The 83108-nt window shown below is 51.1% G+C and carries 71 protein-coding genes, 3 pseudogenes and 1 riboswitch; of the genes and pseudogenes, 35 read left to right on the top strand and 39 right to left on the bottom strand.

Annotation, left to right across the window (positions count from 1 at the left end):
• Nucleotides 1-199: 199 nt before the first annotated feature.
• A complete protein-coding gene (locus ATB02_RS18750; protein ID WP_105272066.1) occupies nucleotides 200-1255 on the top strand; it encodes a YiiG family protein in 1056 nt (351 codons plus the stop codon).
• A gap of 101 nt (nucleotides 1256-1356) precedes the next feature.
• On the opposite strand, the pseudogene ATB02_RS26955 reads toward ATB02_RS18750, so the two are convergent.
• From ATB02_RS26955 to rhaB, 6 genes and pseudogenes are all read right to left on the bottom strand, one after another.
• A pseudogene (locus tag ATB02_RS26955) lies at nucleotides 1357-1644 on the bottom strand (putative frv operon regulatory protein); the annotation flags it as partial.
• Nucleotides 1620-1901, bottom strand: a pseudogene (locus tag ATB02_RS26950) (PTS sugar transporter subunit IIA); the annotation flags it as partial. The pseudogenes ATB02_RS26950 and ATB02_RS26955, both read right to left, overlap by 25 nt.
• Before the next feature lie 313 nt (nucleotides 1902-2214).
• Complete coding sequence (gene rhaM, locus ATB02_RS18735; RefSeq protein ID WP_000619503.1) at nucleotides 2215-2529, bottom strand: L-rhamnose mutarotase; 315 nt, start codon at nucleotides 2527-2529, stop codon at nucleotides 2215-2217.
• Nucleotides 2530-2538: 9 nt separating this feature from the next.
• Nucleotides 2539-3363 (bottom strand): rhamnulose-1-phosphate aldolase, encoded by an 825-nt coding sequence (gene rhaD / locus ATB02_RS18730; protein ID WP_032304219.1) that lies wholly within the window; start codon nucleotides 3361-3363, stop codon nucleotides 2539-2541.
• A gap of 82 nt (nucleotides 3364-3445) precedes the next feature.
• Nucleotides 3446-4705: an L-rhamnose isomerase gene (gene rhaA, locus ATB02_RS18725; protein ID WP_105272064.1), complete on the bottom strand. Its 1260-nt coding sequence runs from the start codon at nucleotides 4703-4705 to the stop codon at nucleotides 3446-3448.
• Nucleotides 4702-6171, bottom strand: coding sequence for a rhamnulokinase (gene rhaB / locus ATB02_RS18720; RefSeq protein ID WP_105272063.1), 1470 nt, complete (start codon nucleotides 6169-6171; stop codon nucleotides 4702-4704). The genes rhaA and rhaB overlap by 4 nt, the downstream gene beginning before the upstream one ends.
• A 287-nt stretch (nucleotides 6172-6458) precedes the next feature.
• Between rhaB and rhaS the strand changes: the two genes are divergently transcribed.
• Together rhaS and rhaR are read left to right on the top strand one after the other, a co-directional pair.
• The gene (rhaS, locus tag ATB02_RS18715; protein WP_105272062.1) at nucleotides 6459-7295 is read left to right on the top strand and encodes an HTH-type transcriptional activator RhaS; all 837 of its coding nucleotides are present in this window, start codon (nucleotides 6459-6461) and stop codon (nucleotides 7293-7295) included.
• Between the two features lie 73 nt (nucleotides 7296-7368).
• Nucleotides 7369-8217 carry an HTH-type transcriptional activator RhaR gene (rhaR, locus tag ATB02_RS18710; RefSeq protein WP_206748427.1) on the top strand — a complete coding sequence of 283 codons (849 nt, stop codon included), beginning with the start codon at nucleotides 7369-7371 and terminating at the stop codon, nucleotides 8215-8217.
• Here rhaR and rhaT read toward each other — a convergent pair.
• On the bottom strand, nucleotides 8214-9248 hold the full coding sequence (gene rhaT, locus ATB02_RS18705; RefSeq protein ID WP_105272060.1) for an L-rhamnose/proton symporter RhaT: 1035 nt from the start codon (nucleotides 9246-9248) through the stop codon (nucleotides 8214-8216). The two genes, rhaR and rhaT, sit on opposite strands and share 4 nt — an antisense overlap.
• Before the next feature lie 284 nt (nucleotides 9249-9532).
• Between rhaT and sodA the strand changes: the two genes are divergently transcribed.
• From sodA to yiiM, 3 genes are all read left to right on the top strand, one after another.
• Nucleotides 9533-10153 carry a superoxide dismutase [Mn] gene (gene sodA / locus ATB02_RS18700; protein WP_001297064.1) on the top strand — a complete coding sequence of 207 codons (621 nt, stop codon included), beginning with the start codon at nucleotides 9533-9535 and terminating at the stop codon, nucleotides 10151-10153.
• A 259-nt stretch (nucleotides 10154-10412) separates the two neighbouring features.
• On the top strand, nucleotides 10413-11396 hold the full coding sequence (gene kdgT / locus ATB02_RS18690) for a 2-keto-3-deoxygluconate transporter (RefSeq protein ID WP_001166064.1): 984 nt from the start codon (nucleotides 10413-10415) through the stop codon (nucleotides 11394-11396).
• 148 nt (nucleotides 11397-11544) lie between these two features.
• Entirely contained in the window at nucleotides 11545-12219 is a 675-nt protein-coding gene (gene yiiM / locus ATB02_RS18685) for a 6-hydroxyaminopurine reductase (protein WP_105272059.1), read from the top strand.
• 105 nt (nucleotides 12220-12324) lie between these two features.
• Here yiiM and cpxA read toward each other — a convergent pair whose 3' ends face one another.
• Both cpxA and cpxR read right to left on the bottom strand, forming a co-directional pair.
• On the bottom strand, nucleotides 12325-13698 hold the full coding sequence (cpxA, locus tag ATB02_RS18680; protein WP_000580416.1) for an envelope stress sensor histidine kinase CpxA: 1374 nt from the start codon (nucleotides 13696-13698) through the stop codon (nucleotides 12325-12327).
• Nucleotides 13695-14393 (bottom strand): envelope stress response regulator transcription factor CpxR, encoded by a 699-nt coding sequence (cpxR, locus tag ATB02_RS18675; protein WP_001033722.1) that lies wholly within the window; start codon nucleotides 14391-14393, stop codon nucleotides 13695-13697. Before cpxR ends, cpxA begins: the two co-directional genes overlap by 4 nt.
• A gap of 149 nt (nucleotides 14394-14542) precedes the next feature.
• On the opposite strand from cpxR, the gene cpxP reads away from it, so the two are divergent.
• From cpxP to cdh, 5 genes are all read left to right on the top strand, one after another.
• Complete coding sequence (gene cpxP / locus ATB02_RS18670; protein WP_001223800.1) at nucleotides 14543-15043, top strand: cell-envelope stress modulator CpxP; 501 nt, start codon at nucleotides 14543-14545, stop codon at nucleotides 15041-15043.
• A gap of 148 nt (nucleotides 15044-15191) precedes the next feature.
• Nucleotides 15192-16094, top strand: a complete 903-nt coding sequence (gene fieF / locus ATB02_RS18665; RefSeq protein ID WP_105272058.1) for a CDF family cation-efflux transporter FieF — start codon at nucleotides 15192-15194, stop codon at nucleotides 16092-16094.
• Between the two features lie 180 nt (nucleotides 16095-16274).
• A complete protein-coding gene (gene pfkA, locus ATB02_RS18660; protein ID WP_032185626.1) occupies nucleotides 16275-17237 on the top strand; it encodes a 6-phosphofructokinase in 963 nt (320 codons plus the stop codon).
• 319 nt (nucleotides 17238-17556) lie between these two features.
• Nucleotides 17557-18546 (top strand): sulfate/thiosulfate ABC transporter substrate-binding protein Sbp, encoded by a 990-nt coding sequence (sbp, locus tag ATB02_RS18655; RefSeq protein WP_001045689.1) that lies wholly within the window; start codon nucleotides 17557-17559, stop codon nucleotides 18544-18546.
• Between the two features lie 106 nt (nucleotides 18547-18652).
• Complete coding sequence (gene cdh, locus ATB02_RS18650) at nucleotides 18653-19408, top strand: CDP-diacylglycerol diphosphatase (protein ID WP_001355351.1); 756 nt, start codon at nucleotides 18653-18655, stop codon at nucleotides 19406-19408.
• A 42-nt stretch (nucleotides 19409-19450) separates the two neighbouring features.
• On the opposite strand, the gene tpiA is transcribed toward cdh, so the two are convergent.
• Both tpiA and ATB02_RS18640 read right to left on the bottom strand, forming a co-directional pair.
• Nucleotides 19451-20218, bottom strand: a complete 768-nt coding sequence (gene tpiA / locus ATB02_RS18645; protein ID WP_001216325.1) for a triose-phosphate isomerase — start codon at nucleotides 20216-20218, stop codon at nucleotides 19451-19453.
• 107 nt (nucleotides 20219-20325) lie between these two features.
• Complete coding sequence (locus tag ATB02_RS18640; RefSeq protein WP_000802214.1) at nucleotides 20326-20925, bottom strand: YiiQ family protein; 600 nt, start codon at nucleotides 20923-20925, stop codon at nucleotides 20326-20328.
• 100 nt (nucleotides 20926-21025) lie between these two features.
• Here ATB02_RS18640 and ATB02_RS18635 point away from each other — a divergent pair, with 100 nt between their 5' ends.
• From ATB02_RS18635 to uspD, 3 genes are all read left to right on the top strand, one after another.
• A complete protein-coding gene (locus ATB02_RS18635) occupies nucleotides 21026-21466 on the top strand; it encodes a DUF805 domain-containing protein (protein WP_000155257.1) in 441 nt (146 codons plus the stop codon).
• Nucleotides 21467-21677: 211 nt separating this feature from the next.
• The gene (locus ATB02_RS18630) at nucleotides 21678-21977 is read left to right on the top strand and encodes a DUF406 domain-containing protein (RefSeq protein ID WP_000655986.1); all 300 of its coding nucleotides are present in this window, start codon (nucleotides 21678-21680) and stop codon (nucleotides 21975-21977) included.
• A 26-nt stretch (nucleotides 21978-22003) separates the two neighbouring features.
• Complete coding sequence (gene uspD, locus ATB02_RS18625; protein WP_000323553.1) at nucleotides 22004-22432, top strand: universal stress protein UspD; 429 nt, start codon at nucleotides 22004-22006, stop codon at nucleotides 22430-22432.
• 4 nt (nucleotides 22433-22436) lie between these two features.
• Here the strand turns inward: uspD and fpr are convergent, their stop codons facing one another.
• The 4 genes from fpr to glpF all read right to left on the bottom strand — a co-directional run bounded on the left by fpr (nucleotide 22437) and on the right by glpF (nucleotide 26897).
• Nucleotides 22437-23183 carry a ferredoxin--NADP(+) reductase gene (fpr, locus tag ATB02_RS18620; RefSeq protein ID WP_000796321.1) on the bottom strand — a complete coding sequence of 249 codons (747 nt, stop codon included), beginning with the start codon at nucleotides 23181-23183 and terminating at the stop codon, nucleotides 22437-22439.
• Between the two features lie 96 nt (nucleotides 23184-23279).
• Complete coding sequence (glpX, locus tag ATB02_RS18615; RefSeq protein WP_001250644.1) at nucleotides 23280-24290, bottom strand: class II fructose-bisphosphatase; 1011 nt, start codon at nucleotides 24288-24290, stop codon at nucleotides 23280-23282.
• 230 nt (nucleotides 24291-24520) lie between these two features.
• Nucleotides 24521-26029 (bottom strand): glycerol kinase GlpK, encoded by a 1509-nt coding sequence (glpK, locus tag ATB02_RS18610; RefSeq protein ID WP_000136788.1) that lies wholly within the window; start codon nucleotides 26027-26029, stop codon nucleotides 24521-24523.
• A gap of 22 nt (nucleotides 26030-26051) precedes the next feature.
• Entirely contained in the window at nucleotides 26052-26897 is an 846-nt protein-coding gene (gene glpF / locus ATB02_RS18605) for a glycerol uptake facilitator protein GlpF (protein ID WP_000084267.1), read from the bottom strand.
• 425 nt (nucleotides 26898-27322) lie between these two features.
• Between glpF and zapB the strand changes: the two genes are divergently transcribed.
• Nucleotides 27323-27568 carry a septal ring assembly protein ZapB gene (gene zapB, locus ATB02_RS18600; RefSeq protein ID WP_001296623.1) on the top strand — a complete coding sequence of 82 codons (246 nt, stop codon included), beginning with the start codon at nucleotides 27323-27325 and terminating at the stop codon, nucleotides 27566-27568.
• 38 nt (nucleotides 27569-27606) lie between these two features.
• Here the strand turns inward: zapB and ATB02_RS18595 are convergent, their stop codons facing one another.
• From ATB02_RS18595 to priA, 8 genes are all read right to left on the bottom strand, one after another.
• Nucleotides 27607-28233: a hypothetical protein gene (locus ATB02_RS18595; RefSeq protein ID WP_123059852.1), complete on the bottom strand. Its 627-nt coding sequence runs from the start codon at nucleotides 28231-28233 to the stop codon at nucleotides 27607-27609.
• 348 nt (nucleotides 28234-28581) lie between these two features.
• Nucleotides 28582-29067: a ribonuclease E activity regulator RraA gene (rraA, locus tag ATB02_RS18590; protein WP_000872908.1), complete on the bottom strand. Its 486-nt coding sequence runs from the start codon at nucleotides 29065-29067 to the stop codon at nucleotides 28582-28584.
• Between the two features lie 92 nt (nucleotides 29068-29159).
• On the bottom strand, nucleotides 29160-30086 hold the full coding sequence (gene menA / locus ATB02_RS18585; protein ID WP_001353716.1) for a 1,4-dihydroxy-2-naphthoate polyprenyltransferase: 927 nt from the start codon (nucleotides 30084-30086) through the stop codon (nucleotides 29160-29162).
• Nucleotides 30087-30152: 66 nt separating this feature from the next.
• The gene (hslU, locus tag ATB02_RS18580) at nucleotides 30153-31484 is read right to left on the bottom strand and encodes an HslU--HslV peptidase ATPase subunit (protein WP_001293344.1); all 1332 of its coding nucleotides are present in this window, start codon (nucleotides 31482-31484) and stop codon (nucleotides 30153-30155) included.
• Nucleotides 31485-31493: 9 nt separating this feature from the next.
• Complete coding sequence (gene hslV, locus ATB02_RS18575) at nucleotides 31494-32024, bottom strand: ATP-dependent protease subunit HslV (RefSeq protein WP_000208242.1); 531 nt, start codon at nucleotides 32022-32024, stop codon at nucleotides 31494-31496.
• A gap of 92 nt (nucleotides 32025-32116) precedes the next feature.
• A complete protein-coding gene (gene ftsN / locus ATB02_RS18570; protein WP_001353717.1) occupies nucleotides 32117-33064 on the bottom strand; it encodes a cell division protein FtsN in 948 nt (315 codons plus the stop codon).
• A 91-nt stretch (nucleotides 33065-33155) separates the two neighbouring features.
• Nucleotides 33156-34181 carry a DNA-binding transcriptional regulator CytR gene (gene cytR / locus ATB02_RS18565; protein ID WP_000644900.1) on the bottom strand — a complete coding sequence of 342 codons (1026 nt, stop codon included), beginning with the start codon at nucleotides 34179-34181 and terminating at the stop codon, nucleotides 33156-33158.
• Nucleotides 34182-34336: 155 nt separating this feature from the next.
• Nucleotides 34337-36535, bottom strand: coding sequence for a primosomal protein N' (gene priA, locus ATB02_RS18560; RefSeq protein ID WP_105272056.1), 2199 nt, complete (start codon nucleotides 36533-36535; stop codon nucleotides 34337-34339).
• Nucleotides 36536-36737: 202 nt separating this feature from the next.
• On the opposite strand from priA, the gene rpmE reads away from it, so the two are divergent.
• Nucleotides 36738-36950, top strand: coding sequence for a 50S ribosomal protein L31 (gene rpmE / locus ATB02_RS18555; RefSeq protein ID WP_000710769.1), 213 nt, complete (start codon nucleotides 36738-36740; stop codon nucleotides 36948-36950).
• A gap of 60 nt (nucleotides 36951-37010) precedes the next feature.
• Here rpmE and ATB02_RS18550 read toward each other — a convergent pair whose 3' ends face one another.
• Nucleotides 37011-37619 carry a YiiX family permuted papain-like enzyme gene (locus ATB02_RS18550; RefSeq protein WP_105272055.1) on the bottom strand — a complete coding sequence of 203 codons (609 nt, stop codon included), beginning with the start codon at nucleotides 37617-37619 and terminating at the stop codon, nucleotides 37011-37013.
• A gap of 59 nt (nucleotides 37620-37678) precedes the next feature.
• Nucleotides 37679-37996, bottom strand: coding sequence for a met regulon transcriptional regulator MetJ (gene metJ / locus ATB02_RS18545; RefSeq protein ID WP_000852812.1), 318 nt, complete (start codon nucleotides 37994-37996; stop codon nucleotides 37679-37681).
• A 276-nt stretch (nucleotides 37997-38272) separates the two neighbouring features.
• Between metJ and metB the strand changes: the two genes are divergently transcribed.
• Nucleotides 38273-39433, top strand: a complete 1161-nt coding sequence (metB, locus tag ATB02_RS18540) for a cystathionine gamma-synthase (protein WP_105272054.1) — start codon at nucleotides 38273-38275, stop codon at nucleotides 39431-39433.
• Between the two features lie 2 nt (nucleotides 39434-39435).
• Nucleotides 39436-41868: a bifunctional aspartate kinase/homoserine dehydrogenase II gene (gene metL / locus ATB02_RS18535; protein ID WP_000110774.1), complete on the top strand. Its 2433-nt coding sequence runs from the start codon at nucleotides 39436-39438 to the stop codon at nucleotides 41866-41868.
• 231 nt (nucleotides 41869-42099) lie between these two features.
• Here metL and ATB02_RS18530 read toward each other — a convergent pair.
• From ATB02_RS18530 to ATB02_RS18515, 4 genes and pseudogenes are all read right to left on the bottom strand, one after another.
• Nucleotides 42100-42945 (bottom strand): annotated as a pseudogene (locus tag ATB02_RS18530) (nucleoside-specific channel-forming protein Tsx); the annotation flags it as partial.
• 77 nt (nucleotides 42946-43022) lie between these two features.
• Nucleotides 43023-44642 carry a bifunctional metallophosphatase/5'-nucleotidase gene (locus ATB02_RS18525; protein ID WP_105272052.1) on the bottom strand — a complete coding sequence of 540 codons (1620 nt, stop codon included), beginning with the start codon at nucleotides 44640-44642 and terminating at the stop codon, nucleotides 43023-43025.
• A 40-nt stretch (nucleotides 44643-44682) separates the two neighbouring features.
• Nucleotides 44683-46233 carry a bifunctional metallophosphatase/5'-nucleotidase gene (locus tag ATB02_RS18520; RefSeq protein WP_105272051.1) on the bottom strand — a complete coding sequence of 517 codons (1551 nt, stop codon included), beginning with the start codon at nucleotides 46231-46233 and terminating at the stop codon, nucleotides 44683-44685.
• Between the two features lie 232 nt (nucleotides 46234-46465).
• Complete coding sequence (locus ATB02_RS18515) at nucleotides 46466-47593, bottom strand: hypothetical protein (protein ID WP_000067197.1); 1128 nt, start codon at nucleotides 47591-47593, stop codon at nucleotides 46466-46468.
• 132 nt (nucleotides 47594-47725) lie between these two features.
• Between ATB02_RS18515 and ATB02_RS18510 the strand changes: the two genes are divergently transcribed.
• The 4 genes from ATB02_RS18510 (at nucleotide 47726) to yijE (ending at nucleotide 54060) form a co-directional block, all read left to right on the top strand.
• Nucleotides 47726-49279 carry a bifunctional metallophosphatase/5'-nucleotidase gene (locus ATB02_RS18510; protein ID WP_105272050.1) on the top strand — a complete coding sequence of 518 codons (1554 nt, stop codon included), beginning with the start codon at nucleotides 47726-47728 and terminating at the stop codon, nucleotides 49277-49279.
• A gap of 382 nt (nucleotides 49280-49661) precedes the next feature.
• The gene (metF, locus tag ATB02_RS18505; protein WP_000007523.1) at nucleotides 49662-50552 is read left to right on the top strand and encodes a methylenetetrahydrofolate reductase; all 891 of its coding nucleotides are present in this window, start codon (nucleotides 49662-49664) and stop codon (nucleotides 50550-50552) included.
• A gap of 328 nt (nucleotides 50553-50880) precedes the next feature.
• The gene (katG, locus tag ATB02_RS18500; protein ID WP_105272049.1) at nucleotides 50881-53061 is read left to right on the top strand and encodes a catalase/peroxidase HPI; all 2181 of its coding nucleotides are present in this window, start codon (nucleotides 50881-50883) and stop codon (nucleotides 53059-53061) included.
• A gap of 93 nt (nucleotides 53062-53154) precedes the next feature.
• Complete coding sequence (gene yijE, locus ATB02_RS18495) at nucleotides 53155-54060, top strand: cystine transporter YijE (protein WP_001271249.1); 906 nt, start codon at nucleotides 53155-53157, stop codon at nucleotides 54058-54060.
• A 24-nt stretch (nucleotides 54061-54084) separates the two neighbouring features.
• On the opposite strand, the gene ATB02_RS18490 is transcribed toward yijE, so the two are convergent.
• From ATB02_RS18490 to ptsP, 4 genes are all read right to left on the bottom strand, one after another.
• A complete protein-coding gene (locus tag ATB02_RS18490; RefSeq protein WP_000647850.1) occupies nucleotides 54085-54702 on the bottom strand; it encodes a DUF1287 domain-containing protein in 618 nt (205 codons plus the stop codon).
• A gap of 272 nt (nucleotides 54703-54974) precedes the next feature.
• Nucleotides 54975-56078, bottom strand: coding sequence for a bifunctional L-1,2-propanediol dehydrogenase/glycerol dehydrogenase (gene gldA / locus ATB02_RS18485; RefSeq protein ID WP_000373989.1), 1104 nt, complete (start codon nucleotides 56076-56078; stop codon nucleotides 54975-54977).
• 10 nt (nucleotides 56079-56088) lie between these two features.
• Nucleotides 56089-56751 carry a fructose-6-phosphate aldolase gene (fsa, locus tag ATB02_RS18480; RefSeq protein WP_000424845.1) on the bottom strand — a complete coding sequence of 221 codons (663 nt, stop codon included), beginning with the start codon at nucleotides 56749-56751 and terminating at the stop codon, nucleotides 56089-56091.
• Between the two features lie 11 nt (nucleotides 56752-56762).
• Nucleotides 56763-59264, bottom strand: coding sequence for a phosphoenolpyruvate--protein phosphotransferase (ptsP, locus tag ATB02_RS18475; protein ID WP_105272048.1), 2502 nt, complete (start codon nucleotides 59262-59264; stop codon nucleotides 56763-56765).
• Between the two features lie 308 nt (nucleotides 59265-59572).
• Here ptsP and ATB02_RS18470 point away from each other — a divergent pair, with 308 nt between their 5' ends.
• The 5 genes from ATB02_RS18470 to ATB02_RS18450 are packed head-to-tail and all read left to right on the top strand — an operon-like array spanning nucleotide 59573 to nucleotide 64518.
• Nucleotides 59573-60652 carry a PTS fructose transporter subunit EIIC gene (locus ATB02_RS18470; RefSeq protein ID WP_001004472.1) on the top strand — a complete coding sequence of 360 codons (1080 nt, stop codon included), beginning with the start codon at nucleotides 59573-59575 and terminating at the stop codon, nucleotides 60650-60652.
• A gap of 10 nt (nucleotides 60653-60662) precedes the next feature.
• Nucleotides 60663-60983 (top strand): PTS fructose-like transporter subunit IIB, encoded by a 321-nt coding sequence (locus ATB02_RS18465; protein WP_000161265.1) that lies wholly within the window; start codon nucleotides 60663-60665, stop codon nucleotides 60981-60983.
• Between the two features lie 50 nt (nucleotides 60984-61033).
• On the top strand, nucleotides 61034-63331 hold the full coding sequence (locus ATB02_RS18460) for a formate C-acetyltransferase (protein ID WP_105272047.1): 2298 nt from the start codon (nucleotides 61034-61036) through the stop codon (nucleotides 63329-63331).
• Nucleotides 63297-64175, top strand: coding sequence for a [formate-C-acetyltransferase]-activating enzyme (locus ATB02_RS18455; protein ID WP_105272046.1), 879 nt, complete (start codon nucleotides 63297-63299; stop codon nucleotides 64173-64175). Before ATB02_RS18460 ends, ATB02_RS18455 begins: the two co-directional genes overlap by 35 nt.
• Before the next feature lies 1 nt (nucleotide 64176).
• On the top strand, nucleotides 64177-64518 hold the full coding sequence (locus ATB02_RS18450) for a PTS fructose-like transporter subunit IIB (protein WP_000323849.1): 342 nt from the start codon (nucleotides 64177-64179) through the stop codon (nucleotides 64516-64518).
• Here the strand turns inward: ATB02_RS18450 and ATB02_RS18445 are convergent.
• The 4 genes from ATB02_RS18445 to argE form a co-directional block, all read right to left on the bottom strand.
• The gene (locus tag ATB02_RS18445) at nucleotides 64505-65356 is read right to left on the bottom strand and encodes an AraC family transcriptional regulator (protein WP_105272045.1); all 852 of its coding nucleotides are present in this window, start codon (nucleotides 65354-65356) and stop codon (nucleotides 64505-64507) included. The genes ATB02_RS18450 and ATB02_RS18445 overlap by 14 nt on opposite strands.
• A gap of 201 nt (nucleotides 65357-65557) precedes the next feature.
• Nucleotides 65558-67291 (bottom strand): phosphoethanolamine transferase CptA, encoded by a 1734-nt coding sequence (locus tag ATB02_RS18440; protein ID WP_000556307.1) that lies wholly within the window; start codon nucleotides 67289-67291, stop codon nucleotides 65558-65560.
• Between the two features lie 183 nt (nucleotides 67292-67474).
• Nucleotides 67475-70126, bottom strand: a complete 2652-nt coding sequence (gene ppc, locus ATB02_RS18435) for a phosphoenolpyruvate carboxylase (RefSeq protein WP_001005598.1) — start codon at nucleotides 70124-70126, stop codon at nucleotides 67475-67477.
• A 301-nt stretch (nucleotides 70127-70427) separates the two neighbouring features.
• Nucleotides 70428-71579: an acetylornithine deacetylase gene (gene argE / locus ATB02_RS18430; RefSeq protein WP_001355357.1), complete on the bottom strand. Its 1152-nt coding sequence runs from the start codon at nucleotides 71577-71579 to the stop codon at nucleotides 70428-70430.
• Nucleotides 71580-71732: 153 nt separating this feature from the next.
• Between argE and argC the strand changes: the two genes are divergently transcribed.
• The 4 genes from argC to oxyR all read left to right on the top strand — a co-directional run bounded on the left by argC (nucleotide 71733) and on the right by oxyR (nucleotide 76139).
• Nucleotides 71733-72737, top strand: coding sequence for an N-acetyl-gamma-glutamyl-phosphate reductase (gene argC, locus ATB02_RS18425; RefSeq protein WP_032185651.1), 1005 nt, complete (start codon nucleotides 71733-71735; stop codon nucleotides 72735-72737).
• A 7-nt stretch (nucleotides 72738-72744) separates the two neighbouring features.
• Nucleotides 72745-73521: an acetylglutamate kinase gene (argB, locus tag ATB02_RS18420; RefSeq protein WP_001362445.1), complete on the top strand. Its 777-nt coding sequence runs from the start codon at nucleotides 72745-72747 to the stop codon at nucleotides 73519-73521.
• A 60-nt stretch (nucleotides 73522-73581) separates the two neighbouring features.
• On the top strand, nucleotides 73582-74955 hold the full coding sequence (argH, locus tag ATB02_RS18415) for an argininosuccinate lyase (protein WP_105272044.1): 1374 nt from the start codon (nucleotides 73582-73584) through the stop codon (nucleotides 74953-74955).
• A 266-nt stretch (nucleotides 74956-75221) separates the two neighbouring features.
• On the top strand, nucleotides 75222-76139 hold the full coding sequence (gene oxyR, locus ATB02_RS18410) for a DNA-binding transcriptional regulator OxyR (protein WP_001025939.1): 918 nt from the start codon (nucleotides 75222-75224) through the stop codon (nucleotides 76137-76139).
• On the opposite strand, the gene sthA is transcribed toward oxyR, so the two are convergent.
• A complete protein-coding gene (sthA, locus tag ATB02_RS18405; protein ID WP_001120810.1) occupies nucleotides 76122-77522 on the bottom strand; it encodes a Si-specific NAD(P)(+) transhydrogenase in 1401 nt (466 codons plus the stop codon). The two genes, oxyR and sthA, sit on opposite strands and share 18 nt — an antisense overlap.
• Nucleotides 77523-77853: 331 nt before the next feature.
• On the opposite strand from sthA, the gene fabR reads away from it, so the two are divergent.
• Nucleotides 77854-78504, top strand: coding sequence for an HTH-type transcriptional repressor FabR (gene fabR / locus ATB02_RS18395; protein ID WP_001309117.1), 651 nt, complete (start codon nucleotides 77854-77856; stop codon nucleotides 78502-78504).
• Nucleotides 78504-78863 (top strand): YijD family membrane protein, encoded by a 360-nt coding sequence (locus ATB02_RS18390; RefSeq protein ID WP_000806411.1) that lies wholly within the window; start codon nucleotides 78504-78506, stop codon nucleotides 78861-78863. The genes fabR and ATB02_RS18390 overlap by 1 nt, the downstream gene beginning before the upstream one ends.
• 39 nt (nucleotides 78864-78902) lie before the next feature.
• Here ATB02_RS18390 and trmA read toward each other — a convergent pair whose 3' ends face one another.
• Complete coding sequence (gene trmA / locus ATB02_RS18385; protein ID WP_105272043.1) at nucleotides 78903-80003, bottom strand: tRNA (uridine(54)-C5)-methyltransferase TrmA; 1101 nt, start codon at nucleotides 80001-80003, stop codon at nucleotides 78903-78905.
• A gap of 113 nt (nucleotides 80004-80116) precedes the next feature.
• A riboswitch (cobalamin riboswitch) is annotated at nucleotides 80117-80306 on the top strand.
• 65 nt (nucleotides 80307-80371) lie between these two features.
• Here trmA and btuB point away from each other — a divergent pair.
• Nucleotides 80372-82216 carry a TonB-dependent vitamin B12 receptor BtuB gene (gene btuB / locus ATB02_RS18380; protein WP_105272042.1) on the top strand — a complete coding sequence of 615 codons (1845 nt, stop codon included), beginning with the start codon at nucleotides 80372-80374 and terminating at the stop codon, nucleotides 82214-82216.
• On the top strand, nucleotides 82161-83018 hold the full coding sequence (gene murI, locus ATB02_RS18375) for a glutamate racemase (RefSeq protein ID WP_104918046.1): 858 nt from the start codon (nucleotides 82161-82163) through the stop codon (nucleotides 83016-83018). Before btuB ends, murI begins: the two co-directional genes overlap by 56 nt.
• The last annotated feature ends 90 nt before the right edge of the window (nucleotides 83019-83108 follow it).

Raw genomic sequence — 83108 nt, 5'->3', positions numbered from 1 at the left:
CGGGTCGGGCAACGGTTTATACCCATCCGCAGCGTTTGAGTAATTAATTAAAATAAGTCCTGCGATATATATTAAATTGCAGGATTTATTCATTTCGTGAATTTTATCGTTTTATTTATAAACAAAACGCGTGTAGTGACATTTTCTTTTTTCATTTATTATATTCACTCTCTTATTTATCTATTTATAAGGCAATTAAATGAAAAGGAATTTATTATCTTCCGCTATTATAGTCGCCATAATGGCCCTCGGTCTCACGGGTTGTGACGATAAAAAATCCGAAACAGAAACGCCCCCGCCTGCCAATAGTCAACCTGCCGCACCAGCTCCTGAAGCGAAACCTGCTGAAGCTCCCGTTACAAAAGCAGAAGTTAAACCTGAAACGCCTGCTCAACCGGTGGTCGATGAACAAGCGGTTTTCGACGAAAAAATGGATGTCTATATCAAGTGCTACAACAAGTTACAGATCCCTGTACAGAGCAGTCTGGCGCGTTATGCTGACTGGCTGAAAGATTTTAAACAGGGCCCTACCGGTGAAGAGCGTACTGTTTATGGTATCTACGGTATTAGTGAATCCAACCTCGCTGAGTGTGAAAAAGGCGTAAAAAGTGCTGTGGCGTTAACGCCTGCGCTGCAACCTATTGATGGCGTGGCGGTGAGTTATATTGATGCTGCCGTGGCGTTGGGTAATACCATTAACGAAATGGATAAATATTACACCCAGGAAAATTATAAAGACGATGCGTTTGCGAAAGGGAAAACGCTGCACCAGACATTCTTAAAAAATCTTGAAGCCTTTGAACCTGTAGCAGAATCTTATCATGCGGCGATTCAGGAAATTAACGATAAGCGTCAGCTTGCGGAACTGAAAAATATTGAAGAAACAGAAGGAAAAACATTCCACTACTACTCCCTGGCAGTCATGATTTCAGCGAAACAAATTAATAACCTGATTTCGCAAGAGAAGTTTGATGTTGATGCGGCAATGAAGAAAGTCTCTGAACTGGAAACGCTGGTGGCGCAGGCCAAAGAAGCGGATAAAGGCGGTATGAATTTCTCGTTCATTAATTCGGCAGACCAGTATCAACTCGAGGCTAAAAAATATGTTCGCCGCGTCAGAGATAAAGTTCCGTATTCTGACTGGGATAAAGAGCAACTTCAGGATGCAAACACAAGCTGGATGGTCGACGACTCATTTCCGCGAGCGTTACGCGAGTACAACGAAATGGTCGATGATTATAATCGCCTGCGTTAAACGTTTTTATTTTTGCTGAGAAATACAAGGTCGGATGCGGCGTAAACGCTTTATCCGACCTACACGTCGTTAAGCCGTGTCAAACGTGGATCCGACATCATTCACTCCTGACGAAGTAACGCTATACACCCTTCATATCCCGTTAGCCCGGCAATAGTCTCCGCCGGATACGTACATAGTACGCTTGCCAGAGAGCTGAATATTTTCAACTCGTGGCGCGCATCAGCGGCGGCACAGGCGATCAACACATGGTTAATGACTTCGTTATTCACCTCGAGCGGTTGGGCGAGGGTAATAAAAAATCCACGAAAACGGCGTTCCTGTTCGCTCCAGCCATGTGGGATGGCGAGACGATTAACAATCAGGTTTTCGCCTTCGCCGTCGCTGGCTTTCCAGTTAATGGCCTGTGCTTTGCGGGCGAATAACACGAAGGGTAGTTTAACGCAGGCGCTTTTTGTGGTACGGCAATGCCAGAACCAAATCCCGTGGAGTGCATTTTTTCGCGTCGCAGTAGGATCTGCAGAAACGTATGAGAATCGGTAATGAAACCATTTTGACATGCTATTGTAGCCAGCTGTCTCAGAATGGAATAATCGCTATTGCCCTGAATATTCAAGGGAATACAGCTTGCAGTAAGAGCAGCCATTAATCGAACTCCATAAAATATATTTTAACCCATTGTAATGGTGGAGCGACTAAGTGATGAGAGTCGATATGTCGGCAAACGATGACAATTCGAGATAGAGGGAAAGGTCAGGTTTGCGGAGTAATGCAAATAATGGTTATTTAAATAAACGACATGAATCATTAATGAGTTATTCATTATTTTTGTGATTTGCTCATAATGTATCGGGGAAATATAACTTGCCTGGATATACTCATTGAAGGTGCAATATGTTTATTTTTTTAAGTAGAAATTAAAAGTATTGTGCCGGAGGCGTCTCCGGCACATTGGGCAATTACGGCAGGTAAAACACTTCTTGCAGCTCGCTACTGACTGGGCTGTTATCCGGGTTAGCGGGCATAACGTCGGTCATATACTTCCACCAACGTTGGCAAACATCAGTACTGGCTACCGCATTCCACCGTTCTTCAGATTCAATCTCTACCGTGGCAAACAGCAGATTACGCGCTTTGTCGAGGTAAATGGCGTAGTTATGCGCACCGTGAGATTTCAACACTGCTTCCAGTTCCGGCCAGATTGGATTATGCCGACGCTGATACTCTTCGTGGGCGTCGGGGTTAACCTGCATGACAAAGGCTTTGCGGATCATATTTGCTCCTTACAGCGCCAGCGCACTGGCAAGTGGTGTAACGCCGAAACGCTGGCCGAGTGCTATCAGCTCTTCACGACTGATGGTCTGTTTCATGCCGCCCATCGAATAAACCTTCACTAATACTTGTGCTGATTTTTCTGCGGTGTCGATTAAACCGAATGTTTCATCCAGTGTCGGACCGCTGCCGAAGACGCCGTGGAAGGGCCACAACACCAGCGAATGTTTTTGCATTTCCTGTGCGGTCGCCTGGCCGATTTCGTCCGTGCCGGGCACCATCCACGGCAAAATGCCGACGCCATCCGGGAACACTACCAGACACTCGGTGCTGCCTTCCCAAAGCTGGCGAGTGAAGAGCGCGGTGTCGTTTTCCAGTACGTAGGTAAGGGCGATCAGGTTGGTGGCGTGGCAGTGCATGATCACCCGATCTTTACCGTTGGTGGCTTTAATGCGCTCGCAGTGGGAAAGGAAGTGAGCCGGAAGTTCAGAGGTTGGAACGGCTTCGTGAGTTAGCCCCCAGAGAATGTGGTAGCCCGCGCCGTCGCTGTCGACTTTTACGACGCCTAAGTTAGCCGCAGGATCAAGCTGGACGTTACGAAAGAATTTGCCGGAGCCGGTGACAATAAACGGTGTATTTGCCAGTAAAGGCATGGGCTGGCTGAGCGGGATATAGCGCGGTTGTGCATGAAAGTTGTCGTGATACGGTGCGATATCGGCGTCATCCAGGCGCAGCGTCAGGTTACCACCATTGCGCTCGTCCCAGCCTTTCAGCCAGGCGTCGGTGGTGGCTTTGATCATTCCCTGGACAAACCAGGACTGGGTAATGTTTTGCATGTTCTGTGTTCCTGTAAATTTGGTGTTGTCGGATGCACGACCCGTAGGCCGGATAAGGCGCTCGCGCCGCATCCGGCAGTGTTTACCCACGCTGGCTCAAAATTTCTTTTTCATAAGCCCGCACGCTCTCCAGCCATTCGCTACCCACTGGGGTATCGTGACGTTGGCAATACATTTCCCAGACTGCCTGCCATGGCAATGATTTTTGTTCTTCCAGTAGCGCCAGACGCGCAGTGTAATCACCCGCTGCTTCCAGCTTGCGCAGTTCAGTGGTAGGTTCCAGCAACGCACGTAGCAGGGCTTTTTTCATATTGCGTGTACCAATGACCCACGCGGCAATGCGGTTGATAGAGGCATCAAAGAAATCCAGGCCGATATGTACCCGGTCGAACAGATCGTGACGAACAATCTCACTGGCAATCGCCTGAGTTTCATCATCCAGTAGCACTACGTGATCGCTGTCCCAGCGAACCGGACGGCTGACGTGCAGCAGCAACTGCGGCACATACAGCATGGCGGCGGAAATCTTGTCGGAAATCACTTCAGTTGGGTGGAAATGTCCGGCGTCCAGGCATAGCGCCGTCTGGCGGCTGGTGGCATACCCCATGTAAAACTCATTGGAGCCAACCGTGTAGCTCTCCGCGCCAATACCAAACAATTTGCTCTCAACGGCGTCGATATGGTGCGCAGGATCCAGCTTCTCGCTGATCACTTCATCCAGTGCTGCCAGTAAACGCTGGCGCGGGGCGAGACGGTCAACGGTGATATCTTTCATGCCATCCGGGATCCAGATGTTCATCACCGACGGTGTGCCGAGTTGCTCGCCAAAATAGGCTGAAACACGGCGGCTGGCCTTGCAGTGATCAATCCAGAACTGGCGAATGCTGTCGTCGGCATGGGAAAGCGTAAAGCCATCGGCGCTTAGCGGATGCGAAAAACAGGAGGGGTTAAAATCCAGACCGAGCTGATTGGCTTTCGCCCATGCAACCCAGTTTTTGAAGTGCTCTGGTTTGATTTGGTCGCGCGCGACTGGCGTATCTGATTCCAGATAGATGGCATGTAAATTCAGCCGTTTCGGACCCGGAATCAGCCGCATAGCTTGTTCCAGATCGGCACGTAGCTCGCTGGCATTACGCGCTTTGCCCGGATAATTGCCAGTAGCCTGAATCCCACCGGTCAGCGAACCTTCCGGGTTTTCAAAACCGGAAACATCATCGCCCTGCCAGCAGTGCATTGAAACGGGTAAACGATCAAGTTGGCGCAGCGCCTCCTCGACATCAATCCCTACTGCCGCGAAACGCTGTTTCGCCAGCTCCCAGGCCTGTTCTAGTTGAGTGGTCATGCGCAAAGCTCCTTTGTCTGTCGTGTAGAGTGAATCCGCGCCACATAGTGGGCAATTTCACTGTCAGGATTAGGGGTAAAGGTGGTCAGATTCGCGGTGGTGCTGACGACCTGACGGAAATCATCCACATTGTTGAGTTCATCCAGCGTCATTAACTGGATGCCGATATTGCCGAGCGTCGAGGCTTCAACAGGCCCGGCGATCACCCGAATACCGCAGGCATCGGCACATAGCTGATTGAGTAGCGTGTTCTGGCAGCCGCCGCCGACAATATGCAGTTGCGAGAAATCTTCACCGCGCAGTTGCGCCAGCTCATGCAACACATCGGCATACAGCAGCGCCAGACTGTCGAAAATACAGCGCGCCAGTTCAGCATCACTTTCCGGGATTGGTTGCGCCGTTTCCCGACACGCAGCCTGAATTTCGCTGCACATCTCGTCAGGATTAATAAAGCGATCGTCATTGGGATTGATGGTGAAGCGGCAAGCCGGCAGTGCCTGTGTCGCGGCGATAAGCGCCGGAAGATCGTTGATTTGCCGCTCCTGAAGCACCCGCTGAAGCAGCCATAAGCCCATAATATTTTTCAGCACCCGATAGCGACCTTCCGCCCCGCCTTCATTGGTGATGTTGGCTGCCAGCGCCGTGTCATTGGTAAATGGTGTCTGGCTTTCGAAGCCCATCAATGACCAGGTGCCAGAAGAGAGATAAGCGGCGCGTGAACCGTTTAACGGCGAGGCGATAACCGCGCTGGCGGTATCATGGCTGGCAACGGCGACCACCGGAATCTCATTACCCTGCGGGCAAATCCAGTGCCCAATGACATTACCCGGATGCGTCGGGCGACCAAACCAGGCTTTGTTGGCACCGCTCCACGCCAGTAGCGACTCGTCCCAGTCGTCGCTATTGATATTGACCAGTTGCGTGGTGGTGGCGTTGGTATATTCCCAGTTCATCTTGCCGGTCAGGCGATAACTGAAGTAATCCGGCATCAGCAGAGCGTGAGCAATGTGTGGAATAAGCTCAGGTTGTTGCTCCGTCAGCGCACGCAACTGATAAAGCGTATTGAAGGGCAGAAACTGGATGCCGCTACGCTGATAAATATCGCGTTTGCCGAGTTGCTGTTGTGCCTGCGTCATCAGGCCATTGGTGCGGCTATCGCGATAAGCAACGGGCAGACCCACACGCTTACCCTGTAGGTCGAGCAGCACAAAGTCCACGCCCCAGGTATCAATCCCAATGCTATCGATACGAATCCCTTGCTCGCACACCTTGTTTAATCCAAGGCGAATGGCACTTTCCAGGCTATCCACATCCCAGGTGACATAACCGTTCTGGCTATGCAGGCCATTGTTAAAACGATGGATTTCGCGCAGCGTCAGGCTGCGGCATTCACGCTCGTAACGCGCCAGCATCACGCGCCCACTGGATGCGCCGAGATCGACGGCGACACAATTGCGAAAGGTCATAATGTGATCCTGCTGAATTTCATTACGACCAGTCTAAAAAGCGCCTGAATTCGCGACCTTCTCGTTACTGACAGGAAAATGGGCCATTGGCAACCAGGGAAAGATGAACGTGATGATGTTCACAATTTGCTGAATTGTGGTGATGTGATGCTTACCGCATTTCCTGAAAATTCACGCTGTATCTTGAAAAATCGACGTTTTTTACGTGGTTTTCCGTCGAAAATTTAAGGTAAGAACCTGACCTCGTGATTACTATTTCGCCGTGTTGACGACATCAGGAGGCCAGTATGACCGTATTACATAGTGTGGATTTTTTTCCGTCTGGTAACGCGTCCGTGGCGATAGAACCCCGGCTCCCGCAGGCGGATTTTCCTGAACATCATCATGATTTTCATGAAATTGTGATTGTCGAACATGGCACGGGTATTCATGTGTTTAATGGGCAGCCCTATACCATCACCGGTGGGACGGTCTGTTTCGTACGCGATCATGATCGGCATCTGTATGAACATACCAATAATCTGTGTCTGACCAATGTGCTGTATCGCTCGCCGGATCGATTTCAGTTTCTCGCCGGGCTGAATCAGTTGCTGCCACAAGAGCTGGATGGGCAGTATCCGTCTCACTGGCGCGTTAACCACAGCGTGTTGCAGCAGGTGCGACAGCTGGTTGCACAGATGGAACAGCAGGAAGGGGAAAATGATTTACCCTCGACCGCCAGTCGCGAGATCTTGTTTATGCAATTACTGCTCTTGCTGCGTAAAAGCAGTTTGCAGGAGAACCTGGAAAACAGCGCATCACGTCTCAACTTGCTGCTGGCCTGGCTGGAGGACCATTTTGCCGATGAGGTGAATTGGGATGCCGTGGCGGATCAATTTTCTCTTTCGCTGCGTACGCTACATCGGCAGCTTAAGCAGCAAACGGGACTGACGCCTCAGCGTTACCTGAACCGCCTGCGACTGATGAAAGCCCGACATCTGCTACGCCACAGCGAGGCCAGCGTTACTGACATCGCCTATCGCTGCGGATTTAGCGACAGTAACCACTTTTCGACGCTTTTTCGCCGAGAGTTTAACTGGTCACCGCGTGATATTCGCCAGGGACGGGATGGCTTTCTGCAATAACGCGAATCTTCTCAACGTATTTGTACGCCATATTGCGAATAATCAACTTCGTTCTCTGGCCGAGGTAGCCACGGTGGCGCATCAGTTAAAACTTCTCAAAGATGATTTTTTTGCCAGCGACCAGCAGGCAGTCGCTGTGGCTGACCGTTATCCGCAAGATGTCTTTGCCGAACATACACATGATTTTTGTGAGCTGGTAATTGTCTGGCGCGGTAATGGTCTGCATGTACTCAACGATCGCCCTTATCGCATTACCCGTGGCGATCTCTTTTACATTCATGCTGACGATAAACACTCCTACGCTTCCGTTAACGATCTGGTTTTGCAGAATGTTATTTATTGCCCGGAGCGGCTGAAGCTGAATCTTGACTGGCAGGGGGCGATTCCGGGATTTAGCGCCAGCGCAGGGCAACCACACTGGCGCTTAGGTAGCGTGGGGATGGCGCAGGCACGGCAGGTTATCGGTCAACTTGAGCATGAAAGTAGTCAGCATGTGCCGTTTGCTAACGAAATGGCAGAGTTGCTGTTCGGGCAGTTGGTGATGTTGCTGAATCGCCATCGTTACACCAGCGATTCGTTGCCGCCAACATCCAGCGAAACATTGCTGGATAAGCTGATTACCCGGCTGGCGGCCAGCCTGAAAAGTCCCTTTGCGCTGGATAAATTTTGTGATGAGGCATCGTGCAGTGAGCGCGTTTTGCGTCAGCAATTTCGCCAGCAGACTGGAATGACCATCAATCAATATCTGCGGCAGGTCAGAGTGTGTCATGCGCAATATCTTCTCCAGCATAGCCGCCTGTTAATCAGTGATATTTCAACCGAATGTGGCTTTGAAGATAGTAACTATTTTTCGGTGGTGTTTACCCGGGAAACCGGGATGACGCCCAGCCAGTGGCGTCATCTCAATTCGCAGAAAGATTAATTCGCCATGCCCATGCCGACGATGTTGGCGGCGACAATAATCACCACACAACCGAGGCTCAACACCGTTACCGGACGGCGACCTGCATTGTTCCACTCTTTCAGCACCAGCCCGACGATACCGCCGCACAATACATAGAAGCTCATATGCAGCATCCAGCTGATGTAGTCATACTGCGCCGGAATGCGGGCGTGGCCCCAGGCATAGAAAAAGAATTGCAGATACCACATCAACCCGCCCAGTGCTGAGAGTAACACATTGTGAATGATCAGCGGTTTTGCCAGCGAGAAGTCGGCTTTTAGCGACAAATCCTTCACTTTTGCCAGACGAATGAAGCAGAAACTGAGGTTGATGATCGCGCCGCCTCCCATGATGACAACATAGCTTGGCAGAGCGACATACAGTGGATCGACGCCCAGTGCGGCAGCGGCTTCATGCATCGGTTTTGCGGCGTTCATCGCAAAGGACATCCCGGCAGAGAAAATGCCGCACATCACCGCCAGCACCAGCCCTTTTTTCAGGTTGAACTCTTCGGCTTTAATGCCCATCTTGCGCTCTTTCAACTGCCCGGCGCGAGTTACAATCCCTACGCCAATCAGCGCCACCAGAACGCCGAGCAACGTCATGCGTCCGCCTTCGGTATTAATCAGAACGTCGAAATTGCCGTTGATAATTGGCGTCATCAGCGTACCGACAATCAACGTAATGCCAATGGCGATGCCAATTCCCATCGACATGCCGAGATAACGCATGGTCAGGCCGTAGTTGATATTACCGATCCCCCACATAGCGCCGAACAGAAAAACAGGCAGCAGCGTAGAGAGACTAAACGAGCTGTAATACGCCCAGAAATTCGGTAGTAACAGGGCGCTGATGGCCCACGGCAGAATAATCCACGAAACAATCCCACCGACTGACCACATGGTTTCCCATGACCATTTCTTTACTTTTTTGAACGGCGCGTAAAAACAGGCTGCACTGGCCGCGCCGATCAAATGCCAAAATATCCCCATCGTAATCGCGTTACTCATCTTCTTATCCTCATCATTTTTCGTCGCGTCACATCTCCGACGAGATGAGTGTAAAAATCGTGCTGTCGATTAACCTTTCGCCTGTTGCCGCCGTTGTCGATTTACTGGCAATCACGGCATTAAGTGGGTGATTTGCTTCACATCTCGGGCATTTTCCTGCAAAACCATACCCTTACGAAAAGTACGGCATTGATAATCATTTTCAACATCATTTAATTAACTATAATGAACCAACTGCTTACGCGGCATTAACAATCGGCCGCCCGACAATACTGGAGATGAATATGAGCTATACCCTGCCATCCCTGCCGTATGCTTACGATGCCCTGGAACCGCACTTCGATAAGCAGACCATGGAAATCCACCACACCAAACACCATCAGACCTACGTCAACAACGCCAACGCGGCGCTGGAAAGCCTGCCAGAATTTGCCAACCTGCCGGTTGAAGAGCTGATCACCAAACTGGACCAGCTGCCAGCAGACAAGAAAACCGTACTGCGCAACAACGCTGGCGGTCACGCTAACCACAGCCTGTTCTGGAAAGGTCTGAAAAAAGGCACCACCTTACAGGGTGACCTGAAAGCGGCTATCGAACGTGACTTCGGCTCCGTTGATAACTTCAAAGCAGAATTTGAGAAAGCGGCAGCTTCCCGCTTTGGCTCCGGCTGGGCATGGCTGGTACTGAAAGGCGATAAACTGGCGGTGGTTTCTACTGCTAACCAGGACTCCCCGCTGATGGGTGAAGCCATTTCTGGCGCTTCCGGCTTCCCGATTCTGGGCCTAGATGTGTGGGAACACGCTTACTACCTGAAATTCCAGAACCGCCGCCCGGACTACATCAAAGAGTTCTGGAACGTGGTGAACTGGGACGAAGCAGCGGCACGTTTCGCGGCGAAAAAATAATCATTTGCCGCCTGCTGCAATGAGGCGTTTACGCCGCATATCAGCTTAAAAAATGAACCATCGCCAACGGCGGTGGTTTTTTTGTGATCAATTTCAAAATAAAAACAATGATCCGATAAAAATAAAACAGTGTTTCAATTGATGTGGTTTTGATCACTTTTATTGATTAAATGAATGTCTATCTTCGTTTTCATCAACACTGATGCTCCATTGAGGAATTACGCATCAGCCCTTAAAAATATGCCGACAGGTGATGGAAATGCAGATAAAACGCTCGATTGAGAAAATCCCGGGGGGGATGATGCTTGTCCCGCTATTCCTTGGCGCACTGTGCCACACCTTCTCGCCGGGGGCGGGGAAATATTTTGGATCATTCACCAACGGGATGATTACCGGTACGGTGCCCATTCTGGCGGTGTGGTTTTTTTGCATGGGGGCGTCAATAAAATTAAGCGCGACGGGAACGGTATTGCGTAAATCCGGTACGCTGGTGGTAACAAAAATTGCCGTCGCGTGGGTGGTTGCGGCAATTGCCTCGCGCATTATTCCGGAACATGGTGTTGAAGTTGGATTCTTTGCCGGACTTTCAACGCTGGCGCTGGTGGCGGCGATGGATATGACCAACGGCGGGCTTTACGCTTCCATCATGCAGCAGTACGGTACGAAAGAAGAAGCTGGGGCATTTGTGTTGATGTCATTGGAGTCCGGGCCGCTCATGACGATGATTATTCTGGGCACTGCCGGGATTGCCTCGTTTGAACCGCATGTTTTCGTCGGCGCAGTATTACCGTTCCTGGTGGGCTTTGCCCTTGGGAACCTTGACCCTGAATTACGAGAATTTTTCAGCAAAGCGGTGCAGACGCTGATTCCATTCTTTGCCTTCGCGCTGGGCAATACCATTGATTTGACTGTAATTGCCCAGACAGGTTTGCTGGGGATCCTGTTGGGTGTGGCAGTAATTATCGTGACCGGTATTCCGTTGATTATCGCCGATAAATTGATTGGCGGTGGCGATGGCACTGCCGGAATTGCCGCTTCCAGTTCCGCAGGGGCCGCGGTAGCGACACCTGTGCTGATTGCAGAAATGGTGCCTGCGTTTAAACCGATGGCTCCGGCAGCAACTTCGCTGGTCGCGACGGCGGTCATTGTGACTTCGATTCTGGTGCCAATTCTTACCTCTATCTGGTCACGTAAAGTCAAAGCCAGAGTGGCGAAAATCGAAATTTTAGGCACGGTAAAATAAACCTGCCTCCTTAATCCCCACAGCCGGATGAACTAACGTTCGTCCGGTTTGCTATTGAGCTCCTGCCTGGATACATACCGCGAAAACAGCACGCCTGACATAAAATAAATATGGTCTAATGGGGAAATTTCTCGTGGAGAGGGAACAGATGCGATATCCGGTTGATGTATACACGGGCAAGATTCAGGCTTATCCCGAAGGCAAACCCAGCGCAATTGCCAAAATCCAGGTTGATGGCGAATTGATGCTTACAGAGCTGGGGCTGGAAGGTGACGAGCAGGCAGAGAAAGTCGTTCACGGTGGGCCAGACAGAGCGCTGTGTCATTATCCTCGTGAGCATTATCTCTACTGGGCGCGGGAATTTCCGGAACAGGCGGAGCTGTTTGTTGCGCCTGCGTTTGGCGAAAATCTCTCAACCGACGGTCTGACGGAAAGTAATGTTTATATTGGCGATATTTTCCGCTGGGGAGAGGCATTAATTCAGGTCAGCCAGCCACGCTCCCCTTGCTATAAACTCAATTACCATTTTGATATCAGCGATATAGCGCAGTTGATGCAAAACACGGGTAAAGTGGGGTGGTTGTATAGCGTGATTGCGCCAGGGTTGGTATCTGCTGATGCGCCGCTGGAGTTGGTTTCCCGTGTCAGTGATGTGACCGTGCAGGAGGCTGCCGCCATCGCATGGCATATGCCGTTTGATGATGAGCAGTATCACCGTTTGCTTTCCGCAGCCGGACTATCGAAAAGCTGGACGCGAACGATGCAGAAGCGCCGACTTAGCGGCAAGATTGAAGATTTTTCCCGCCGGTTGTGGGGAAAATAACCCCCGGAGAGTAGGCCTGATAAGACGCGTCCAGCGTCGCATCAGGCATTCTGCTCAAACGCCGGATGCGGCGTAAACGCCTTATCCGGCCTACAAATGCGGAGTTTAACTCCGCTTATACAGCGGCAGCCAAATCACCAGCCGTAAACCGCCCAGCGGGCTGTCTTCTGCCTTCACCCAACCACGGTGCTGCTGGATAGCTGTTTCGACAATCGCCAGCCCTAAGCCCGTACCGCCAGATTCACGATCGCGCGCTTCATCGGTGCGATAGAACGGACGGAAAATCTGCTCGCGATCTTCCGGGCTAACGCCAGGACCATCATCATCCACCGTAATGGTGATACCGTCTTTGTCTACCGCGAAGCCTACTTCGATCTTCGTATGGGAATAACGCAGAGCATTACGAACAATGTTTTCCAGCGCGCTTTCCAGGGCGTTTGGGTTGCCGTACAGCGGCCACGGCCCCGGCGGGAAGTTAACTGTAAACGACTTGCCCATCTGTTCCGCTTCGAACGCCGCGTTATCCAGCACTTCACTCCACAACTGGTTGGCTTTGATGGTCTCACTCACCAGCGCGTTTTTCTGCTGATTACGTGACATCACCAACAGATCGTTGATCATGCTGTCCAGACGTTGCGCTTCGGTTTCAATACGCTCCAGTTCCTTGCTTTCACCACTACGACGGCGCAATAACGCCGTACCCAGTTGCAGACGCGTCAGCGGGGTGCGCAGCTCGTGAGAGATATCAGAAAGCAGACGCTGCTGAGAGGTCATCATGCGCTCCAGCGCGGTCACCATCTGGTTAAAACTGGCACCAGCGGCAAGGAATTCCTGTGGCCCCGCTTCAAGTTCCGGGTGCTGGCGTAAGTTTCCCTGGGCAACTTCATCGGCCGCGTTTTTCAGCTTACGCGCCGGTTTTGCCAGACTCCAGGCCAACCACAACAGCAACGGTGTACTGACCAACATAGTCACAATCAGCAGTAATAGCGGGCGGTCAAACAGTAAGTTAATGAAATCGGATTGAGAACTGCTGGCCGGACGAATCAGATACAGTTGGTAATTATCTTCGCCATCACGCACGGAGAACGGACCGACCAGTTCCACGCGGCCATACTTTTTCTTCTGCGGATGATCGGCGTTATCGGCCTGACCAATAAAGTTACGAATGATCTGCATTTCGCTGCGTTCAGCGCCGATCACGCGGCCCTCGGTGGTCACCAATAACAAACGCTGTCCTGGCGGTGCCCACTTATCAATCGCCCGGAACAGACGCCGCCACCACATTAAATCGTTGGGCGGATCGTTCGCCAGTTCCGCTTCGACATGCTGCTCAATCATCAGCCCCTGACGCTGTTCGCTATCCAGAAGCTCGGTCATCTGGCGTGAATCGAGCTTGGGTAACATCAAAACCAACATCAACACCAGCGCCAGCGTCAGCCAGAAGATGGCGAAGATGCGCGCGGTTAAGCTGCCTATCATGAAGCAGAAACCATCAGATAGCCGCGACCACGCAAGGTTTTAAACCACGGGTGACCATCTTTACGATCCGGTAGTTTACGACGCAGGTTGGAAATGTGCATATCGATAGCGCGGTCGAAAGGCGTCAGGCGTTTGCCCAGCACTTCCTGGCTTAAATGCTCACGGGAAACCACCTGACCCAGATGCTGTGCCAGCAAATAGAGCAGGGTAAACTCAGTGCCGGTTAACTCCAGCGTTTGCCCGTCGAAGCTGGCTTCCTGACGGCCTGGATTCAGCACTAAGGCATCAACTTCCAGTGTCGGTGAACCGTTGTCGTTGTTTTGCTGTTGCTCGCTCCAGTGCGAACGGCGCAGGATCGCGCGAATACGTGCCACCAGCTCACGATCATTAAACGGTTTCGGGAGATAGTCATCTGCGCCCAGCTCAAGGCCGAGAACGCGATCAAGTTCACTGCCACGCGCCGTCAACATAATGACAGGCGTCTGGTGTGTCTGGCGAAGTGCTTTTAATGTGTCGATACCATTTTTCTTCGGCATCATGACATCAAGCAAAAGTAAATCAATGCTGTCGTCCAGAAGATCAAGCGCCTGCTCCCCATCGTGGGCAACAATCACGTTGAAGCCTTCCATCTCGAGCAGCTCCTTTAACAGGGAAGTCAGCTCTCGGTCATCATCAACTAACAGGATTTTATTCATTGTTTAAATACCTCCGAGGCAGAAATTACGTCATCAGACGTCGCTAATCCATGACTTTACGTTGTTTTACACCCCCTGACGCATGTTTGCAGCCTGAATCGTAAACTCTCTATCGTTGAATCGCGACAGAAAGATTTTGGGAGCAAATGATGCGCATAGTTACCGCTGCCGTCATGGCCTCAACGCTGGCAGTCAGTTCATTAAGCCACGCTGCTGAAGTCGGTTCAGGCGATAACTGGCATCCGGGTGAAGAACTTACGCAGCGCAGTACGCAGAGCCATATGTTCGACGGCATAAGTTTAACCGAACATCAGCGTCAGCAGATGCGAGATCTTATGCAACAGGCCCGGCACGAACAGCCTCCTGTTAATGTTAGCGAACTGGAGACAATGCATCGCCTTGTCACCGCAGAAAATTTTGATGAAAACGCTGTGCGCGCACAGGCAGAAAAAATGGCGAATGAGCAAATTGCTCGTCAGGTTGAGATGGCAAAAGTCCGCAACCAAATGTATCGCCTGTTAACGCCGGAGCAGCAAGCGGTTTTAAACGAGAAACATCAACAACGAATGGAGCAGTTGCGCGACGTGACGCAATGGCAAAAAAGTTCATCGTTGAAGCTATTGAGTAGTAGCAACTCACGTTCCCAGTAGTAAACCCTGTTTTCCTTGCCATAGACACCATCCCTGTCTTCCCCCACATGATGTGGGGGTTTTTTTTATCCTCAATTTGCCTACTGCTTAATGCATTGCAGATGATTTGCTTCCGTTATACTACCGTCAGTTGATAGCGGGAGTATTTATGAATCAATCTTATGGACGGCTGGTCAGTCGGGCGGCGATTGCTGCAACGGCGATGGCTTCGCTGCTATTGCTGATTAAAATTTTTGCATGGTGGTATACCGGGTCGGTGAGTATTCTCGCCGCGCTGGTGGATTCGCTGGTGGATATCGGCGCGTCGTTGACGAATTTACTGGTGGTGCGATATTCCCTGCAACCTGCCGACGATAATCACTCGTTTGGTCACGGTAAAGCTGAGTCCCTCGCGGCGCTGGCGCAAAGTATGTTTATCTCCGGTTCGGCACTATTCCTGTTTTTGACGGGTATTCAACATCTGGTATCTCCAACACCGATGACAGATCCAGGCGTCGGGGTTATCGTGACAATTGTGGCGCTAATTTGTACGATTATCCTTGTCTCGTTTCAGCGGTGGGTGGTGCGCCGGACGCAAAGCCAGGCGGTGCGGGCAGATATGCTACATTACCAGTCTGATGTTATGATGAACGGCGCAATTCTGCTGGCGCTGGGGTTGTCCTGGTACGGCTGGCATCGCGCCGATGCTTTGTTTGCATTGGGAATCGGCATCTATATTTTATATAGCGCGTTACGCATGGGATATGAGGCGGTACAGTCATTACTGGATCGCGCTTTGCCCGATGACGAACGACAAGAAATTATTGATATCGTGACTTCCTGGCCGGGTGTTAGCGGCGCTCACGATCTTCGCACGCGGCAGTCAGGGCCGACCCGCTTTATTCAGATTCATTTGGAAATGGAAGACTCTCTGCCTTTGGTTCAGGCACATATGGTGGCGGATCAGGTAGAGCAGGCTATTTTACGGCGTTTTCCGGGATCGGATGTGATTATCCATCAGGATCCCTGTTCCGTCGTACCCAGGGAGGGTAAACGGTCTATGCTTTCATAATCAGTATAAAAGAGAGCCAGACCCGCATTTTGTGTATAAAATACCGCCATTTGGCCTGACCTGAATCAATTCAGCAGGAAGTGATTGTTATACTATTTGCACATTCGTTGGATCACTTCGATGTGCAAGAAGACTTCCGGCAACAGATTTCATTTTGCATTCCAAAGTTCAGAGGTAGTCATGATTAAGAAAATCGGTGTGTTGACAAGCGGCGGTGATGCGCCAGGCATGAACGCCGCAATTCGCGGGGTTGTTCGTTCTGCGCTGACAGAAGGTCTGGAAGTAATGGGTATTTATGACGGCTATCTGGGTCTGTATGAAGACCGTATGGTACAGCTAGACCGTTACAGCGTGTCTGACATGATCAACCGTGGCGGTACGTTCCTCGGTTCTGCGCGTTTCCCGGAATTCCGCGACGAGAACATCCGCGCCGTGGCTATCGAAAACCTGAAAAAACGTGGTATCGACGCGCTGGTGGTTATCGGCGGTGACGGTTCCTACATGGGTGCAATGCGTCTGACCGAAATGGGTTTCCCGTGCATCGGCCTGCCGGGTACCATCGACAACGACATCAAAGGCACTGACTACACTATCGGTTTCTTCACTGCGCTGAGCACCGTTGTAGAAGCGATCGACCGTCTGCGTGACACCTCTTCTTCTCACCAGCGTATTTCCGTGGTGGAAGTGATGGGTCGTTATTGTGGCGATCTGACCCTGGCTGCGGCCATTGCCGGTGGCTGTGAATTCGTTGTAGTTCCGGAAGTTGAATTCAGCCGTGATGACCTGGTAAATGAAATCAAAGCGGGTATCGCGAAAGGTAAGAAACACGCCATTGTGGCGATTACCGAACACATGTGTGATGTTGACGAACTGGCGCATTTCATCGAGAAAGAAACTGGTCGTGAAACCCGTGCAACTGTGCTGGGCCACATCCAGCGCGGTGGTTCTCCGGTGCCTTACGACCGTATTCTGGCTTCCCGTATGGGCGCTTACGCTATCGATCTGCTGCTGGCAGGTTACGGCGGTCGTTGTGTAGGTATCCAGAACGAACAGCTGGTTCACCACGACATCATCGACGCTATCGAAAACATGAAGCGTCCGTTCAAAGGCGACTGGCTGGACTGCGCGAAAAAACTGTATTAATGATTTCGGAAAAAGGCAGATTCCTTTAGCCTGAAACCGATGACAGAAGCAAAAATGCCTGATGCGCTTCGCTTATCAGGCCTACATGAATTCTGCAATTTATTGAATTTGCAAACTTTTGTAGGCCGTATAAGGCGTTCGCGCCGCATATGGCATGGACAAAGCGCACTTTTTCAGCAATATGAGGCGGATTTCTTCCGCCTTTTTAATCCCCCAACATATACCCGCAAGTTATAGCCAATCTTTTTTTATTCTTTAATGTTTGGTTAACCTTCTGGCACGCTTTGCTCATCACAACACAACATAAGAGAGTCGGGCGATGAACAAGTGGGGCGTAGGGTTAACATTTTTGCTGGCGGCAACCAGCGTTATGGCAAAGGATATTCAGCTTCTTAACGTTTCATATGATCCAACGCGCGAATTGTACGAACAGTACAACAAGGCATTCAGCGCCCACTGGAAACAGCAAACTGGCGATAACGTGGTGATTCGTCAGTCACACGGTGGTTCAGGCAAACAAGCGACGTCGGTAATCAATGGTATTGAAGCTGATGTTGTCACTCTGGCTCTGGCCTATGACGTGGACGCAATTGCGGAACGCGGGCGGATTGATAAAGAGTGGATCAAACGTCTGCCGGATAACTCCGCACCGTACACTTCCACCATTGTTTTCCTGGTACGTAAGGGCAATCCGAAGCAGATCCATGACTGGAACGATCTGATTAAACCGGGTGTTTCGGTGATCACGCCTAATCCGAAAAGCTCTGGTGGCGCGCGCTGGAACTACCTGGCTGCCTGGGGCTACGCGCTGCACCACAACAACAACGATCAGGCAAAAGCGCAGGATTTTGTTCGGGCACTGTATAAAAACGTCGAAGTTCTGGATTCTGGCGCGCGCGGCTCCACTAACACTTTTGTCGAGCGCGGAATTGGCGATGTACTGATTGCCTGGGAAAACGAAGCTCTGCTGGCAGCGAATGAACTGGGGAAAGATAAATTCGAAATCGTCACGCCGAGTGAGTCTATCCTCGCAGAGCCAACCGTGTCGGTGGTCGATAAAGTGGTTGAGAAAAAAGGTACTAAAGAGGTGGCGGAAGCCTACCTGAAATATCTCTACTCGCCAGAAGGTCAGGAAATTGCCGCGAAAAACTACTACCGTCCGCGCGACGCTGAGGTAGCGAAAAAGTACGAAAATGCGTTTCCAAAATTGAAGTTATTCACCATTGATGAAGAGTTCGGCGGCTGGACGAAAGCGCAAAAAGAGCATTTTGCTAACGGCGGTACGTTCGATCAGATCAGCAAACGCTGATTTCCCCAGGATAATTATCAACCCCGGTGGTTTCTCGCGACCGGGTTTTTTATTTGTCACGATTTTGCGTTACCCTTGCATCTCTTTGAGGTACAGGGAAAAAAAGATGAAAAAAGCGGGTCTTCTTTTTTTGGTGATGATAGTTATCGCCGTTGTGGCTGCCGGTATTGGTTACTGGAAATTAACCGGTGAAGAGTCGGATACATTACGTAAGATTGTCCTTGAGGAATGTTTGCCCAATCAGCAGCAAAATCAAAATCCTTCGCCATGTGCGGAAGTCAAACCTAATGCCGGATACGTGGTTTTAAAAGATCTTAATGGCCCACTGCAATATCTGTTGATGCCAACGTATCGTATTAACGGTACTGAAAGTCCTTTGTTGACCGATCCTTCAACGCCGAACTTCTTTTGGTTGGCCTGGCAGGCGCGTGATTTTATGAGCAAAAAATACGGCCAGCCGGTTCCCGATCGCGCAGTTTCTTTGGCGATCAACTCTCGCACCGGGCGTACGCAAAACCATTTTCATATTCATATCTCTTGTATTCGTCCTGATGTGCGCGAACAGCTGGATAACAATCTGGCGAACATCAGCAGCCGCTGGTTGCCACTGCCAGGTGGTTTGCACGGGCATGAATACCTGGCGCGTCGGGTAACGGAAAGCGAACTGGTACAACGCAGTCCATTTATGATGCTGGCGGAAGAAGTACCAGAGGCGCGGGAACATATGGGAAGCTATGGACTGGCAATGGTACGGCAGAGTGATAACTCATTTGTATTGCTGGCGACACAACGAAATCTACTGACACTGAATCGTGCTTCAGCCGAGGAGATTCAGGATCATCAATGTGAGATTTTGCGTTGAGGCGAGTTAAGTGCCGGATGTGAAATCCGGCACCTGTCAGACTTAAGCCTGTTTAGCCGCTTCTGCAGCTTTAACGATCACTGCGAAAGCGTCAGCTTTCAGAGAAGCACCGCCAACCAGCGCGCCGTCGATGTCTGGCTGAGCAAACAGTTCTGCAGCGTTAGACGCGTTTACAGAGCCGCCGTACTGGATGATCACTTGTTCAGCGATGTTAGCGTCAACTTTAGCGATGTGGTCACGGATGAATTTGTGAACAGCCTGTGCCTGCGCCGGAGTTGCCGATTTGCCAGTACCGATTGCCCATACTGGTTCGTAAGCGATTACCGCACCTTCGAATGCTGCAGCACCCTGAGTTTTCAGTACCGCGTCGATCTGACGTGCACAAACTTCTTCAGTTTTGCCCGCTTCGTTTTCAGCTTCGGTTTCACCGATGCACAGAACCGGAGTCAGACCCTGCTCTTTCAGCACCGCGAATTTTTTCGCGATCAGTTCGTCAGACTCTTTGTGGTAAGTACGACGTTCAGAGTGACCGATGATGATGTACTGTGCGCCGATGTCTTTCAGCATAGCAGCAGAGGTTTCACCGGTGAATGCGCCGGACAGGTTCAGGTCCACGTTTTGCGCACCCAGCATGATGTGGCTGCCTTCAGCTTCGCGCTTCGCCATATCGATGTACATTTCCGGTGGTGCGATTGCAACCGCACAGCCAGCAACACCTGCCAGCTCTTTACGCAGGTTAGAAACCAGCTCGTGAACCATGTGGCGGCTGCCGTTCAGTTTCCAGTTACCCATCACTAAAGGATGTCGCATTTTAATTCTCCACGCTTATAAGCGAATAAAGGAAGATGGCCGCCCCGCAGGGCAGCAGGTCTGTGAAACAGTATAGAGATTCATCGGCACAAAGGCTTTGCTTTTTGTCATTTATTCAAACCTTCAAGCGATTCAGATAGCGCCAGCTTAATCGGTTCAACAGCGAAGGTCAGCCCCTTTTCGCCGTTATCCGCGACAACATAGCGTAGTGCACCTTCAGTCTCGGTGTAATAACGTTTGTTTTTCCCCGCCGTTAGCAGTGACTGCAACTTTTTCTGGCTTTGTGTTTTAGTCATTAATGGGGTGAGTGTGCGGATCACCGCCGCCATGTATTCCTGTGCTTTCGCTTTCGCGGCTTTTTGCTCTGGCCCCTGGATGGGTAGCCAGGTCATTTGAATGCTTTTGATTTTTAAGGTACCGCGCTCCAGCGCTGTAGAAGCATACAAGTTCTCATTAATTTTACTGGCAGCACGAGTGAGATTGGCTTTGTCGGGACTGCTGTCGATGGCACGAAATTCGTTCAGTGGCAGGCTGGGATTCTGGCTGTTAAAGTCTTCTCGAAACTGGCTGATGGAGAGATCGAAAGTAGGGGCTCCAGCCAGCAGATAAGGCGCGGTCGTTGCCGTATCTGGTGTTTGTGCATGCGCCGCTGTTGTAACGGTTAATGCAGAACATAAGAGAAAAAACAGCGTACACCCTGGCTTCATTGACAGTACCTTTTGTTATGACTGGCTCCGATTAAAACGATATCTGTCGCCCTTGTCAAAAGGGTAGAATCCTGGAAAAGACAACCATCAAGGAACTTACATGACCATACAGCAATGGTTATTTTCATTTAAAGGGCGTATTGGACGCCGTGATTTCTGGATTTGGATAGGCCTGTGGTTCGCAGGCATGCTGGTGCTTTTCTCACTGGCGGGTAAAAATTTACTCGATATTCAGACCGCGGCGTTTTGCCTTGTGTGCTTGCTTTGGCCAACAGCGGCAGTAACCGTTAAGCGCTTGCATGATCGCGGGCGTTCCGGCGCATGGGCATTTCTGATGATTGTGGCGTGGATGCTGCTGGCGGGTAACTGGGCGATTTTACCTGGTGTCTGGCAATGGGCGGTGGGGCGTTTTGTCCCGACGTTGATTCTGGTGATGATGCTTATCGATCTTGGTGCGTTTGTTGGCACACAAGGCGAAAATAAATATGGTAAAGATACTCAGGATGTGAAGTATAAAGCCGACAATAAATCAAGTAATTAACCTTTATTATATCTCTTACTGCTATTTTTTTCCGGGTTTGTTATTTCCACGTTGAAAATGACAATGCCCGGAAAATCCTTCTGATCTCTTCACCTTAAGCAATATCAAAAAAAATGGTAATCCATAAGATCATTACTTGTTTGTTCTTCCCTTAACGGCGCATTATTCTTAAGTCGTAATCGACAGAGAGGCGAATATACAGAGGTGCCCTATGAAAGATGTCGTAGATAAATGCAGTACTAAAGGATGTGCGATTGATATCGGTACGGTGATTGATAACGACAACTGTACCAGTAAGTTTTCGCGCTTTTTTGCCACCCGCGAAGAAGCAGAGTCCTTTATGACTAAACTGAAAGAGCTTGCCGCCGCTGCATCCTCTGCGGATGAAGGGGCCAGCGTGGCCTATAAGATTAAGGATCTGGAGGGGCAAGTTGAGCTTGATGCGGCCTTCACCTTCTCATGCCAGGCCGAGATGATTATTTTTGAGTTATCACTGCGTTCGTTAGCTTGATGGAGTTGCTTTAGAAGGAGTTAAACATGGCTTATAAACACATTGGCGTGGCAATTTCCGGGAATGAAGAAGATGCCTTACTGGTGAATAAAGCCCTGGAGCTCGCCAGACATAATGACGCTCACCTGACGTTAATTCATATTGATGATGGCTTAAGCGAGTTGTATCCGGGTATCTACTTCCCTGCAACAGAGGATATTCTTCAATTGTTGAAGAATAAGTCGGATAACAAGCTGTATAAACTGACGAAAAATATTCAATGGCCGAAGACAAAACTGCGTATTGAACGTGGGGAAATGCCGGAAACACTGCTGGATATTATGCAACAAGAGCAGTGCGACCTCCTTGTCTGTGGTCATCACCACTCATTTATCAACCGTTTGATGCCGGCATACCGCGGGATGATCAATAAGTTGAAAGCGGATCTGCTCATCGTGCCGTTTATCGATAAGTAACCGCTTACCAGTAATGCTCCGCTGTCATATGGCCCGGTCGACGACGTAAATGTTTCGTCATCTGCCGGGTTTCTTTTAGCAACTGTTGCGTATCGCGAACCATCTGTGGATTGCCGCACAGCATCACATGGCTGGTTTCTTTATCCATCGGCAAGCCCACCGCACTTTCCAGTTCACCACTTTCAATTAACGCCGGTATTCGCCCGGTGAGCGAACCCGCCGCCGTTTCCCGACTGACCACCGTCTGAATGCGCAGTTTCCCTTCGTAGCGTTTTTCCAGTTCTTGCATCAGTGGCAGATAACTTAAGTCGGCGGCATAACGTGCGGCGTGAACCAGAACCAGATTTTTGAAGCGATCTAAATCTTTGCCCAGTTGCAGAATTGATAAATAAGGGCCAATCGCTGTACCGGTTGCCAGCATCCATAGCGTTTCGCAATCTGGTACTTCATCCAGCACAAAGAAGCCAGCTGCTTCGCTAACCACCTGTACTTCATCGCCCGGTTTCAGTGCCGCTAATCGTGGGCTTAATTTTCCATCGGGGACGGTCACCAGGTAAAACTCCAGATCGGGATTATCAGGAGAGTTAACGTAGGAATAGGCACGCTGGACGCGTTCGCCGTCAATTTCAAGGCCTAGTTTGGTGAATTGCCCGGCAGTAAATGGAAGCACGGGAGCGTGAACGGTGAGACTAAACAGGGCGTCGGTCCAGTTCTGCACTTTAGTGACTTTGCCTGTTACCCAATCAGCCATGTTTTTCTCCTGTTTTGATTGACTTGCCTTATCTTCGTTCTCCGAACAAAAAAATTCCAGTCCCGAAGGACTGGAAGGCTCAATCGATCAAATCAATCAGAGGATGTGCACCTGCATTTCTGGGTCTTTGCGATCCAGATAGTGGATAGACTGAATGCGGCGAATGGTGCGTGACTTGCCGCGGATCAGCAGCGTTTCGGTAGTCGCGATATTGCCTTTGCGGCTAATACCTTCCAGCAGATCGCCTTTGGTAATACCGGTGGCAGAGAAGATAACGTTATCGCTGCGTGCCATATCGCCCAGACGCAATACTTTACCGGCTTCGATGCCCATCGCTTTGCAGCGTGCCAGCTCCTGCTCGCCAATGCGACGATTCTCTTCGTTGTCGCCTTTGACGTCATGACGCGCCAGCAGACGACCGTTCATGTCACCATCTAATGCGCGGATCACCGCTGCAGAAACCACGCCTTCCGGCGCGCCACCAATACCGTACAGCACGTCAACTTCGCTGTCTGGCATACAGGTGAGAATTGAGGCCGCAACGTCGCCGTCTGGAATAGCAAATACGCGTACGCCGAGTTGCTGCATTTCTGCGATAACAGCATCGTGGCGTGGTTTCGCCAGAATCGTTACCGTCAGTTCGCTCAACGGTTTGCCGAGCGCCGCCGCAACATTGCGCAGGTTATCTGCCAGTGGCAGATTCAGGTCAATGGTGCCTTTGGCTCCCGGTCCGACGATCAGCTTCTCCATATACATATCCGGCGCGTTGAGGAAGCAGCCTTTATCGCCTACTGCCAGCACCGCCAGCGCGTTAGCCTGGCCCATCGCCGTCATGCGCGTGCCTTCAATCGGATCAACAGCAATATCTACCGCATCACCGCGACCGGTACCGACTTTTTCACCAATGTAGAGCATCGGTGCTTCGTCGATTTCACCTTCACCAATGACGATGGTGCCGTCAATGTTGACCTGGTTGAGCATAATACGCATGGCGTTAACCGCCGCGCCGTCCGCGGTGTTTTTATCGCCGCGTCCTAACCATTTGTAGCCAGCCAGCGCCGCAGATTCGGTGACGCGGGAAAATTCGATGGCAAGTTCTCGTCTCATAGCAAACTCTAAGCAGTAAGGAATGGCGCGAAGTGTAGCACAGGGGAAGGGCAGGATTATTGATGTGTGCGGGGGTTGCCCCCGCACGATTTCAGAGTCTACGACATGCCGGATGCGGCGTGAACGCCTTATCCGGCCTACACAAAATGGCATCGGCTCGTAGGCCTGATAAGACGCGTAAGCGTCGCATCAGGCGATCAGTATCAGGCAATTGGTTCAGATGCCTGATACTACTCGTCGTGTTCTTCCCACGCCATCGCGCGTTTAACCGCTTTTTTCCAGCCAGCGTAACGGTAATTACGCTCGGTGGTTTCGATGCCAGGACGGAACTCGCGCTCAATCACCGCTTTCTCTTGCAGCTCGTCGAGGTTCTGCCAGAAGCCTACCGCCAGACCAGCAAGATAGGCCGCACCCAATGCGGTGACTTCGCGAACTTCCGGGCGTTCAACGCGCGTGCCGAGAATATCGGATTGGAACTGCATCAGGAAATTGTTTGCCACTGCGCCGCCGTCCACGCGCAGGGCGTGCAGACGAATACCAGAATCGGCCTGCATAGCTTCCAGCACGTCACGCGTCTGATAAGCAATAGACTCCAGCGTCGCGCGTATAATGTGGTTAGCGTTCACTCCACGAGTCAGACCGAAAATCGCCCCGCGCGCATACGGATCCCAGTATGGCGCACCCAGCCCGGTAAAGGCCGGAACCACATACACACCGTTGGTGTTTTGCACTTTGGTGGCGAAATATTCGGAATCGTAGGCGTCATTAATCAGCTTCATCTCATCGCGCAGCCACTGAATGGATGCGCCTGCCATAAACACCGCACCTTCCAGCGCATAGTTTACTTCGCCAGTTGGGCCACAGGCGATGGTGGTCAGCAGACCGTTTTCTGATTTCACCGCTTTCTCGCCGGTGTTCATCAGCATAAAGCAGCCAGTGCCATAGGTATTCTTCGCCATCCCTTCTTTCACGCACAACTGACCAAACAGCGCCGCCTGCTGGTCACCGGCGATCCCGGAGATTGGAATACGCGTGCCGCCTTTGCCGCCAATGTTAGTCTGACCGTACACTTCGGAAGAACGACGCACTTCTGGCAGCATCTCGCGCGGAATATCCAGCACTTCCAGCATTTTGTCGTCCCAGTCCAGGGTATGGATGTTGAACAACATGGTACGAGAGGCGTTGGTGTAATCGGTCACATGGACACGGCCCTGAGTCATTTTCCAGATAAGCCACGTATCAACCGTACCAAACAGCAATTCACCACGACGTGCACGCTCGCGAGAGCCTTCCACATGGTCGAGGATCCACTTCACTTTGGTGCCAGAGAAGTACGGGTCAATCACCAGACCGGTATTGCTGCGGATATAATCTTCTAAACCGTCACGTTTTAAATGCTCGCAGATTTCTGCGGTACGACGGCACTGCCAGACAATGGCGTTATAGATAGGCTTGCCGGTTTCTTTTTCCCAGACAATAGTGGTTTCACGCTGATTCGTAATACCGATAGCTGCAATTTGATCGGAACTGATATCGGCTTTCGCCAGCACTTCTACCAGCGTGGAGCTTTGGGTGGCCCAGATTTCCATTGGGTCGTGTTCTACCCAGCCTGGTTTTGGGTAGATTTGCTCAAATTCGCGCTGTGACACGCTAATGATATTGGCATCGTGATCCATTACGACCGCGCGGGAGCTGGTGGTGCCCTGGTCGAGCGCAACGATATATTTTTTTTCAGTCATGTTTAATTGTCCCGTAGTCATATTACAGCGAAGCTTTTTGTTCTGGAGGAGTTGTGGTCTCCTTTTCTTCCACAACACAGATATCGCAAGGCAAATGGCGACCAATCAGTTTGCGATAGGCAAATGCACCTACAATCGCGCCAACGATAGGGCCAAAAAGCGGCACCAGGAAGTAAGGAATGTCTCTGCCGCCGGTAAAGGCGACATTGCCCCAGCCCGCCAGCCAGGCAAAGACTTTCGGACCGAAGTCACGCGCTGGGTTCATGGCAAAGCCCGTCAATGGGCCCATAGATGCGCCAATGACCGCAATCAGTAGACCAATCAGCAAGGGAGCCAAAGGGCCGCGTGGTACACCGTTGCCATCGTCCGTTAACGCCAGGATCAGCCCCATCAGAATAGCGGTAATCACCATCTCAACTGCGAAAGCCTGCACAAAATTGATATGAGGATTCGGGTAAGTAGAGAAAGTGCCAGCCAGATCAACACTTTCAACGCTGCCGCGAACAATGTGATGAGTCTGTTCGAAGTCGAAAAATAAATTGTAGTAAAGCCCGTAAACTAAAGCCGCAGCGCAGAAAGCGCCGGCAACTTGTGAAACGATAAAAGGAATAACTTTGCGCTTGTCGAAACAGGCAAACAGCCACAATGCAATGGTAACAGCGGGGTTAAGATGCGCGCCGGAAACCCCTGCGGTCAGGTAGATGGCCATTGCCACCCCCAGTCCCCAAATGACACTGATTTCCCACTGACCAAAAGACGCACCAGCGACTTTTAGTGCTGCAACGCAACCCACACCGAAAAAAATCAACAACCCGGTACCGAGGAATTCAGCAATGCACTGGCCTTTCAAGGTTGATGTTTGACTCATAATCGGATCCTGAAGAGTTAATGTTTGTTGTATGCGTGAAAGTCACGGACCTCCACGATGCTTGTAGGCATGCTGTAAACTTATCGTTAACGAGCAAAAACGAGAAATATCGAACTTAAAATGTGTGTGCTTCGTCATAAAATGAGCGTTATCGCGCCATTTATTCCATCTGATTGTACATGATGCATGTTTGTTAGATCATTCGCGCAACAAATTTATTAACATTTTCGATTTGCGTGGATTATGTCTCCAGGAGAAGGATGAAAAGTGTGGCAAACCGTAATCTGCAAGGCGTGCCGCTGGACAGCGATGGCGCGGCTTCATACAATCGGAGCTAACTAAAGTGCGCTCGTATTTATTAAGGCGTCACCGGTAATCGGGACGAGGATTTTTTATCCATCAACGCCTTGCAATTCAGGAGAGGTATGACAATGTCATTAGAAGTGTTTGAGAAACTGGAAGCAAAAGTACAGCAGGCGATTGATACCATCACTCTGTTGCAGATGGAAATCGAAGAGCTGAAAGAAAAAAACAACTCACTGTCGCAGGAAGTTCAAAATGCCCAGCATCAGCGCGAAGAGCTGGAGCGTGAGAACAACCATCTGAAAGAACAGCAGAACGGCTGGCAGGAACGTCTGCAGGCCCTGCTGGGTCGCATGGAAGAGGTTTAATCTCTTCCACGCAGAGGCGCCGCAAGGCGCCTTATTTTTTACTTCACTGCATTTTTAGCGGAAAGCATAATCTCCATCGCCTGTTGGCGATATTTATCTGTCGTATCTGGCGCCATTAATGCAATGATCCCCACAGCCCTGGGGGTGTCTTCAAGATAAACACTGATGGTTCTTTTCTGCTGACCATCAAAATTTATCAACACATCCTGATACTTACAGGTGAAATGTTTGGCATTACAATCATGAAACTGGAAGGCTTCCTCATTGTATTGATCCTTGAGATTGTCTCGCTGCTTCTTCTTTAACGCTTCCAGCGGGTCATCGGCGCTACGTCCTGCGGGCAGGCGGAAAGCAGAAATGAAGACGCTATTATCCTCACTTCTTATATCAATGGTTTTATTAGTACTAATGGAAACCGTATTCCAGTGTCGGTTCGGGATAGTCACGGTTATCGCAGCATTCTCAAAGGTATATTGCCACGGGGTAAACATACGAAACGTATTGCCGACTTTGGATAAAAGCAGGATTCCCAATACCCAACAGCACCCGCGAGTAAAACTGGCGAAGTTACGTTTTTTTTTAATAAATGCGCACAGAATACCTGACACAAGCACGGGAAGTAACAACGGCCCCAGAAATACTGAACCGATATACTCACCAACCATGCCAGGATCTCCAGACAGTAGGTTGCTGTGCTGAAGATGACTAAGAAAAGTAGTTATTATCCATAGTATTAATAAGATAACGTATCTCATATCAATCCCTTATTATATAATACGTTCGCTACTAACGATGATTCATATCCCTATTCCCAGAATAGTTAATTTACCATATAGCATTAATTTTTAATGCTGCATATTTTTATGAAATGATTTATCGATAATTAATTTATATTGTCAGATGTGAACTATTGATATTTAAAATGAATTAAATAAAAACAAACGATAGTCTTTATGAATATTTTGCATATAAAAAAGGGGAATTTAATTCCCCTTTTAACGCATGGCAGGTACTTATTCAATATCCAGCGGATCTTCTGAAAGAATAATTCCGGTATTGTCGGCATAAAGATGGTCACCGGAGAAGAAGGTGACGCCGCCAAAATTAACGCGGACATCGCTTTCGCCAATGCCTTCGCCAGCGGCACCGACTGGAATTGCTGCCATCGCCTGGATGCCGATATCCAGCTCTTCCAGGTCATCTACCTGACGCACCGCGCCGTAAATGACCAGGCCTTCCCATTCATTTTGTACTGCCAGACGCGCCAGCTCAGCATCGACCAGTGCGCGACGAACAGAACCACCGCCATCAACGACGAGAACACGACCACGGCCATTCTGTTCGAGCAGATCGTACAGCAACCCGTTGTCCTCGAAACATTTTACCGTGATTATTTGTCCGCCAAACGACGCCCGTCCGCCAAAGTTGGAGAACAGCGGTTCCACGACGTTAACATCTTCTTGATAGATGTCACAAAGCTCGGAAGTATCGTATTTCATAGGCTTAACATTCAGTTGCTGCGAGAATTTTCAGTATATCGCGCTATGTGGGCTGTTGGCAAAATCATCAATTGTTAATTGATATTTGTCAGTTATGCTGCCCACTGGCTTAGGAATATCCCTAAAACAAACAGCACGTTAGTCAGTAACGCTCCCTTGACAGTGCGTTCCAGCATCGGTCGCATCGCCACCGGGTCCATTTCCCGCATCACATAACGGGCTTGCTTCACCAGTAATGGTGCCGCCAGCAGGAACAGCCAGCCCCACAGGCTATGCAGTGAAAAGAGATTAAACAGCGCCAGACACACCAGAGAGCCCATCAGCAGGCAGGCATGATAACGACGCGCGTTCACTTCACCTAAGCGCACTACCAGCGTGTTTTTGCCATTTTCGCGGTCGCTATTGATATCACGCAGGTTATTAATGTTCAGTACTGCCGTTGCCAGCAGGCCGCATGCGGTCGCCGGAAGGATCAGTGCCGGAATCAATGTATGAGCCTGTAAATACCAGCTGCCCATGACGCTTAACCAGCCAAAGAAAACCAGTACGGAAATATCACCCAAACCGATATAACCATAAGGACGATTGCCCACGGTGTAGGTGATAGCGGCAATGATCGACAACCCGCCAAGAATCAGGAAACCGACAAAATCGGCCAGCGTATGGCACGCCACTGCAACCAGTGCCAGCCCGGAGAGACAGATGAGCACGACGGTAATAATGAGCGCCCGTTTCATCTCTTGCTGGGTAATGACCCCTTTTTGCATGCCACGTAGCGGGCCAATGCGGTCAGGTTTATCGCTGCCTTTTACTGCATCGCCGTAATCATTAGCGAGGTTAGAGAGAATTTGAAGCAGTCCGGCGGTAATCAGTGCCAGCAGGGCGACCAGCGGATCGAAGTGACCTTGCCACCATGCCAGCGCCGTCCCGACGATAATTGCAGCAAAGGCGAGGGGGAGGGTTTTAGGTCGTAAACTTTCCAGCCACGCCTGAGTTCGGCTAATTTGTTGTTCAGTCATAATACGCGCCAATAAAAATGGGGCCTTTCAGCCCCATCAAACAATGATGAAAATGATTGAACGCGATTATAGGATAAAACGGCTCAGATCTTCATCTGCCACCAACGCATCCAGATGTTTGCTCACATAATCTGCGTCAATAGTGATGGTTTGACCGCTTAAATCGCTGGCGTCGTAGGAAATCTCTTCCATTAAACGCTCCAGAACAGTATGTAAACGACGAGCACCGATGTTTTCGGTAGATTCGTTCACCTGCCATGCTGCTTCCGCGATCCGCTTAATACCGGAGTCGGTGAACTCGATATTTACGCCTTCAGTCGCCATCAGTGCTTTGTACTGCACGGTGATAGAGGCATTCGGCTCGGTCAGAATACGCTCGAAGTCGCTGGTGGTCAGTGCCTGCAGTTCAACGCGGATTGGCAGACGACCTTGCAGTTCCGGGATCAGGTCAGACGGTTTCGCAATCTGGAACGCGCCAGAAGCGATAAACAGAATGTGGTCAGTTTTGACCATCCCGTGTTTGGTGGAAACGGTGCAACCTTCTACCAGCGGCAGCAGGTCACGCTGAACACCTTCACGAGAAACATCCGGACCGGAAGACTCGCCGCGCTTACAGATTTTGTCGATTTCGTCAATAAACACGATCCCGTGCTGTTCAACGGCGTCGATAGCGTCTTGCTTCAGCTCTTCCGGATTCACCAGTTTCGCCGCTTCTTCTTCAATCAGCAGCTTCATGGCGTCTTTGATTTTCAGCTTACGCGCTTTTTGTTTCTGACCACCCAGGTTCTGGAACATGGACTGCAGCTGGCTGGTCATCTCTTCCATTCCCGGAGGCGCCATAATTTCAACGCCCATCGGTGCTGCGGCAAGATCGATCTCGATTTCTTTGTCATCGAGCTGGCCTTCACGCAGTTTTTTGCGGAATGCCTGACGAGCAGCGGACGGTTCCTGCTGTTGTTCGGTCTGTCCCCAGTTGTTTTTAGCCGGTGGGATCAGCACGTCGAGAATACGTTCTTCTGCCAGTTCTTCAGCGCGATAACGGTTTTTCTCAATAGCCTGGACGCGTACCATTTTCACGGCGGCATCGGTCAGATCGCGGATAATAGAATCCACTTCCTTACCTACATAGCCCACTTCGGTGAATTTGGTCGCTTCAACTTTAATGAACGGCGCATTCGCCAGCTTAGCCAGACGACGAGCGATTTCAGTTTTACCGACACCGGTCGGGCCGATCATCAGGATATTTTTCGGGGTCACTTCATGGCGCAGCTCTTCGTTAAGCTGCATGCGACGCCAGCGGTTACGCAGTGCAATCGCCACGGAACGCTTGGCGTTGTCCTGGCCGATGATGTGCTTATCCAGTTCGCTGACGATTTCGCGTGGGGTCATTTCAGACATGGGAGATCCTTACGCTTTGTAGCTTAATTCTTCGATGGTGTGGAAATGGTTGGTATAGATGCAAATGTCGCCTGCAATATCCAACGCCTTTTCAGCAATTTCACGGGCGCTTAGTTCAGTGTTTTCTAACAGCGCGCGCGCCGCAGCCTGGGCGTAAGGGCCGCCGGAGCCGATAGCAATAAGATCGTTTTCTGGCTGCACCACGTCACCGTTACCGGTGATGATCAGTGAAGCGGTTTCATCCGCGACTGCCAGCAGTGCTTCAAGTTTGCGTAACATGCGATCGGTACGCCAGTCTTTTGCCAGCTCAACGGCGGCTTTGACCAGATGGCCCTGATGCATTTCCAGTTTACGTTCAAACAGTTCGAACAGCGTAAAAGCATCCGCAGTACCGCCCGCAAAGCCCGCGATGACTTTGTCGTTGTACAGACGGCGGACCTTTTTCACGTTACCTTTCATTACGGTATTGCCCAACGTGGCCTGACCATCACCAGCGATGACCACATGGCCGTTACGGCGTACGCTTACTATAGTTGTCACGAGCTGACCCCTTGGTTACGAATACAGAGTACAAACCCCGTACAAAAGTACGGGGCATAATGCAATTATAGATGGGGGGGATTTTGAGGGTTTCAACCCCCGGTAGCGAGTCGAATACAGTTTGTATGACCCGCCATCTTCAGGCGATTCAGGGTGCCGTCGGCATTTTCTTTCCCTTTAATCGGGCCAATCACCACACGATTCCAGCCATTGTTGGTGGTAATTTTCGAGTCAAAGCCTTCGAACGCCAGCTGAGCACGTACCGTCTCTGCCTGTTCCGCGCCTCGGAACGAACCGCACTGTACCATCCAGCGCCGCTCGTCTTTTTTCTCCGCCGTCTGTTTTGGCGCGTCAGCGGCCCGGCTAACAGGCGCGACTTGCTGTGACTTCGGCTGCGCCGCGGCAGTGTGTGCTGGCGTTTGCAGGAGATCCTGGTACGGCTGCTGAGCCGCCTGGCGAGTCTGCTGCGTCTGGCGCGGTGGTTGCTGCGCTTGCGCGGTACGCGGTTGTTGATATGCCTGCTCAGCCTGACGCTGCTGCTGTTGAGCCGCCTGAATCTGACGCTGTTGTGCCTGACGTTGAAGCGTTTGCTGACGCTGTTCCGGCGTCTGTTCATTCCATGGGACTTCAACCAGTTGCGTTGGTTGCTGGCGCATATCAGCCTGCATTTGTTCAAGAAGCTGACGTTGTTCTGGTGTCAGTTGCTCCGGCGTTTTCACTTCACCACCGGCAGAAGGTTCTGTTGGTGCACGCACACCCGGCTGGCGACTTTCCAGCTCTTTAATGTAGCGCCAGCGTTCTTCTGGTTTCGGTGGTAATCCGTTTCCGGTCACTTTCTGGCTTTGCAGTGTCTCGGACTCTTCTTTCTTGTGATGCGTAATGAAGTACAGACCACCGATAAAGGTCACAAGAACGGCGGCAGCAATAGCGACCATTGCGGGAGAAACCGCAGGCAGATTTCGTTGCTTTTTCCGTGAGGTGCTTTTTTTTCGCCGCGAAGGTGCCGGTTGGCTGCGGCGTACATAATCTCGTTGTGCCACTATCGTTTCGCTGTATTTATTCGTTCGTCAGCCCGCCATGTTACTTAAGCGGCGGGCCTTTGACCAGTCACGGCAGTCTTAAAGGTTTACTTTAAGGTAACGCGCGCGTTGATCCCCGGATGATAAGTTCGCAGTCCATTAAACGAGAGCCACTGCCAACGTGTTGCCCCTGCATTTGATCAAGCAATAACAGCATAGCTTCCCGACCGATTTCGTAACGCGGCTGCGCGATGGTTGTCAGCGGCGGATCACAAAATTGCGTCAGGTCGATGTTATCAAAACCGATTATGGAAAGGTCTTCCGGGACTTTCAGCCCCTGGCGTTTTGCCTGAGAAAGTGCGCCGAGCGCCATTACATCGCTATGGCAGAAGACAGCAGTAGGCGGTTGCGGAAGAGCAAGCAGCTGTTGCATCGCTTTGCTTCCGGCTTCAAAGGAGAAGTCGCCCCGGGCGATGTATTGCGGATCAACCATAATGCCGCAGCGACGCAGCGCCTGAACGTAGCCTTGCAGGCGGTAGTGACACAGCGGCATCTCTTCGGGACCGGCTATACAGCCAATCCGTTTATGACCTTGCTCATATAAATAATTTACTGCATCAAATGCGGCGGTCAGATTGTCGATATGAACTGTAGGCAGCTCCAGTTCCGGCGCAAATTCGTTCGCCATCACCATCGGCGGCAGATTACGCTGTTCCTCAATGCTGGCATCAAACGGCAGCCTTGAACCCAGCAGCAACATGCCATCAATTTGCTTGGTGATAATCAAATCGATAAAGGTTTTTTCCTGCTGATTTTGATGCGCACAGTCGCCAATCAGCACCAGATATCCGTGATTTGCCGCCGTAACTTCGATACCGCGAATAATTTCGCTAAAGAAGGGATCGCAGATATCCGGGACAATCACCAGAATGGTGCGGGATTCATTACGTTTGACGTTGCGCCCCATAGGCTGCGGCAAATAACCTACTTCCCGGGCCGCTTTTTCAACCCGATTACGGGTGGCCTGGGAGACTTTATCGGGATTCATTAATGCTCGGGAGACGGTCGCTGTAGAGACTTTTGCCTTCAGGGCAACGTCTTTCATGGTCGCGGCAGTTTCCTGCTTCTTCGCTTTCACACTCACTCCTCGCCCGGCACGGCAGGCGTACTACTTCCATGTTTACTTCACATCGGCAACATTTTTAGCAGATAGCGCGTGAAAACGGTTACAGAATTTTCATGAAAAGTGTGATGAATATTGAATTTTTCGATCCGCCTCGCATCGTTTGCGCATTAGCCCTCGATGGGATCGACATCCAGCACCCATTTCACCTTACGGGAATCCGGTATTGTATTGATGAGCGCCAGCGTACCACTAATGATGTGTTGCAAGCGCACGCGGGAAGGGTGCTGCAACAATATCTGCCAGCGCCAGCGGCCACCACGTTTAGGGGCCAGCGCCGGAACCGGACCGAGAACCCACAGTTTCTCGTCTGCCAGTGGGCTGGCGAGAATGAGATTACGCAGTTGTTGCAGGAACAATGGCGCGTGCTGATTGTTATGATCTTCCGCACGCACAATCACATGGCTGGTCCACGGCGGCAGTTGCATCATTCGCCGCTCAGCCAGCGCCTGTTCGGCAAAGGCGTCGTAGCCTTTATAGAGCAATGTTTGCAACAGAGGATGTTCCGGATGGTGCGTTTGCAGCACCACTTCACCCTGTTTACCCGCACGCCCGGCACGACCGGCGACCTGGGTGTAAAGCTGGGCGAAACGCTCTGCCGAGCGAAAATCCGCAGAAAACAGCGCGCCGTCCACATCCAGTAACGCCACCAGCGTCACATCCGGAAAGTGGTGACCTTTCGCCAGCATTTGCGTGCCGATCAAAATCCTCGCACCGCCGCGATGTACTTCCGCCAGTTGTTGTTCAAGCGCCCCTTTGCGGCTGGTGGTATCGCGGTCGATACGAGAAATGGGCACACCAGGGAACATTGGCGCGAGCGTCTGTTCAAGCTGTTCGGTGCCCAGCCCCACGGGTACCAGGTGCGTGGAGCCGCAGGAAGGGCACTGGCGCGGCACCGGGCGTTGGCTGTCACAGTGGTGACAGCGCAAATGCTGTTGCGCCTGATGCAGCGTGTAGTAGTGATCGCAACGTGGGCATTCGGCAATCCAGCCGCAGTCGTGGCACAGCAAGGCAGGCGCAAAGCCACGGCGGTTAAGAAAGAGGATAACCTGGTTGTCGGCCTGTAAATGCTGGCGCATACGGGTGATTAACGCCGGAGCCAGACCAGCCTGCACCTTCTGACCTTTTAAATCCAGCACGTGTTGAATTGCCGGACGCGCATTCCCTGCCCGACGGGTCAGGCGTAGCAGGCGGTATTTTTTCTGCTGGACGTTGCATAACGTTTCCAGCGCGGGCGTTGCGGAGCCAAGAATAATCGGGATTTGCTCGCTGTGCGCACGATACACCGCCAGGTCGCGGGCATGATAGCGCCAGCCTTCCTGCTGCTTGTAGGAACTGTCGTGCTCTTCATCAATGACAATCACACCGAGATTTTTAAACGGCGTAAACAGCGCGGAGCGGGTGCCGATCACAATCGCCGCCTCACCATTTTTCGCTTTCAACCACGCCGAAAGACGCTCGCTGTCGTTCAGGCCGGAATGCAGAACTTCCACTGGCGCATTAAACCGCTCACGAAAACGGGCAATAGTTTGCGGTGTCAGGCCGATTTCCGGCACCATCACCAGCGCCTGTTTGCCCTGAGCGAGCACGTTTTCCAGCACGCTTAAATAGACTTCCGTTTTACCGGAACCGGTAACACCCGCCAGCAGCCAGGCAGAAAAAGTATCTGCCGCGCTATGAATTGCGCCAACGGCGGTGGCCTGTTCGGTATTCAATCGCAACCGTTCACCAGAAACGGCATAGTTCGTGCGCCAGTCGCTAAACTCTGGTGTTTCACTTGCTAAATCACACAGACCTTTTTTGCGCAGCGCCTGCAACGCGGCATCATTAAATTCGAGCGTGGCAACCTGATCACGCCAGATTTTGCCTTGCCGTAACGCTGCCAGCGCCTGTTGTTGCTTGGGTGAGCGTTTCAGGCTGTTCAGATCCACCGCCTGACCTTGTTCAGTGGCAAACCAGTACCACATCGGCGCGTTCGCCGCAGGCCGCCCCTGGCGTAGTAAAATCGGCAAGGCATGAAACAGCACATCGCCAATCGGATGATGATAGTAATCTGCCGCCCAGAGCAGTAATCGCCAGACGGAGTGAGTAAATACCGGCTCAACGTCCAGCACTTCTACTACCGCTTTCAGCTCGTTAAGCGGCAGCTCGCTGACGTCGCTAACTGACACCACAACCCCGATACGCTCCTGCTGTTTGCCAAACGGCACGCGCACGCGACACCCGGCTTTAACCGTCATGCCTTCTGGCAGCAGATAGTCAAAGGTACGAGGTAGCGGAACGGGCAAGGCAACGTGGGCAACGGGCATAGCATCATCCTGACTTGAAATTCGGTGGGTTAGTATACACATTGCCGTAGAAGAGTGCGGATCAGTTTGCATACGCTGGTTAATTTCTGTATGATTTCGCGCCTTCGTACGAAATGATCGTATTGAAGCTATACTTTTAACATCGCGTGGTGTCTGGCGTTAGGGCTGGAAGAGCGACGCGGCCTTAAACCGAGGTTTTCCCATGAAAAAAGATATTCACCCGAAATACGAAGAAATTACTGCTAGCTGCTCTTGCGGTAACGTAATGAAAATCCGCTCCACCGTTGGTCATGATCTGAACCTCGACGTGTGCAGCAAGTGCCACCCGTTCTTCACTGGCAAACAGCGTGATGTTGCTACCGGTGGCCGTGTTGACCGCTTCAACAAGCGTTTCAACATCCCGGGCAGCAAATAAGACCGGATTTCCGAAAAAAGCGCCGCACGGCGCTTTTTTTGTGCCTGAATTTTGGTCGTATTACCACGAAAACAGCGGCCATTCTTTGGCGACTGTGGTGAGTTGTGGCGCATCGAAAACGGCTTGTGGCGAGACCACCGTTTCCTCAAGCGGAATATTTTTCCCGTAACGTTCTTTGAGCTTCGCCTGAACCAGCGGGTTGCTGAGATCGAACTCTTTCAGTTTTTGCTGTTCACCCACGTGCATTCCCAGTGCGTTCTGGTAAACCTTCCACACTACTTCCGAACAGTACTGGCGATCATCACTCCACGAGAAGCTGAAATCGTACGGTTTGCCGAGATAACGTTTTGCCGTTTGCGCCAGTTTTTGCTGTTGTTCGGTATTCAGTCCGCCTTCAACGCGGCGAACAACGTATTTGCCCTTTTCACCATGGGCGATCCACTGCTTGAGCGGGGTGTATTTCACCGGGCCGACCGCTTCAAAAACGTAGGGCTTTTTGTTACGCATCACCAGCATACCGGTGTGGCTGTAATCGGAATGGGTCGCCAGTTGGATCGCTTTACTTTGCGATGAGCGAGAGATTTGAAAGATGATGTCGCCAGTTTGCGGCTGCCAGGCAAAGGCAGGCACAGAAACCAGCATGCTGAGGATCAGTAGCCTGTATTTCATAGTTAAACGTCCTTGTATGAAAAAAGCGGCTGGTTAACTCCGCGCCGCTCTTTTCCGCTTTAGTATTCCCACGTTTCCGGGTTAATCCCCATCTCACGCATGATCTCTTTTGCCGCTTCCGGGATTTCGTCGCTGCGCTCTTTACGCAGGTCGGCATCATCCGGCAGAGGTTGCCCGGTAAAGGCATGCAGAAACGCTTCGCACAGCAGCTCGCTGTTGGTAGCGTGACGCAGGTTGTTCACCTGACGACGCGTGCGTTCATCGGTGAGGATTTTTAACACCTTAAGAGGAATGGAAACCGTAATCTTTTTGACTTGTTCACTCTTCTTGCCGTGCTCAGCGTATGGGCTGATATATTCGCCGCTCCATTCAGCCATGAGATACTTAATCCTCTTCGTCAATAAATTGAGACCAGACCACACAATTTATGTGGGTACTGACCGTAAACCCGCATAGTTTACCGTACAGGCGTTACCGTGACATCGTGTAATGCACCTGTCGGCGTGATAATGCATATAATTTTAACGGCTATTTGGGATTTGCTCAATCTATACGCAAAGAAGTTTAGATGTCCAGATGTATTGACGTCCATTAACACAATGTTTACTCTGGTGCCTGACATTTCACCGACCAAGCCCAGGGAACTTCATCACATGACGCGTAAACAGGCCACCATTGCAGTGCGTAGCGGGTTAAATGACGACGAACAGTATGGTTGCGTTATCCCTCCCATCCATCTTTCCAGCACCTATAACTTTACCGGATTTAATGAACCGCGCGCGCATGATTACTCGCGTCGCGGCAACCCAACGCGCGATGTGGTTCAGCGTGCGCTGGCTGAACTGGAAGGCGGTGCTGGTGCAGTGCTGACTAATACCGGCATGTCTGCCATCCACCTGGTAACGACCGTCTTTTTGAAACCTGGCGATTTGCTGGTTGCGCCGCACGACTGCTACGGCGGCAGCTATCGCCTGTTCGACAGCCTGGCGAAACGCGGCTGTTATCGCGTGCTGTTTGTTGATCAAGGCGATGAACAAGCATTACGGGCAGCGCTGGCAGAAAAACCCAAACTGGTACTGGTAGAAAGCCCAAGTAATCCATTGTTACGCGTCGTGGATATTGCGAAAATCTGCCATCTGGCAAGGGAAGTCGGGGCGGTGAGCGTGGTGGATAACACCTTCTTAAGCCCGGCATTACAAAATCCGCTGGCATTAGGTGCCGATCTGGTGTTGCATTCATGCACGAAATATCTGAACGGTCACTCAGACGTGGTGGCCGGCGTGGTGATTGCTAAAGATCCGGACGTTGTCACCGAACTGGCCTGGTGGGCAAACAATATTGGCGTGACGGGCGGCGCGTTTGACAGCTATCTGCTGCTACGCGGTTTGCGAACTCTGGTGCCGCGTATGGAGCTGGCCCAGCGCAACGCGCAGGCGATTGTGAAATATCTGCAAACCCAGCCGTTGGTGAAAAAACTGTATCACCCGTCGCTGCCGGAAAATCAAGGGCATGAAATTGCTGCGCGCCAGCAAAAAGGCTTTGGCGCAATGTTGAGTTTTGAACTGGATGGCGATGAGCAGACGCTGCGTCGTTTCCTGGGTGGGCTGTCGTTGTTTACGCTGGCGGAATCATTAGGGGGAGTGGAAAGTTTAATCTCTCACGCCGCAACCATGACACATGCAGGCATGGCACCAGAAGCGCGTGCTGCCGCCGGGATCTCCGAGACGCTGCTGCGTATCTCCACCGGTATTGAAGATGGCGAAGATTTAATTGCCGACCTGGAAAATGGCTTCCGGGCTGCAAACAAGGGGTAAAAATGAGTGTGATTGCGCAGGCAGGGGCGAAAGGTCGTCAACTGCATAAATTTGGTGGCAGTAGTCTGGCTGATGTGAAGTGTTATTTGCGTGTCGCGGGCATTATGGCGGAGTACTCTCAGCCCGACGATATGATGGTGGTTTCCGCCGCCGGTAGCACCACTAACCAGTTGATTAACTGGTTGAAACTAAGCCAGACCGATCGTCTCTCTGCGCATCAGGTTCAACAAACGCTACGTCGCTATCAGTGCGATCTGATTAGCGGCCTGCTACCCGCTGAAGAAGCCGATAGCCTCATTAGCGCTTTTGTCAGCGATCTGGAACGCCTGGCGGCGCTGCTCGACAGCGGTATTAACGATGCGGTGTATGCGGAAGTGGTGGGCCACGGTGAAGTGTGGTCGGCGCGCCTGATGTCTGCGGTACTTAATCAACAAGGGCTGCCAGCGGCCTGGCTTGATGCCCGCGAGTTTTTACGCGCTGAACGCGCCGCGCAGCCGCAGGTTGATGAAGGGCTTTCTTACCCGTTGCTGCAACAGCTACTGGTACAACATCCGGGCAAACGTCTGGTGGTGACCGGGTTTATCAGCCGTAACAACGCCGGTGAAACGGTGCTGCTGGGGCGTAACGGTTCCGACTATTCCGCGACACAAATCGGTGCGCTGGCGGGGGTTTCCCGCGTAACCATCTGGAGCGATGTCGCCGGGGTATATAGTGCCGACCCGCGTAAAGTGAAAGATGCCTGTCTGCTGCCATTGCTGCGTCTTGATGAAGCCAGTGAACTGGCGCGTCTTGCCGCGCCAGTGTTGCACGCGCGTACTTTACAGCCAGTTTCTGGCAGCGAAATCGACCTGCAGCTGCGCTGTAGCTATACACCGGATCAAGGATCTACGCGTATTGAACGCGTGCTGGCTTCCGGTACGGGCGCGCGTATTGTCACCAGCCACGATGATGTCTGTTTGATTGAGTTTCAGGTGCCCGCCAGTCAGGATTTCAAACTGGCGCATAAAGAGATCGACCAAATCCTGAAACGTGCTCAGGTGCGCCCACTGGCGGTTGGCGTGCATAACGATCGCCAGTTGCTGCAATTTTGCTACACCTCGGAAGTGGCCGATAGTGCGCTGAAAATCCTCGACGAAGCAGGATTACCTGGCGAACTGCGCCTGCGTCAGGGGCTGGCGCTGGTGGCGATGGTTGGGGCGGGCGTCACCCGTAACCCGCTGCATTGCCACCGCTTCTGGCAGCAACTGAAAGGCCAGCCGGTCGAGTTTACCTGGCAGTCCGATGACGGCATCAGCCTGGTGGCAGTACTGCGCACCGGGCCGACCGAAAGCCTGATTCAGGGGCTGCATCAGTCCGTCTTCCGCGCAGAAAAACGCATCGGCCTTGTATTGTTCGGTAAGGGCAATATCGGTTCCCGCTGGCTGGAACTGTTCGCCCGTGAGCAGAGCACGCTCTCGGCGCGCACCGGCTTTGAATTTGTGCTGGCAGGCGTGGTGGACAGCCGTCGTAGCCTGTTGAGCTATGACGGGCTGGACGCCAGCCGTGCGCTAGCCTTCTTTAATGATGAAGCCGTCGAGCAGGATGAAGAGTCGCTGTTCCTGTGGATGCGTGCCCATCCGTATGATGATTTAGTGGTGCTGGACGTTACCGCCAGTCAGCAACTGGCCGATCAATACCTCGATTTCGCCAGCCACGGTTTTCACGTCATCAGTGCCAACAAACTGGCGGGAGCGAGCGACAGCAATAAATATCGCCAGATCCACGACGCGTTCGAAAAAACCGGGCGTCACTGGCTATACAACGCCACCGTCGGCGCAGGTTTGCCGATCAACCATACCGTGCGCGATCTGATCGACAGCGGCGACACTATTTTGTCGATCAGCGGGATCTTCTCCGGCACGCTCTCCTGGCTGTTCCTGCAATTCGACGGTAGCGTGCCGTTTACTGAGCTGGTGGATCAGGCGTGGCAGCAGGGCTTAACTGAACCTGACCCGCGTGATGACCTCTCCGGCAAAGATGTGATGCGCAAGCTGGTGATTCTGGCGCGTGAAGCGGGTTACAACATTGAACCGGACCAGGTGCGTGTTGAATCACTGGTGCCAACCCATTGCGAAGGTGGAAGCATCGACCATTTCTTTGAAAATGGCGATGAACTTAATGAGCAGATGGTACAACGGTTGGAAGCGGCCCGTGAAATGGGGCTGGTGTTGCGCTACGTGGCGCGTTTCGATGCCAACGGCAAAGCGCGAGTAGGCGTGGAAGCGGTGCGAGAAGACCATCCGCTGGCATCACTACTACCGTGCGATAACGTCTTTGCCATCGAAAGCCGCTGGTATCGCGATAATCCGTTGGTGATCCGTGGGCCAGGCGCGGGACGCGACGTCACCGCCGGGGCAATTCAGTCGGATATTAACCGTCTGGCGCAGTTGTTGTAGTGATTATTGAACAAAAGCTGGCAGTTGCCAGCTTTTGTTGTCACCTCTAAACCACCTCCTGCGGAGGTGGTGATTGATTGTCATTTTGCCTTTGGTCAGTGCCCCGGTAATAAGGGGGCTTTTGTGTTGAGCGATGAATTCACAGTGTGAATGGTGAAGTTATTTATGACAATTACAAAATGGCATTAAGTAAAAATATCTAAAACATCACCTGATTTAAAATTGATAACCAATAGTAGTATAGGTTCCCCATCCTGTGTTTTTTAATTCAAATGGACCATCTCCGAAGTTAACTTTCTCCCCAGCATTCCATTGTCCACCGTTGTGAAAATAACGTAGTGTAAATGCAAATTTCCAGTGTTCATATAGCAGGGAAAGGATATGGCTTGAAGCAATAGCATTACTGGTTCGTTTATTATTGTGTGATTTGTCCGCAAGATCGGAGCCAAAATCAAAGTTAGTAAAACTATTGTATACCAATCGCCCTCCGAATAAATGGGTAAGAGGAATGCTATATTTTATTTTGAATCGATATCCGTCCCATTCATTTTCATTAGCGGCACCATAGTTTTGCCACTGATACTTGGCGTATATATTGGCAGAAAGCTTAATTGGTAGACCCGTGTCGATATCTGTACCAAGCCCCATATACCATGTACTTTGCCGGGATAACTGGTTGTCACCCATATCATAGACATAGTTGTTTGCAATGAACCATTCTTTAAAAGGGCCGAACGCAAGATTTAATCCGGTGAATTTGTCAATGGAAAACCGAGGTTCTATTTCCGTAAATAGTGGTGAGCCCTCATCCCAGATCCCAACATCATAGTGACTGCCGACGCCAAAGAATTTTGGTAGATCAACATAACCATAAAAATCAAACCAGTCTTTTCTTCCTGCTACAGTATATTCAGGGTAGAGGTCGTTAGTCAGCCTTGGGCCAAAGCGAGAGTCTGTGCGACCAATGACATTCAAGCTTTGATGTAACCAGCCTTCCTCACTTTTAATTTCCTGAGCGTTTCCAATGCAAGGTATTAATAGAATCGATAAAGCTATCCCGTGCTTTTTTATACACATAAATATATCTCATTATCTATTGTTGATTTAGAGAAAATAATGCCATTCAGTGAATGAATGGCATTATAATTTTTTTATTATTTGCTAACGTCCACCCGCATTTCATTTACCTGTGCAGGCGTAATCTTGTGGCCTTTCTTCAAATAATCGATCACGACATCGGACATGTTATTTCCGGCGCGGACCTGAACATTTTTCCCTTCTTTGAATGCCAGAAAACCATCGCCCCCCAGTGCAAGGAAAGTCGTTGTTGCAACATGGTAAATATTCGTATCAACGATCTCTTCACCATTAATTTTAAAAGATACTATGCGCTGACCTACTGGTTTCTGCGGGGTATAGCGCATTTCTGCGCCTTTTGACATTTGCAGGATGCCATTGGTAAGCGATGCCCCGTGTTCCAGTAGGTTACGCAGATCCTTACCGCTGAGATCCATTTCAGTAAGTTCATTCTTGAAGGGGAATGTACTGGTAATGTCGCCAAAGGTAATCGTGCCTGCATTTATATCCGCACGTAAGCTGCCGGAGTTTATCAATGCAATCTGTGCAGTCGGAGCAGCGACAAGCATTGCATCGGTAAACAGGTTGCCTAGTTGCGATGACTCACCATAGGCGCGAGTTAATGCAATCGATGATTCACCCACTGGTTGGCGTACAATATCCGCCAGTTTTTTATTCCAGCCATTGATAACTTTTTGTGTCGTTGGATCGGGTATCCATTCATCGGCATAAACTGTTTTCAGCTCAAAGCTCTTCATTTTATGGGTACGAGCTGTAGGGTTGACATCAAGGACTAATTTACCAATATCGATACCGCCACTATCAGTTGAAAGGATTAAGGTGTTGCCGACTTTGATTGGTTCTGGCGTTCCGACGTGGGCATGCCCGGTAATCAGAATATCCAATCCTTTCACCTTGCTAGCGGTTTGAATATCTTTATCAAGAGCGCGTCTAACATCTGTATTGCCAATGCTGGACTGACGCGCCGGAACGCCTTCATGAACCAGCGCCACAGTGAGGTCAACCTTATCACGTAACTCGTCGATATAATGCTGCAAATACTTCACTTCATCACGTGCTTCAATCCCCTGATTCTTAAGGGTCTCGGAAGATTTATCAAAGCGGTTATTATTGTCATTATCGAGTCCCTGGAGAGAGAGCTCCGAGACCGTATCATTAAATGCAAATACGCCGTGTAGCCCAATAATACCAATCTTGATGCCATCTTTTTCCAGGATGGTGTAGGGCTTGTTCCAGAAGGGTTTCTCACTCTCTTTATGATAAACATTGCCCAATAAAACAGGAAAATTCGCTTTGCTTAATTGTCGCAGGGCATTATCCCAGCCATGGTCAAACTCATGATTGCCGATTGATACTGCGTCAAAAGGCATGGTATTCATAATGTCAATTATTGCTTCGCCCTTTGTCAGACTGCTGATATAAGGGCCGGTGAAATAGTCTCCAGCATCAAAATAAAAGGTGGCTTTATTTTTTGCTTTCTCTTGTTTTACTAAAGTAGATATATTGGCAAAGCCGCCAATGTCGCGTTTTCCGTCTGCGATATACGGCACTTTATAAGAATCCACATGAGCGTGAAGATCATTTGTATAAATAATCGTGACATCCTGCGCCATGACTGAGACCGAAAAAATAGTCAGCAATGTTGCGGCAAGTAAAGTACGCTGCACTGTTTTCATTCGCATTCCTTGTTAAATAAATAGACTGATAAATGATATTTTATTTGGCGACGTCCATGACTCGTTTAGTTAAGTCTGGGGTGACAGGTTTATGATTTTTGAAATAATCGATGATAGATTCCGCCGAGGTTGTTCCCGGTATCGTCTTCACATTTTTTCCATTTAAAAATGCTTCAAAACCGTCACCACCACTGGCACAAAAGGAGTGCGTGGCAATACGATATGTTTGATTATCTTCCACGGGTTTGCCGTTAATGGTGAAAGAGATTAACCGCTGGTTGAGTGGTTTTTTGCTGTCATAGACAACCGCAACGCTTTTTGAAACCTGTAACACACCGTTAGTTAGATTGGTTGCATGCGTCATCAATGATTTGAGATCGCGGCCCGTCAAATCCATCTCGATGAGGTCATTATTAAAGGGGAATGTGCTAATAACATCTCCCAGTGTGATATCACCTTTAGGAAAATCAGCTCGCATCCCACCGCTATTTTGAAATCCGGCAATGGCATCAGGTGCTTTTTCCATCATTGCATCCAGAATAAGGTTACCGGTAGAAGAAGAACTGCCATACTCACGTGTTAAAACTACGGGAGAATGGCCGACAACTTCCTGTGTGATTTTGTTAAGCTTTACGCTCCATTTATCGATAGTATTTTGAACGATGGTGTCAGGTTTAAATTGATCTGCAAAGATGGTGATTAACTCACCATTATAACTATCAATTTTCTTTGTTTTCGGATTGTAATCAAGCACAAGTTTTCCGATGTCGGTGCCGTATGCATCGGTAGATACAATTAATGTGTTATTAACTTTTATTGGTTGCGGTGTTCCGACATGTGCGTGACCGGTAATTAAGACATCAACACCATTCACTTTTTTAGCTGTCTCAATATCTGCCTGTAGTAGCCGCTCCACATCTTTACTACCAAAGCTTGATTGACGCGCCGGAACACCTTCGTGAATTAGCAAAACGGTAATGTCGACTTTACCTTTTAATTCTGCAAGTGCTTTATTTAAATATTTAATTTCGTCTCTGGCTTCTACGCCTTCACGTGCTTTTGCCGCGACTGTATCATAGAAAGCGAATGCACCATGCAATCCAATCACACCAATCTTTAAACCATCTTTTTCGATAATGGTCCACGGATGATCCCAAACTGGTCTATTTGTATCGGTGTAGTAAATATTTCCCAGCAGAATGGGGAATTTTGCTTTTGATAACTGAGATACCATATTGGGCACGCCGTGATCGAACTCGTGATTACCAACGGACACCGCATCAAAGGGCATGGTGTTCATGATATCAATAATAGCTTCACCTTTGGTCAGGGTACTGATATACGGACCGGTAAAATAGTCGCCTGCATCAAAGAAAAAGACATCTTTGTTTTTTTTCTTCGCTTCATTAACGATGCCTGCAATATTAGCCATACCACCTACAAGTCTGTTCTTATCAACAGCGGGAATTTTTGCCGGATTGACATGTGCGTGAATATCATTCGTATAATAAATAGTAACGTCCTGAGCTAGTATACTGTGAGAAAACATCACGCTGAATATGACTGATAAAGTCGTAAATACAGTTCTCATCATCCCTCCTTGATAGGGGTTGTTACATTGGTTGAATTATTTAAATAAAAGGAACACCGTGTCTTATTTTTATAAGAGCATAGGTCAGGAAAGTATTATGTGATCTTAGTAACAAATAATGTTATTAATTAAACATTGACTGTGATTATATTTTTCAGTCATACATTCATATATTTAATTAAATGAGAAATAGTGATCCCATTAATTTATGGTCGTTTGTCGAGTGTATTGACTAACAAGATGGAGTGAGCGATTCATTGTATTTTAACGCCAGTGAGGTCAGCATTTTCGTTACGCGACCTGCGGATAATAACGCGCTTTGGGTAAAGTCGTGTTGGTCTGTCAGCCATGTGATAAAGCAACGACTGGTTGCCAGAGAAACATTTGCGCCCCTTTCTAAAGAGACTCCTGTGAGCAGGCAGACCATCTTGCTGTTATTCCCCTGCCCCCAGCGTTGCCACTGATTTTGCCACCACCCATGGTATGTCGTTCCCTGAAAATGCCAGGGAATATCAGCGTTACGGTCGCTGATTTCTTCTTCTACGAACCAAAGTTCGCCTTGTTGTTGGCGGAACTGATCTGCCCAGGCTGTAATAATTGCGCCTCTCAGAAAACATTCGTGTGAAATGATATGCGTTTTGACATGTGGAAAGCGGATTTTCAGTATTCTGAAATGCCCGTGTGCCGTGATAACCGGGCGTAGTATGGCTCCCTTGCCATTGCGCTTGAGCACAGCACTGCCATACTGAATTTCATCGAACTGGCTCCGGCGCAAGAATTGCGCTTCACGCATATCTACCCTCTGCACAATATCGCTATGGTGCTCAGTTGGTTCTGTATTGCCTCTGTAACTGTACCGCAGACTGTCTCCTGTCTGATGTTGCGTATAATTCGTGGAGAGATGAAGGATGTTGCCACGAGTGGCGTCAAGACTGACTAAAACATAGAGCTTTTGTACTGCGCTGGCTCCTTGAAAGGGCATGAACAGTTGAACGGTTTCAATGGACTGGGGATACGTAATTTCTCTTGCTGGCTGCTGTTTCGGAGTCCAGACTTTTTTGCATGAACGGCATTGAACGCGTTGTGTTCCCTGCGGGTTGTGGCCATAAAAAATCTTTTCTTTACAATAGCATGATGGACAAAAATGCCCTGTTTCTATGGCACACGCAGTCATGTGAACTGACAACCAGTCACGAAATTGTTGTTCATCAAACAAAGGGGGGTAACTTCCGCATGCCTGGCAGTGCAGTGCCGGAAAACCCAGTTTATAGTCTGGCCAACTGTAATCTTCCGATGAGGCCAATCCCAAATTTCGACAACCGAACGTTTTACAGACATTAATCGCAAACAGATTTGACATATATCACCAACGATTTCATAAGGTCGTTGATTTTGTCCTACAGTTATCGCCTCTGGATGTGAGTATTCTCACATAAAAAAGCCTTTCAGAACGTAATGTAGCAATCCTTTATCTCACTGGAAGGGATTGTTTATGAAAATTAAAATGCTTGCTGCGGGTATCGCATTAACACTGCCGTTTTGGGCCTGCGCCAAAGATGTCACCATTATTTATACCAACGACCTCCATGCACATGTAGAGCCTTATAAAGTGCCGTGGATTGCTGACGGTAAACGAGATATTGGCGGCTGGGCAAATATCACTACGCTTGTTAAACAAGAAAAAGCTAAAAACAAAGCGACCTGGTTTTTTGATGCGGGTGACTATTTTACCGGGCCGTATATCAGCAGCCTGACTAAAGGCAAGGCGATTATCGATATTATGAATACCATGCCGTTCGATGCGGTCACTATAGGTAATCATGAATTTGATCACGGCTGGGACAATACGTTATTACAGTTGAGTCAGGCAAAATTCGCGATTGTGCAGGGTAATGTTTTTTATCAGAACAGCAGTAAATCATTCTGGGATAAGCCCTATACCATCATTGAAAAAGACGGCGTGAAAATTGGCGTGATTGGTTTGCACGGTGTATTTGCCTTTAATGATACGGTATCTGCGGCAACGCGAGTGGGTATTGAGGCGCGTGATGAAATTAAATGGCTACAACGTTATATCGATGAACTCAAAGGCAAGGTTGATTTGACCGTTGCCCTGATCCACGAAGGTGTTCCGGCCCGCCAGTCCAGTATGGGAGGCACAGATGTGCGTCGCGCACTGGATAAAGATATTCAGACGGCAAGTCAGGTGAAAGGGCTGGATATTTTGATCACCGGACATGCACATGTGGGTACGCCGGAACCGATTAAAGTCGGCAATACGCTCATCCTTTCCACTGACAGCGGAGGGATTGATGTGGGTAAACTGGTTCTCGACTACAAAGAGAAACCGCACACTTTTACGGTGAAAAACTTCGAGCTTAAAACCCTTTACGCCGACGAGTGGAAGCCCGATGCGCAAACAAAACAGGTGATTGATAGTTGGAATAAAAAGCTGGATGAAGTCGTGCAGCAAACGGTGGCGCAATCGCCAGTTGAATTAAAACGTGCCTATGGTGAATCGGCATCCCTGGGGAACCTGGCGGCAGACGCTTTACTGGTAGCGGCGGGTAAAAATACCCAGTTGGCGTTAACCAACTCTGGTGGGATTCGCAATGAGATCCCGGCGGGTGCAATTACGATGGGTGGCGTCATCAGTACCTTCCCGTTCCCCAACGAACTGGTGACGATGGAACTCACGGGTAAACAATTACGCGGTTTGATGGAACACGGCGCAAGTTTAAGTAATGGCGTTTTACAGGTATCGAAAGGCCTGGAAATGAAGTACGACAGCAGCAAGCCGGTTGGTCAGCGGGTTATCTCGCTGACGCTGAATGGCAAACCGATTGAAGATGCGACGGTTTACCACATTGCTACTCAGAGTTTCCTTGCTGATGGTGGAGATGGTTTTACCGCGTTTACCGAGGGTAAAGCGCGCAATACGACGGGCGGTTATTACGTTTATCACGCGGTGGTTGATTACTTTAAAGCGGGTAACACCATCACGGATGAACAGATCAACGGTATGCGCGTGAAAGATATTAAATAAAAGTACGCACTGAGTTGACTCTACTGTTTGTTACCAGTTGATTTCGCAGATTCTGTATTCGGCCTACACGAGAGCGCAGGCCGAATCAGATGCTTTAGCATCACCATCTGGTGGCAGGGCGTTGTTTTTCGAATGAGAACAGGTGCCGTTGTGTTGCCTGTATATCAGTCAAAACGAGTGAGGTTGATTGCGCTATAAAGAAATCTCTTTATTACCTCTAATTAAGATGAGTTTTTTTCATCTTCCCTGATTTTTCCTCACCATCATTGGTCATTTTTCGGTTGACGCCCTTCAGCTTTTCCTTCATCTTTACATCTGGACGTCTAAACGGATAGATGTGCACAACACAACATATAACTACAAGCGATTGATGAGGTAAGGTATGAGCTTTTTTCACGCCAGCCAGCGGGATGCCCTGAATCAGAGTCTGGCAGAAGTCCAGGGGCAGATTAACGTTTCGTTCGAGTTTTTCCCGCCGCGTACCAGTGAAATGGAGCAGACCCTGTGGAACTCCATCGATCGCCTTAGCAGTCTGAAACCGAAGTTTGTATCGGTGACCTATGGCGCGAACTCCGGCGAGCGCGACCGTACGCACAGCATTATTAAAGGCATTAAAGATCGCACTGGTCTGGAAGCAGCACCACATCTGACCTGTATTGATGCGACGCCCGACGAGCTGCGCACCATTGCACGCGACTACTGGAACAACGGTATTCGCCATATCGTGGCGCTGCGTGGCGACCTGCCGCCGGGAAGTGGTAAGCCAGAAATGTATGCTTCTGACCTGGTGACGTTGTTAAAAGAGGTCGCGGATTTCGATATCTCCGTGGCGGCGTATCCGGAAGTGCATCCGGAAGCGAAAAGCGCCCAGGCAGATTTGCTTAATCTGAAACGAAAAGTGGATGCCGGAGCCAACCGCGCCATTACTCAGTTCTTCTTCGATGTTGAAAGCTACCTGCGTTTTCGCGATCGCTGCGTCTCGGCAGGCATTGATGTGGAAATTATTCCGGGCATTTTGCCGGTTTCGAACTTTAAACAGGCGAAGAAATTTGCCGACATGACTAACGTGCGTATTCCGGCGTGGATGGCACAAATGTTCGACGGCCTGGATGACGATGCTGAAACCCGCAAGCTGGTGGGCGCAAATATCGCGATGGATATGGTGAAGATTTTAAGCCGTGAAGGAGTGAAAGATTTCCACTTCTATACGCTTAACCGCGCTGAAATGAGTTACGCGATTTGCCATACGCTGGGTGTTCGACCTGGTTTATAAATAGTGTGACTTTTGTGAAAATCACACTGTGATCACAAATTTTAAACAGAGCACAAAATGCTGCCTCGAAATGAGGGCGGAAAAATAAGGTAGTCAGCCTCGTTTTCTCCCTCATTTCTTGAAGGATACGAAGCTAAAACCCTTTTTTATAAAGTATTTGTCCGAAATCGGACATAATCAAAAAAGCTTAATTACGATCAATTTGATCTACATCTCTTTAACCAACAATATGTAAGATCTCAACTATCGCATCCGTGGATTAATTCAATTATAACTTCTCTCTAACGCTGTGTATCGTAACGGTAACACTGTAGAGGGGAGCACATTGATGAGCACGTCAGACGATATCCATAACACGACAGCCACTGGCAAATGCCCGTTCCATCAGGGCGGTCACGACCAGAGCGCGGGTGGGGGCACAACCACGCGCGACTGGTGGCCAAATCAACTCCGTGTTGACCTGTTAAACCAACATTCTAATCGTTCTAACCCGCTGGGTGAGGACTTTGACTACCGCAAAGAATTCAGCAAATTAGATTACTACGGCCTGAAAAAAGATCTGAAAGCCCTGCTGACAGAATCTCAACCGTGGTGGCCCGCCGACTGGGGCAGCTACGCCGGTCTGTTTATTCGTATGGCCTGGCACGGCGCGGGTACTTACCGTTCAATCGACGGTCGCGGCGGCGCGGGTCGTGGTCAGCAACGTTTTGCACCGCTGAACTCCTGGCCGGATAACGTCAGCCTCGATAAAGCGCGTCGCCTGTTGTGGCCAATCAAACAGAAATATGGTCAGAAAATCTCCTGGGCAGACCTGTTTATCCTCGCGGGTAACGTGGCGCTGGAAAACTCCGGCTTCCGTACCTTCGGTTTTGGTGCCGGTCGTGAAGACGTCTGGGAACCGGATCTGGACGTTAACTGGGGTGATGAAAAAGCCTGGCTGACTCACCGTCATCCGGAAGCACTGGCGAAAGCACCGCTGGGCGCAACCGAGATGGGCCTGATTTACGTTAACCCGGAAGGCCCGGATCACAGCGGCGAACCGCTCTCTGCGGCAGCAGCTATCCGCGCGACCTTCGGCAACATGGGTATGAACGACGAAGAAACCGTGGCGCTGATTGCGGGTGGTCATACGCTGGGTAAAACCCACGGTGCCGGTCCGACTTCTAACGTAGGTCCTGATCCAGAAGCTGCACCGATTGAAGAACAAGGTTTAGGCTGGGCGAGCACTTACGGCAGCGGCGTTGGCGCAGATGCCATCACCTCTGGTCTGGAAGTGGTCTGGACCCAGACACCGACCCAGTGGAGCAACTATTTCTTCGAGAACCTGTTCAAATATGAGTGGGTACAGACTCGCAGCCCGGCTGGCGCAATCCAGTTCGAAGCGGTAGACGCACCGGAAATTATCCCGGATCCGTTTGATCCGTCGAAGAGACGTAAACCGACAATGCTGGTGACTGACCTGACGCTGCGTTTTGATCCGGAGTTCGAGAAGATCTCTCGTCGCTTCCTCAACGATCCGCAGGCGTTTAACGAAGCCTTTGCCCGTGCCTGGTTCAAACTGACGCACAGGGATATGGGACCGAAATCTCGCTACATCGGGCCGGAAGTACCGAAAGAAGATCTGATCTGGCAAGATCCGCTGCCGCAGCCGATCTACAACCCGACCGAGCAGGACATTATCGATCTGAAATTCGCGATTGCGGATTCTGGTCTGTCTGTCAGCGAACTGGTGTCGGTGGCCTGGGCGTCTGCTTCAACCTTCCGTGGTGGCGACAAACGCGGTGGTGCCAACGGTGCGCGTCTGGCATTAATGCCGCAGCGCGACTGGGATGTGAACGCCGCAGCCGTTCGTGCCCTGCCAGTTCTGGAGAAAATTCAGAAAGAGTCTGGCAAAGCTTCGCTGGCGGATATCATTGTGCTGGCTGGTGTGGTTGGCGTAGAGAAAGCCGCAAGCGCCGCAGGTTTGAGCATTCATGTACCGTTTACGCCGGGCCGCGTTGATGCGCGTCAGGATCAAACTGACATTGAAATGTTTGAGCTGTTGGAGCCGATTGCTGACGGTTTCCGTAACTATCGTGCTCGTCTGGACGTTTCCACCACTGAGTCACTGCTGATTGATAAAGCACAGCAACTGACTCTGACCGCGCCGGAAATGACCGCGCTGGTGGGCGGGATGCGTGTACTGGGTGCCAACTTCGATGGCAGCAAAAACGGCGTCTTCACTGACCGCGTTGGTGTATTGAGCAATGACTTCTTCGTGAACTTGCTGGATATGCGTTACGAGTGGAAAGCGACCGACGAATCGAAAGAGCTGTTCGAAGGCCGTGACCGTGAAACCGGCGAAGTGAAATACACGGCCAGCCGTGCGGATCTGGTCTTTGGTTCTAACTCAGTCCTGCGTGCGGTGGCGGAAGTTTACGCCAGCAGCGATGCCCACGAGAAATTTGTTAAAGACTTCGTGGCGGCATGGGTGAAAGTGATGAACCTCGACCGTTTCGACCTGCTGTAATCTGACCTTCTTCAGCGACTGTCTTTCTGGCAGTCGCTGAAGTTTCTTTACCAGCGTATAGTGTCCACAGGAAAACTAAACACTGGATCTCTCATGTCTGCCGCAGGAAAGAGCAACCCACTGGCAATCAGTGGCCTGGTTGTGCTCACACTTATCTGGAGTTATAGCTGGATTTTCATGAAGCAAGTCACCAGTTACATCGGTGCCTTCGACTTTACCGCTTTACGCTGCATTTTCGGCGCTCTCGTTTTATTCATCGTCCTTTTATTACGTGGTCGCGGAATGCGCCCGACGCCCTTTAAATACACCTTAGCCATTGCCCTGTTACAAACCTGCGGGATGGTTGGCCTGGCGCAGTGGGCGCTGGTGAGCGGCGGAGCGGGGAAGGTGGCGATCCTGAGCTATACCATGCCATTCTGGGTGGTGATTTTCGCCGCGTTGTTTCTCGGTGAACGCCTGCGACGCGGGCAATATTTGGCGATTCTGATTGCCGCTTTCGGCTTATTTTTGGTGTTGCAGCCGTGGCAACTCGATTTCTCTTCGATGAAAAGCGCCATGCTGGCGATCCTCTCTGGTGTCAGTTGGGGGGCGAGTGCCATTGTCGCTAAACGCCTTTACGCCCGTCATCCGCGCGTAGATTTATTGTCGTTAACATCCTGGCAGATGTTGTATGCGGCGCTGGTGATGAGTGCGGTCGCTTTACTGGTGCCGCAACGTGAAATTGACTGGCAGCCCACCGTATTCTGGGCGCTGGCCTACAGTGCGATTCTGGCGACGGCGCTGGCCTGGAGCTTATGGTTGTTTGTGCTGAAAAACTTGCCCGCCAGTATCGCCAGCTTAAGTACGCTGGCGGTTCCCGTTTGCGGCGTACTCTTTTCCTGGTGGCTGCTCGGTGAAAATCCCGGCGCGGTTGAAGGCAGCGGTATTGTGCTGATTGTGCTGGCACTGGCGCTGGTGAGCCGTAAGAAAAAAGAAGCCGTCAGCGTAAAAAGGATCTGAATTTTTTACAGGTGGGGCGAGCGCTTATTTAGCAAAATACCGATAATGCCCCACCATCCGCCAGCTAAACAGCACGTCTTCTTCCTGCGCGCCTGCGCCAATGTTATGTATCACCAGCGGCGTACCGTCGCGGGCAAAGCCATCTGACACCACTCCGATATGCGCCAGCCCATTATCTAATCGCCAGGAGACAATATCGCCCGCTTGGTAGTCACTGGCGTTTTTGCTGGTGGGGCGTGTTTTATCGTGGCGGGTAAACCAGGTTTCCAGATTAGGCACCCGACGGTGATCGATGTTGCTGTCCGGGCGCTTTAGCTTCCACTTTTGCGGATAATCGGCAAAATTCTTCGCCATATCTTCGTGAACCAGTTTTTGCAAATCGACCTTCTGGCTGCGCAGGGCGCGGATCACCACATCGGAACATACGCCGCGTTCTTGCGGGACATCACCGCCAGGATAAGTAAGCTGCACATACGCCGGATCGTAAAATAGCGTGCTGCCAATTTGCTGTCTGGCACCGTCTGCGATGGCAAGATTGGTGTTGGCCTGGATTTGTACCACGGTTAGTGGAACGGCGGGAGATTTTAAGGAGTGGCTGGTAAATGCCGTCAGAAGACTGAACAACGCCAGTGAAGCTTTCATCTGTTTCGTCCGTGAAAAAATATTCACAGATTCGACCTTCCGGGCTAACGATTGTTCTGTGGAGAAAATGTCCAGAAGCGGATAAAAACTCCCGAACAACGTGGGAGTATCAGATTAATGGCACAGAGTGCCGGATGCGGCGTGAACGCCTTATCCGACCTGCGAAATCAAGTAAATTCGATATATTGCAGAGATTTCGTAGGCCTGATAAGTGTAGCGCATCAGGCAATTTTGCGTTCAAACTCCCGGACAAGCCGGGAGTTTGGCATAGATTATTCCCACTCTTGCAGGAAACGCTGACCGTACTGGTCGGCTACCAGCAGTGCGGCGTAAACCTGATCTGGCGTCGCGCCGCCAGGCATGTTGTGGATGGTTTCACCTTCTGCACATGCCGCTTCTGCCACAATCCGCATTTTCGCCGGGACATCTTCTTTAATATCCAGTTGAGCGAGGGTTATTGGCAAACCTACCGCATGGCTAAGTGCAGCTACGGTTTCGATTTCTTCCACCGGCGCATTTTCCAGAACCAGCTGCGTCAGCGTACCGAATGCCACTTTTTCACCATGATAATAGTGATGGGCATCAGGGATTGCAGTCAGGCCGTTATGCACCGCGTGCGCCGCAGCCAGCCCACCGCTTTCAAAGCCAACGCCGCTCAAATAGGTGTTCGCTTCAATCACGCGTTCCAGTGCTGGAGTTACTACATGCTGTTCGGCGGCAAGCATCGCTTTTTCGCCTTCTTCCAGCAGCGTGTTGTAGCACAGTTCAGCCAGCGCCAGCGCTGCCTGAGTACACTTACCGCCCGCCATTGTGGTCGCACCGCTACGAGAGCAAGCACGCGCTTCAAACCAGGTCGCCAGCGCATCGCCGATACCCGCCGCTAACAGACGTGCAGGTGCGCCCGCGACGATTTTGGTGTCGACAATGACCATATTCGGGTTATTTGGCAACAGCAAATAGCGGTCAAACTCACCATCATCGGTGTAGATAACAGACAGCGCGCTGCACGGTGCGTCGGTAGAGGCAATAGTCGGTGCGATCGCTACCGGAACACCCATGAAATGTGCCAGCGCTTTGGCAGTATCGAGGGTTTTTCCGCCACCGATACCGAGAATTGCGCCACACTGCGCAGTCTCCGCGATGCCACGCAGACGGTCGATCTCATTTTGCGAACATTCACCGCCAAACGGCGCAATTTCTACTACCAGTCCAGCATCTTTAAAGCTTTTCTCGACAGTGGATTGAGCAAAACCTAAAACAAATTTGTCACCCACCACTAACCAGCGTTCTGCCAGCGGCTTCAGGTACTCGCCCAGACGATTAATGACATCTGCGCCCTGGATGTATTTACCCGGTGATTGAATAATGCGGTCCATAATTGCTCCTTTAGAGATGAGTAGTGCCAAATGCGGCATTCCAGTCGTGCTCAAACTTCTCTATAGCCGACTCTACCGCAGGAGTGTTGAGCATTTGTTGCGCTACATCTAAGGGTAGGGTGATGGACTCACATCCTGCCAGCAAACAATCCAGCGCCTGACGCGGTGTTTTAAAGCTGGCAGCCAGCACCATGCTTTCTGGCGCGTGCATTTCCAACAGCGCTTGCAGCTCCTGAACCGTACGAATGCCGTCACCGCCTTGGGCGTCGACGCGGTTAACATACGGAGCAACATATTTTGCCCCTGCCAGCGCGGCTAATAACCCTTGTGCGGCGCTATATACAGCGGTGCCAAGTGTAGTAATACCCTCTTTTTTCAGCATTTTAATGGCGGCAAGACCTTCGGAAGTTACCGGGATTTTCACCACAATGCCCGGAATGGCGTCGCGCAGGCGCTTCGCTTCTTCCACCATACCCTGTGCGTCACGACTCATGGTCTGAGCAAACAAAATACCCTCATCACCAATCGCTTTTTGCAAACGCGGCAGCACTTCCCAGATGGACTCCTTGCTGGCCGCGATAATGCTCGGGTTAGTTGTCACCCCGGCAATCGGGAATATGCGTGCCAGACGTTCGACTTCTGCGACGTTAGCGGTGTCCAGATACAGTTCCATGATGTTTCCTTTTACAGTTCCAGTTCATGTTGCAGCAGGCTGGCGATAGCGTCGGCAGAGGCGGCGTTAACCAGCGCGTTACGGAATTCTTCGTGCATGATGCGACGAGCGAGGCGCGAGAAAATGCGCATATGCTGATCGCCCGCAGCGTGTTTGTTCAGGGTTAACATAATGATGAATTGTGCTTCATCATCGCCCCAGCGCACCGGCGCTTGCAGACGCGCTACGCTGATGGTGGACTGCTCAATGTGTTCTGATTTGCTGTGTGGAATGGCAAAACTAAAGCCCAGACCGGTAGAGAAAACGGCCTCGCGCGCCCACAAATCGGCTTCCAGTTTACGCGGATAGCGGCAGCGGCCCGCCAGCAGCAGGTTATCGGTCATGCCTTTGAGCACTTCTTCTTTGCTGCGCCAGTCGCTTTCCAGCGTGATGCACTCGGCGGTGACCAGCGGTGCGTCCTGTTGCGTCATGCGGAATTGTGCCAGCAGGTGTTCCACTTCCAGCGAAGTACGGCAGGCCATTGCCTGGTTGAGTAACTGGCGGCATTCGCGGCTATCAAGTTGCGCCATCCGCGCTTTCGCCGCCGGAATTGACGGTGCACTCATGCTCAACTCATCCAGCCCTAAACCGACCAGCAACGGCAGCACGGAACCTTTCGCCCCCAGTTCACCGCACAGACCAATCCATTTGCCCTGGCGATGCACTGCCTGCACGGCGTAATCAAGCGCTCGTAAGAATGCCGGATTCAGGCTGTTGTAGTGACGAGTTACCTTAGCGTTATCGCGATCCACTGCCAGCAGATATTGCGTCAGGTCATTACTACCAATACTAAAGAAATCAATCTCTTCACAGCATTGATCGATGATGAACATTACTGACGGCACCTCAAGCATGATACCGAGCTGGATCTTCTCATCAAACGGAATGTGTTCGTTACGGAGCTGCTGTTTAGCTTCCGCCAGTTTTTCTTTCACCCATAAGATCTCCTCCATTGAAGAGATCATCGGGATCATGATTTTCAGGCTGCCATGAGCGGAGGCGCGCAGGATCGATCGTAGCTGCGTGGTAAACAACGAGGCGTACTCTTCATAAATACGTACGGCGCGATAACCGAGGAACGGGTTTGCCTCTGCGGGAATATTCAGATAATCAACGGGTTTGTCACCGCCAATATCCATAGTGCGCACAATAATGCTGCGTCCGTTGGCGGACTCCAGCGCCTGACAAAAAATGTTGTACAGCTCGCTTTCGCCCGGTGCACTGGTGCGATCCATATAGAGCATTTCAGTGCGGAACAAACCAACGCCTTCCGCACCATTGCCGAATGCGGCCTGCGCTTCGACGGAGTGAGCGATGTTAGCGGCAATTTCAATGCGGATACCGTCAGCGGTACGGGCTTGTTGGGTCAGCCAGACACGCTGTTGCTCACGAAGGGCGTTCTGTACGCGGGCTTCTTGCTGATAATAACGGGCTACGGCTTCTCCAGGCTCAACCACAATCGCCCCAGCGTTGCCGTCGATATAAATCGTTTGATGCTGCCACGGAGTAAGGGCATCAATATCCACACCAACCAGCGTCGGAATGTTGAACGAACGGGCAAGGATCACCGTGTGTGAGGTGGTGCCGCCGCTTTTGAGCAACAATCCTTTGAGGTGATTTTTATCCAGTTCGAGGAACTGGCTAGGGGTCAGTTCATCAGCCATACAAATGGCGGGCTGCGTCAGCTTGCCCGGTGCCGGAAAGCGTTTCTCGCCGTAGATTTGCTGGAGTAACTGGAAGCAGACATCGCGCACATCCAGCGCGCGTTCTTGCAGGTAGCTGCTGCTGGAACGGGCGAACTCTTCGCAAAAGTGATTCGCACTGGCGACAATTGCTTCGGCGCAGCTTAATCCGGCGCTGACGCCTGCCAGTAAATGTTCGCGCAGGGAAGTATCGCCAGCCAGGGAGCGGTGCGCTTCCAGAATCGCGCTGGTAGCACCGTCGCTATCCAGCAGACGAAACTCAATATTTTTCAGTACCAGTGTCAGGCCGTTTTCCAGCGCGGATTGCTCGGCGTCAACGCCGTTGGTTGCGGGGAGGTTACCCAGCGCATTGAGATCTAAAGAAGAGATCGGCGTCAGAATGCCGCCTGCGCTACCGCTGCACACGGTGCGGGCGCGGATAATTCGCGGATTCAGGTTGGTCAGTGAAACCGGCAGCGGCTCCAGTTCGTCAGATTTTACTTCTGCCAGCGGTGCGTCGCAGTGGGGGAATTCATCGCGCAGCCATTGGCTTAAACGCTGGTGCGCTTCCTGCTCGTCGGCCCCCGAAATCAGTAACTGGCAGTTATCGCCCACCAGCGTATCGGTGCCAATCAGCGCAAGGGCGCTTTTGGCGTTGCCCTTGCGGTCAGTGCGCAGGTTATGCCACTCAATTTGTGATGAAAAAGTATTACACAGCGTTTCAACGTGGCTTGCCGGACGCGCATGTACGCCGTTAGGTAGCTCACAAATAAATTCCACAATCAGGGCCATTGCCTCTCTCCCGGTACGGTTTTCTGTTTACAGGATAAGAGCGCACGGCAACGGCCTGCCATGTGACAAATCTGCCAAAAGCTGGACAAATGTAATGTAACCGTCAATTTGCGACGCGTCTCACAAGACGCCGTTCTGCGGCATGCTTCCGGGTTATCGCAAGTTATGAGGCGGATCGCATTTTTGTACTGATATTACAAAAGTCCAGTAAATGGCCTTTTTATCCACTGTTTGCTCCGCCTGCGATTGCCTATTGTTTCCTCCATCAAAAATATGGACATGGGCTTTCGCAAGCCCGGGAGCAGCTTATGAATGAGTTGGTGCAGATCCTGAAAAATACCCGTCAGCATTTAATGACGGGCGTTTCACATATGATTCCCTTCGTGGTATCGGGCGGTATTTTGCTGGCGGTTTCCGTCATGTTGTATGGCAAAGGCGCAGTGCCGGATGCCGTAGCCGATCCGAATCTGAAAAAACTGTTTGATATCGGCGTTGCGGGGTTGACGCTGATGGTGCCTTTCCTCGCAGCGTACATCGGTTATTCCATTGCAGAACGTTCTGCGCTGGCTCCGTGCGCCATCGGTGCCTGGGTTGGTAACAGCTTTGGTGCGGGCTTCTTTGGCGCGCTGATCGCCGGGATTATCGGCGGCATCGTGGTGCATTACCTGAAGAAAATTCCGGTGCATAAAGTTCTGCGCTCGGTGATGCCAATCTTCATCATTCCGATCGTCGGCACACTGATTACCGCTGGTGTCATGATGTGGGGACTGGGCGAGCCGGTGGGGGCGTTGACCAACAGCCTGACCCAGTGGCTTCAGGGCATGCAACAAGGCAGCGTAGTGATGCTGGCGGTGATCATGGGATTGATGCTGGCCTTTGATATGGGCGGCCCGGTTAACAAAGTGGCCTATGCCTTCATGCTGATCTGTGTGGCTCAGGGCGTTTATACCGTGGTGGCCATTGCTGCCGTGGGGATCTGTGTTCCACCGCTGGGTATGGGGCTGGCGACGCTGATTGGTCGTAAAAATTTCTCTGCAGAAGAGCGTGAAACCGGCAAAGCGGCGCTGGTGATGGGGTGCGTTGGTGTCACCGAAGGGGCGATTCCTTTCGCCGCTGCCGATCCGTTGCGAGTCATTCCTTCCATCATGGTCGGTTCTGTTTGTGGTGCGGTAACTGCGGCGCTGGTCGGTGCGCAGTGCTATGCAGGCTGGGGTGGTCTGATTGTGCTGCCTGTGGTTGAAGGCAAGCTGGGTTATATCGCAGCAGTGGCTGTCGGGGCAGTAGTGACAGCAGTTTGTGTGAACGTGCTGAAAAGTCTGGCGCGTAAAAATGGGTCTTCATCTGATGAAAAAGAAGACGACCTGGATTTGGATTTTGAAATTAATTGAGGAACGAGCCATGACGAAAATTATTGCAGTAACCGCATGTCCTTCAGGTGTTGCCCATACTTATATGGCAGCAGAGGCACTGGAAAGCGCCGCGAAAGCGAAAGGCTGGGAAGTGAAAGTAGAAACCCAGGGGTCAATTGGTCTGGAAAATGAACTGACTGCGGAAGACGTGGCGAGCGCCGATATGGTGATTCTGACCAAAGATATCGGTATCAAGTTTGAAGAGCGTTTTGCTGGCAAGACCATTGTGCGCGTCAACATCAGCGACGCGGTAAAACGTGCTGACGCCATTATGAGCAAAATTGAAGCTCACCTGGCACAAACCGCTTAAGTCCTTATCCCGCTCGCAAGGGCGGGTTCGCTTCCCCACAGGAGTTCCTCATGACGAATCGTATCTCTCGCCTTAAAACTGCACTGTTTGCTAATACTCGTGAAATCTCGCTGGAGCGGGCGCTGCTTTATACCGCCAGCCATCGGCAAACCGAAGGCGAGCCAGTGATATTGCGCCGGGCGAAAGCAACAGCGTATATCCTTGAACATGTTGAAATTTCGATTCGTGATGAAGAACTGATTGCTGGTAACCGTACCGTAAAACCGCGCGCCGGGATTATGTCGCCGGAAATGGACCCTTACTGGCTGCTGAAAGAGCTGGATCAATTTCCGACGCGACCGCAGGACCGCTTCGCCATTAGTGAAGAAGATAAACGTATCTACCGCGAAGAGCTGTTCCCATACTGGGAAAAACGCTCGATGAAAGATTTTATTAACGGGCAGATGACGGATGAAGTAAAAGCCGCGACCAGCACGCAGATTTTCAGTATCAACCAGACAGATAAAGGCCAGGGGCACATCATTATTGATTACCCGCGCCTGCTGAATCACGGGCTAGGTGAGCTGGTGGCGCAGATGCAGCAACATTGCCAGCAACAGCCGGAGAATCACTTTTATCAGGCTGCGCTGTTATTGCTCGAAGCCTCGCAGAAACACATTTTGCGTTACGCCGAACTGGCGGAAACGATGGCGGCAAACTGCACTGATGCCCAGCGTCGCGAAGAACTGCTGACTATCGCGGAGATCTCCCGCCATAACGCCGAACATAAGCCACAGACATTCTGGCAGGCGTGCCAGTTGTTCTGGTACATGAACATCATTCTCCAATACGAATCCAACGCCAGCTCGCTGTCTTTAGGGCGCTTCGACCAGTATATGTTGCCGTTCTATCAGGCATCATTAACCCAGGGCGAAGATCCGGCGTTCCTGAAAGAACTGCTCGAATCTTTATGGGTGAAATGCAATGACATCGTGCTGTTGCGCTCCACCAGCAGCGCGCGTTATTTCGCAGGTTTCCCAACCGGCTATACCGCCCTGCTCGGTGGGTTAACCGAGAACGGACGTAGCGCAGTGAACGTGCTTTCGTTCCTCTGTCTCGATGCTTATCAAAGCGTGCAATTGCCGCAACCAAACCTCGGCGTGCGCACTAACGCCTTGATCGACACGCCTTTCCTGATGAAAACCGCAGAAACCATCCGCCTCGGCACGGGGATTCCGCAAATCTTTAACGATGAAGTGGTGGTGCCAGCGTTCCTCAACCGTGGCGTTTCGCTGGAAGATGCGCGCGACTATTCCGTAGTGGGCTGCGTGGAATTATCTATTCCTGGCAGAACCTACGGCTTGCATGACATCGCGATGTTTAACCTGCTGAAAGTGATGGAAATCTGCTTGCATGAAAATGAAGGCAATGCCGCGCTGAGTTATGAAGGTTTGCTGGAACAGATCCGCGTCAAGATCAGCCACTACATCACCCTGATGGTTGAAGGCAGCAATATTTGTGATATCGGTCACCGTGACTGGGCTCCTGTACCGCTGCTCTCGTCGTTTATCAGCGATTGTCTGGAAAAAGGCCGCGATATTACCGATGGCGGCGCGCGTTATAACTTCTCCGGCGTACAGGGGATCGGTATAGCCAACCTGAGCGATTCTCTCCATGCGTTGAAAGGGATGGTTTTTGAGCAACAGCGTTTAAGTTTTGACGAATTGCTGTCGGTATTAAAAGCCAACTTCGCAACGCCAGAAGGCGAAAAAGTCCGCGCTCGCTTAATTAACCGCTTTGAGAAATACGGTAACGATATCGACGAGGTGGATAACATTAGCGCCGAACTCCTGCGTCATTACTGCAAAGAAGTGGAAAAATACCAGAACCCGCGCGGCGGCTACTTCACGCCAGGATCGTATACCGTTTCTGCTCATGTCCCGTTGGGATCGGTGGTTGGCGCGACGCCAGACGGCCGTTTTGCCGGGGAACAACTGGCAGACGGTGGTTTGTCTCCCATGCTGGGCCAGGACGCACAAGGACCAACGGCGGTACTGAAATCAGTCAGCAAGCTCGATAACACGCTGCTTTCTAACGGTACATTGCTGAACGTGAAATTCACTCCGGCGACCCTGGAAGGTGAAGCGGGATTACGCAAACTAGCCGACTTCTTACGGGCATTTACCCAGCTTAAGTTACAACACGTTCAGTTTAACGTGGTGAACGCCGACACGTTGCGGGAAGCGCAACAGCGCCCACAAGATTATGCCGGGCTGGTGGTGCGCGTTGCCGGATACAGCGCCTTCTTTGTCGAACTGTCGAAGGAGATCCAGGATGACATCATCCGCCGGACAGCGCATCAGCTGTAACGTTGTGGAAACGCGCCGCGATGATGTGGCGCGCATTTTCAACATTCAGCGTTATTCACTGAATGACGGCGAGGGCATTCGTACGGTGGTCTTTTTTAAAGGCTGCCCGCATCTTTGCCCGTGGTGTGCTAATCCGGAGTCGATCTCCGGCAAAATCCAGACGGTGCGCAGAGAGGCGAAATGCCTGCACTGCGCAAAATGTTTGCGTGATGCGGATGAATGCCCCTCCGGCGCGTTTGAACGGATTGGTCGCGATATCAGCCTTGACGCGCTGGAGCGGGAAGTGATGAAAGATGACATTTTCTTTCGCGCGTCCGGCGGTGGCGTCACGCTTTCTGGCGGCGAAGTGTTAATGCAGGCGGAGTTTGCTACCCGTTTTTTACAGCGGCTTCGGTTGTGGGGTGTGTCATGCGCCATTGAAACTGCCGGAGACGCGCCGACCAGCAAGTTGTTACCGCTGGCGAAATTGTGCGATGAAGTGTTGTTCGATTTAAAAATTATGGACGTGACTCAGGCGCGGGATGTGGTGAAGATGAACCTGCCACGCGTGCTGGAGAACTTGCGTTTGCTGGTGAGTGAGGGTGTCAACGTGACCCCGCGTTTACCGCTGATCCCTGGTTTCACACTCAGCCGGGAGAATATGCAGCAGGCGCTGGACGTGCTGATCCCGCTGAATATCAGGCAGATCCATCTGTTACCGTTTCATCAGTACGGCGAACCAAAATACCGTCTGCTGGGGAAAACATGGTCGATGAAAGAGGTGCCAGCGCCGTCGTCAGCCGATGTGGCAACGATGCGCGAAATGGCAGAACGGGCCGGATTTCAGGTTACCGTGGGAGGTTAAAATGGCATACCTGGTGGCAGTAACCGCCTGCGTCAGTGGCGTGGCGCATACTTATATGGCGGCGGAACGGCTGGAAAAGTTGTGCCAGTTAGAGAAGTGGGGCGTCAGCATTGAAACTCAGGGTGCTTTGGGAACGGAGAATCGTTTAGCGGACGAGGATATCCGCCGGGCGGATGTTGCGCTGTTGATTACGGATATTGAACTTGCCGGTGCTGAGCGATTTGAACATTGCCGCTACGTGCAATGCAGCATCTACGCGTTCCTGCGTGAGCCGCAGCGGGTGATGAGCGCGGTGCGTAAAGTGCTTTCTGCGCCACAGCAAACCCATCTTATTCTGGAGTAGTCGATTTTTCTGTCAGTTGGCTATGGTATTGCCGACGATATTCCGATGGCGAGCGTTCGGTGTTTTTACGAAACAGACGGCAGAAGTAGTTGCTGTCAACAAAGCCGCAGGCGTGCGCCACTTCTTTTACCTTCAGGTCATAGCCTTTCAATAACGTCTTAGCGTGTTCCAGTCGCGTGTGATTCAGGTATTCGTTAAAACCAATGGCCCCCGTTTTTTGAAACAGGTGCGAGAGGTAATTTGGCGAAATATAGAACGCCTGTGCGACAGATTCGCGGGTAAGCGCGGTGGCATAGTGTTCGTCGATATAATCGCGAATAGCTTCAAATAGTGCCTGGCTACGTGAGGCGGTCTGGATTTGGCTACCGAGCAAATCGCGGCAGTGGCTAAGCAGGCTGGCGACGATAAGTCTGGCCGTTTGCTGCTCTTGCGACTGCATTTGCATTTCATTGAGCGTTTGTAGCAGAAAAGAACCAATGCGCGGGCCGCGTCGGGCGACGTGTTGCTTCGCCAGATTTTGATACTGTTTGCCATCCCATTGCACGACGCTGAAACCGAGTTGCTGTTTGCCAAACAGCACGCTAAAGGTGGTCGCGGGGGCTTGCCATTGTGGGAAATTCCAGCCGCCAGCGGGAACGTACAGCACATCGCCGGGAACTAACGTTGCGCCAGCGCCGGTATCAACAAATTCACCTTCCAGCACTATTTCCAGCCGTGGAAAATCGACCTGATACGCAAGATCGGGCGCCGGACCGTTGCTGCTGGCAAAGTAAATCTGGCGCAGCGACAGCGGGCCGTTTATCAGGCGGGAGAGCAGATAGCTGACGTCGTGATACATGTTATTCCCTTAGGTATGTAGACGGGAAAACAGTAACTGGCATTATGAAAAAAGGCCACCTGAAAAGTGTGGCCTGATGGGAGTTCGATGTAAACATTGCGGCAGTTTCAGTCGCTTTATCTGGCCTACTGCCGCGATCTGTAGGCCGGATAAGACGCTTCATTCAGGCGTCGCATCCGGCAAATAGCACCTGGCTGATAATTACTGATTACCCACCTGATCGCCATACGGCAGAGTGTCGTAATCGATCAGCGCGTTTTTCTTGTACGGGTTACCAATCCAGCGGGTAGTTTCTTTGAACTGCGGATTCACCACTGAACGGGTTGGATCGTAACCGTCGTAAGATAAGCCCGCCAAATCTGACCAGGTGTGGATCAGTTCCGCCAGGCTGTATTTACGATCAACATCCTGCGAGAAATCACGCGGATGAGTCGCTTGCCATTTTTCTGACGTCCACAGCAGGAACGGAATGGTGTACATATGACGCGTCGGGTTGTCCTCATTACGCCCCTGAGTTTTGTGCGGCGGCGTGTCGTAAACCTCTTCACCGTGGTCAGAGAAGTAAACCAGGAAACCGTTCGGGTCTGCTGCTTTAAAGTCTTTAATCAGGCTGGCAACCACATGATCGTTATACAGGTTAGCGTTATCATAATCGTTATATGACTCCAGCTCTTCTGCGCTTAGTCCCGGCGGAACATGATCGGTATTGCCATCAAACTTGCCCTGATTTTCCGGGTAGCGGTATTTGTATTTGATATGCGTACCCAGCAGATGAACGATGATCAGTTTCTTCGGCGCAGGGTCATTCAGCACTTCCTGGAACGGCTTCAGCACGTTGGTGTCGTATTCACGCGCACTCTGCGTACGTTGCTGGTTCATGTAGTACTGCTTGTCGGTCTGGCGCGAAAATACCGTCAGCATGGTATTGCGGGCGGTCATCGTCTGCTGGTTGGTGATCCAGAAGGTTTTATAACCCGCCTGTTTCATCATGTTCATCAGCGACGGCTGCGTCAGATACAGATCCGGGTTCTTTTCATTGGCAAAAGTCAGCGCCTGTTGCAGGATTTCAATGGTGTACGGACGAGACGTCACCACGTTATTAAACACGGTCAGATTCGGATCGGTTTTATGCAGCGCATCCAGCTCCGGCGTGGTTTCACGCGGATAACCGTACAGACTCATGCGTCCACGCTGGGTCGACTCGCCAATCACCAGCACTAAGGTGCGCGGTTCGTTACCCGATTCATCTTTGAAATTAGCCAGCGGCGGCAAGGCATTATTTTCATTCAGTAACTTTGTTAGCGAGTTTAGTTGCTGACGATACTGATAATAGCCGGTCAGGAATTGCCACGGTGCGGCAGGCTCCATACGCGATGCCAGGTTATCCAACGTTTTCTCAAACGGCTTGTTTTTGATAAACGTATTCATGGCGATCGGATGCAGAATCAAGCCATAAAGCAGGGCAAAAGAGACAACATAACGCCACGGCTTTGGAATATAGACCGGGCGCAGGCGTGTCCACAGCAGAACTGCCACCGCCGTATAGGCCAGCGCGATAAGCACAATTTTCAGGCTGAAATACTGGCTTAAATACTCGCTGGCTTCGTTGGTGTTGGTTTCGAACATCACAAACAGAACGCTCTGCGAGAACTCCTGACCGTAGATGACGTAGTAGCACAGCGCCGCCAGAGAGGCCGCCCATAGCACTACGCCGATTACTGCGGCAATAATTTTAATCCGCTTCGGAAAGAGGAATACCGGGATCAACCACAGCGAACTGAATAACAGCGAGTCGCGAATGCCGTTAGTGCCACTATAACCACTGATGTAAATAATGGCCTGTAGCAAGGTAGAGAAAAACCAAAAGTAGAGCAGTGCCCAACCCAGGGCTTTCCAGCTAAAAAGAGGTTTAGCCTGGACTTCTGTGGAATGCATAGTAAGAACCTGTCTTGAAAAAATATCGCCGAATGTAACGACAATTCCTTAAGGATATCTGAAGGGATATCCAGAATTTGAATAAAATGCAGACAGAAATATATTGAAAACGAGGGTGTTAGAACAGAAGTATTTCAGAAAACCCTCGCGCAAAAGCACGAGGGTTTGCAGGAGGGGGGAAGATTAGCCGGTATTACGCATACCTGCCGCAATCCCGGCAATAGTAACCATTAACGCTTGCTCGACGCGAGGATCCGGTTCCTGGCCTTCTTTTTCTGCCTGGCGGGAGCGGTGCAGCAACTCGGCCTGCAATACGTTCAGTGGGTCGGTGTAAATATTTCGCAGCTGAATAGACTCCGCAATCCACGGCAGATCGGCCATCAGGTGAGAATCGTTGGCAATCGCCAGCACCACTTTGATGTCTTCTTCTTGCAGATTACGTAACTCTTTACCTAACGGCCACAATGCTTTGTCTACCAGACGTTGATCATAGTATTCCGCCAGCCACAGGTCTGCTTTGGCGAAGACCATCTCCAGCATGCCGAGACGCGTCGAGAAGAATGGCCAGTCGCGGCACATGGCTTCCAGTTCGCTCTGCTTGCCATCTTCGACCACTTTTTGCAGCGCCGTACCTGCACCCAGCCAGGCGGGGAGCATCAGGCGGTTTTGTGTCCAGGCAAAAATCCACGGAATGGCGCGCAGTGACTCGACGCCGCCGGTCGGGCGACGTTTCGCCGGACGTGAACCCAACGGCAGTTTGCCCAGCTCTTGTTCCGGCGTAGCGGAGCGGAAGTACGGCACAAAATCTTTGTTTTCACGTACGTAGCCACGGTAGAGATCGCAGGAGATGACTGACAGTTCATCCATAATGCGACGCCAGCTCTCTTTCGGCTCCGGCGGTGGCAGCAGGTTGGCTTCCAGAATCGCCCCGGTGTACAGCGACAGGCTGCTAACGGTGATTTCTGGCAGACCATATTTAAAGCGGATCATCTCGCCCTGTTCGGTCACGCGAAGGCCGCCTTTCAGGCTTCCTGGCGGTTGTGACAGCAGCGCCGCATGGGCAGGTGCGCCGCCGCGACCAATGGAACCGCCGCGGCCGTGGAACAGCGTCAGTTCAATACCCGCTTTTTCGCAGGTTTTGATTAATGCATCCTGTGCCTGATATTGCGCCCAGGAAGCCGCCATCACCCCCGCATCTTTTGCTGAGTCGGAATAGCCAATCATCACCATCTGTTTGCCCTGAATCAGGCCGCGATACCAGTCGATATTGAGCAACTGGGTCATGACATCGTTGGCGTTGTTCAGGTCATCAAGGGTTTCAAACAGCGGTGCAACCGGCATCGCAAATCCAATACCCGCTTCTTTCAGCAGCAGGTGTACAGCCAGTACGTCGGACGGCGTTTTTGCCATCGAGATCACGTAGGCGGCAATGGAACCTTGCGGTGCTTCAGCAATTACCTGACAGGTATCAAGTACTTCGCGCGTTTCGGCGCTCGGTTGCCAGTTACGCGGCAGAAGAGGGCGTTTGGAGTTCAGTTCGCGGATCAGGAACGCCTGTTTGTCGGCCTCTGACCAGCTTTCGTAGTCGCCGATGCCGAGGTAGCGGGTCAGTTCGCCCAGCGCTTCGGTATGACGGGTGCTCTCCTGACGGATATCAATACGGACCAGCGGTACACCGAAACATTTCACGCGGCGCAGGGTGTCGAGCAGATCGCCGTTGGCAATAATACCCATGCCACACGCCTGAAGGGACTGGTAGCAAGCGTAGAGCGGCTCCCACAGTTCTTCGTTCTGCGTCAGCAGACCCTCTGGTTTTGGTACTTCTTCACCTTTCAGGCGCGCTTCCAGCCATGCCTGTGTCGCCATCAAGCGGGAACGCAGGTTTTTCATCAGATAGCGATACGGTTCTGCGGCACCTTCTTCGCCGACCAGCGCCAGCAGTTCCGGAGTTGCTTCAACCATCGACAGTTCAGAAACCAGAACTTGAATATCTTTCAGGAACAGATCGGTGGCTTTCCAGCGGCTGAGCAGCAGGACGTGGCGGGTGATATCGGCAGTGACGTTCGGGTTTCCGTCGCGGTCGCCGCCCATCCACGAGGTAAAACGCACCGGAACAAATTCGACGGGTAGTTTGTAGCCGAGGTTCTCTTCCAGTTGTTCGTTCAGTTCGCGCAGGTAATTCGGTACGCCTTGCCACAGGCTGTTTTCTACTACGGCAAAGCCCCATTTGGCCTCATCTACCGGGCTTGGGCGCAGCTTACGGATTTCATCGGTATGCCATGACTGGGCGATCAACTGGCGCAGGCGGCGCATCAGTTGGTTATGTTCGTAGTCGGCGATATCTTTGTTGTCGAGCTGTTTTAAGCAGGCGTTCACTTCCACCATTTTGTGGATCAGCGTACGACGGGTAATTTCGGTTGGGTGAGCCGTGAGGACCAGTTCCAGCGACAGCGATTCAACTGCTTTTTTGATGGTGTCTTCGCTCAGTTCCGGCTGGTTTTTCAGTTTACGCAGGGTGCGGGCGATCACTTCCGGATTGCTGGCTGCTTCGCCTTTCGGCGAAATGCTATGGTATTGCTCGGCGGTGTTAGCCAGATTCAGGAACTGACTAAACGCACGCGCAACGGGCAGCAGCTCGTCGTTCGACAAATTTTGTAAAGTGGTGAGCAACTCCTGGCGGTTAGCATCATTGCCAGCGCGTGAAGATTTGGACAACTTACGGATAGTTTCAACGCGTTCAAGAATGTGTTCTCCCAACGCATCCTTGATGGTTTCCCCCAGCACTTTGCCGAGCATACTGACATTACTACGCAATGCGGAATATTGTTCGTTCATATTACCCCAGACACCCCATCTTATCGTTTGATAGCCCTGTATCCTTCACGTCGCATTGGCGCGAATATGCTCGGGCTTTGCTTTTCGTCGTCTTTTATAAAGCCACGTAAAAGCGATGACGTCAAATGCTGCGAAATCGCTTCAGCAAACGAATAAATAGCAGGAATTTACGCCATTAAATTCACGACGCTTTAAATAAGCGTAACTTATGGAAATGTTAAAAAATCGCCTTGAGTAACACCAAAGGTGTAGGTCGGATAAGATGCGCAAGCATCGCATCCGACATTGTTTGGCCTACGTTTTAATGCCAGCAGAAATGGTGAATCACCTGGGTGATCAGTTCGCGGGTGGGCTTGATAAACCGTGTCTCCAGGTATTCATCAGGCTGATGAGCCTGATTAATTGAGCCAGGTCCCAGCACCAGCGTCGGGCATAACGTCTGAATAAACGGCGCTTCGGTACAGTAGTTCACTACTTCGGTCTTTGCTCCGAGCAATTTCTCAACCACTTCAACCAGTTGATGATTCGGTGGGCATTCATAGCCAGGAATCGGTGGATGCAGCTCGTCGACCGTCAGACGACCCGGCCAGCGCTCGCTCACCGGAGACAATGCATCGTTGAGCAAACCATTAAGTTCATTGAGTGTCATGCCTGGCAGCGGACGAATATCCATATGCAACTCACAGCATGCGCAAATACGGTTAGATGCATCGCCACCGTGAATATGCCCGAGGTTGAGCGTAGGGTATGGCACGGTAAATGCTTCGTAGTGATAACGTTCTTTCAGATTATCGCGCAATTGCAAAATATGCCCGATGGCGTCGTGCATCAATTCGATCGCGTTAACTCCGCGTGCTGGATCGCTGGAGTGCCCCGACTGGCCCTGAATACGGATGGCGTTCGAGATATGGCCTTTATGCGCGCGTACCGGTTGCAGCGACGTCGGTTCGCCAATGATGGCGCAATCCGGGCGCAGGGCGGTAGTTTCGGCAAAATATCGCGCTCCGGCCATACTGGTTTCTTCATCGGCAGTTGCGAGAATGTAGAGTGGTTTTTTCAGTTTCGTGACGTCGACATCGCGTAGTGCATCGAGGATAAACGCAAAAAAGCCTTTCATGTCGGCGGTGCCTAAGCCGTAAAGCTTGCCGTCATGCTCCGTCAGCGTAAACGGATCGCGCGTCCAGCGGCCGTCATCAAATGGCACCGTATCGGTATGCCCCGCCAGCAGCAAACCGCCAGCTCCCTGTCCGGTACTTGCCAGCATATTAAATTTGTTGCGAGTTCCCGGTACGGGCTGCACTTCCACATTGAAGCCCAAATCTTTAAACCAGTCCGCCAGCAGAGTGATTAAATCTGCATTGCTTTGATCGAGTGCCTCTTCCGTGGCGCTTATTGAAGGTGTGGCAATCAGAGCACGGTAAATCTCGATAAATGGCGGTAATTTGTTTTTCATTGTTGACACACCTCTGGTCATGATAGTATCAATATTCATGCAGTATTTGTGAATAAAAATACACTAACGTTGAGCGTAATAAAACCCACCAGCCGTAAGGTGAATGTTTTACGTTTAACCAGGCAACCAGACATAAGAAGGTGAATAGCCCCGATGTTGAATACGCTGATTGTGGGTGCCAGCGGTTACGCTGGCGCAGAGCTAGTGACCTATGTAAATCGCCATCCGCATATGAACATAACCGCTTTGACTGTTTCAGCGCAAAGCAATGATGCGGGAAAGTTAATCTCCGATTTGCATCCGCAGCTAAAAGGCATCGTTGATCTGCCGTTGCAGCCGATGTCGGATATCAGTGAGTTTAGCCCAGGGGTGGACGTGGTGTTTCTTGCTACTGCCCATGAAGTTAGTCACGATTTAGCGCCACAATTTCTTGAAGCGGGCTGTGTGGTGTTCGACCTTTCCGGCGCGTTTCGTGTTAACGACGCCACCTTCTATGAAAAATATTACGGCTTTAGCCATCAATACCCGGAACTGTTGGAACAGGCAGCTTACGGTCTGGCGGAGTGGTGCGGTAATAAATTAAAAGAAGCGAACTTGATTGCCGTGCCAGGCTGTTATCCGACGGCGGCGCAATTGGCGCTGAAACCGTTGATTGATGCCGATCTTCTTGACCTCAATCAGTGGCCGGTTATCAACGCCACCAGTGGTGTGAGCGGAGCAGGACGTAAGGCAGCGATTTCAAATAGTTTTTGTGAAGTTAGCCTGCAACCGTATGGTGTCTTTACCCATCGCCACCAGCCGGAGATCGCCACGCATCTCGGTGCTGACGTTATTTTTACCCCGCATCTGGGCAATTTTCCGCGCGGCATTCTCGAAACCATTACCTGCCGCCTGAAGCCTGGCGTGAACCAGGCGCAAGTCGCGCAAGCGTTACAGCAGGCGTATGCCCATAAACCGCTGGTACGGTTGTATGACAAAGGCGTTCCGGCGCTGAAAAATGTCGTCGGGCTGCCGTTCTGCGATATCGGTTTTGCCGTTCAGGGGGAACATCTGATTATTGTGGCGACCGAAGACAACTTATTGAAAGGCGCGGCAGCACAAGCGGTACAGTGCGCCAATATTCGTTTCGGCTATGCGGAAACGCAGTCTCTTATTTAGGGGTGCAATGATGAATCCATTAATTATCAAACTGGGCGGCGTACTGCTGGATAGTGAAGAGGCGCTGGAACGTCTGTTTAGCGCCCTGGTGAATTATCGCGAGTCACATCAGCGTCCGCTGGTGATTGTCCACGGCGGCGGCTGCGTGGTGGATGAGCTGATGAAAGGACTGAATCTGCCGGTGAAAAAGAAAAACGGCCTGCGGGTGACGCCTGCGGATCAGATAGACATTATCACCGGAGCGCTGGCGGGAACGGCAAATAAAACCCTGCTGGCATGGGCGAAGAAACATCAGATTGCAGCCGTAGGTTTGTTTCTCGGTGACGGCGACAGCGTAAAAGTGACCCAGCTCGATGAAGAGTTAGGCCATGTTGGACTGGCGCAGCCAGGTTCGCCTAAGCTTATCAACACGTTGCTGGAAAACGGTTATCTACCAGTGGTCAGCTCCATTGGCGTAACGGACGAAGGGCAACTGATGAACGTCAATGCTGACCAGGCGGCGACGGCGCTGGCGGCAACGCTGGGCGCGGATCTGATTTTGCTCTCTGATGTCAGCGGTATTCTCGACGGCAAAGGGCAACGTATTGCCGAAATGACCGCAGCGAAAGCAGAACAACTGATTGAGCAGGGCATTATTACTGACGGCATGATAGTGAAAGTGAACGCGGCGCTGGACGCTGCGCGCACGCTGGGTCGCCCGGTAGATATTGCCTCCTGGCGTCATGCGGAACAGCTTCCGGCACTGTTTAACGGTATGCCGATGGGTACGCGGATTTTAGCTTAAGTTTTGTTGGCCGGAGACGTAGCTTTCTGGCATTGAATTTCAAAATAAGGAAACAGAGTTATGGCACTTTGGGGCGGGCGTTTTACCCAGGCAGCAGATCAACGGTTTAAACAATTCAACGACTCACTGCGCTTTGATTACCGTCTGGCGGAGCAGGATATTGTTGGCTCTGTGGCCTGGTCCAAAGCGCTGGTAACGGTAGGCGTGTTAACCGCAGAAGAACAGGTGCAACTGGAAGAGGCGCTCAATGTGCTGCTGGAAGATGTTCGCGCCAGACCACAACAAATTCTTGAAAGCGACGCTGAAGATATCCATAGCTGGGTAGAAGGCAAACTGATCGACAAAGTGGGCCAGTTAGGCAAAAAACTGCACACCGGGCGTAGCCGTAATGATCAGGTAGCGACTGACCTGAAACTGTGGTGCAAGGATACCGTTAGCGAGTTGCTGACGGCTAACCGACAGTTACAATCCGCTCTGGTCGAGACCGCGCAGAATAATCAGGACGCGGTAATGCCTGGTTACACTCACCTGCAACGCGCCCAGCCGGTGACGTTTGCGCACTGGTGCCTGGCCTATGTTGAGATGCTGGCGCGTGATGAAAGCCGTTTGCAGGATGCGCTTAAGCGTCTGGATGTCAGCCCGTTAGGCTGTGGCGCACTGGCGGGAACGGCCTATGAAATCGACCGTGAACAGTTAGCAGGCTGGCTGGGCTTTGCCTCGGCGACCCGTAACAGTCTCGACAGCGTTTCTGACCGCGACCACGTGCTGGAACTGCTTTCTGCCGCCGCTATCGGTATGGTGCATTTGTCGCGTTTTGCCGAAGATCTGATTTTCTTTAACACCGGCGAAGCGGGTTTTGTGGAGCTTTCTGATCGTGTTACTTCCGGTTCATCATTAATGCCGCAGAAGAAAAACCCGGATGCGTTGGAGCTGATTCGTGGTAAATGCGGTCGGGTGCAGGGCGCGTTATCTGGCATGATGATGACGCTGAAAGGTCTGCCGCTGGCCTATAACAAAGATATGCAGGAAGACAAAGAAGGTCTGTTCGACGCGCTCGATACCTGGCTGGACTGCCTGCATATGGCGGCGCTGGTGCTGGACGGCATTCAGGTGAAACGCCCACGTTGCCAGGAAGCGGCGCAGCAGGGGTATGCGAACGCCACTGAACTGGCGGATTACCTGGTGGCGAAAGGTGTGCCGTTCCGCGAGGCGCACCATATTGTTGGTGAAGCGGTGGTGGAAGCCATTCGTCAGGGCAAACCGCTGGAAGATCTGCCGCTCGTCGAGTTGCAGCAATTCAGCGAGGTGATTGGCGAAGATGTCTATCCGATTCTGTCGCTGCAATCGTGCCTCGACAAGCGTGCAGCAAAAGGCGGCGTCTCCCCGCAGCAGGTGGCGCAGGCGATTGCTTTTGCGCAGGCGCGGTTGGGGTAAGAACAATTATATGTACAAATTTGAGCCTGGCTTATCGCCGGGCTTTTTTATGGCAAAAAAAAGCGGATCCTGGAGATCCGCAAAAGTTCACGTTGGCTTTAGTTATTCGAGTTGAGAAACTCTCGAAACGGGCAGTGACTTCAAGGGTTAAAAGAGGTGCCGCTCCGTTTCTGTGAACAATTATCAGTCAGAATGCTTGATAGGGATAATCGTTCGTTGCTATGCTACCTATCGCCATGAACTATCGTGGCGATGGAGGATGGATAATGAATATTCGTGATCTTGAGTACCTGGTGGCATTGGCTGAACACCGCCATTTTCGGCGTGCGGCAGATTCCTGCCACGTTAGCCAGCCGACGCTTAGCGGGCAAATTCGTAAGCTGGAAGATGAGCTGGGCGTGATGTTGCTGGAGCGGACCAGCCGTAAAGTGTTGTTCACCCAGGCGGGAATGCTGCTGGTGGATCAGGCGCGTACCGTGCTGCGTGAGGTGAAAGTCCTTAAAGAGATGGCAAGCCAGCAGGGTGAGACGATGTCCGGACCGCTGCATATTGGTTTGATTCCCACGGTTGGGCCTTACCTGTTACCGCATATTATCCCGATGCTGCACCAGACCTTTCCAAAGCTGGAAATGTATCTGCATGAAGCACAGACCCACCAGTTACTGGCGCAACTGGACAGCGGCAAACTCGATTGCGTGATCCTCGCGCTGGTGAAAGAGAGCGAAGCATTCATTGAAGTGCCGTTGTTTGATGAGCCAATGTTGCTGGCTATCTATGAAGATCACCCGTGGGCGAACCGCGAATGCGTACCGATGGCCGATCTGGCAGGGGAAAAACTGCTGATGCTGGAAGATGGTCACTGTTTGCGCGATCAGGCAATGGGGTTCTGCTTTGAAGCCGGGGCGGATGAAGATACACACTTCCGCGCGACTAGCCTGGAAACTCTGCGCAACATGGTGGCGGCAGGTAGCGGGATCACTTTACTGCCTGCACTGGCTGTGCCGCCGGAGCGCAAACGCGATGGGGTTGTTTATTTGCCGTGTATTAAGCCGGAACCACGCCGCACTATTGGCCTGGTTTATCGTCCGGGCTCACCGCTGCGCAGCCGCTATGAGCAGCTGGCAGAGGCCATCCGCGCAAGAATGGATGGCCATTTCGATAAAGTGTTAAAACAGGCGGTTTAAACCGTTTAACGCGGCTACCCGATAGGCTTCCGCCATCGTCGGGTAGTTAAAGGTGGTGTTGACGAAGTACTCAATAGTGTTGCCGCCACCTTTCTGTTCCATAATCGCCTGACCGATATGAATAATTTCGGCAGCGCGTTCGCCAAAGCAGTGAATGCCCAGAATCTCTTTTGTTTCCCGATGGAACAAAATTTTCAGCGTACCCACGTTCATGCCGACGATTTGTGCGCGTGCCAGATGTTTAAACTGGGCGCGGCCCACTTCATATGGCACTTTCATCGCGGTCAGCTGCTGTTCGGTTTTGCCCACAGAGCTGATTTCCGGGATGGTGTAAATACCGGTAGGGATATCTTCAATCAGATGTGCGGTGGCTTCGCCTTTCACCAGCGCCTGCGCGGCAATGCGCCCCTGGTCATAGGCCGCCGACGCCAGGCTCGGATAACCAATCACGTCGCCCACCGCGTAAACGTGTGGCTGTGCGGTCTGATACATGCTGTTGACCTTCAGCTGTCCACGACTGTCAGTTTCCAGCCCAATGTTCTGTAACGCCAGCGAATCGGTATTACCGGTACGACCGTTGGCATAGAGAAGACAGTCGGCTTTCAGCTTTTTGCCCGACTTCAGATGCATAATCACACCGTCGTCACAGCCTTCGATCTTTTCGTACTCTTCGTTGTGACGAATCACTACGCCACTGTTCCAGAAGTGATAGGAGAGAGAATCTGACATCTCTTGATCGAGAAATGCCAGCAGGCGATCGCGGGTATTGATCAGATCCACTTTTACATCCATACCGCGGAAGATCGACGCATATTCACAGCCGATCACTCCAGCACCGTAAATAAGTACATGGCGCGGTTCGTGGTGCATGCTAAGAATTGAGTCGCTGTCGTAAATGCGTGGATGGGTGAAATCAACATCTGTCGGATGATAAGGGCGAGAACCACAGGCAATAACAAATTTTTCAGCGGTTAGTGTTTCGACGCTGCCGTCCGGGCAATCCAGCGCCAACGTATGCTCGTCAACAAAGCGAGCGTTCCCCTGCAATATTTCACAGTGATTACGTTCGTAAAATCCCTGACGCATGCGCGTTTGTTGATTAATCACGTTATCGGCATGGTTAAGGATATCGGCAAAAGAAGAGCGGAGCAGTCGGGAATGGTCGCTGTAAAGTGGGTTTTGATTGAATTCTATAATGCGGCTGACGGCGTGACGGAGAGCTTTCGACGGGATGGTGCCCCAGTGGGTGCAACCGCCGCCAACATTTTGATAACGCTCGATAACTGCGACGCGCGCACCTTGCTTAACCAGGCCCATTGCAGCGCCTTCGCCGCCGGGGCCGGAACCTATTACTATGGCATCGTAATCGTAGGAATGTGGCATGGTAGGGCTTACCTGTTCTTATACATAAAAGCAACAGAATGGTAACATTTTATCGCGGGTAAGCCAATTGATCCCCGTCATTTATCTGGCTATATCGTGAGCGGCCTTTGCTTTGTCTGTTTCTTACTTTTGCCTTGAACGTTTTATTGGATTTTTATCGCCAGTACTCACCGTTTAAGTGGCAGGTTTCCGTTGTTCGTAAAAGAACCGGCCAAAGAATTGCAGTAAATATGTTTTATTGCGTTACCGTTCATTCACAACACTGGAGCAATCCAGTATGTTCATTCTCTGGTATAGTGCCTGCAGTACTTTTGGCAAGGATTCAGACATCGTGATGGGCGTAAGAGCGCAACAAAAAGAAAAAACCCGCCGTTCGCTGGTGGAAGCCGCATTTAGCCAATTAAGTGCTGAACGCAGCTTCGCCAGCCTGAGTTTGCGTGAAGTGGCGCGTGAAGCGGGCATTGCTCCCACCTCTTTTTACCGGCATTTTCGCGACGTAGACGAACTCGGTCTGACCATGGTTGATGAGAGCGGTTTAATGCTGCGCCAACTCATGCGCCAGGCGCGTCAGCGTATCGCCAAAGGTGGGAGTGTGATCCGCACCTCGGTCTCCACATTTATGGAGTTCATCGGTAATAATCCTAACGCCTTCCGGTTATTATTGCGGGAACGCTCCGGCACCTCCGCTGCGTTTCGTGCCGCCGTTGCGCGTGAAATTCAGCACTTCATTGCGGAACTTGCGGACTATCTGGAACTCGAAAACCATATGCCGCGTGCGTTTACTGAAGCGCAAGCCGAAGCCATGGTGACGATTGTCTTCAGTGCGGGTGCCGAGGCGTTGGACGTCGGCGTCGAACAACGTCGGCAATTAGAAGAGCGACTGGTACTGCAACTGCGAATGATTTCGAAAGGGGCTTATTACTGGTATCGCCGTGAACAAGAGAAAACCGCAATTATTCCGGGAAATGTGAAGGACGAGTAATGAAACAAGCAAATCAAGATAGAGGTACGCTGCTGCTGGCGCTGGTGGCTGGCTTATCGATTAATGGTACTTTCGCAGCGCTGTTTAGCTCCATTGTGCCATTTTCTGTATTCCCGATTATTTCCCTGGTGCTGACAGTTTACTGCCTGCATCAACGTTATCTTAATCGCACTATGCCGGTAGGCTTGCCGGGTCTGGCTGCTGCTTGTTTTATTCTCGGCGTACTGCTGTACAGCACGGTAGTTCGTGCGGAATATCCGGATATCGGCTCTAACTTCTTCCCGGCAGTACTGTCCGTCATTATGGTGTTCTGGATTGGCGCGAAGATGCGTAACCGTAAGCAGGAAGTTGCTGAGTAATCGGTATCATGCCGGATGCTGGCGCATCCGGCATAGATTTTACTTCGCGGTCAGTAGTACGCCGCACTCCATATGGTGCGTGTAGGGGAACTGATCAAACAGAGCCAGACGTTCAACCTTGTGCGTCTGGCTTAATGTTTCCAGATTCTTGCATAACGTTTCCGGATTGCAGGAGATATACAGAATACGTGGATACGCCTGCACCATTTTCTCGGTTTCACTGTCCAGACCGCTGCGCGGTGGGTCGACAAAAATGGTTTCGCACTGATAACTCTTTAAGTCGATCCCTTGCAGGCGATTAAATTCGCGCACACCATTCATCGCCTGAGTAAATTCTTCTGCCGCCATACGAATAATTTGGACGTTATCAATATGGTTAGCGGCAATGTTGTATTGCGCGGCAGCGACCGAAGGCTTGGCGATTTCGGTGGCTAATACCCGATCAAAATTGCGCGCCAGGGCTAATGAGAAGTTACCGTTGCCGCAGTACAGCTCCAGTAAATCGCCTTTTGAGCCTTTGGTGACGTCCAGCGCCCATTCCAGCATCTGAATATTCATCGCCGCGTTCGGCTGGGTGAAACTGTTCTCCACCTGACGGTAGATCATTTCTCTCCCTGCGACCGGCAGACGTTCGTCGATGTAATCCTGGTCCAGCGCGATTTTGGTTTTCGTTGCCCGACCAATCAGATGCACATTCAGATTCTGCACTCGCAGTGCATCGCGCAGGGCTTCCGCTTCCTGACGCCACTCATCATCCAGCTTTTTATGGTACAGCAGGGAAACCACCGCCTGATTACTCAACGTAGTGAGGTAATCAATCTGGAACAACTTGTGGCGCAGAACGGGATTATTACGCACACCCGCAATCATCGCCGTCATCAACTGGTTGATGAGTTCACTGGCAGCGGGGAAGCTATCTACACGGATGCGGCTTTTGGTTTGTTGATCGAAAATGATGTGGTACAGGTCATCGCCATCGTGCCAGATGCGGAACTCCGCACGCATCCGGTAATGACTGACCGGCGAGCGAAACACTTCCGGAACCAGGTCAGAAAACGGCGCCATCATACTTTGCAAACGTACCACTTTTTCGGCTAACTGCGCTTCATACTGTTCTGTTGGAAGGTGTTCGGGGGTCATGATGTATCCTGAAAATGAAATGTACGCGGCGATTGTAGGGATTGCTCATCAGATGTCCAGATCTTGATGTATTCCTATTTGTGAGCTACGTCTGGACAGCAACTTGTTACAACCTGTAGCATCCACTCGCCGGTCCTGTGAGTTAATAGGGAATCCAGTGCAAATCTGGAGCTGACGCGCAGCGGTAAGGAAAGGTGCGATGATTGCGTTATGCGGACACTGCCATCCGGTGGGAAGTCATCATCTCTTAGTATTTTATATACCCCTCCAAGCCCGAAGACCTGCCGGCTAACGTCGCATCTGGTTCTCATCATCGCGTAATATTGATGAAGCCTGCGGCATCCTTCTTCTATTGTGGATGCTTTACAATGATTAAAAAAGCTTCGCTGCTGACGGCGTGTTCCGTCACGGCATTTTCTGCTTGGGCACAGGATACCAGCCCGGATACTCTCGTCGTTACGGCTAACCGTTTTCAGGAACCATTAAGTGCCGTGCTCGCTCCTGTCACTGTCGTGACACGTGAGGATATTGATCGATGGCAAGTTTCCTCTGTAAATGATGTTCTCCGCCGTTTGCCTGGTGTGGCAATTGCACAAAATGGAGGAGAAGGTCAGCTCTCAACTATTTTCCTTCGTGGAACGAACTCTAACCATGCTCTGGTTTTAATTGATGGTGTACGTCTGAATTTAGCAGGTGTCAGTGGAGCGGCTGACCTGAGTCAGTTTCCGATCGCGTTGGTGCAGCGTATCGAATATATCCGTGGGCCACGTTCAGCGATTTATGGCTCAGATGCCATTGGCGGTGTGATAAATATTATTACCTCCCGTGAGAATACTGGTACTGAAATTTCAGCAGGATGGGGAAGTAATAGTTATCAAAATTACGATATTTCCACTCAGCAACAAATTGGCGAAAATACTCGAGTAACACTTCTTGGTGATTATGCCTATACCAGGGGATTTGATGTCGTTGCCTATGGCAACACTGGGATGCAGCCACAGTCAGACAGAGACGGTTTTTTAAGTAAAACACTCTACGGCAAACTTGAACATAACTTCTCTGATACGTGGAGCGGATTTGTTCGTGGCTACGGCTATGATAACCGAACTAAATATGACGCCTGGTACTCTCCCGGTTCTCCGCTGATTGATACACGAAAACTTTATAGTCAAAGCTGGGATGCGGGTCTTCGCTACGCTGGCGAAACACTGCAATCTCAACTTGTTTCCAGTTATAGCCATAGTAAAGATTACAACTACGATCCACATTATGGACGCTATGACGCATCAGCTAACCTGGATGAGATGAAACAATACAATCTCCAGTGGACAAATAGCGTCACAGTCGGTCACGGTGATGTTGGAGCTGGTATCGACTGGCAAAAACAATCCACTACTCCTGGAACTGGATATTTGCCAAAAGGTTACGATCAGCGTAACACGGGGATTTATCTGACTGGATTACAAAAAGTTGGCGATTTTACGTTAGAAGGCGCGGTGCGTAATGACGACAACTCGCAATTTGATCGCCACACAACATGGCAATCCAGTGTGGGATGGGAGTTTATTGAGGGTTATAGCTTTATCGCTTCCTATGGAACTGCTTTCAAAGCGCCAAATTTGGGGCAGTTATATGGCATGTATGGTAATCCGAATCTGGACCCGGAAAAAAGCAAACAGTGGGAAGGGGCATTTGAAGGTTTAACAGCAGGCGTAAATTGGCGTATTTCAGGATATCGTAATGATATCAGTGAAATGATTAACTATGATCCACATACCCTTCGTTATTACAACGACGGAAAAGTACGCATTAAGGGAATTGAGGCTACAGCAAACTTTGATACTGGACCACTGGCGCATACCGTTAGCTACGATTATACGGATGCCAGAAATGCCTTAACTGACAAACCGTTAGAACGTCGTCCTAAACAGCAAGTAAAGTATCAGCTCGACTGGCAAGTGTTCGATTTTGACTGGGGTGTAACTTATCAATATCTGGGATCGCGATACGATTCGGATTACTCATCCTGGCCCTATAAGTCAGTCAAAATGGGCGGTGTGAGCTTGTGGGATCTTGCGGTTGCGTATCCGGTCACCTCTCACCTGACAGTTCGTGGTAAAATAGCCAACCTGTTCGACAAAGATTATGAGACAGTCTATGGCTACCAAACTGCAGGACGGGAATACACCTTGTCTGGCAGCTACACCTTCTGAACCACGTCCCACCGTGCTGGTGTTTGACTCCGGCGTCGGTGGGTTGTCGGTCTATGACGAGATCCGGCATCTCTTGCCGGATCTCCATTACATTTATGCTTTCGATAACGTCGCTTTCCCTTATGGCGAAAAAAGCGAAGAGTTTATTGTTGAGCGAGTGGTGGAAATTGTCACTGCGGTGCAAGAGCGTTATCCCCTTGCGCTGGCTGTTGTTGCTTGCAACACCGCCAGTACCGTCTCACTTCCTGCATTACGCGAGAAGTTTGCGTTCCCGGTTGTCGGTGTCGTTCCGGCAATTAAGCCAGCGGCACGTCTGACAGCTAATGGCATTGTCGGATTACTGGCAACCCGCGGAACAGTTAAACGTTCTTATACTCATGAGCTGATCGCGCGTTTCGCTAATGAATGCCAGATAGAAATGCTGGGCTCGGCAGAGATGGTTGAGTTGGCTGAAGCGAAGCTGCATGGCGAAGATGTTTCTCTGGATGCGCTAAAACGTATCTTGCGTCCGTGGTTAAGAATGAAAGAGCCGCCAGATACTGTTGTACTGGGGTGTACCCATTTCCCTCTACTACAAGAAGAACTGTTACAGGTGCTGCCAGAGGGAACACGGCTGGTGGATTCTGGCGCAGCGATTGCTCGCCGAACGGCATGGTTGTTAGAACATGAAGCCCCGGATGCAAAATCCGCCGATGCGAATATTGCCTTTTGCATGGCTATGACGCCAGAAGCTGAACAGTTATTACCCGTTTTACAGCGTTACGGCTTCAAAACGCTCGAAAAACTGGCAGTTTCAGGCTGATTTGGTTGAATGTTGCGCGGTCGGAAAATTATTTTAAATTTCCTCTTGTCAGGCCGGAATAACTCCCTATAATGCGCCACCACTGACACG

The organism is Escherichia sp. MOD1-EC5189, assembly GCF_002966045.1.
GTDB lineage: Bacteria > Pseudomonadota > Gammaproteobacteria > Enterobacterales > Enterobacteriaceae > Escherichia > Escherichia coli_F.
This window is presented reverse-complemented; position numbering and strand designations above follow the sequence as displayed.

Coding starts and splice junctions, on each gene's coding strand:
- glpK (WP_000136788.1), bottom strand. CDS start 26,029: ATGACTGAAAAAAAATATATCGTTGCGCTCGACCAGGGCACCACCAGC.
- ATB02_RS18470 (WP_001004472.1), top strand. CDS start 59,573: ATGAATGAGTTGGTGCAGATCCTGAAAAATACCCGTCAGCATTTAATG.
- cpxA (WP_000580416.1), bottom strand. CDS start 13,698: ATGATAGGCAGCTTAACCGCGCGCATCTTCGCCATCTTCTGGCTGACG.
- glpX (WP_001250644.1), bottom strand. CDS start 24,290: ATGAGACGAGAACTTGCCATCGAATTTTCCCGCGTCACCGAATCTGCG.
- ATB02_RS18640 (WP_000802214.1), bottom strand. CDS start 20,925: ATGAAGCCAGGGTGTACGCTGTTTTTTCTCTTATGTTCTGCATTAACC.
- argB (WP_001362445.1), top strand. CDS start 72,745: ATGATGAATCCATTAATTATCAAACTGGGCGGCGTACTGCTGGATAGT.
- cpxR (WP_001033722.1), bottom strand. CDS start 14,393: ATGAATAAAATCCTGTTAGTTGATGATGACCGAGAGCTGACTTCCCTG.
- oxyR (WP_001025939.1), top strand. CDS start 75,222: ATGAATATTCGTGATCTTGAGTACCTGGTGGCATTGGCTGAACACCGC.
- murI (WP_104918046.1), top strand. CDS start 82,161: ATGGCTACCAAACTGCAGGACGGGAATACACCTTGTCTGGCAGCTACA.
- hslU (WP_001293344.1), bottom strand. CDS start 31,484: ATGTCTGAAATGACCCCACGCGAAATCGTCAGCGAACTGGATAAGCAC.
- ATB02_RS18550 (WP_105272055.1), bottom strand. CDS start 37,619: ATGAAATACAGGCTACTGATCCTCAGCATGCTGGTTTCTGTGCCTGCC.
- metL (WP_000110774.1), top strand. CDS start 39,436: ATGAGTGTGATTGCGCAGGCAGGGGCGAAAGGTCGTCAACTGCATAAA.
- rhaB (WP_105272063.1), bottom strand. CDS start 6,171: ATGACCTTTCGCAATTGTGTCGCCGTCGATCTCGGCGCATCCAGTGGG.
- argH (WP_105272044.1), top strand. CDS start 73,582: ATGGCACTTTGGGGCGGGCGTTTTACCCAGGCAGCAGATCAACGGTTT.
- sthA (WP_001120810.1), bottom strand. CDS start 77,522: ATGCCACATTCCTACGATTACGATGCCATAGTAATAGGTTCCGGCCCC.
- ATB02_RS18465 (WP_000161265.1), top strand. CDS start 60,663: ATGACGAAAATTATTGCAGTAACCGCATGTCCTTCAGGTGTTGCCCAT.
- cdh (WP_001355351.1), top strand. CDS start 18,653: ATGAAAAAAGCGGGTCTTCTTTTTTTGGTGATGATAGTTATCGCCGTT.
- rraA (WP_000872908.1), bottom strand. CDS start 29,067: ATGAAATACGATACTTCCGAGCTTTGTGACATCTATCAAGAAGATGTT.
- ATB02_RS18520 (WP_105272051.1), bottom strand. CDS start 46,233: ATGAGAACTGTATTTACGACTTTATCAGTCATATTCAGCGTGATGTTT.
- metB (WP_105272054.1), top strand. CDS start 38,273: ATGACGCGTAAACAGGCCACCATTGCAGTGCGTAGCGGGTTAAATGAC.
- menA (WP_001353716.1), bottom strand. CDS start 30,086: ATGACTGAACAACAAATTAGCCGAACTCAGGCGTGGCTGGAAAGTTTA.
- ATB02_RS18515 (WP_000067197.1), bottom strand. CDS start 47,593: ATGTCAAATCTGTTTGCGATTAATGTCTGTAAAACGTTCGGTTGTCGA.
- argC (WP_032185651.1), top strand. CDS start 71,733: ATGTTGAATACGCTGATTGTGGGTGCCAGCGGTTACGCTGGCGCAGAG.
- ptsP (WP_105272048.1), bottom strand. CDS start 59,264: ATGGCCCTGATTGTGGAATTTATTTGTGAGCTACCTAACGGCGTACAT.
- ATB02_RS18525 (WP_105272052.1), bottom strand. CDS start 44,642: ATGAAAACAGTGCAGCGTACTTTACTTGCCGCAACATTGCTGACTATT.
- katG (WP_105272049.1), top strand. CDS start 50,881: ATGAGCACGTCAGACGATATCCATAACACGACAGCCACTGGCAAATGC.
- ATB02_RS18490 (WP_000647850.1), bottom strand. CDS start 54,702: ATGAAAGCTTCACTGGCGTTGTTCAGTCTTCTGACGGCATTTACCAGC.
- rhaT (WP_105272060.1), bottom strand. CDS start 9,248: ATGAGTAACGCGATTACGATGGGGATATTTTGGCATTTGATCGGCGCG.
- ATB02_RS18445 (WP_105272045.1), bottom strand. CDS start 65,356: ATGTATCACGACGTCAGCTATCTGCTCTCCCGCCTGATAAACGGCCCG.
- gldA (WP_000373989.1), bottom strand. CDS start 56,078: ATGGACCGCATTATTCAATCACCGGGTAAATACATCCAGGGCGCAGAT.
- yijE (WP_001271249.1), top strand. CDS start 53,155: ATGTCTGCCGCAGGAAAGAGCAACCCACTGGCAATCAGTGGCCTGGTT.
- ATB02_RS18595 (WP_123059852.1), bottom strand. CDS start 28,233: ATGGTTGGTGAGTATATCGGTTCAGTATTTCTGGGGCCGTTGTTACTT.
- sbp (WP_001045689.1), top strand. CDS start 17,557: ATGAACAAGTGGGGCGTAGGGTTAACATTTTTGCTGGCGGCAACCAGC.
- argE (WP_001355357.1), bottom strand. CDS start 71,579: ATGAAAAACAAATTACCGCCATTTATCGAGATTTACCGTGCTCTGATT.
- kdgT (WP_001166064.1), top strand. CDS start 10,413: ATGCAGATAAAACGCTCGATTGAGAAAATCCCGGGGGGGATGATGCTT.
- ATB02_RS18750 (WP_105272066.1), top strand. CDS start 200: ATGAAAAGGAATTTATTATCTTCCGCTATTATAGTCGCCATAATGGCC.
- trmA (WP_105272043.1), bottom strand. CDS start 80,003: ATGACCCCCGAACACCTTCCAACAGAACAGTATGAAGCGCAGTTAGCC.
- rpmE (WP_000710769.1), top strand. CDS start 36,738: ATGAAAAAAGATATTCACCCGAAATACGAAGAAATTACTGCTAGCTGC.
- rhaM (WP_000619503.1), bottom strand. CDS start 2,529: ATGATCCGCAAAGCCTTTGTCATGCAGGTTAACCCCGACGCCCACGAA.
- yiiM (WP_105272059.1), top strand. CDS start 11,545: ATGCGATATCCGGTTGATGTATACACGGGCAAGATTCAGGCTTATCCC.
- btuB (WP_105272042.1), top strand. CDS start 80,372: ATGATTAAAAAAGCTTCGCTGCTGACGGCGTGTTCCGTCACGGCATTT.
- uspD (WP_000323553.1), top strand. CDS start 22,004: ATGGCTTATAAACACATTGGCGTGGCAATTTCCGGGAATGAAGAAGAT.
- fsa (WP_000424845.1), bottom strand. CDS start 56,751: ATGGAACTGTATCTGGACACCGCTAACGTCGCAGAAGTCGAACGTCTG.
- metF (WP_000007523.1), top strand. CDS start 49,662: ATGAGCTTTTTTCACGCCAGCCAGCGGGATGCCCTGAATCAGAGTCTG.
- fpr (WP_000796321.1), bottom strand. CDS start 23,183: ATGGCTGATTGGGTAACAGGCAAAGTCACTAAAGTGCAGAACTGGACC.
- ATB02_RS18460 (WP_105272047.1), top strand. CDS start 61,034: ATGACGAATCGTATCTCTCGCCTTAAAACTGCACTGTTTGCTAATACT.
- cpxP (WP_001223800.1), top strand. CDS start 14,543: ATGCGCATAGTTACCGCTGCCGTCATGGCCTCAACGCTGGCAGTCAGT.
- priA (WP_105272056.1), bottom strand. CDS start 36,535: ATGCCCGTTGCCCACGTTGCCTTGCCCGTTCCGCTACCTCGTACCTTT.
- metJ (WP_000852812.1), bottom strand. CDS start 37,996: ATGGCTGAATGGAGCGGCGAATATATCAGCCCATACGCTGAGCACGGC.
- ATB02_RS18510 (WP_105272050.1), top strand. CDS start 47,726: ATGAAAATTAAAATGCTTGCTGCGGGTATCGCATTAACACTGCCGTTT.
- ATB02_RS18630 (WP_000655986.1), top strand. CDS start 21,678: ATGAAAGATGTCGTAGATAAATGCAGTACTAAAGGATGTGCGATTGAT.
- ATB02_RS18440 (WP_000556307.1), bottom strand. CDS start 67,291: ATGCATTCCACAGAAGTCCAGGCTAAACCTCTTTTTAGCTGGAAAGCC.
- rhaS (WP_105272062.1), top strand. CDS start 6,459: ATGACCGTATTACATAGTGTGGATTTTTTTCCGTCTGGTAACGCGTCC.
- ATB02_RS18390 (WP_000806411.1), top strand. CDS start 78,504: ATGAAACAAGCAAATCAAGATAGAGGTACGCTGCTGCTGGCGCTGGTG.
- ATB02_RS18635 (WP_000155257.1), top strand. CDS start 21,026: ATGACCATACAGCAATGGTTATTTTCATTTAAAGGGCGTATTGGACGC.
- sodA (WP_001297064.1), top strand. CDS start 9,533: ATGAGCTATACCCTGCCATCCCTGCCGTATGCTTACGATGCCCTGGAA.
- rhaA (WP_105272064.1), bottom strand. CDS start 4,705: ATGACCACTCAACTAGAACAGGCCTGGGAGCTGGCGAAACAGCGTTTC.
- pfkA (WP_032185626.1), top strand. CDS start 16,275: ATGATTAAGAAAATCGGTGTGTTGACAAGCGGCGGTGATGCGCCAGGC.
- ppc (WP_001005598.1), bottom strand. CDS start 70,126: ATGAACGAACAATATTCCGCATTGCGTAGTAATGTCAGTATGCTCGGC.
- ATB02_RS18455 (WP_105272046.1), top strand. CDS start 63,297: ATGACATCATCCGCCGGACAGCGCATCAGCTGTAACGTTGTGGAAACG.
- zapB (WP_001296623.1), top strand. CDS start 27,323: ATGACAATGTCATTAGAAGTGTTTGAGAAACTGGAAGCAAAAGTACAG.
- glpF (WP_000084267.1), bottom strand. CDS start 26,897: ATGAGTCAAACATCAACCTTGAAAGGCCAGTGCATTGCTGAATTCCTC.
- fieF (WP_105272058.1), top strand. CDS start 15,192: ATGAATCAATCTTATGGACGGCTGGTCAGTCGGGCGGCGATTGCTGCA.
- rhaD (WP_032304219.1), bottom strand. CDS start 3,363: ATGCAAAACATTACCCAGTCCTGGTTTGTCCAGGGAATGATCAAAGCC.
- tpiA (WP_001216325.1), bottom strand. CDS start 20,218: ATGCGACATCCTTTAGTGATGGGTAACTGGAAACTGAACGGCAGCCGC.
- ATB02_RS18450 (WP_000323849.1), top strand. CDS start 64,177: ATGGCATACCTGGTGGCAGTAACCGCCTGCGTCAGTGGCGTGGCGCAT.